Source organism: Enterobacter sp. kpr-6, assembly GCF_900116015.1.
In the GTDB taxonomy this organism is placed as follows: Bacteria; Pseudomonadota; Gammaproteobacteria; order Enterobacterales; family Enterobacteriaceae; genus Enterobacter_D.
This window is the reverse complement of record NZ_FOYH01000001.1, coordinates 460,098-575,440: the sequence shown is the minus strand read 5'-3', so window position 1 is coordinate 575,440 and position 115,343 is coordinate 460,098. Positions and strand designations below refer to the sequence as shown.

Below are 115,343 nucleotides of genomic sequence, written 5' to 3'. Positions count from 1 at the left end.
CGGCTGGTACAAAATGACGCCGCAATTTAAAGAGGCGATGGGGACAATCCCTGAACTGGCACCAAAATACCCTGCTCTGGAAACCTTACTCGCAGCCAGTCCGGATTTCTTTTTCGCTGGCTGGAATTATGGCATGAAAGTCGGCGGCGACGTGACGCCCGCGTCGTTGAGCAAATTTGGTATTAAGACCTTTGTGCTCAGCGAAAGCTGCGTCTTTACCGACAAGGTTAAACGTAAAGCGAGCATGGATTTACTCTATAACGACGAGCTGACGCTGGGAAAAATCTTTGGCAAACCACAGGAAGCGCAGGCTCTTGTCGATAGCTGGAAAGAAGCGATAAGTCAGTTGCCTGAACCACCAAAGGGAACGCGCCCCTTAAAGGTGTTTGTCTATGATTCTGGCGAAGATAAGCCTTTCACCAGCGGCAAATATGCCATGCCAACGGCCATCATCGAAGCGGCTGGCGGTAAAAACGCCATGGAAGCCCTGGAAATGAGCTGGGGGACAACCTCGTGGGAAAGCGTGGCTGCCACTGAACCCGATTTTATTATTCTGCTGGATTACCAGACCGGCAGCGGAGCAGAGGCGCTGCGTCATTTCCTTGAAAATCACCCGCTGATGAAACTCACGCCCGCCGTGAAAAATCAGCGCTACCTTAAACTTCAGTATGCAGAGCTTACCCCCGGCCCCGCCAATATTAAGGCAGTGGAAAAACTCTCCAGTGCACTGTATCCGATGGTCACGCAATGACCTCTTTTTCGTATCGTTACGCCCTGGCGATGGGAAGTGCCTTCCTGGTTCTTATTGTGCTGATGCTCATTAGCGTGGCTAAAGGCTCGGTGTCATTACCGCTGATGCAGTTGCTGGGTGCCCTGCAACTGGCCGACGAGCCTGTGTCAGAGATGGTCAAAAGAATTGTGGTTGATATCCGTGTGCCGAGAACCCTGCTTGCTGTTCTGACCGGGGCCGGACTGGCGATGGTCGGCGCACTGTTACAAACGACCACACGTAACGATCTGGCCGATCCGTTTTTGTTTGGCCTCTCTTCTGGCGCGTCCACCGGGGCGGTGCTGGTGATCACCCGCTTTGGTGACACGCTTGGCGCACTGACGCTGCCCGTCGCGGCCTTTGCGGGCGGTATCTGCTCGGCGGTGGCGGTCATGCTGCTGTTTCATTTTAAGAAGCAGCGCGGCGCAGAGCATCTGGTGATCTGCGGGCTGGCTATCTCTTTTCTGTTCGGTGCGTTAACCAGCTACCTTATTTTTTCCGGCGATCAGCGCGCGGCCAGTTCCGTGATGTTCTGGTCGCTTGGCGGACTGGGATTAGCGAGCTGGGATAATCTCCCTTTTGCTCTTTTGAGCGTGCTGCTGTTGAGTGTTTTTGTCGCCCTGCGCGCTCGTGCGCTGGACGGACTGCTGGCGGGAGAACAAACGGCTCTGTCGCTGGGCATTCATGTGAACCGTCTGCGGGGAGAAATTTTTCTGTGTTGCGCGGTGTCGACTTCGCTTCTGGTGGCCCTGACCGGGGTGATTGGTTTTGTCGGCTTGATGGTGCCGCATTTTTGCCGGCATTTTTCCGGTGTTAAACATCTGCTTCTGCTGCCGGGGTGCGCTATTACCGGTGCGATTTTGCTCTGCGGCGGCGATATTGTCAGCCGGACGCTGCTCGCCCCGCAAGAACTGCCCATTGGCATCATCACGGCCGGTATCGGGGGGATTTTTGTGATAAGTCTGCTAACCCGCCGATAAGAATGACCGCTAAGTAAACAAATACGTTCAATAAAATCTGGCCTTGCAAATAATTTTCATTATCATTGTGCGTCTTAAATTGACCAGCAGGTCATTATCACAGCCCGTTACGGATAGTGCTTTATGAAAAAAGTCATCAGTGCATTAGGTTTAGTTTTCGCTTCGGTCAGCTCCGCATTTGCCACCACCTATCCTGTCACCATCGAGAACTGTGGATATCAGGAAACGTTTAACAAGGCACCTGAACGGGTTGTGGCACTGGGGCAAAATACCGTTGAGATCCTGCTGCTGCTGGGTCTTGAGGATAAGGTCGTTGCCAGCGCGTTCTGGCCCACCAAAGTGCTGCCCTCACTGGCGGCGAAGAACGAGAAAATTAAAACCCTGACGGTTGAGATCCCAACGCTTGAGTCTATTCTCGCGCAAAATCCTGACTTCGTTCCCGCACAACTGCCTTTACTGCTTGGCCCGGAAAGTAAGGTCGCCAAACGGGAAGATCTCGCCACCGTCGGCGTTAACAGCTACATGTCACCCGGCATGTGCGCCACAAAAAAAGCGGTGGGCGATATGTACGGCAGCCGCCAGAAGCTGTGGGATATGACCTACCTCTATAAAGAAATCACTGATTTTGCGACTATTTTTAATGTTCAGGATCGTGGTGAAGCGCTGATCAATGACTTCAAAAAACGCGAAAACGATTTGCGCACAGAGTTCAGCAAGAACAAAAAAGATCTGTCGTTTGTGTTCTGGTTCTCCAGCTCTTCGCCTTCTGCGGATGCCTATGTTGGCGGCAAAAACAGCGCGTCGGGTTTTATTGCTAACGTGCTGGGCGGCCATAACGCCATTACCTCCGAAACCGAATGGCCTACCGTTGGCTGGGAAAGCATCATCGCCGCCAACCCGGACGTGATTGTGGTTTCAAGCCTCGACCGCAATCGTTGGGCGCTGGATAACGCGGAAGAAAAAATCAAATTACTGAAAAGCGACCCGGCGATCAGTCAGCTCGACGCCGTTAAAAAAGGCCATATTGTGGTGATGGACGGTCAGGCCATGAACCCCACCATCCGCACGATTTACGGCGCAGAACAGGTTGCTGAACAGCTCAGAAAAATGGGGCTGAACTAATGATGCAGGCAGTTAAACAGGCCCCACAGGGCCTGCTACTGACTCTGTCGGCGCTTTTTGCCCTCATCCTGTTGCTGCTGGTCATCGCCACTGGCGTTAGCGTAGGCGAACTCTCCATTCCGTTACGCAGCGTGGTAGATGCGCTCACCAATAAAGCCGGGCTCACTGAGGTGCCGCTCAGCCGCATTTATGAAAGCGTTATCTGGGACTTTCGCCTGAGCCGGGCGCTGGTTGCTGCCTGCTGTGGCGCGGGACTGGCAATCTGCGGAGCCGTACTGCAAAGTTTGCTGAAGAACGCCCTGGCAGAACCTTACGTGCTGGGCGTCTCGGCGGGAGCCTCTACGGGTGCCGTCTCGGTCGTGGTGCTGGGGATTGGCACCGGCGCAGTCTCCCTTTCCGCAGGGGCGTTTGCCGGTGCCTTCGCCGCCTTCGCCTTTGTAGCCTTTTTGACCAACGGCGCACGGGGTGGCAATGAGCGCACCATACTGGCGGGCGTTGCCGCATCGCAACTCTTCAACGCGATCACCGCGTATACCATCAGCACGTCAGCCAGTGCGCAGCAGGCCCGCGATGTCATGTTCTGGTTACTGGGTAGCTTTAGCGGCGTACGCTGGCCTGAGTTTCAGCTGGCGCTGGTCGTCATCCTGATCGGCCTGGCTGTTTGTCTCTATTACTCACGTGCGCTGGATGCCTTTACCTTTGGCGATGACGCAGCGGCCTCGTTAGGCATTAATGTGCCGTGGGTTCGCCTGATCCTGTTTACCGCCACCGCGCTGATGACGGCCACGATTGTCAGCATGGCGGGCTCCATTGGTTTTGTGGGCCTGGTAGTGCCGCATATGATGCGCTTCTTCTTCGGCCCGCTTCACCGTACCCTGCTTATTGCCAGCGCGCTCGCCGGGGCCATTCTGATGGTGCTGGCAGATATTGCGTCGAGAATGCTTATCGCCCCGCAAAGCCTGCCGGTTGGTGTGGTGACAGCGCTGGTTGGCGTGCCCTTCTTTGCCGTCATTATCTATCGTTCAAGGAATAAGTGATGAGTATCACCGCTGAAAATATTACCTGGAAGGTAGGTAAAAAGATCATCGTCAATAACGTCTCCCTCACCGTTTCGCCGGGGCAAACGGTCGGGCTGCTCGGCCCCAACGGTTCCGGTAAATCGTCGCTGTTGCGTATTCTCGCCGGGTTACGTCGCCCGCACGCCGGGACGGTAACCCTTGATGGCAATAACATTGCGCGGATGCCGAAGAAGCAGCTTGCCCGCCGCATTGCCTTTGTGGAACAGCATGGCGCAACGGAGGCCAACATGCGGGTTCGTGATGTGGTCAAACTGGGGCGTATTCCGCACCATACCGCCTTTTCCGGCTGGAGCACCCACGATGATGAAACCGTCAACGCGGCGCTTGCGCGGGTCGATATGCTGGAAAAAAGCGCTCAGGGCTGGCTGAGTTTATCCGGTGGCGAGCGCCAGCGCGTGCACATTGCCAGAGCGCTGGCCCAGACGCCGACCGAGATCCTGCTGGATGAGCCGACCAACCATCTGGATATTCATCACCAGATGCAGTTGATGCAGCTCATCAGTGAACTGCCGGTCACCAGCATTGTTGCCATTCATGATCTTAATCATGCCGCCATGTTTTGCGATGCGCTGATGGTGATGCAGCAAGGTCAGGTGATTGCGATGGGTACGCCGGAGGAGATTTTAACGGAGGCGCTGCTCTGGGATGTGTTCCGGGTGAAAACCAGAATTGAGATTTCGGCGTATCACGGTAAAAAACATATCCACTACCTTCTGCAATAAGCCATCAGCATGCCTTTTTTCCGTCCCGCGACGCACCTTTGGCCGCCCGTGTTACTGGGCAGCCAGTTTGTTTTCAACATCGGTTTTTACGCTGTTGTTCCCTTTCTCGCGATCTTCCTTCGCGATGATCTGCTGCTTTCAGGTGGCGCTATCGGCCTGATCCTGGGGCTTCGCACTTTTTCGCAGCAGGGAATGTTTATTGTCGGCGGCGCGCTCTCCGACCGATATGGCGCGCGTAGCGTCATTCTGTGCGGCTGCGTGATCCGGGTGGCGGGCTATCTGTTACTGGCCCTGGGCGACAGTTTAAGCCCGATCGTCCTCGGAGCCTGTCTGACCGGCATCGGGGGCGCGCTGTTTTCGCCGTCCATTGAAGCGCTGCTGGCCAAAGCCGGTACCGACAGCGAGGCGCGGGGAAAGCGCAGCCGCGCCGAATGGTTTGCGCTGTTTGCGGTATGCGGGGAGCTTGGGGCAGTGCTCGGCCCGGTGGCGGGCGCATTGCTGGCAGGATTTGGATTTCGACAGATCGCGCTGGCAGGGGCGGCGGTATTCTTAATCGCGCTCGGCGTGCTGCATCTGTGCCTGCCGCGCCATACATCGCACAAGCAGGCGCTGAAGATTATCCCGTGGTGGACAACCTTCCGTCAGCCACGCTTTGTGGCTTTTATTATTGCTTACAGTTCATGGCTGCTGAGCTACAACCAGCTTTATCTGGCATTACCGGTGGAAATCGCCCGGTCCGGCGGCAGTGAGAAAGATCTCGGCCCGCTGTTTATGCTGGCGTCAGTGCTCATCATTCTGTTCCAGCTTCCTCTGGCCCGGTTCGCACGGCGGATCGGTGCTGCGCGGATCCTGCCGACAGGATTCCTGTTTCTTTCCGCCGCTTTTCTCTGCGTCGCGCTGTTTGCCGGGTCAGAACCGCCGGATTCCTGGCAGCGTTTACTGCCTGCGGCATGTTTTGTGGCGCTGTTGACGACGGGACAGATGTTACTGGTGCCTGCCGCGAAAGATCTCATCCCACAGTTTGCCGATCACAATACGCTTGGTGCGCACTATGGCGCGCTGTCTACCGCCGGTGGCTGCGCAGTACTGGCAGGAAATTTCATGCTGGGCAGCCAGCTCGACCAGGCGTTAATCCCCTCACCTGCCGCAGTCATCCCGTGGTTACAATTAGCTTTCTTTCCGTTTTGTAGCGCTGTTGCGTTGTATTTTATCTGCCGGCCCATGCGCTAATCCGCAGCAGGCATGTAGAAACGTAAGTGAGAGGATGAAAACAGAGAGCAAATGAAGAAAGGCACAAAACAAAAAACCCCAGATAATCGCTTATCTGGGGTTTTGTATTTGGCGGAAGCGCAGAGATTCGAACTCTGGAACCCTTTCGGGTCGCCGGTTTTCAAGACCGGTGCCTTCAACCGCTCGGCCACACTTCCAATGAGGCGCACTATAAACATCCCGTGACGGCGTGTAAACCCCTCATGTGTTTGTTTGCCTGAAAAACAGGCAAAATGTGATTAATCGACTGAAATAACTGCATACTGACCATTTATTCAGCATTAATCTCAGTGTTTCAGGATATAGAGATCTTTCGTAAAGTAGTAACCGAGGCTGTCCGGCGCGAATCCTCCGACCCAGGGTTTCACCAGATGTGTTCTCACATAGTGATAAACCGGCAGCGCGGGCACGTCCTGGGCCAGTAAATCTTCAGCCTGCTGATAGTATTTGCCGCGTTCTTCCACGCTTCCGGCTTTCGCGGCCTGATGCAACGCTTCATCATAGGCCGGATTGCTGTACTTCGTGGTGTTCTCGCTATCACCCGTGCGGAAATTATTCAAAAACGTCGCCGCATCGTCGTAATCCGCGATCCACGCATAGCGCACGGCGTCAAAATTGCCGGTATGCATGGTATCGAGCATGGTTTTCCACTCCTGGTTTTGCAGCTTCGCCTCCACGCCGAGATTTTTCTTCCACATGGAACTGGCGGCAATGGCAATCCGCTGATGGGTTTCCATGGTGTTATAGAGCAAATTAAAACTGAGCGGATGGGTTTCACTGAAGCCCGCATCCTTGAGCAGTTTGCGCGCCTCTTCAAGACGTTTCTCGCGCGGCCAACTGGCGTAATCAGGGTTGTGAATCGTGACGCCGCCAATTTCAGGCTGACTGGTCACCCATGCCGGGCGCTGGCCCTGCCCCATCACTTTCTGGGCGATGATATCTTTATCCAGCCCCATATTGAGCGCACGTCGCACCCGGGGATCGTTAAACGGCGGCTTTGTGGTATTGAACTGGTAGTAATAGGTGGCAAGCTGCGGCGAAATATCGACTTCCTTGCCGAGGGTCTTCTGTAACTGCGCAAACTGATTGACCGGCACGGTGTAGGTGATATCAATTTCACCGGCTTTATAGCGGTTCACGTCGGCGGTTTCAGCGCTAATCGGTAAATACGTGACGGTATTGATGACACTGTTTTTATTGTCCCAGTAACGCGCGTTGCGCACGGCGACAATTTTTTCGTTCACTATCCATTGGGAAATCTTATAGGCCCCGCTGCCAACAAAGTGTTCCGGCTTCGTCCACTTATCGCCAAAACGCCCGATCAGGACTTTATCGACCGCCACCAGCGAAGGATGGGCCAGCATGGGTAAAAATGCGGCCGTTGGCTGGGTGAGCGTGACTTCAAGCGTCGTATCGTTCAGCGCTTTTACGCCCAGATTTGTCGCTGGCTGTTTGCCTGCGGCGATATCCGCCGCATTAACGATATGCATATTTCCCGGATAGCTGGCGTAGGGCGACGCGGTTTTAGGATCCACTAAGCGCTGCCAGCTCCATACGATGTCCTGTGCCGTAATTGCCGTACCGTCAGACCAGGTGATGCCGGGGCGCAAATGAAAGGTCCAGACGGTGTTGTCTTTATTTTCCCACTTCTCCGCCAGTCGCGGCTCAATGGTGCCATCTGCCTTCACGGCCACCAGCCCGTCGAATAAATCGCTGATAATATTGAATTCAACGTCGCTTTCTACTTTATGCGGATCCAGCGATGCAGGCTCGCTGCCATTGTTGCGCACCAGTTCCTGCGTGGCTGCCAGTTCCGTGCCGGGTGGCACCTGGGCGGCGATAGTCGTTGTGCTCAAACCTACCATCCCCGTGGCCAATAATATAAGCCTCAATCCTGATTGTTTTTGCAGTTTCATTTCCTTCGCCTTATTGCTAAACATGATGACGATGCACTTATCACTATTAGCGGTCGGGCCCTGACAATGCAATGTTTTTCAACCAATTATAAGAGACTGGTCTGGTTTTTCTCCGATTCACATTGGTGGCAATAATCTCCTTTTTTGTTGCGTGGAATATAAACAGAGCCAATAGTTTTATAATTATATCTTTCTAAAAACAATATATTGCCTTTGCCCTAATTATGAATAAACCATAAATAAATATAATATATATATTTACATATAGTAATAGACATTCCGTATGAATATTATATCCATTGAACAGGTGTAACCAAGTTGATAAAATGCCTCCCGCTATTTTAGGTGCGTAATGGCAGTGCAGTCTGACGCTAAGCAACACGATGGTATTTTATTAATATCATTATCTCTTTCTATTAAAGCTAAAGCGTTTTTATGAAAATGTTATGAATAATGTATTAATCATTGCGCCATGAACAGGTAATTCTTTTTTCTGAGGGAACAGTGGAATGAATAAAACATACAGTATTGTATGGAGTGAAGCGCGACAGAAGTATATTGTTGCATCTGAACTGGCGTCAAAAGCCATTTGCGTAAAAAAAGGTGCTGCCGCAATTATTGTCGCGCTATCGCTTATGACTGGCGAGGTCTGGGCGGCGGCAGACAGTTGTAGCAATGAAGAAGACGGGTCAACGGTTGTCAATGTGAATAATAATATGGGGGATGGTAACGTTGTCTGTCGATATACGTCCCCGGCGTTAGACGGCAAATATACCATGTCACTGAATGGTTTTGAGCAAGCGAACGACTCTCAAGATTTTGGGTATGCCATGATACTCGACGGTTTTAAAGGTGATGCAGCGATTAACGTTATCGGGGGTACTTTCCTTAACATTAACTTATCAGATCCTGCCTCCAACACTGCCATGATTGCATGGTCTGCAACCGAAGGAAATGCGACAATTACGGTTCAGGAAGGTGCCAATATTTCGATTACGAATACGGTAGAGTCCGCGAGCAAAGAACGCGATGGTATTGAAGCAACAGCCCAAAAGGGAAATGCGACGATTAATTTTAGTGGTTATGGGAAGATTGAAACGACTAACGGGAATGGGCTTTATGCCCAGGTAACGGAAGGCGGCACCGCCCAAATTCGTTTTGACTCAATAGGTCAAGATAATAATAACCCGCCGATTACTACGATTACTACGATTACTACTAAGGGTGATTCCGGCACCTCACCGGATACTCAATTTTCAGCCGCTGTCGATGGCATACATGCCCATAATAAAGGGTCAGCCACCACTGATAACGCGCAAATTGATATCGCTAAAGGTGTGCTTAATATTAATGCTACCGGTAATGCGAACGGTATATTTGCCGGCACCATGGGTGGCAATGCCATTGTCAAAGTAGCACCGGAAGCAACCCTGACCATTGACATCGAAGGAAGCGGCACATCTCCGGAACAATCTATTGCGGGCATTAACGCGATTGCACATGAAAATGGCAATGCTTCAATTGAATTCAACAGTAAAGACAGCAGTATTAAAATGAGCGGGGAGAAAGATCTCGCCGGACTCTACGCTTCAGCGACAAACGCCAGCAAAAATTCTACTGGAGACGCGACGGTCAACTTTCTGGCAGGAAATATTCAATTAAAAAACACCTCTTCTGTTCTGCAAGAAAACAATTATCGGGATGGTATACGTGCCGAAGCAAACCAGGGGAACGCGACTATCACCTCTGCCGGTACTATTTCAACCGACGGTAAGCAACATTCCCGGGGTATTATCGCCCGTAGCGGAAGCGGCAACGCTATCGTTAACGCATCCGGCAAAGTGACAACGGGTACCGCCGCAGACGGTCTGGATAACTTTGGAATTTATGCTGACGTGGGCATCTATGATGCACTTACGTTGAGCAACGCCGATACCACCGGAAAAACAGCATCCATCATGTTCGGTAAACACGATGCTGATCTGATTGAAACCAACGGGCAAACATCCCACGGGATTTATACAAAAGCGAACCTGGGTGCCGATACAAAAATCGATGTCAAACAGGGGACGGTCACCACGCATGGCGAGTCAGCTTATGCGCTGTACGGTGAGAATCTGGGGTCGGGCGATGTAACTATTGATAACGCAGGGACGTTGATCACTACGGGTATGGGCGCGAACGCTATTCAGGCAAGCGCAGCGAGCGGTGATATTACGGTAAACAACCTCAGTGGCACTGTTGATGTGGCCGGCAGTAAAGCCAGTGGCATTTCCGTGACAAACGGAACAGGTACCGCAACGGTGACGAACGATGCCGCCCTTGAGATTGGACGCGAAACAAGCGACCTGAATCACGGAATTACTGTCATGCGTTCCGGAGCAGGGGAAGCCTTCATTACCAACCGGGGCGATATCAAAACACGCGGGAAAACGCAGTCATCGGCTATTTTTACCCAGACAGAAACCGGTAAAACGACTATCAATGCCAGCGGCGATATTCAGACGTTGGGTAAAGAGACAGGAAATAATGGCATAGAGGCGCAATCTCAGGGCGGCGATGTCGAGATAACGCTTAGCAACAGCAACGTGTCGGTCGCGGGCAGCGCTAACGGCATAGTGGTGAATAATGCCTCATCGAAGCAGGCCAAAAACGTGGATGTCACCATTGATGCTAAATCCACGGTTTCAGGCGGTACCGATGACACATCAGCGCCCACGGCGGGCGTTTTCCTCAGAGCGGATAACATTACCTTAACTAACGCGGGTACCATTGACGCAATTAATGACCGCGCAATTTATCTTGATGCCTCCTCCCCGTCCCAAATCAATAATACGGGTTCCATTACCGGATTTGTGCAGACCAAGACAGATACCTCACTGACCTTTACTAACGCTAAGAACCTGAACCTGCGCAATTTTACCGACAGTGACAATGATGGCACGCGTGATGCTAAAGCAGTTTCTGTTTCTACTTTTGGCGGCGCAGACAGCAAATTTGTTAATACTGGCACGGTTGCGCTGGTGGCAGTCGCCAACGATACGAAACAAGATCTGACGGACCAGTACACGCTGGACAGCAGCGTGCACAGTATTGCTAACGATGGCGTTGTCCAGGCGCAAATGCTGGAACTTGGCTCGTTCGACAACGCAGGTATGATCGACCTGACTGCAGGCGGCAAAGCGGGTGATATTTTAGTTATTAGCGGCAGTAATGTGGCCGGTACGTCTGGTGATGGAGTGTACATTTCTAATGGCGGCACACTGACACTGGATACCGTACTGAATGAAGGAGGCGCAAATTCCCAAAGCGATATGTTGGTTGTTGATACAGTCGCACTCGGTTCTAAAGCTACGTTGATCAAGGTGAATAATGCGGGTGGTAGTGGTGCTGTAACAGTAGACAACGGCATTGAACTGGTGCACGTATTGGGAGGGAAAGGCAAATCCGCAGAAGACGCGTTTGTCCTTGATGGCCGCGTGGGTATCGGTGCCTACGAGTATGACCTACATCAGGGCAGCGTAACTGATGAACAGGACGGAAACTGGTATTTACGTGGCGTAAAAGCACCTGTGAACCCGGATGATAATAAACCGATTCCCAATCCTGATGACAATAATCCTCCTCCCGCTCCCGACGACGGCTCATCCGGTGTTCCTGACACGAGCGGCAATTCATCCGGTATCCCTGATCCGAACGATAACTCATCCGGTATTCCTGATTCGAACGGTGGCGGCAACGCCGACAAGTCTGACTGGTCATATTCTCCGGAAACAGGGGCCTATTTAAGCAACCGCTATGCTGCAACCAACATGTTTCTCCATACTCTGCATGACAGGCTTGGCGAGGTGCAATATACAGACGCTAACCGCACTGCGGGCGACGCCCATACCGGCTCAGCATGGGGACGCATTGTGAGTCGCCATGCGAAAAGTAATGAAGCAAACGGCACCATGGACAGAGAGGTAGATACCACTATTGTTCAGTTGGGTGGAGATATCGCCAGTTGGTCAGATACTGACAACCAGGGACGCTACCATTTGGGGATTATGGGGGGCTGGGGTAAAAGCGACACTGACATTGCCAGCAATGACGTGAAATACACCAATAACGGCACCCGTCGAAAAGCAGAAGGATCAGTTGAAGGCTACAGCGTGGGCATTTACGGAACCTGGTTTCAGAATGAAGCAGAAAAAAATGCTTACCCGAGTGGCCCCTATGTTGATACCTGGCTGATGTATGGCTGGTATGACAACAGCGTTCAGGGTAATGGCATGGCAAATGAAAGCTATGACAGCCACAACCTGACGGCGTCAGTCGAAGCGGGATGGGCCTTTATCGTCAATGAGAATAACAACCGCCAATGGCTGCTTGAACCCCAGGCACAGTTTGCCTGGAACTGGTACAGCCAGGATGATGTGCACGAAAGCGACGGCACGCGCGTAACTCAGGGCGATGCCGACGGGTTTATTTCCCGTCTTGGCTTGCGGGCTTATACCCGTGACACCCAAACAGTAAACGGCATACAACCGTTTGTCGAAGTGAACTGGTGGCATGACGATCTGGATACCCAAATGTCCTTTGACAGCGACTCAGTCCATAGCGATCTTCCTGGCGATCGCGTTGAAGTGAAAGTAGGTCTTCAGGGCGAATTTGCTAAAGGCTGGCAAGCCTGGGGCCATGCAGGTGTGCAGTATGGCGAAAACGATCTTGAAAGTTACGAAGGCATGGTGGGTATCAAATACCAGTTCTGAGTTTTTTATATCCTAAATAATATAAGTTGCAGGAAGGCGGCATGCTCATGGCATGCCTGCCCTGCAGGACGGGTCTTTCTGCTACCTTCCCTATTGCACTAACAACGTTTACTGCAGCGTACTTTCACACCTCATTTTCCTGGCGAGTCTATTTCCGATCGCCAGATTTTTAATATGTACATCGTCAGTCGATGCCCAGCTGGGTAAAGATGGGTAAAACCGGTAGGCGCAGCGGGGATGTTTTCCTATTCTTTGGCCTAATTAACATCTGTCATAAGAGAGTGACGCATGGAACGTATAGTCAGTTCATCACGTGAACGTACATCGCTACTCAGTACCCACAAAGTACTGCGTAACACTTATTTCCTGTTAAGTCTGACGCTGGCATTTTCTGCCATCACCGCGACCGCGAGCACCGTGCTGGGCCTGCCCTCACCGGGTCTGATCCTGACGCTGGTGGGTATGTACGGCTTAATGTTTTTAACCTATAAACTGGCGAATAAGCCGTCCGGTATCCTGGCGGCGTTTGCCTTCACCGGTTTCCTGGGTTACATCCTGGGCCCAATGCTTAACAGCTTCCTGTCTGCGGGCATGGGCGATCTTATCGGGCTGGCGCTCGGCGGTACAGCACTGACTTTCTTCTGCTGCTCCGCTTATGTGCTGACGACCCGTAAAGATATGTCGTTCCTCGGCGGGATGCTGATGGCCGGTATCGTGGTGGTGTTGATTGGTATGGTGGCTAATATCTTCCTGCAACTGCCTGCCCTGCACCTGGCCATTAGCGCGGTGTTTATCCTGATTTCAACCGGCGCGATCCTGTTTGAAACCAGTAACATTATTCACGGCGGCGAAACCAACTACGTTCGCGCCACCGTCAGCCTGTATGTCTCGCTGTACAATATTTTTGTCAGCCTGCTGAGCATTCTGGGTTTTGCAAGCCGCGACTAACGCGCACGCTTACTCTGAGGCCCTGCTTATGCGGGGCCTTTTTATTTGGTAAACTGGCCGGGTTTTTGACTGACAAAGCGATACGTTATGTTGATGTTTGAAGGCCGTGAAATCGAAACCGATAGCGAAGGCTATCTGAAAGACACTACCCTGTGGAATGAAGCGCTGGCGACGATCATCGCTGAAAAAGAAGGGATCACCCTTTCCGCTGAACACTGGGAAGTGGTGCGCTTTGTGCGCGAGTTTTATCTGGAATTTAATACCTCCCCGGCTATTCGCATGCTGGTAAAAGCGATGGCGAATAAGTTTGGCGAGGAGAAAGGCAATAGCCGCTATCTGTATCGTCTGTTCCCGAAAGGCCCGGCTAAGCAGGCAACCAAAGTCGCTGGCCTGCCTAAACCGGTAAAGTGCATTTAATAACGAATCGAAAAATTGCTCATCTCTTTGCTGGGCTGATGCGGTTCGGTTAACACTTTATCCACCTGCGCGCTGCGTGGCCCGCCAGCTTTAAGCCATGCCACCAGCGCATCCACGCTGTCTGCCTCGCCGCAGGCCAGAACTTCCACACTGCCGTCATCCAGATTGCGGGCATACCCTTTCACATTCAGTCGCTGTGCTTCATGCTGGGTGCTGTAGCGAAAGCCGACGCCCTGAACTCTGCCATGAACCCAGGCCATTACGCATACTTGTGACATCTTTCTTCTCCTTTACGTGCCGGTACATTGCATTTCCCCACTGAACTCGGGAAAATGCCCCCCAATTTCATCAATATGACAATATAGCCAATTATGAGTGTACGTTTAGTGTTAACCAAAGGGCGCGAAAAATCTTTACTGCGCCGTCATCCCTGGGTCTTCTCCGGAGCGGTTGCTCGCATGGAAGGCAAAGCCAGTCTCGGTGAAACGATTGATATTGTTGACCATCAGGGAAAATGGTTGGCCCGTGGTGCGTATTCTCCCGCTTCGCAAATTCGCGCTCGCGTCTGGACGTTCGATAAAAACGAAAGCATCGATATCGCCTTCTTTACCCGTCGTCTGACGCAGGCGCAACAGTGGCGCGACTGGCTGGCAAAGCGTGATGGCCTCGACAGCTACCGCCTGATCGCCGGTGAATCCGACGGAATGCCGGGCGTGACCATTGACCGCTTCGGCAATTTCCTGGTGTTGCAATTACTCAGCGCAGGTGCCGAGTATCAGCGTCTGGCGCTGGTCGCCGCTTTGCAGACGTGCTATCCGGAATGCGCCATTTACGATCGCAGCGACGTTGCGGTACGTAAAAAAGAGGGGATGGAACTGACGCAAGGTCCCGTTCACGGTGAACTGCCTCCAGCCCTGCTGCCGATTGAAGAAAACGGCATGAAGTTGCTGGTAGATATTCAGGCCGGCCACAAAACCGGGTATTACCTGGATCAGCGCGACAGCCGCCTGGCGACGCGTCGTTATGTAGAAAATCAACGCGTGCTGAACTGCTTCTCCTACACAGGTGGTTTTGCCGTTTCGGCACTGATGGGCGGCTGCCGTCAGGTCGTAAGCGTCGATACCTCGCAGGAAGCGCTCGATGTGGCAAAACAGAACGTCGAACTGAACAAACTGGATCTCAGTAAAGCGGAATTCGTGCGTGACGACGTGTTTAAACTGCTGCGTAAATACCGCGATCAGGGCGAGAAGTTCGATGTCATCGTGATGGACCCGCCGAAGTTTGTCGAAAACAAAAGCCAGCTCATGGGTGCCTGTCGTGGCTATAAGGACATCAATATGCTGGCAATCCAGCTCTTGAACCCAGGCGGCGTGCTGCTGACATTTTCTTGCTCCGGTCTGATGACCACCGATTTATTTCAGAAAATCATCGCTGATGCCGCTATAGATGCGGGTCGTGATGTACAATTTATAGAGCAGTTCCGTCAGGCCGCCGATCACCCGGTGATCGCGACTTACCCGGAAGGGCTTTATCTGAAAGGGTTTGCCTGTCGCGTCATGTAACTTGATATAGGGAACCTTGCCCACATATCTCATGTCAGTAACGGTTCTCCGGAGGTGACTATGATTGCCAGCAAATTCGGTATCGGCCAGCAGGTACGCCACTCGCTGTTAGGCTACCTAGGCGTGGTGGTGGATATCGACCCTGAATATTCCCTTGATGAACCGTCAGCGGACGAGCTGGCGGTTAACGACACGCTACGCGCTGCCCCCTGGTATCATGTTGTGATGGAAGATGACGAGGGGCAGCCAATGCATACTTATCTGGCGGAAGCCCAGCTCAGTAGCGAAGTCCGGCAAGAACACCCTGAACAACCCTCCATGGATGAACTGGCGCGTACGATCCGCAAACAATTACAGGCTCCGCGACTGCGGAATTAAAACTCCCCTCACCCTAGCCCTCTCCCCAAGGGAGAGGGGACAGATCGAGCACTGGCTTGCCCTTCCCCCTCTCCCTGAGGGAGAGGGTCGGGGTGAGGGGGCAATCCAATACTACTTAGCCAGCCCCAGACGCGGGATCTCAATCGCCGGGCATCTGTCCATCACCACATTCAGCCCCGCGTCGTCTGCAAGTACGGCGGCCTGCTCGTTAATAACCCCAAGCTGTAGCCACAGCGTTTTAGCCCCCACAGCGATAGCTTCCTGCGCAACGCCCCACGCTGCTTCTGAGTTACGGAAGACATCCACCATATCGATTTTTTCCGGAACGTCGGCAAGCGTCGCGTAACCAGGCTGGCCAAGCAGGGTTTTCCCGGCGACCTTTGGTGAAACAGGGATCACGTGATAGCCCTGATCGAGCAGGTATTTCATGACCCGGTAACTCGGACGATCGGGTTTATCACTTGCGCCAACCAGTGCGATGGTACGGGTGGATTTCAAAATGCCAGTAATATCGGTTTCTTTCATGGTTTCCTCCAGGCGATTTATTCAAGTGTACACCACAGCGTACCGACCAGCCCCTTATCCCATACATCCGTATGAGAGCAAAAGGCGATATATATCTATATGTTAGTAACCACAGCCTTTGTAAAATTTTGATACAACTCGCAACGTGCCAGTCTGGCAGGAGACGTTTATGAAAACCGGCATATTTACGACATTGCTCCTCTGCCTGATGCCGGTCACCGTTTTCTCCACTACTCTGCGCCTCTCCAGCGAGGTTGATTTACTGGTACTGGATGGCAAAAAAGTGTCCAGTTCGTTGCTGCGGGGAGCCGACAGTATTGAGCTGGATAATGGCCCGCATCAGTTGGTTTTCCGGGTGGAAAAGACCATCCGGCTAAACAATCATGAACAACGGCTCTATATTTCTCCGCCGCTGATTGCCAGTTTCAACACACAGTTGGTCAGTCTGGTGAATTTTTCACTTCCGCGCCTTGAGACACAACGTGAAACGGAACTCTTTGATACCACGCCAGCGGTAACGCTGGTGGACGGGGAATCCACGCCGATTCCGGTCAAACTCGACATTCTGACTCTCACCCAGACGCCCAGCGGCATGAATTATGAGCGGGATACCGAGCGCTATAACAAAGAGGGAAAAGAGGCTTCGCTGCCGCAGTTTGCCACCATGATGGCTGATGACAGCACCCTGCTCTCCGGCGTCTCTGAACTGGACGTTCTGCCCCCGCAATCCCAGACCCTCACCGAACAGCGGCTGAAATTCTGGTATCAACAGGCCGATCCGCAGACCCGCAACCGTTTTATGCAGTGGGCAAAACAGCAACCGCCCTCGTAAGCGTGCGTCGCTTCACAAACGCTTTTTCACTTCTGCTTTTTTTGTGCCTTTCTATTGCAGCATCAAACGCTTCCAGTAATCTGTAGCAAACCTTTTTGATGGACGGGGATTATGGAACTGACCACGCGCGCCTTACCAGCGCGAAAACATATTGCACTTGTTGCACACGATCACTGCAAGAAAATGCTGATGAACTGGGTTGAGCGTCACCAGCCGCTGCTGGCACAGCACGAACTGTATGCGACGGGCACTACGGGTAATTTGATCCAGCGGGCGACGGGCCTGGAAGTCAATGCCATGCTGAGTGGCCCGATGGGGGGCGACCAGCAGGTCGGAGCGATGATTTCCGAAGGCAAAATTGACGTGTTAATTTTCTTCTGGGACCCGCTCAACGCCGTCCCGCACGATCCAGACGTCAAAGCCCTGCTGCGCCTGGCGACGGTCTGGAACATTCCGGTCGCCACTAACGTTTCTACCGCGAATTTTATTATCGAATCCCCGCAGTTTAACGACAGCGTGGAGATTACGATCCCCGATTACCCACGCTATCTGGCCGAACGGCTGAAGTAAAAGGCAGGCGGTTGCCGGGTATCGCCATGCTTACCCGGACACCTTAAGGCTTGCGGGCTACCGGCACATCCAGCGCTTTAAGCACCTCGACAAACCGTGACGGCTGCGCTTTATCAAACAGCAGCCAGACGCGGTTTTTTGCCCGGGTGATCGCCACGTAGAGCAAACGACGCTCCTCCGCATCAGCAAAATCCTCCGGTTCCGGTAACAGCGCCTGCTCCATGATCGACTCCCGGGCGGGCGCGGGAAAGCCCTCCTGCCCTTCCTGCAATCCCAGCACAATCACATAATCCGCCTGCTGACCCTTACTGGCATGGATAGTCATAAAATCGAGCTGAAGTTTCGGCCACCGGGTCGCAGCCTTTTCCAGCGCCGCGGGCTTCAGGTGATGGTAGCGCGCAAGGATAAGGATCCGTTCCTGCGGGGTGGCGTAACCGCTGAGCTTATCGAGCAGCGCATCCAGCTGATCCTGCGCCAGCAGAGTCACCGCCTGCTTATTTCCCGGCGTCAGACTGTTTAGCGGTTTGCTCAGTTGCCAGGGATTTTGCTGAATAAACCGGTTCGCTACTTCACCGATGCGCGTATTAAAGCGGTAGGTGGTGTCGAGTGCGCAGCTATCGCCCTCGCCAAAATTATGATGAAACGCGGTGGTCAGGGAGAGTTGCGCGCCGCTGAAACGGTAGATTGCCTGCCAGTCATCACCCACAGCAAACAGCGACGTCTGCGAGTTCTGTCGACGCAGTGCAGCGAGCAGCGCGGCGCGTTGCGGTGAAATGTCCTGAAATTCATCCACCAGAATATGCTTCCACGGGCTGATAAAGCGCCCTTTTTCCAGCACATTAATGGCCTGATGGATAAGCCCCGAAAAATCGACGGCGTTTTCCGCTTTCAGCGCCGATTTCCAGGCTTTCAGTAAGGGAGCCATTAACTTCACCCGTTTCGAAAACAGGCTGCGGATTTCTTCCGGCGCGCTCTCGATCATCTCAGCCTGCGTACCGCCGTGCATCCGCATCAGGCTGACCCAGCGATCCAGCCGGCCCGCCAGCCGACGCTGTAATTTCTCGTCGTTCCAGAAATTGCCTTCCGGCACCGTCCAGCCCAGTTCCTCTTCCAGCCACTGACGCCAGCCTTTGGCCTGGGCCTTTTTCTCACTGCACTGCTGCTGCCAGGCGTCAATAAACAGCGCGGTTCGCGCCTGCGTGTCGTTTTCCAGCGCGCTGATAACCGGCGCTTTTTTACTCCCCTGCATGATGATGTGCAGCGCAAGCGCATGAAACGTCCGCGCGGTGATCTCATCGGTATGCAGCCGCTGGCGAATGCGTTCATCCATCTCCTGCGCGGCTTGTCGGCCAAACGCCAGCAGCAGAATTTGATCGGCGGCCGCTTCGCCTCGCGTCAGCAACCAGCCTGCGCGCGCCACCAGCACAGATGTTTTACCGCTGCCCGCTCCGGCGAGCACCAGTAACGACTGCTCGCCGTTGACCACCGCCCGCGCCTGCGACGGGTTAAGCGGCGAGGACTCGATCTGTTCGAAAAACGGCGCGTACTCTTTGAGCATAGCCGTCGTCCAGGCCTGATTATGTTCCGTCCGGCAGCCTTCAACATCATTAAGCCAGGCCTGCGCGCGCTGCCATAATTCACGGCAGTTATCGAAAGACGCCAGCCGTGCAGTGGGCAGAGGCAAAGCCTCAAACGCCCGTGAGATCTGCTGTTGCAGGCCAAGCGTCTGCTGGCGCGTCAGCCATTTTCCCTGATCGATATGCCGGGAAAGCTCATCCAGTTGCGTTTGTAATACCTGGGCGGCCACCTCGCTCATTTCGGCGCTCCACGTCTCCCAGAGCGTACTGAGGTGTTGCCAGAACACCTGGGTTTGTCCCCATTCAGTCCCGTGCAGGCGTACCACCTGGTTATCGGCAAGCATGAACTCCAGTTCGCCCCAGACCAGACCGCGCTTGCAGTGAATCGCCAGCAACTGGTTAAACGGGATGAGATATTCATGGCGATCGCCAGACACTTTGACGCCCGCGTGCAGAATCGCAACCCGGTCATAAGGGTGTTGCGCCAGACGTTTTCCTAATGATGTCGCTTTCAGTTCCATGACGTGTCATTTCCAGCCGGTATCGTTGCCTGCCAGTTTAACCGTCAGAGAATGCGTGCTCCAGCCTAAAAAATCGCTACAATTGCTGGGACTTTTCGTTAACGGGTCTGGATCGAGGATTTATGCGTACTGTACTGAATATTTTGAATTTTGTGCTCGGTGGTTTTTTCACCACTCTGGCGTGGTTACTGGCGACAGTGATGAGCGTGGTGTTAATCATTACGCTGCCGCTTACCCGCTCGTGCTGGGAAATTACCAAACTTTCGCTGGTACCTTACGGTAATGAAGCGGTACATGTAGATGAACTGACCCCCGGTGAAAAAAACGTGCTGCTGAATACGGGCGGCACGCTGCTCAATCTGGTGTGGCTGGTGCTTTTCGGCTGGTGGCTGTGCGTGATGCACATCGTTTCCGGCATTGCGCAGTGCCTGACCATCATTGGTATTCCGGTGGGCATCGCCAATTTTAAAATTGCTGCCATTGCACTGTGGCCGGTGGGTCGCCGGGTTGTCTCGGTGGAAACCGCCCAGGCCGCGCGGGAAGCTAACGCCCGCCGTCGTTTCCAGTAATAAGGATGTCTGCTGTCATGCTTAGTCCCCTGTTCCGCCGCTATACCTTAAACAGTACCTGGCTTTCTAATGTCAAAATTGCTGTTGCCCTGTGCGGAACCACAGCGCTGCCCTGGTGGCTGCATGATGTCAAACTCACTATCCCGTTGACCCTCGGCGTGGTCGCGGCGGCGCTGGCCGATCTGGACGATCGGCTGACCGGGCGGCTACGCAATATTTTCATTACGCTGGTTTCGTTTTTTATCGCCTCGGCAAGCGTGGAGCTACTCTTCCCCTCGCCCTGGCTGTTTGCGCTGGGGTTAATTATCTCTACCAGCGGGTTTATTCTGCTGGGCGGCCTTGGTCCGCGCTACGCGACCATCGCCTTCGGCGCGCTATTAATTGCCATCTATACCACGCTGGGGATATCGCTTTACGCCAGCTGGTATCAGCAACCGCTGCTGCTGCTGGCCGGTGCCGTGTGGTTTAACCTGCTGACGTTGATCGGTCATCTGGTGTTTCCTGTGCGCCCCTTACAGGATAATCTGGCCCGCTGCTATGAGCAGCTCGCGCATTATCTTGAGCTCAAATCACGCCTTTTTGATCCAGATATCGAAGATGAAAGTCAGGCTCCCCTCTACGATCTGGCGCTGGCAAACGGGCAACTGGTCACCACCCTTAATCAGACAAAAGCGTCCTTACTCACCCGACTGCGCGGGGATCGCGGGCAGCGTGGCACCCGTCGTACGCTGCACTACTATTTTGTCGCCCAGGATATTCATGAACGCGCCAGTTCTTCACACATTCAGTACGAAAAGTTGCGCGCGCATTTTCGCTACAGCGATGTAATGTTTCGCTTTCAGCGCCTGCTCGCCATGCAGTCGCAGGCCTGCATAAACCTCTCACACTGTATATTGCTGCGCGAACCTTATCAGCACGACAAACGGTTTGAACGTGCCTTTACCCATCTTGATGCGGCTCTTGAGCGTCTGCGCGCCAGCGGTACGCCTGCCGATCTGATGAATACGCTGGGGTTCCTGCTCGATAATTTGCGCGCGATTGATGCCCAACTGGCAACCATCGAATCGGAACAAGCGCAGGCTCAGCCGGGAAATGACACAGAACATCAACTGGCTGACGACAGTCTGAACGGGATCGGTGACATCTGGTTACGCTTAAGCCGTAACCTGACGCCGGAGTCGGCGCTCTTTCGCCACGCGGTACGCATGTCGGTTGTGCTCTGCGTTGGCTATGCCTTTATCCAGTTCACCGGGCTGGAACATGGCTACTGGATCCTGCTCACCAGCCTTTTCGTCTGCCAGCCTAACTATAACGCTACGCGCCATCGTCTGACGTTGCGCGTGATTGGTACGCTCGTGGGGGTCGCTATTGGCCTGCCGGTGCTCTACTTTGTGCCCTCTGTGGAAGGCCAGTTACTGCTGATTGTCATTACCGGCGTGCTGTTCTTTGTTTTTCGCACTGTGCAATATGCCCATGCCACGCTCTTTATCACCCTGCTGGTTTTGCTGTGCTTTAACCTCCTCGGCGAAGGATTTGAAGTCGCGATTCCGCGCATCATTGATACGTTAATAGGTTGTCTTATCGCCTGGGCGGCAGTGAGTTTTATCTGGCCAGACTGGCGGTTTCGTCATTTACCCCGCGTGCTGGCGCGCGCTATTGACGCTAACTGCCGCTATCTGGATGCGATTCTTGAACAGTATCACCAGGGTCGTGATAACCGTCTTGCCTACCGTATCGCCCGGCGCGACGCTTACAATCGTGATGCTGAGTTCGCGTCCGTGGTTTCAAATATGTCAACCGAGCCGGGAGCCTCTGCTGAACTGCGCGAGGCGGCGTTCAGGCTGCTGTGTCTGAATCATACCTTTACCAGCTACGTTTCCGCGCTTGGGGCGCATCGTGAACGGTTAACCCATCCGGAGATCCTGTCTTTACTGGATGATACGGTCTGTTACGTCGACGACGCGCTACATCGCCCCCCTGCCGATGAAGAGCGGGTACAACAGCGTCTGGATCAATTGTCGGAACGTCTGCGCCATGTTGAGCCACGTTCCGACAATAAAGAGCCGCTGGTATTACAGCAAATTGGTCTTATGCTGGCGCTGTTACCGGAAATTTGCCGCTTACAGCGTCAGATCCCCCAGTGAGGCGCATCGTGCTCTTTTTGAAAATCATTGAACCAGTCCGTTAACGCCTGGCGTGTCAGCGCCGGGAGTGCGGCTTCATGCAATCCGACTATCGCACCTTCGAGAGCAAACAGCACTTTAATACCAAGGTGAGAATTAAGATGTCGTATGCGGACCCAGCATGTTTTCGACCCGAGCTGACGGAGCGTGGCGTAATCGGGAACACCCGCTTCCCGCAGCAGCGTCTCAAGCTGAAAAGTCAGGTTGGGCAAATCTTTTAACCGGGGTGCCCCCGTGCGCTGCATTTTTTCCGTTTTTGCAGCGGCCAGTGACCATGACGACAGCGTATTGAGCTTTTGCGGATCGTGCCAGAGGCTTTCATCGACCCGATAGTAATTCAGTAATACCGGCCTGCCGCGTTTCATAAAGGTTAGAAGGGGCGCGGCATGCTGTGAGCGATATTCAGCACTTTGTTCGCAGGCGCGAAGATAAAGATCGCCGTTTGATACCATGGCAAACACCGTTCCATCTACTGACAAACTGTAGCCGCCAAACAGAGCACGGTAGCGAATCTGGCCTAGCGCTGAGAGATATTCTCGGGATTTATAGATCCTTTGATACGACAAATCTTTCATGATTATTCCTTTAAAATCATGTGGTAAAGCTATTTTTATTCGTTAACGGATCCGTTAGTGAGGAACATAGGCAACTTGCGCGCCGTCGGCAAGATGATTTTTGCAATCGCAGCGGATATCGACAAAATTTGCGATGCGCTTTCAGAAAATGAGGTTGATCTTTATACGCTCAGGGGGTACTGTATAGATATACAGTAACTATCAGGGCTGGAATGATTATGTACACTTCAGGCTATGCTAATCGCTCATCAAAACTCGCTGCCATTAAAGGTAACAGCGCCCAGGCTAACACCGCTGGCGACTCAACCGGACTTATCAGCGAAGTGGTCTATCGCGAAGACCAGCCCATGATGACTCAACTGCTTTTATTACCGCTGCTTCAGCAACTTGGTCAACAATCGCGCTGGCAGTTGTGGCTGACGCCGCAGCAAAAGCTGAGCCGCCAGTGGGTTCAGGCTTCTGGCCTGCCCTTAACTAAGCTGATGCAAATTAGCCAGCTTTCTCCTGACGATACGCTTGAGTCGATGATCAGGGCTTTACGCACCGGAAACTATAGTGTGGTCATTGGCTGGCATGCGGACGATTTGACTGATGATGAGCATCGTCGTCTGGTTCAGGCAGCAGAAAAAGGTAATGCGATGGGGTTTGTGATGCGTCCTGTACGATCGGACTCTCACGCCACAAGACAGCTTTCAGGACTAAAAATTCACTCTAATTTTTATCATTAATGGAATTTAAGATAATTCCTGGCATTTATTTTATCAATATTCTCTTCGGTGAGGAACTAAGTCAAATTCCCCGCCGAAGCTTGTCTGGTGCGGTTCGCGCATTTTGAGGTGATTATTTTTTCGCCTCAAATGTTAAATATTGTGTTCACAAAGCTTTTTTTTTCATAAGCCTGACAGCGTTCACACTTGTAAGTTTCCAACTACGTTGTAGACTTTACATCGCCAGGGGTGCTCAGCCTAAGCCGAAGATATCGGTAGAGTTAATAATGAGCAATACCCCGGGTGAAGGATTTAACCGTGTTTTCTCTGGCGAGAAATTCATGGCGATTTTTGGATGATAACGAGGCGCAAAAAATGAAAAAGACAGCTATCGCGATTGCAGTGGCACTGGCTGGTTTCGCTACCGTAGCGCAGGCCGCTCCGAAAGATAATACCTGGTACGCAGGTGGCAAACTGGGCTGGTCCCAATTCCACGACACCGGTTTCATTCCTAATGACGGCCCGACTCACGAAAACCAACTGGGTGCTGGCGCGTTCGGTGGCTATCAGGTTAACCCGTACGTTGGCTTTGAAATGGGCTACGACTGGCTGGGCCGTGAAGAGTATAAAGGCGATACCGTAAATGGCGCTTTTAAAGCTCAGGGCGTACAGCTGACCGCTAAGCTGAGCTACCCGGTAGCAGACGATCTGGACGTTTATACCCGTCTGGGTGGTATGGTTTGGCGTGCAGACGCTAAAGCGAACGTTCCGGGCGCTGACTTCCACGCTAAAGACCACGATACCGGCGTTTCTCCGGTCTTCGCAGGTGGTGTTGAGTGGGCTGTTACCCGTGACATCGCTACCCGTCTGGAATACCAGTGGGTTAACAACATCGGTGACGCTGAAACTGTGGGCACCCGTCAGGACAACGGTCTGCTGAGCTTAGGTGTTTCCTACCGCTTCGGTCAGCAGGAAGAAATGGCTCCTGTAGTTGCACCGGCTCCGGCTCCGGCTCCAGAAGTACAGACCAAGCACTTCACTCTGAAGTCTGACGTTCTGTTCAACTTCAACAAAGCGACTCTGAAACCAGAAGGTCAGCAGGCTCTGGATCAGATGTACAGCCAGCTGAGCAACCTGGATCCGAAAGACGGTTCCGTTGTGGTTCTGGGCTTCACCGACCGTATCGGTTCTGACGCTTACAACCAGGGTCTGTCCGAGAAACGTGCTCAGTCTGTTGTTGATTACCTGATCTCTAAAGGTATCCCTTCCAACAAGATCTCCGCACGTGGTATGGGCGAATCTAACCCGGTTACCGGCAGCACCTGTGACAACGTGAAAGCACGTCCGGCGCTGATCGATTGCCTGGCACCTGATCGTCGCGTAGAGATCGAAGTGAAAGGTATCAAAGACGTTGTAACTCAGCCGCAGGCTTAAGTTTACGTCTTAAAAAAAACCCCGCCATTGCGGGGTTTTTTATTGCCTGTTAGTTACCAAAAGAACTTATTCTTTGCCTAATAAGGCCTGAAGATCCTGCTTTAAGGTGGACATCTGGCTGGCATATTTTTCTTTATGCTCGGCATCTTCAATCAACTGCACGATTGTTTCCGACAGTGTTTTGCCCCGCCGCTGCGCCAGCCCTGCCAGACGTTGCCAGACCATAAATTCAAGGTCGATAGATTTCTTACGCGTATGCTGGTGTTCAGCATTGAAATGTCGTTTACGGCGAGCACGGATGGTTTGCTTCATACGATTCATTAACGCTGCATTCATATGCGCGTCAATCCACTCATTCACGCGGACCGGCTCATGTTCAAGCGTTAACAGAAGATCGACAGCCTCTTTTGCCGCACTGGTTTCTAAGTAGCGCGTGATTAATTCACCTTCACGGTGCTTCTTCACCAGGTACTTCCATTTCCAGCCGCTTTCAAGATTTTCCAGTTGTTGGTATTTCATCGCGATCTCTGTGTTACCGTGTAACTTAGTTCAGAATATCAGTTTTTTAGCAATCTGCTGAAAAGAAATCACATCCTGTGAGCTCAGAGCCGACTTTGGCCGGTGTAAAATGTGTATTCCTCGTGTGCTGAATTGCGGCTTACGGTATAATTCCGCACTTTACTTCTGACGATAAAAACCTCGACTTTGACGATTACTAAACTTACCTGCCAGGATCTTATCCCTGATACCGAAAGTTATCAGGACGTGTTTGCTCAGTCTGAAGCAGCGCTGACCAGCGACGTTACCTTAAGCGATACGCAACCCCGTTTGCAGTATGCGCTGGAGCAATTGCTTCATCCGCTGGCATCAAATTCCTTTTTACTGGCCAAAGCGCCAGAAGAGACAGAGTATTTAAGCCTTATTGCGAAAGCGGCCGGGCAGTTATTGCCAGAAGATCCCCCGTTTGTCGGTGGTCAATATCATATTGACGGAAACACGGTGAGTTTCACACCGGCTACCGATGCACTGGCAAATTTCGCCACGCGCAGCCATGTCGTGGTTGCCGAATGGGTCGAAGCGGAACAGCTATTTGGCTGCCTGCGCCAGTTTAATAATCAACTCTCTCTGCAACCGGGTCTGGTCCATCAGGCGAACGGCGGCGTGCTGGTGATTTCCCTGCGCACCCTGCTGGCGCAACCGTTATTGTGGATGCGTTTAAAGACTATGGTGACCCGCCAGCGCTTTGACTGGGTCTCCTTTGACGAATCGCGTCCCCTGCCGGTAAGCGTCCCGTCGATGCCTTTGCAGCTTAAGGTCATTCTGATTGGCGAGCGCGATTCACTGGCGGAATTCCAGGAAATGGAACCAGAGCTGGCCGCGCGCGCAATTTACAGCGAATACGAAGAAAATCTGCAAATTGCGGATGCTGAAGTGATGGCGCAATGGTGTCAGTGGGTTCTGCAAGTCGCTCATGAAGCGTCCCTGCCCGCACCAGCGGCCGATGCGTGGCCTGTGCTTATCCATGAAGCGGTGCGCTATACCGGCGATCAGGAAACCCTGCCGCTTTGCCCGCTTTGGCTGGGGCGTCAGTTGCAGGAAGTTGCCGCCCTTGGCGCTGAGCAACGCTTTGATGCAGAGCAATTGCAGACCATGCTTGCCCAACGTGAATGGCGTGAAGGTTATCTGCCGGAGCGTATGCAGGATGAAATCCTGCTTGAGCAGATCCTCATTGAAACCGAAGGCGAACGCATCGGACAAATCAACGCCCTCTCAGTCGTTGAGTTCCCAGGCCACCCCCGTGCCATTGGTGAGCCTTCGCGCATCAGTTGCGTGGTGCATATCGGTGACGGTGAATTTAACGACATCGAACGTAAATCTGAACTGGGCGGGAATATCCATGCCAAGGGCATGATGATCATGCAGTCGTTCCTGATGGCGGAACTGCAGCTTGAGCAGCAACTGCCCTTCTCAGCGTCGTTAACCTTTGAGCAGTCCTACAGCGAAGTGGACGGCGACAGCGCTTCAATGGCTGAACTGTGTGCGCTGATCAGCGCTCTGGCTGAAGTTCCGGTGAACCAGAACCTTGCTATTACCGGCTCTGTCGATCAGTTTGGCCGTGCGCAACCCGTCGGTGGTGTAAATGAAAAGATTGAAGGCTTTTTCTCAATCTGTCAGCAGCGTGGCTTAACGGGCAAACAAGGGGTCATCATTCCTTCCGCTAATGCCCGTCATCTCTGTTTACAGCAGGAGTTACTGGAAGCGGTTGAGGCCGGGCAATTCTCTGTCTGGGCCATTGATGATGTCACGGATGCGCTACCCTTATTGACGAACCTGCAGTGGGATGGCGAAGGTCAAACCACCCTGAGTCAGACTATTCAGGAACGTATTGCCCAGGCGACGCAGCAGGAAGCCCGGCACCGCTTTCCGTGGCCGTTACGCTGGTTAACGTGGTTTACGCCGAACTGATCGGACTTGTTCAGCGTACACGTGTTAGCTATCCTGCGTCCGAAACTTACTATAAGGCTTACTGAGAACATGGTAGATAAACGCGAATCCTATACGAAAGAAGATCTTCTTGCCTCTGGTCGCGGTGAACTGTTTGGCGCGAAAGGCCCGCAGTTACCGGCTCCACAAATGCTGATGATGGACCGTGTGGTCAAAATGACCGAAACCGGCGGTAACTTCGACAAAGGCTATGTTGAAGCGGAACTGGATATCAACCCGGACATGTGGTTCTTCGGTTGCCACTTTATCGGCGATCCGGTAATGCCTGGCTGCCTTGGCCTTGATGCGATGTGGCAACTGGTCGGTTTCTACCTGGGCTGGCTCGGTGGTGAAGGCAAAGGCCGTGCGCTGGGCGTGGGTGAAGTGAAATTTACCGGTCAGGTTCTGCCAACCGCGAAGAAAGTCACCTACCGTATTCACTTCAAACGTGTGGTTAACCGCCGTCTGATTATGGGTCTGGCCGATGGTGAAGTGCTGGTTGACGGCCGCGTTATCTATACTGCAAACGATCTGAAAGTTGGGCTGTTCCAGGACACATCTGCGTTCTGACCCCCAACAGGCGAAACCTCCGGCAGGCGGAGGTTTCTTACTAAAGAGACAGAATCAGGCGATAGCCGTCCTGTCCTCCATGGCTTCTCGCCAGCCTCCCAGCCAGTACGACCTCTGATTCAGCGTCTGATAGGGACACATTTCTTTCGAACGACCGGTCATACCGGCCTGATAACCACGTTGATGTGCCCGTTCCAGGCGATCTCGTTTTTGTCTCTTCATGCCTCGTTTCCCTCATTTTTTGAGTCTGGTGGAAAAGAAAACAGTGATTACAAAATGCGCAATCACGTTTAACCAATACCGCGAATAATGGCGATCGTCAATGCACAAAATTCATACCAGTGTCATAAATGTGAGATACATAGAAAATCATTTGTACAAAAAGTGTGAGCGGGAACAAGTATTAAGCGCCATTTTGCGGCCATAAAAAAACCGCGCGGATCACATGACCGGCGCGGTTTTTTTCAGATTAATTGCACTCAGGGCATCTGTTTTAACTCGCGAGCGATTTCACTGGCTTCACGACTCCACGCCTCACCGAGCACTTTCACCATCGCGTCATAACCATCCTGCTGCTGCGTCATTTCGATATGGAACGGACGTTTGCTGAGCTGTCCCTGATGATTGAGCAGCCATTCGCCGCTGACGATCACCCGGCCATCATAGCGCCCGTGAAACCCTGTTACGGTCACATTAAGCGTATCCTGATCGTGTCCGAGCGGTTGCGACGCCACCACCCAGCCAGGCAACTGCTGGCTGAGGTTCGACACCAGCGTGGTGCGTAGCTGTTGATCGAGCGGGCTGGCCCACAGGTTTTGCGTGCCAATCGAATACTTCACGTCGCTGGTCTGGTACACCACGCCATTACCGGCCAGATAATCCGGCACTGACACCTGTTCAACCCACAGCAGTCGGGCATTCTGACCGCCGTGGCTTTGTGTCGCAGGCGTTACCGGCCCCGGTAACTGGTAATAGTTCGTCTCTTCGACGTTGCTGCTACAGGCTGCCAGAAGCATCGCTGCGCCAACCACCCATCCTTTTTTCATTATTTCGCCCTCTTAGGCTCAGGATCTTTTTTATCCTTCGCTTCAAATACCAGCGCGTTACTCTTGGTATTCAGTGTCTTCAGCACCGGCTGCAATTCGCGCAGCACCTGGTCAAGCCGCTGCATATCCGCGACCATCTTGTTATAAGCCGCCGATCCCGGCTGGAAGCCCTGCATACTCCGGTTCAGTTCACGCAGGGTTTGCTGCATGTCGGTCGGCAACTGCTGCACCGACTGGCTGGCCGTCAGGTTATTCAGATTATCCAGCGTGGTTTGCAGACGGCGCATGGTGCGCTGGCTTTCCGTCAGCGTATTCGTCGCCTGTTCAATCATTGGATTCAACGGCAGGTTGTTGATCTTATCCAGCGTATCCATCAGGCGCTGTTGGATCTGCGCCAGCCCACCGCTGGTGGTAGGAATAATTCGATAGCCGCCAAACTCCCGCATCCCCGTCACCGGCGGTGCTTTGTTATCAAAATTGAGGTCGATATACAGCGCACCCGTCACCAGGTTGCCCGTTTTCAGCGACGCACGCAGGCCCCGCTCAATCAGGTTTTTCAGGTGTGCGCCCACGTCGGGTATTTCGCCCAACTGCAGCGCCAGGCGTTCCGGCTCAATGCGCACCAGCACCGGAATGCGGTAATCGTTATTGAATGCCTGCCGCAGACCCGGAATGGCCGCCGGAACTTTGCTGACCGTACCCAGACGAATCCCCCGGAATTCAACAGGTGCGCCCACCTGAAGACCACGGATAGAGTCATCAAAGAACATCAGGTAATCAATATGTTCGGTGTAGAGAGACTCCTGGATGCTGCGCTGATCGTCATACAGCGTATAGGCCGTTTTTTCTGCGACCGGCGCACCCAGCTCCATGCCTTCCGGCACATCAAAACTCACCCCGCCGCCAAACAGCGTGGTCAATGATCCCATTTCGACACGCATCCCCGCAGAGGTCAGATCCACCGCAATCCCGCTGTCTTTCCAGAAACGTACGTTACTGGTCACCAGGCGATCGTTTGGCGCGTTGATAAAGAGCTGATAGCTGATGGTGCGTTTTTTCGAATCGAAATTGCTGGTTTCCACCGACCCGACCCGATAACCCCGGAACAGTACCGGATCGCCCGGAGAAAGCTGCCCGGCTTTTTTACTGTCGAGGATCACGCGGATACCTTTCGCATCAGGCGGCGCGAGCGGCGGGGAATCCAGCAGTTTATAACTCTCCGGCTGCGTGCCCTTCGATCCCGGCTGGAGTTCAATGTAGGCCCCGGATAGCAGCGTCCCCAGCCCGCTGATCCCCTCACGTCCTACCTGCGGCTTCACCACCCAGAACACGGAATCATTGTGCAGCAACTTACTCATATCCGCGTTCAGGCGCGCTTTGATTTCCACCCGCGTTAAATCGTCCGACAGCGTCGCGGACTCTACGACCCCGACATTGATGCTGCGGCTTTTAATCGGCGTTTTTCCGGCTTCGATGCCTTCCGCATTGGTGGTAATCAGCGTCACCACCGGCCCCTGATGGCTGTAGTGGTAAAAAAGGATCCACGCGCCAATCAGCGCGGTCACAATCGGGAAGATCCAGACCGGTGACCAGTTTTTTACCTTCTGCACATTCGCTTCCCCACGTTTCGTCTCCATGGTGTTAACTCTCCTCCAGGCTTGATTCTGGCTCCCGATCCCACGACAAACGCGGATCGAAAGTCATTGCCGCAAACATCGTCATGATGACCACCAGCGCAAACATCAGCGCGCCCATTGCGGGGTAAATATTCATCAGCCCGCCAATGCGCACCAGCGCAGAGAGGACTGCAATGACAAACACGTCGATCATTGACCAGCGGCCCACAAATTCGACCACTTCATAAATCAAATGCATACGCTCGCTGTCGCGCGGACCGTGCCCTTTCGCGTCCCAGCACAACCAGCCCAGGGCAATCATTTTCAGCGTTGGCACCATAATGCTGGCGATAAAAATCACCAGCGCCACCGGGTACGACCCCTCCCCCCAGAGCAGCACTACGCCCGCCAGAATGGTGGACGGCATTTTATCGCCCAGCAGATCGGTGATCATAATCGGCAGAATATTGGCGGGCAGATAAAGCAGAATGGAGGTAATCAGCAGAGCCATCGTTAACTGAAGGCTGTTTTTGCGCCGGGCATGACCTTTTGTATGGCAGCGCGGGCAGGTTAACTGGTCAACCGGCAAAATCGCCGTGCAGCAGGGGCAGGAGCGTAGCCCCTGGCGGATGCCCGGCACGCCGACCTGTAAGGTGCGGTTAATCTGCGGCGCAGGGGTGATATCGTCCCACAGCCATTGACGGTCAACGCACTGAAACGCGCGCAGTTGCAGTAAGCAGAATAAACACCACGGCAGGAAACTACTGCCCACGCCGATATCGCCATAGGCCATCAGCTTAACGAAGCTGACCAGCACGCCCGCGAGAAAGATTTCCGCCATTCCCCACGCGCGAAGCTGGAAGAACACGCGCGCCAGCAGAATCGTTACCCGCGCGGGCAGTTTTGCACGGTTAACCAGCAGGATCAGGGTAATCAGGCAAAAGGCGGGGACCAGTTGCACGAAGAGGAGAAAGAAGGTGCCGAGGCTGGCGTAATCTTCCGAAAACATGACGTGCGGGATTTCCATCAGCGTCACTTCGCTGCTGATACCCGCCACTTTCATATTGATAAAGGGAAAAAGATTCGCCAGCAGCAGCATAAAGAGCGCGACAAGCGCATACGCGGTGGGACGCTGCCGCGGCTCGTCCCACTTGGTACTCAGCGTGTGCCCACAGCGTGGGCAATCCGCTTTATGTCCCTTTTGTAAATCGGGAAGCGCCACCAGCAAGTCACACTGGGAACACAAAATGTGCCGACTGGCATGGTGGTGCTCACACATAGTGTTTACCTGAAATGTGTTTACCTGAAATTATGCGCCGTTTTTAAGGGCTTCAAGGTATTCCCAACGTTCAAAAGCCTCTTCCAGCGCCTGTTCAGCCAGTGCCATATCGGCCAGCACTTTTTGTGTGTGATCGTGAGGCTGACTAAAGAAAGCGCCGTCTGCCACCTGCGCTTGTAAGGCTTCAAGTTCGGCTTCCAGGGTTTCGAGACGAGCAGGCAACTGCTCAAGCTCGCGCTGCAAGTTATAGCTTAGTTTGTTCGCCGTCCGTTTGACAGTTTCTGCTTTAGGAAGAGCCACTTCCGCGCTCTTTTTCGCACCACTCTGCTTGTGCGCCAGCGAGGACGCCTGTTGCCCGCGTGCATCGTGGTAGCCGCCCACGTAACGTCCAATGTGACCGTTGCCCTCGAAGATCCAGCATTCGGTTACGGTGTTATCGACAAACTGACGATCGTGGCTGACCAGCATGACGGTTCCCTGATAGCTGTCGATAAGCTCTTCCAGCAGTTCCAGGGTTTCCACGTCCAGATCGTTAGTCGGTTCATCGAGGATCAGTAAGTTACTGGGCTTGAGGAACAGACGGGCCAGCAACAGGCGGTTACGCTCCCCGCCGGACAGCGCACGCACTGGCGTCATCGCACGTTTCGGGTGGAACAGGAAGTCCTGCAAATAGCCCAGCACATGGCGCGGCTTGCCGTTGACCATCACTTCCTGTTTGCCTTCGGCAAGGTTGTCCATCACCGTTCTGTCCGGATCAAGCTCTGCGCGGTGCTGATCGAAATAAGCGACTTCTAATTTGGTGCCGCAGTGAATGCGACCGCTATCGGCCTGCAACTGACCGAGCATCAATTTTAACAGCGTGGTTTTACCGCAACCGTTCGGGCCAATCAGGGCGATCTTATCGCCGCGCTGCACCTGCGCGGAGAAGTCATTGACCAGCACTTTGCCATCGACGCCGTAATGGACGTTTTCCATTTCGAAGACGATTTTGCCGGAGCGGGCGGCTTCTTCCACCTGCATTTTGGCGCTGCCCATGACTTCACGGCGCTCGCCGCGCTCACGGCGCATCGCTTTTAAGGCACGCACGCGGCCCTCGTTACGGGTACGGCGGGCTTTGATCCCCTGGCGGATCCACACCTCTTCCTGCGCCAGCTTGCGGTCGAATTCGGCGTTTTGCAGCTCTTCCACGCGCAGCGCTTCTTCTTTTTCCAGCAGGTACTGATCGTAATTGCCCGGATAGGTCACCAGCTTGCCGCGATCGAGATCGACAATGCGCGTCGCCATATTGCGAATGAACGAACGGTCGTGGGAAATAAAGATAATGGTGCCGTTAAAGTTCTTCAGGAACCCTTCCAGCCAGTCGATGGTTTCGATGTCCAGGTGGTTGGTCGGTTCATCAAGCAGCAGCACGCGCGGGTTGCTCACCAGCGCGCGCCCCAGCGCCGCTTTACGCAGCCAGCCGCCGGACAGCGACGCCAGCGCCATATCAGGCTCCAGACCAATCTGCTCCAGCACTTCGTTAATGCGGTTTTCGATCTGCCACAGGCCGTGATGATCGAGCAGTTCCTGCAAACGGGCCATCTCGTTGAGGTTTTTATCGCTCGGATCGGTCATCACCCGATGGGAAATCTCATGATAGCCCTTCAGGTATTCCGCCTGCTCCGAAATGCCTTCGGCGACAAAATCATACACGCTGCCTGCCACGTTACGCGGGGGGTCCTGTTGCAGACGCGCAACCACCAGACCCTGTTCGTAAACAATACGGCCATCGTCCAGCCCCTGTTCACGGTTGATGATCTTCATCAGCGTCGATTTGCCCGCGCCGTTACGCCCAACCAGACAGACGCGCTCGTTATCTTCAATGTGCAGTTCAGCGTTATCTAACAGCGGCGCATCGCTAAAGGAGAGCCAGGCACCGTGCATACTAATCAATGACATAATAATTCCTTCAGGCTGCGGTAATCAGCCAGCAGTTGTGGATTTGACGGTTGCGGGCGAAATCTTGCGACTGCGTTTTTTGCGTGATTTCTTGTGCTTTCAGCCCCAGTTCAGCCAGGCCGTCGTGGTCCATACGGAAACCGCGTTTGTTGTTCGAGAACATAATGGTGCCGCCTTTACGCAGCAGACGTTTCAAATCGGTCATCAGCGCCAGGTGATCGCGCTGGACGTCAAACGCCTCTTCCATACGTTTGGAGTTGGAGAAGGTTGGTGGATCGATAAAGATCAGGTCGAACTGCTCATCGGTTTCGCGCAGCCAGCCCAGGCAGTCCGCCTGGATCAGACGGTGCGCGCGACCGCTTAAGCCGTTTAAGCGCAGGTTGCGCTCGGCCCATTCCAGATAGGTGCGCGACATATCCACCGTGGTGGTGGACTTCGCCCCGCCAAGCCCGGCGTGCACGCTGGCGCTGCCGGTATAAGCAAAGAGGTTAAGGAAATCTTTGTCCTTGCTCATCTGCCCCAGCATACGGCGTGCGATGCGGTGATCGAGGAACAGGCCGGTGTCGAGATAATCGGTCAGGTTGACCCACAGGCGGGCGTTGTATTCGCTTACCTCCATGAAATCGCCCTTCTCGTTCATCTTCTGATACTGGTTTTTGCCCTTCTGACGCTCGCGGGTTTTTAGCACCAGCTTGTTCGGCGCAATGCCCAGCACCGCGATGGTGGCAGCGATAATGTCAAACAGGCGCTGACGGGCTTTCTGCGGATCAACGGTTTTCGGCGGCGCGTACTCCTGCACTACCACCCAGTCGGCGTAGCGGTCTACCGCCACGTTGTATTCCGGCAGATCGGCGTCATACAGGCGATAGCATTCGATGCCTTCCTGACGCGCCCATTTCTCCAGCTTTTTGAGGTTCTTACGCAAACGGTTTGCGTAATCTTCCGCCATCACCGGTGCTGCGGTTTCACCGCTGGTTTGTGCAATGGCGTAGTTTTTCTGGACGCAATCCAGCGGGCCATTTTTAGCTTTGAACTGGCGCTCAGCGCGCAATTGCAGGCAGTTGAGTAGATCCGGTGAGGCGCTGAACAGCGACAGGTTCCAGCCACCGAACTGGCTTTTCACGATCCGTCCCAGCAGGCTGTGCAGCGCGATCAGCGCCGGTTCGCTCTCCAGACGCTCGCCGTAAGGCGGGTTACTGAGCACGGTACCCGGTTGCGCATCCGGCACCGGATTGATCAGCTTCGCGACATCTTTCACTTCAAAAGTAATCAGCTCGCCAATCCCGGCGCGGCGGGCGTTGCTGCGGGCGCGTTCAATAACGCGGGCATCGCTGTCAGAGCCATAGAAACGTGATGTGTAATCGGCCAGCCCTTTACGTGCGCGCACCTGGGCTTCGGCTTTCACCTCTTTCCAGATCGCCTCGTCATGCTGCGCCCAGCCGCCAAAGCCCCAGTGACCGCGATGCAGACCCGGTGCGCGATCGGTTGCCAGCATCGCCGCTTCGATCAACAGCGTACCGGAACCGCACATCGGATCGAGCAGCGGCGTACCCGGCTGCCAGCCGGAGCGCATGACGATGGCCGACGCCAGCGTTTCTTTAATGGGAGCAAGGCCGGTGCTGTCGCGGTAGCCACGCATATGCAGGCCTTCACCGCTGAGATCGAGTGCAATGTGCGCGATATCTTTATTCAGCCAGACGTTAATGCGCAGATCGGGGTTTTCACGATCGACGTTCGGGCGCTCAAGATTTTTGCGGGTAAAGCTGTCCACAATGGCGTCTTTCACTTTCAGCGCGCCGTACTGGCTGTTGCGGATGGTTTCGTTCAGGCCGCTGAAATGCACGGCAAAGGTGGCGTTCGGGCTGAAGATCTCCGTCCAGTCAATCGCCTGAACACCAAGATAGAGGTCAAGGTCGCTGTACACCTTGCACTCGCTCATCGGCATCATGATGCGCGAGGCCAGACGACTCCACATCAGGCTCTGGTAGAGCAGCCGGGTGTCACCCTCAAAATGGACACCACCCTGAACGACCTGCGCGTGCTGTGCGCCCAGGCTTTCCAGTTCAGTTTTTAACAGCTCTTCAAGCCCGCGGGCCGTACTGGCAAACAGAGAAATCATATCGTCACTTTTACACTTAGAAAATTGTTGCGCATTATAGCTAATCTCAACGCTATGTCATAAAGTTGAGGGCTTATTTTCATTTGCAGGGAGGACGGCGTGGCGACGTTATCACGACTTTTCATTCACCCGGTTAAATCGATGCGCGGGATTGGCCTTACGCATGCGCTGGCCGACATCAGCGGCCTGGCATTCGATCGTATTTTTATGATCACCGAACCTGATGGCACCTTTATTACCGCCCGTCAGTATCCCGACATGGTTCGCTTCACCCCCTCCCCCGTGCACGATGGTTTACATCTGACTGCGCCCGACGGCAGCAGTGCGCTGGTCCGTTTTGCCGATTTCGCTCAGCCGGATGAACCCACCGAAGTCTGGGGTAATCACTTCACCGCGCGAATTGCGCCCGGGGCGATTAACCGCTGGCTGAGCGGCTTTTTCAACCGCGACGTGCAATTGCGCTGGGTCGGCCCTGCGCCCACCCGCCGGGTCAAACGCCACGACAGCGTGCCGCTCTCTTTTGCTGATGGCTTCCCGTATCTGCTCACCACCGAAGCGTCGCTACGCGATGTGCAAAACCGCTGTCCGGCGAGCGTCCAGATGGAGCAGTTCCGGCCTAATCTGGTGATTGCGGGTACCGAGGCCTGGGATGAGGACACCTGGAAAGTGGTGCGTATTGGCGAGGTGATTTTTGACGTCGTGAAACCGTGCAGCCGCTGTATTTTCACCACCATCAGTCCGGCGCGCGGGCAGAAGCATCCCTCGGGCGAACCGTTAGCCACCCTGCAACGTTTCCGTACCGCCACGGATAACGGCGATGTCGATTTTGGTCAGAATCTAATTGCCCGCAACAGCGGCGTGATCCGCGTGGGTGATGAACTCACCGTGTTAAGCCGTGCGCCGGGGAAAAAATACGGTGCGGGTGAGGTAGCTGAAACGCTGGAAGCAGAGCCGCAAGCCGAATCCACCGTTGAAATCGCCTGGCAGGGACAGACCTTTACCGGCAACAACCAACAGGTACTGCTTGAGCAACTGGAAAATCAGGGATTTCGCGTACCCTACTCCTGCCGCGCCGGGATCTGCGGCTGCTGCCGGATACGTCTGGTCGAAGGGGAAGTGAGCGCGCTGAAAAAATCGGCCATTGGGAACGATGGCACCATTCTTTGCTGTAGCTGTATTCCTAAAACTGCGCTGACGCTTGAGAGTTAAACCGCCTGTTCGAAGCAGTAGCTGACAGAATGCGACAGGGGTTTTAAGCGGTCATTCATGATTTTAATCGCATCACCCAGTTGCATTGTCCGCCCGGCAATCGTCACGCCGGGCTGGGCAAGCAGGCACAGCGACGCGTTATCACCCGGTTCCACCACCAGCAAATTAATCTGCTGTTCGGTATCGCTTAACCAGACACATGCCGATTCGCCCGTCACCGGTGACCAGTGATCGGTATGCGCGACAAAGTGCCAGCTTTTTGGCATCTGCGGTTTAAGGAAACGAATGGCGACCAGGGCATTTAGCACCAGCTCGGCCTGTTGAGCGCGGGTTAATTCAAATTCGCGGCATTTTTCTTCAAAAGAGAAATAGAGAGCGGCATCGTCGACACAAAAACCGGACGGCGCAAAGGCATCAGGGGTCAGCATCTTTCGGGCAAAACGAGAACGAAACAGCATACCATCGGCTAAATCGAGCATCATGCGATCGTGCTCTTCATCGAAATACCAGCGCCAGTTATCGTCAGGTTTAATACGCATTTGCCTCTCCCGTTACTCAGGCGTCCAGTGCCTGCCCGTTCCGTTTTTACCGCTTCGCTTTTCGCTCAAAATAATACAAGCGCATTATGTCTAAATAAGCAACAACGTCGGAATATAAATCAACCAGGGCAGGAAATAAAGCCCTGGTTGCCTTTTCGCGGGATAAAGTCAAAGATGCGTAACGATTTCTTTAATCAGCGGTGGGCCTTTGAAAATAAAGCCGGAATAAATTTGTACAAGCGTTGCACCCGCCGCTATTTTCTCACGCGCAGCAATCACCGAATCGATTCCGCCCACGCCAATAACGGGCAGGCGTCCGTTTAACTCCAGCGATAAACGACGAATAATTTCAGTGCTTTTTAATTGCAGAGGACGACCGCTCAGCCCGCCCGTTTCATCGCAGTGCCTCATTCCCTGGACAAGCGAACGATCCAGTGTGGTATTGGTGGCAATAACACCATCAATATTATGGCGAATTAAGCTGTCGGCGACCTGAATCAATTCTTCTTCACTGAGATCCGGCGCAATTTTTACTGCCACAGGCACATATTTATGATGCTGAATGTGCAGCTCACTTTGCTTCTGTTTAATAGCGCTAAGCAGATCGTCCAGCGCCTCGCCATATTGTAAAGAGCGCAACCCCGGCGTATTTGGTGAGGAGATATTAATCGCAATATAACCCGCATACGCATAGACTTTTTCCATACAAATCAGGTAGTCATCTTTGCCATTCTCAACCGGGGTATCTTTATTTTTACCGATATTAATCCCGAGAATGCCGTCAAAATGCGCTTTTTTGACGTTCTCAACCAGGACATCCACGCCGAGATTGTTAAACCCCATGCGGTTGATGAGCCCTTCGGCATCGACCAGCCGGAAGATCCGCGGCTTATCGTTACCCGGCTGCGGGCGCGGCGTCACCGTACCGATTTCAATGGAACCAAATCCCATCGCGCCAAAGGCATCGATACATTCACCGTTTTTATCAAGACCCGCCGCCAGGCCAAGCGGATTCTTAAAGGTCAGCCCCATGCAGGACACCGGTTTTGCGGGCAGCGTCTGACGCACCAGCGCTTCAAACGGTGTGCCTGAAAGCCGGCGTAATTGCTGAAAAGTAAATTCATGAGCGCGCTCTGGATCGAGCTGGAAAAGGGCTTTACGAACGAAGGGGTAGTACATGAACTCTCCTGGATTCCCGGTGTGCAAACCGGGGGCGTATTATCTGCGATTGCGCCAGGAAAGGGAATTGACCTGAGGCAAAAAAGCCCGGAAAAACGCAAACGTTTTCCTTGCGCTCACGGTTTATACAATTTTTGGCATTGATTGCTCAGATAAATCATTTAGCGGACGTTACGGCCTCTGTCACACTCACTCCAATTGTTATTAATGTTAGATAAAAGCAAACAATTGGTTATAAGGAGAAGACATGCGTGTAGTGACTTTAGCCGGAAGCCCGCGCTTCCCTTCGCGATCCAGCGCGCTACTGGAATATGCCCGCGAACGTTTAAACGCGCAGGGAATTGAAGTATGCCACTGGCATCTGCATAACTTTGCGCCGGAAGATTTACTCTACGCACGCTTTGACAGCCCGGCGCTGCTGGCGCTTAACGAACAGCTTAAAGACGCCGACGGGCTGATTGTCGCCACGCCGATCTATAAAGCGTCCTTTTCCGGCGCACTGAAAACCTTGCTGGATATTCTGCCGGAGCGCGCGCTGGACGGAAAAGTCGTCCTGCCGCTGGCAACGGGCGGGACGGTCGCGCACATGCTGGCGGTGGATTACGCCCTCAAACCGGTGCTGAACGCCCTGAAAGCGCAGGAAATTTTACATGGCGTGTTTGCCGATGACAGCCAGGTGAGCGATTACCAGCACAAACCCGCCTTCAGTCCTCATCTCCAGGGCCGTCTCGACAGCGCGCTGGAAACCTTCTGGCAGGCGCTGCATCGCCGTGAAAGCTATGTCCCGTCGCTCGTTCATCCACAAGGAGTCGCCCATGTTTAATCTTTTTCTTCATCGAGCTCAGTGGCTGGCGCTTTCCGGGCTGTTGACCCTTTCGGCCTGGTCGCAGGCGGCAGAAACTGTTCCGGACGCGCTGCGCATTGGCTATCAGAAAGGCAGCGTCAGCATGGTGCTGGCGAAAAGCCATGAGCTTCTGGAAAAACGTTACCCGGACACCAAAATCTCCTGGGTGGAATTTCCGGCAGGCCCGCAAATGCTGGAAGCGCTGAACGTGGGCAGTATTGATTTGGGCAGCACCGGCGATATTCCGCCTATCTTCGCGCAGGCGGCCGGTGCCGATCTGGTCTATGTCGGCGTTGAACCACCAAAGCCGAAAGCGGAAGTGATTCTGGTACCGGAAAATAGCCCGATTAAAACGGTGGCTGACTTGAAGGGACATAAAGTCGCCTTCCAGAAAGGTTCCAGTTCGCACAATTTACTGCTGCGCGCCCTGCAACAGGCCGGGCTGAAATTCAGCGATATTCAGGCGACCTATCTCACCCCGGCTGACGCGCGCGCCGCCTTTACACAGGGCAATGTGGACGCCTGGGCGATTTGGGACCCTTATTACTCTGCGGCATTGTTGCAGGGTGGCGTGCGGGTGCTGAAAGATGGCACCGATCTGAAACAAACCGGATCGTTTTACCTCGCCGCCCGTCCGTATGCAGAACAAAACGGCACATTTATTCAGGGCGTACTCGACACCTTCAGCGAGGCCGATGCGCTGACCCACAGCCAGCGTGAGGCCAGCATTGCGCTCCTGGCAAAAACCATGGGCTTACCCGCCCCGGTGATCGCCAGCTATCTCGATCACCGTCCGCCGACCCGCATTACCCCGGTCAACGACGCCACTGCCGCGCTGCAACAGCAAACGGCGGACCTGTTCTATGACAATCGCCTTGTGCCTAAGAAAGTGGAGATCCGCGACCGCATCTGGCAACCGACTCATAAAGAAGGAGCAAAATCATGAGCCTGAATCTGTTCTGGTTTTTACCGACTCACGGTGATGGTCATTATCTGGGCACGGAAAAAGCGTCGCGCCCGGTCGATCACGGGTATTTGCAGCAGATTGCCCAGGCTGCCGACCGCATCGGTTTTAGCGGTATACTCATCCCTACCGGGCGCTCCTGCGAAGACGCCTGGCTGGTCGCCGCTTCGCTCATCCCGGTTACCCAGCGGCTGAAATTCCTGGTGGCGTTGCGCCCAAGCGTGACCTCGCCGACCGTGGCGGCACGTCAGGCGGCGACACTGGACAGGCTCTCCAACGGACGGGCGCTGTTTAATCTGGTCACCGGCAGCGATCCGCAGGAGCTGGCCGCGGACGGCGTCTTCCTCGATCACACCGAACGCTATGAAGCCTCGGCGGAGTTCACCCACGTCTGGCGGCGTCTGCTGGAAGGCGACACCGTGGATTATGCCGGGAAGCATATTCATGTTCGTGGGGCGAAGCTGTTCTTCCCGCCGGTGCAGCAGCCGCGCCCGCCGCTTTATTTCGGCGGATCGTCGGATGTGGCGCAGGATCTGGCCGCCGAACAGGTCGATCTCTACCTGACCTGGGGCGAACCACCGGAGCTGGTGAAAGAAAAAATTGCCCAGGTGCGCGCCAAAGCCGCCGCACATGGCCGCACCGTGCGGTTTGGCATTCGTCTGCATGTGATTGTGCGTGAAACCACCGACGAAGCCTGGCAGGCGGCGGATCGGCTGATTTCCCATCTGGATGACGAAACCATTGCCAAAGCGCAGGAGGCGTTTGCCCGTCAGGATTCGGTCGGACAACAGCGGATGGCGGCGCTGCACAATGGCAGACGCGAGAATCTGGAGATCAGCCCGAATCTGTGGGCCGGGGTCGGTCTGGTGCGCGGCGGTGCGGGAACCGCGCTGGTGGGCGATGGCCCGACGGTGGCGGCGCGTATTAATGAGTACGCAGCACTTGGCATCGACAGCTTTATCCTCTCCGGTTACCCGCATCTGGAAGAGGCGTATAAAGTCGGCGAATTGCTGTTCCCGCATCTTGATGTCGCTATCCCCTCTGTTCCCCAGCCGCAGCCGTTGCAGCCGCAGGGCGAGGCGGTCGCCAATGACTTTATCCCACGCAAAGTGGCGCAGAGTTAAGGAGCACGCTATGTCTTCATCCCGCACCTGGCTGTTACGCGCCGCGCCCTGGTTTTTGCCGGTGGGCATTGTGGTGGTCTGGCAAATCGCCTCCTCGACCGGCTGGCTTTCGAGCCGGATCCTGCCCTCACCGGAGGGCGTGGTGGAAGCGTTCTGGTCGCTCTCCGTCAGCGGCGAGCTGTGGCAGCATTTAGCGATCAGCTCCTGGCGCGCAGTCATTGGCTTTTCCATCGGCGGCTCGATAGGTCTGACGCTGGGGCTGATCAGCGGCCTGTCGCGCTGGGGCGAGCGTCTGCTGGATACCTCGGTGCAGATGCTGCGCAACGTGCCGCATCTGGCGCTGATCCCGCTGGTGATCCTCTGGTTTGGTATCGACGAGAGCGCCAAAATTTTTCTCGTCGCCCTCGGCACGCTGTTCCCAATTTACATCAACACCTGGCACGGGATTCGTAATATCGATCGCGGGCTGGTGGAGATGGCGCGCAGTTACGGGCTGTCCGGTTTCGCCCTGTTTGCACACGTCATCCTGCCGGGCGCGCTGCCGTCTATTCTGGTCGGCATCCGCTTCGCGCTCGGGCTGATGTGGCTGACGCTGATCGTGGCGGAAACCATTTCCGCGAATGCGGGTATCGGTTACCTGGCGATGAACGCGCGGGAATTTTTACAGACCGACGTGGTGGTGGTCGCCATTATTCTTTATGCCGTGCTCGGTAAACTGGCCGACGTGAGCGCTCAGTGGCTGGAGCGCATCTGGCTACGCTGGAATCCGGCTTATGCCGCGAAGGAGGTTAATGCATGAATACCGCTCGCCTGAACCGTGGCATTCCGCTGTTGCTTAACGGCGTTGCCAAACGCTACGGACAAAACACGATCCTGCGCGATCTCGATCTGCATATTCCCGCCGGGCAGTTTGTGGCGATTGTTGGTCGCAGCGGCGGCGGAAAAAGTACGCTGCTCCGGCTGCTGGCGGGGCTGGAAACGCCCAACGGCGGCGAAATCCTCGCGGGGACCACGCCCCTTGCGCAGATTCAGGGCGATACGCGGATGATGTTTCAGGATGCACGCCTGCTGCCGTGGAAGTCGGTTATCGACAACGTGGGGCTGGGGCTGAAAGGCGACTGGCGCGAGGCGGCGCATCAGGCGCTGGCCGCCGTCGGGCTGGAGGATCGAGCAGGCGAATGGCCGGCGGCGCTTTCCGGCGGACAAAAACAGCGCGTGGCACTGGCCAGGGCGCTGATCCATCGCCCAGGTTTGCTGCTGCTGGATGAGCCACTGGGTGCACTGGACGCCCTCACCCGCCTTGAGATGCAGGCGCTGATTGAATCCCTGTGGCAAACGCACGGCTTTACGGTACTGCTGGTGACGCACGATGTCAGCGAAGCAGTGGCGATGGCTGACCGGGTGCTGCTGATTGAGGAGGGGAAAATCGGCCTGGATTTGAACGTGGATATTGCCCGCCCGCGCCGGGTGGGATCAGCCAGACTGGCGGAGCTGGAAGCGGAGGTGCTGGATCGGGTGATGCAGCGGGGGGAAGTGCCGGTGAAGGCGGTGAAGATGGGGTGATTGTGTGACCCTCACCCCGGCCCTCTCCCTCAGGGAGAGGGAGAAAACCAGTCCGCACTCGATCTGCCCCTCAGGGAGAGGGAGAACCCCAGTCCGCGCTCGATCTGTCCCCTCTCCCATTGGGAGAGGGTTAGGGTGAGGGGAAAGCCGCTTACGCCAGCGCCTTACTCACTTTCTCATACAAATCGCCCGACAAATTCTCCAGCCCTTTCAGTTTCTCCAGCGCAATCCGCATTAGCGCCTGACGGCCTTCGTCATAGCGTTTGAGGCGGATCAGCGGCTCAATCAGACGGGACGCCACCTGCGGGTTACGGCTGTTCAGCTCGGTCAGCATTTCCACCAGGAAGCGATAACCGCTGCCGTCTTCGGCGTGGAAGGCTGCCGGGTTGTTTCCGGCGAACGCGCCAATCAGCGAGCGGACACGGTTCGGGTTGGAAAGCGTAAACGAACGGTGATTTAACAGCTCGCGCACTTTTTCCAGCGCATCGCTCGCCGGACTGGTGGCCTGCAAAATAAACCACTTGTCCATTACCAGACCGTCATGATGCCACTTGTCGTCATACTCCTGCATCAGGGTGTCGCGGCAGGGCAGTTCAGCGGCAACGGCTGCTGCCAGTGCAGCCAGCGCGTCCGTCATATTGTCGGCATCGTGATATTGCGCGGTAACCAGCTTGTCAGCCAGATCGCGATCGCCATAGGCCAGGTAGCGCAGACAGATATTACGCAGGGTGCGCTTGCCGATATCAGCATGCTCAACGCGGTATTCGTTCAGCTTGTTGGCGTTGTACACCGCGAGGAATTCGTCGGCCAGCTCTGTTGCCAGAGTGCGGGTCAGCGCTTCGCGTACGGTGACAATCGCAATCGGATCGATGATGTCGAACAGCTCGGCAATTTCATTGGCTGATGGCAGCGTCAGGATCTCCGCCGCCAGCGCCGGGTCGATTTGCTCATCCAGCAGGATCGCGCGGAAGGCATCGGCCACATGCAGCGGCAGTGACAGCGGCTGGCCCTGCTGGTGGCGCGACACATTTAGTTTGATCCAGGTAGCGAGCAGGCTTTGCGCCGCATCCCAGCGGGAAAAATCATTGCGGGCATGGCGCATCAGGAAGGTCAGTTGCTGATCGCTCCATTTATATTCCAGCTTCACGGGCGCGGAGAATTCACGCAGCAATGACGGCACCGGCTGGAAATAAACGTTATCAAAAACAAAGGTCTGTTCAGCCTGGGTCACGTTCAGCACGTGGTGAACCGCATGACCGCCCTTCTGCAACGGAATGACCTTGCCATCGTTATCATAGAGTTCGATATCAAACGGAATGTGCAGCGGCAGTTTTTCCGGCTGATCGTCCGTCGGCGGCGTGCGCTGACTGATGGTCAGGGTGTACTGCTCAGTTTCCGGGTTGTAGTCGTCGCGTACGCTGACAATCGGCGTACCGGACTGGCTGTACCAGCGACGGAAATGCGACAGATCGACGTTAGACGCATCTTCCATCGCCTGTACGAAATCGTCGCAGGTGGCGGCGCTGCCGTCGTGACGCTCGAAATAGAGCTGCATCCCTTTCTGGAAGTTCTCTTCGCCCAGTAGTGTGTGGATCATGCGAATGATTTCAGAACCTTTTTCATACACGGTCAGCGTGTAGAAGTTGTTCATTTCGATGACTTTATCCGGGCGGATCGGGTGCGCCATTGGGCTGGCGTCTTCCGCAAATTGCAGGCCGCGCATGGTACGCACGTTGTTGATGCGGTTCACGGCGCGGGAGCCTAAATCAGAGCTGAACTCCTGATCGCGGAATACGGTCAACCCCTCTTTCAGGCTTAACTGGAACCAGTCGCGGCAGGTCACGCGGTTGCCCGTCCAGTTATGGAAATACTCATGACCAATCACGCGTTCGATGTCGAGGTAGTCTTTGTCGGTCGCGGTATCGTTGCGTGCCAGCACATATTTGGAGTTAAAGACGTTCAGGCCTTTGTTCTCCATCGCGCCCATGTTGAAGAAATCCACAGCCACGATCATATAGATGTCGAGATCGTATTCGAGGCCAAAGCGCTCTTCGTCCCACTTCATCGAGTTTTGCAGCGAGGTCATCGCCCACGGCGCGCGGTCAAGGTTACCGCGGTCAACGTACAGCTCCAGCGCCACTTCGCGCCCTGAACGGGTGGTGAAGGTGTCGCTTAATACGTCGAAATCACCCGCCACCAGCGCAAACAGGTAGCAGGGTTTCGGGAACGGATCCTGCCACTGCACCCAGTGACGATTATTGTCCAGATCGCCCTGCCCCATGCGGTTACCGTTGGAGAGCAGGAACGGGTAGAGGGTTTTGTCGGCGATGATTTTGGTGGTGAAGCGTGCCAGTACGTCCGGGCGGTCAAGATACCAGGTGATATGACGGAACCCTTCCGCTTCGCACTGGGTACAGAGCGCCACGCCCGACAGGTACAGGCCTTCCAGCGCGGTGTTAGACGCCGGGCTGATTTCATTCACAATCCGCAGGGTAAAACGCTCAGGCAGCCCGGAGATCACCAGGCTGTTATCTTCAATTTTGTAATCAGACCAGGCGGCATCATTAATATGTAATGACACCAGGGTCAAATCTTCACCATCAAGACGCAGGGGCGCATCAGCCGCGCCCTGGCGGGACACCTGGCTTACCGCAGTCACCACGGTTTTGGCCGCATCCAGGTCAAAAGTCAGGTCAATATCGCTAATCAGATAATCAGGTGCACGGTAGTCGTGGCGGTATTTGGCTTGTGGCTGTTGTGTCATAAAAAACCTTTAGCATCTTTTGTATGGTATCGCTCCAGTCTATTCCTGTTGTGGAAATCACGCCACGCAGAATCTTCATCTTTTCAGGTAGAAAAGCCCGGTTTGCTACATTTTTGTAACAGCGGCACGAATTGCTCTCGACCCTAAAAGCAGCTTGTGTTGTGATCGGGGTTCAATAAATCGCTAAACAAGGTATACTCCTGCGATTCTCCCCTGATGTTTAATGTACTAAACGCTCCTGTGAGAGGATGCTACTGCACGCCATGACTCGACTCAGTTCCCCGATCCTGCAAACGCTGCTTGATACGGACGCTTACAAGCTGCATATGCAACAGGCCGTGTACCATCACTACGATGATGTGCAGGTGGCTGCCGAATTCCGTTGCCGTGGTGACGACCTGCTGGGCATCTATGCTGATGCCATCCGCGAGCAGGTGGATGCCATGCAACATTTACGCTTGCAGGATGATGAATTCCAGTGGCTTTCCAGCCTCCCCTTCTTTAAAGCTGACTATCTGAACTGGCTGCGCGATTTCCGCTACGATCCCGCTCAGGTCGTGGTGACCAATGATAATGGCAAGCTGAATATCCGCCTCACCGGGCCGTGGCGCGAAGTGATCATGTGGGAAGTGCCGCTGCTGGCGGTGATCAGCGAGCTGGTGCACCGCTATCGTTCGCCTGACATTGGGGTTGAACAGGCACTGGTGACCCTTGAAGAGAAACTTCAGGATTTTGCCCGCCTGACCGACGGCATGGATATGTCCTCTTTCCGTCTGATGGATTTTGGTACCCGCCGCCGTTTCTCCCGCGATGTTCAGCAGGCCATCGTTGAGCGTTTGCAAAAAGAGCCATGGTTTGTTGGCACCAGCAATTACGATCTGGCGCGTCGCCTGTCGCTGACCCCGATGGGCACTCAGGCGCACGAGTGGTTCCAGGCGCACCAGCAAATTAGTCCGGATCTGGCCACCAGTCAGCGTGCGGCGCTTGCGGCCTGGCTGCTCGAATACCCCGACAAGCTGGGTATCGCACTCACTGACTGCATCACCATGGACGCCTTTTTACGCGATTTCGGCGCGGAATTTGCCACCCGTTATCAGGGGCTGCGCCATGACTCCGGCGATCCGGTGGAATGGGGTGAGAAAGCCATCGCTCACTATCAGGCGCTGGGCATCGATCCGAAAAGCAAAGTGCTGGTGTTCTCCGATAACCTCAATTTGCACAAAGCGCTTGATTTGTATCGACACTTCTCGTCGCGCGTGAATTTAAGTTTCGGCATTGGCACACGCCTGACCTGTGATATCCCGCAGGTGAAGCCACTGAATATCGTGATCAAACTGGTGGAATGTAACGGTAAGCCGGTGGCGAAACTTTCGGATAGTCCCGGTAAAACCATCTGCCACGATAAAGCCTTTGTCCGTGCGCTACGTGAAGCCTTTGATTTACCCAAGGTGAAAAAAGCAAGTTAATGTCGTAAGGGAGCCTCACTGGCTCCCTTCTTTCTTATTAATTTCTCAATTCTTACCCGTTGCTGCGAATTCTGCTTGTCTGATTGCTCGCGCCAGGTAACATAGGTATCCCCCCATTTGGGCGGACAAGTGATTATTTTTCCCGACTATTAACAGAGAGAATATTATGAGCGTTGTGCCTGTAGCCGACGTACTCCAGGGCCGCGTAGCCGTTGACAGTGAAGTCACCGTGCGCGGATGGGTGCGTACCCGCCGAGATTCAAAAGCTGGCATCTCCTTCCTGGCCGTCTATGACGGTTCCTGCTTTGATCCTGTACAGGCCGTCATCAATAATTCTCTGCCCAATTACAATGAAGAAGTGCTGCGTTTAACCACCGGTTGCTCCGTTATCGTAACCGGCCAGGTTGTTGCGTCACCGGGCCAGGGCCAGAGTTTTGAAATTCAGGCGACCCACGTTGAAGTGACCGGCTGGGTTGACGATCCGGATACCTATCCGATGGCGGCGAAACGCCACAGCATTGAATACCTGCGCGAAGTGGCTCACCTGCGTCCGCGTACCAACATGATTGGTGCCGTTGCGCGCGTTCGTCATACCCTGGCGCAGGCACTGCACCGTTTCTTTGATGAGCAGGGCTTCTTCTGGGTATCTACCCCGCTGATTACTGCATCCGATACCGAAGGCGCAGGTGAAATGTTCCGTGTTTCAACACTGGATCTGGAAAACCTTCCGCGCAACGATCAGGGCAAAGTGGATTACGACAAAGATTTCTTTGGCAAAGAGTCCTTCCTGACCGTTTCCGGCCAGCTTAACGGCGAAACCTACGCCTGTGCGCTGTCTAAAATCTACACCTTCGGGCCGACTTTCCGTGCGGAAAACTCCAACACCAGCCGTCACCTGGCGGAATTCTGGATGTTAGAGCCGGAAGTGGCGTTTGCCGATCTGGAAGATAACGCCCGTCTGGCTGAAGCGATGCTGAAATACGCATTCCAGGCTGTACTGAACGAGCGTATGGACGATCTGAAATTCTTCGCTGAACGCGTGGACAAAGACGCTATTGCCCGCCTTGAGCGTTTCGTTGCGGCAGATTTCGCCCAGGTGGATTACACCGATGCGATCACCATTCTGGAAAACTGCGGTGAGAAATTCGAAAACCCGGTTTACTGGGGCGTGGATTTGTCCTCTGAACACGAGCGCTATCTCGCCGAGAAACACTTCAAAGCCCCGGTGGTGATGAAGAACTACCCGAAAGAGATCAAAGCGTTTTACATGCGCCTTAACGACGACGGTAAAACAGTTGCCGCGATGGACGTGTTAGCGCCGGGTATCGGTGAAATCATCGGCGGTTCCCAGCGTGAAGAGCGTCTGGATGTGCTCGATGCGCGCATGGCGGAAATGGGTCTGAATAAAGAAGACTACTGGTGGTATCGCGATCTGCGTCGTTATGGCACCGTTCCACATGCAGGCTTCGGCCTGGGCTTTGAGCGCCTGATTGCCTATGTCACCGGTGTTCAGAACGTTCGTGACGTGATCCCGTTCCCACGTACGCCACGTAACGCCAGCTTCTAAAAAACAGAAAGGGTCAGTGCAAACTGGCCCTTTTTATTATCCGTAATGTCAACTTTTGTTAACAAAACCTCAGCATAATTAGACTGCACTCCCTTTCCTTCGCTTCTTTATAATTGTCATTTCCCTGAAACAAATGTGTACAAAATTTATCCCATACGTTTATTGCGGATAAGTTTTGTCTTAAGCATTAGCACATTTGGATAATTATACCCGGCATTCTGGATGGCTAAACCCAACTATAAGAAAAAGTGAGATAAGAATGATTCCTAAATAAGAAATGCCGTTATCAACATTAAATATAAGCAATTCATATATATAGGAATGGAAGCGCTGTTTTTCCAGGCAGGCAGTCCGGAAATTTGAGGTGGTTCACAAAGTTCCTCAAATTACACATTTAGTTACACATAATTTCTTTTTGTTACTGCTTTAAGACATTTGTAGCACTTTGGGGCTAGCGAAACGATTACATGAATGGAAAGATGCCTCTCAGACACAGAGAGACACCAAACTCTCATCAATAGTTCCGTAAATAATTATTGACGGAATTTATTGCGAGCAGTGGCAGGTGTTCATAAAAACCTAATGAGGGTAATAAATAATGATGAAGCGCAATATTCTGGCAGTGGTTATCCCTGCACTGCTGGTAGCAGGTGCTGCTAACGCCGCGGAAGTTTACAACAAAGACGGCAACAAGCTGGACCTGTACGGTAAAGTTGTTGGCGAGCACGGCTTTGTGACCTCTGGTGACAACACCTCCAACAAAGATTCCTCTTACGGCCAGATCGGCTTCAAAGGCGAAACTCAGGTTAACGATCAAGTTACCGGTTACGGCCAGTGGGAATACCGTACTAAAGCGGGCAACGCTGAAGGCAACCAGGACAACGTAACTCGTCTGGCTTTCGCAGGTATCAAAGTTGCTGACGCTGGCTCTCTGGACTACGGTCGTAACTACGGCATCGTATACGACGTAGAATCCTACACCGATATGGCTCCGTCCTTCTCTGGCGAAACCTGGGGCGGCGGTTACACCGACAACTTCATGACCAGCCGTTCTACTGGTCTCCTGACCTACCGCACCAGCGATTTCTTCGGTGCAGTTGACGGTCTGAGCCTGGGCCTGCAGTACCAGGGTAAAAACGACCGTGGTGACCTGCGTCAGTCAAATGGTGACGGCTTCGGTACTTCCCTGGGTTATGAATTCGGCGAAGGCTTCGCTGTAATCGGTTCTTACAGCACGGCTAACCGTACTGTTGAGCAGAAAGAAGATGGTAAAGGCGATCGCGCTGACGCGTGGGCTGTTGGTGCGAAATATGACGCAAACAACATCTACCTGGCCGCTGTGTATGCTGAAACCCGCAACATGAGCATCGTTGGCACCAGCACCGGTTCTAACACCATCACTACCAACGATGACGGCGACCTGGTTGCTTACAACGTTGCTAACAAAACTCAGAACTTCGAAGTGATTGCTCAGTACCAGTTCGATTTCGGTCTGCGTCCGTCCGTGTCTTACGTTCAGTCTAAAGGCAAAGACCTGCAAGACGCTGGCAGCACCGCTCAGTACGATCGCGACCTGGCTAAATACGTGACTGTTGGTACTTACTACTACTTCAACAAAAACTTCAACGTATACGGCGACTACCGTATCAACCTGCTGGATGACGAAGACGCAGCGACCAGCTGGGTTGGCACAGCAGACCAGGTTACTCTGGGTGTGACTTACCAGTTCTAATCTCGGTAAAACCTCGTTATATGCTTATTAAACAGGGCTTCGGCCCTGTTTTTTTATGCCTGTCATTCATGCTGCTAATTTCAGAACTCTTCTTATTTCTTTTTCTCGCAAACGGTTGGCATTTGCCTGTTCTGCCGTTAACCTGATAGCGGATTTCCCTTTTGTCACCACAATGGAACCTCGTCATGTTTGAGAAAATTACCGCTGCCCCTGCCGACCCTATTCTGGGCCTGGCCGATCTGTTTCGTGCCGATGAACGCCCGACTAAAATCAATCTGGGCATCGGCGTTTATAAAGATGAAACCGGCAAGACCCCTGTGCTGACCAGCGTAAAAAAAGCTGAGCAGTATCTGCTGGAAAATGAAACGACTAAAAATTACCTCGGCATTGACGGTATTCCAGAATTTGGCCGTTGCACCCAGGAACTGCTGTTTGGTAAAGGCAGCGCCATTATCAACGACAAACGCGCCCGCACGGCGCAAACGCCTGGCGGCACCGGCGCACTGCGCGTGGCGGCGGATTTCCTCGCGAAAAACACCGACGTGAAACGCGTCTGGGTGAGCAATCCGAGCTGGCCGAACCACAAGAGCGTGTTTAACTCCGCAGGTCTTGAAGTGTGTGAGTACGCGTATTATGACGCGGCTAATCACACGCTGGATTTTGATGGTCTGCTGGCAAGCCTGAACGACGCTCAGGCCGGTGACGTGGTGCTGTTCCATGGCTGCTGCCATAACCCAACCGGGATCGACCCGACTCTTGAGCAGTGGCAGACGCTCGCCGGACTGTCAGTACAGAAAGGCTGGCTGCCACTGTTCGACTTCGCCTATCAGGGCTTTGCCCGTGGTCTGGAAGAAGATGCTGAAGGCCTGCGCGCCTTTGCCGCTCTGCATCAGGAACTGATTGTTGCCAGCTCCTACTCGAAAAACTTCGGTCTTTATAACGAGCGCGTCGGTGCCTGTACGCTGGTCTCAGCCGATGCTGAAACCGTTGACCGCGCCTTTAGCCAGATGAAATCGACCATCCGCGCAAACTACTCTAACCCACCGGCACACGGTGCTTCTGTGGTGGCAACCATTCTCAGCAACGAAGCACTGCGCACGCTCTGGGAACAGGAGTTAACCGATATGCGTCAGCGTATCCAGCGCATGCGCTTACTGTTTGTGAACACGCTGGCAGAGAAAGGCGCGAAAGGTGATTTCAGCTTTATCATCAAGCAAAACGGCATGTTCTCATTCAGCGGACTGACCAAAGAGCAGGTGTTGCGCCTACGCGAAGAGTTCGGTGTGTATGCGGTAGCATCCGGTCGCGTTAACGTCGCCGGGATGACGCCGGATAACATGTCGCCGTTATGTGAAGCGATTGTCGCGGTGCTATAAGTCACAACAACACTGTTGCAGGCTCGTGCACAAATAAAAAAGGTCGCTTAAGCGACCTTTTTTCATTACCACACCTTTCATTACCACACCGGCATTTCGTCCTGCAGGAAGGGATTGTGCAGACGCTCATTACCGAGCGTAGACATCGGCCCGTGACCGGGAATAAATGTCACGTCATCACCTAACGGCAGCAGTTTGCGCTTAATCGAATCGATCAGTTGACCGTGATCGCCGCGCGGAAAATCACTGCGTCCGACGCCGCCTTTAAAAATCACATCCCCTGAGACCAGCTGACGTGAGGCGTTGTCAAAAAAGACGATATGGCCCGGCGTATGACCAGGACAGTGCAGTACATCCAGACGAACATTCCCCACGTTAACGCTCTCCCCTTCGCTCAGCCAGCGATCGGGCGTTAACGGCTGGCACTCGTCCAGACCAAACATACGGCTCTGGGCGGGTAAACCCTGAAGCCAGAACTCATCTTCTTTTTCCGGGCCAATCACCGGCACACCATAATGCTGCGCCAGTTCTGCGGCGGCACCCACATGATCAAGATGACCATGGGTGAGTAAAATCTGCGTCAGTGTTACGCCGAGGCTGTCCACTTCCTGTTTGATTTTCTCTGCATCACCGCCAGGATCGACAACCGCTGCCTGCCGTGTTTCTTCGCACCAGATTAAAGAACAGTTCTGAGAGAAGGCGGTAACCGGAATAATACGATAGTTCATACAGCTCCTGTGTAGTTAGGCTTACCAGTGCCGAACCGGCCCGGTATCAATATGCACAAAGTTGCTACTTGGGTAATATCCTACACCACCCGAGCGCAGAGATAACGCGGCTTTGCGAATATTGCTTAAGGAAATCCCTTCAATGTGGAAATCCATTGCCTGACCTTTGGTGTGGTAGCTTTTCTTCGCCACACCGCGGCTGTGAGCGCGAAGCTCATTGTTGGTATCGAGGGAACGATAGCCAGAGATTAGCTGTACCGGTTTGCGCGTGCCGAGAAGCCCCTGCAAACGAAACAGCTGATCGAACAGTTTAGGATCGATGGATTTAACCTTATTCGCGCGGTAATCGCGGAAGAAATGGTTAAGCTTTGCTAATTCATCCTGAATATAGCCCCGTCCATCAAAAAACTGTGCTTTGATCGTCTCACCGGTATGCAGGTTATTGAGCGTCAAAATACGTGGGCGTGGGGTGGAGAGTGTCGCAAGTGCAGGCGTAGGTAAGATGACAGCCGCCCCAAGGGCAACGCCACCTAACGCCAGCAGTTTGCGGCGATTAGCGTCAAATTTATCCATGATAATCAGGTCTACAGGTAAAAAGTTGCGTAATTTATGCACTTCTGGCGCACGAAAGGCACCTTACCGGGCAATGCTGCCTGCGTCAAGGTGGCCTCCCCCCGACAGAAACAGGCGCTTATGCTTCTAAGACCTGTTTCTGCCCGGTACTACGACATCGGACAATTCCGAACTGCTTCATTTACCTGATTAATTGTTCAGCTTTTGTGAGGATTTGTGCGCCCGATCGCGCGGTGAGATCGTAATTGTAAATATCTGTACGATACTGCATACGCCCGTCTGCACCGACGAAGGCGGTGAGGTAATAGAGATTCACCGGAATGTTATGGCGAATATTCACGTAACGGGTATCGCCCTGGCGTAACGCGTCGGAAATCCGCGTATCGTTCCACCCGGCATCTGACAGCAGCATATTGGCCAGTTCAGAGGCTTTGTTAACCCTGACACAGCCGGAACTCAACGCGCGCGCATCTTTCTGGAACAGATTATGGTTCGGCGTATCGTGCAGATAGATAGCATCGGAACTCGGCATATTGAATTTATAGCGCCCCAGCGAGTTGGTCGCCCCCGGTGCCTGCTGGAAGCGGAACGGCAGATTGGATGGCGTAATGGTGCCCCAGTCGACATTCCACGGATCGATCGCTTCTTTACTGTTCCAGCCACGCAGCACGGTATAACCGTGGCGTTCCAGATAGCCCGGATCGTTCCATACCTTTGGCAGAATATCTTTGCGTGCCAGCGTCGGCGGCACGTTCCACGGCGGGTTCACCACCACGTTATTGAGCGCGCTGCTCATCATCGGCGTTTTACGATCCGGTCGCCCGACAATGACGCGGGAAGCCAGCACCTGATTACCCTGCTGGTAATAGACCAGCGAATAGGCCGGAATATTCACCATAATGCCGGTTGAAACTTTCCCCGGCAGCAGGCGCAAACGCTGAATGTTGAGTGCCAGTACGCCCGCGCGCTGTGCGGAGGAGACGTTCAGCGCCTCGCGCGTGGATTGCCCAATTACTCCATCTGCACCCAGCCCCTGCCAGGCCTGAAAGCGCTTCACCCCTTCGACCAGTTCTTTGTTGTAGGCGCTGCGCACGGCGGTCACCGGCTTTGCTTTCTTCGCGCGCTGAACGGGCGTGGGTTCGTTAGCCGCAGTATCGGTCACGCTCACCGCCGACGGGCTCACCACCACGCCATCCGATGCGTCATCGCCCGGTAGCGCAATGTCAGGGCCGTCGTCCAGCATCCCGGTACGCTGAAGGATTTCCCGCAGCGCCGCCACGTCATTACTCCACTGGCCAGGGCGCAGCGTCGCCGTACCGGTTAACTGCGGCCAGGGTTGGGTATCTGCCACCAGCTTTAACAGCGAACTGTGCATCAGGGCATACTGGTCATGCTGCGGCGTCAGGCGGGCAATGAATGCCGGCAACGTATTGTTATCCAGCGCCAGCTGCCACTGGTTAGTGACTGAAAGCGGGGGCGTCGCCATGGCGTAAGGTTTGCTGCTGTAGAGCCAGGTATTGCCTTTGACCGGGATACCGGCAACAAATTGCAGATACCCCATCATTGCGTCCGACAGCACCACGTCACGCGCCATACCGGTCACTGCCGGATCGGTCAGTAATTCAACCCAGGCGGTAAACTGCGGCTGGAAGCCAGCAATCGCCACTTCAGCCAGTTGCTGCTGGAAGGCTTTCACCGCTTCACGATCGTCCCACATCGGCTTTTGCTCACGGGCGGCATACAGGGCAACGAGCTGATTCATATAGACAGGTGTATAACCGGCAGGCAATTCTGCCGTCAGCGTGCTGCGGCTGCTGGCAAGCGCACCGTCAGGCAGCGTTTCCAGCCCGGCCATTACCGCCGTCGCATGCGACTGTGCAAGCGGCTGCGACAGCGTCGTCGGCTGCGCGCCCGTCGTTGCCGAACTGTCAGAAGGCACCACTTCAGGCTCATCGGCCAGGGCGTTAAACAGCGGAGCAAACGCGAATGCCAGGCACAAACTGAGTGCGGACATTCTGCGACCATTTCTTTTCTTTAGCATCATCCCTTGCCCCCTGCTTTTTATCTTTAACGCATCAATTAACGCGTTACGTTTAATCAGTATATAAAGACTAAAAAACATTTGCCCATCCAAATGTAAAGAACTTTAAAGAAGCGGAATGGCTTATGGCGATTTTTATGAAAAAGAAAAGGGTGGCAAAAATGCCACCCTTTTTATTCAGCGTTTGTCAGGACGCGGTGGCCTGTGTTTCACCGGGCAACGGTTCCGGCAACTGAGGCGCAAATCCGCGCAGCCCCACCACATGCACATGTTCCTGATTGTTAAACACCTTACGCACCAGTTTATAGGTGGTGCCTTTTTCCGGGCTGATGTTTTCCGGTGCCGCGATGATCAGCTGCATTTCAAGGCGCTCGCACAACTCAAACAGCGTGGCGATAGAGCGGGCATCCAGACGCGCCGCTTCATCGAGGAACAGCAGACGGCACGGCGAAATGTCTTTACCGCGCAGGCGTCGGGCTTCATCTTCCCAGCTCTGCACCACCATCACCAGAATCGACATCCCGGTACCGATCGCTTCCCCGGTCGACAGCGCGCCAGATTCCGCGCGCAGCCAGCCGTCGGAACCACGATTAACTTCCACTTCCATCTCCAGATAGTTGCGGTAGTCCAGCAGTTCCTCACCGATGGTTTGCGGCGTGCGCTGCCCCATATCGATGTGCGGATTCAGACGCTGATAAAGTTTCGCCAGCGCCTCCGAGAAGGTCAGGCGGTTGCTGTTAAACAGATCCTGATGCTGCTCGTGCTGTTCAGAGAGCACGTTCAGCAGCGTGGCGTGGGTTTCCCGCACGTTCACATTCAGCCGCACGCTGTTCACCTGGCCGAAGGAAACGCTCTGCAGGCCCTGGTTGAGCTGACGGATACGGTTCTGTTCGCGCTGGATCGTTTTGCGGATGATGTTCGCCGCGCTGCGGGAGCTGATCGCCAGCGTCTTCTCGCGGGAAGTCAGTTCTTCAGTCAGGCGACTCAGTTCAATTTCCATCTGCTCGATGGCTTCGACCGGGTCGTCAGTGCGGATAATGTCCTGGCGAATACGTTCGCGCAGATGCTGGTAAACCGCCACGAAGAACTGAATTTTACGCTCAGGCCGCTTCGGATCTTCCGACATGCGCAGCACATCGCGCAGGTGTTCGTTATCCGCCACCGCCAGACGCAGCGCGCCGAGCGCCTTATCCGACATCGAACGCAATTCATCGGCGGAGAGATACGCCAGCTCGCGACGGTGCAGACGGCGCTCCACGCCATTGTCTTTCACCATGCGCATCACCGCGCACCAGCCTGCTTTCGACGTCACCACCTGCTCACGCATGGCGAAGTAATCGCGTTCCAGATGTTTGAGTCGGCGCGTCAGGTTCGTCATCTCCGATTCACACAGCGTAAGGGCTTTTTCAAGCTGATTACGGCGCGAGCGGTTACCGGAAAGCTGGGCATGGAGTTCGTCACGACGAATCCGCGCCCGCTCTTCCGCGCCGCTGTCGGCACGCACACCGATGTCCTGCAACTCTTTGTGCAGATCGTTAAGCAGCTCTTTTTTGGTGTCATACGAGCTTTTCAGCGACGCCTGCACCTGGCTGTACTGGCTCAGTTGTGCCGCGTGGCTGCGCATCGCTTCACGGGCGCGGGTACGTTCACCTTCCGCCTGCTCCAGGCGCTGGCGCAGCTTCTCGTTGAGATCGCTGTTGCCGGTGAGCATATCCGCCGAATCGCTGTAGCTGAAGTGCGCGCGGCGCTGGACCACTTCGATCAGCGCAAACGCCTGCTGACGTGCATCGCGCTGCACCTGCTGCGAATACGCGTAATCTTCTTTTAACTGCTCGTACTGTTCCGGGTCGCTTTGCAGCACGCTGACCACCGGTTCCAGTTTCGCCAGTTGATTGCCAAACTGCTGAATAAACCGTGCCGCTTCCTGGGCTTCGTCCAGACGCTCACGAATTTCATCAGCCCGGTCAGCTAATGTTTCATCGGCCAGCAGGCTGACGCGCGGCAACAGACGGTTGAGGATGCTGACACCCTCTTTCGCCTGCTCGAACTGCGCGCGGCTTTGCTGATTGTCGTTTTCATGGGTGTTCAGACTGCGCTCAAGCTCACCGCGACGACTGTTGAGTTTGCGGATCTCCGCTTCCGGATCGTCTTCAAACGCCACACCAATATGGCTGCCGATAAAGCGGCTGAACGCCTGGTGCAGACGCTGGGTTTTCTGCACGTCAAACGAGAGCGTGGCAAAGCGTTCGGACAGCGTTTCGCGCTCGGCATGCAGGCTTTCGATACGGCTTTCACGCGCGGCACGGCCAAACAGCGGCAACGCCGGGAAGCGCGAGTAACGCCACTGGCGGTCGGCGACTTTGACGATCACCGCTTTTTCCAGTTCGTCGACGCCAAACACGCTGTCATCAAACGACTGCGGATCGCCCTCAATGAGATAGAGATCTTCCGGGCAGTCGTCCAGCCCTTCCAGTTGTTCGGTGATCAGCGACAGATCCGGCACCACAATCGCGTGGCGCGACGGGCCGTACAGCGCAGAATAATAAGGCGCGTCTTCGAGGCTTACATCGTCATAAATTTCTGACAGCAGCACGCCACCAAAACGTTCCGCCAGCGTATTCAGACGCGGATCTTCCGAGCCACCCGGCTGGCTTAAACGTTCAATTTCATCATCGACCGCCCGCTTGCGCGCACCAACTTCATCGCGTTCAACAATGGCTTCGCGCTCGCGCTCCAGCAACTGTTGCAGGTACTCGGTCACGTCCTGGCTGGTTTCGAATGCTTCGCCCGTCTGATCGCACAGTTGCGAAAGACTGTTCTGCGCCGCCAGCCACACCGGAGCGCGCTTCATTAATAGCTGAATGCGCGACTGCAACTGCTCCAGTTCCTGACGCAGCGCCATGCGCTGTTCCCCGGCACTGGAAACGGTGTCCGACAGCGCGGCGATTTGCGCTTCAAGCTGGTGATGCAGCGCTTCCAGCTCGTCGGCCTCAACGTTTTTGCCGTGGCGTTTGCAGAAATCGGCCAGCAGGCGTTCGGCATCCTGCTGCTCGCGCAGACGCTGTTCCAGCTCGTTCAGACGCATACGCAGCGGCTGGACCTGTTCCGCCAGATGGCGCTGGTTAACGCCGTCGCGCAGCAATTCACGCGCCACGCTCCAGGCCTCGTCACGTGCCAGCGGGCCGTTGATGGCCGCCACCAGTTGATACGCCTGTTCAAACTGGCTGTGCGCGGTCTGCGCGACGCTCATTTTCTGATCGAGCATCAGCAGTTTTTCAGTCGCTTCCTGCTCTTTGGCCTGGAAGGTTTCCAGCCATTCGTCGGCGCTTTCCGCCGTCAGATCCGGCAGATGGCACAGCTCGCGGGCGCGCTGTAACGCCTGCAACGCCTGGCTGTACTGAATGGCGCGGGTCTGCTGCACGTCCAGCGCCTGCTGATAGTTGGCAAGCTGGCTTTTCAGCTCATCCACTTCCAGTTCGGCGGCTTCGGCGCGGGCTTCGTTCTCTTCCTGCATGTCGGCGGCTTCTGCCACCACTTCGTTCTGTTCTTCGAGACGGATTTGCAGCTCGTCGAGATCCGCTTCATAGCGCTCGATTTTTTCCTGCTGACGCAGCGCGGTTTGCACCAGGTTCAGGTGATCGCTGGCCGCCTGGTAATCCGCTTCCAGATCCCCTTCCGCTCCGGCGTGCTCCGACAGTTCGCGCGCCATATCGACGTGCTTATACTGCTCCGCCGACAGTTGCTGGCGGGAGGTAAACAGCTCGCGGCGCAGTGTCAGCGCCTGATCGAGATGAATGCGGCGCTCGTTGGCATGACGCATATAGTCAGACGCCACGTAGTTGGTGGCCTCTGAAATCAGGTGCTTAAAGAGATCCCTGTCCGACTGGGTGACGCGAATGGCCTCCAGCGTCAGACGGTTTTCGCGCAGCGCCGCTTCCATATCCTGGAAGGCTTTACGCACGCCGCTGTTTTCCGGCAGCAAATAGTCGCGCAGTGAGCGGGTGATGGCGCTGGAGATCCCGCCGTACAGCGAGGCCTCAATCAGGCGGTAGAACTTGCTGCGGTCCGATGCCGAGCGAAGACGGCGGGCGACAATGCCTAAATCGAACATCAGCGAGTGGTAATCGGTGATGGAGTTAAACTGCTTGAACTGCACCCCTTCCATCTCGTCGAGCTTCTCTTTTAGCTCGTTCAGCGATACCACGCGCGCCTGGCGGTCGTTCAGGGTTTCAGTTAACAACTGCGTCGGCTGGATGGACGTCGGCAGGCCCTGAATAGCAAAAGGTTTGATATCGACTTTCCGATCGCGCCCGGCAACCTGTTGCAGGCGCACGCCGACCACTACGCGCTGGTGACGTGAGTTCATCACATCCAGCACTGAATAGCAGACGCCCGCTTTCAGTTTGCCGTGCAGCCCTTTGTCGCGCGAACCGCTGGTCGCGCCCGCTTCGGTGGTGTTACGGAAATGCAGCAGCGTCAGATCCGGGATCAGCGCCGTGACGAACGCCGCCATGGTGGTGGATTTACCGGCACCGTTACCGCCGGAGAGCGTGGTCACCAGCTCGTCGAGGTCAAAGGTGCGGGCAAAAAAGCCGTTCCAGTTAATCAGCGTGAGTGAGCGAAATTTACCGCGATCAATCATTATTCTTCCTCCCCTCCATCCGGTTGAGTCTCTTCCTGCTCATCATTAAGCTGGAGATTGTTATCAATCTGCATCGCTTCACCATCACGGATCAGGCGGCGCTGCGCTTCACGCGGATCGTCGCCGCTGCGCACATCCGCACCAAAGCGGAACACCGATTCGTTGATGCGAAACTTGCTGCTGTCGTTACCCATAAACCAGATCATGCCGAGGCGACGCAGGCGATTTAAGGAAGAACGCACTTTTTCCTGCAATTTCTGCCGATCCACATCGGAACCGGTGGAACGGTTGTTCACCAGTTTCAGCAGTTTCATTTCATCGGCCAGTGACAGCAGTTCGTCGTACAGCTCCTGCTGACTGAAGATGCCTTCGTTAGCCAGACGCTCCGGGCTGAGATAGAGGTAGCAGAGAATTTTGCCGACCATCATGTCGAGTTCGGACAGCACCGAGCGCGGGATGAGCGTGGTTGAACGCGGGCGCAGATAGAAGAAACCTTCCGGGGCGCGGATAAGCTCGACGTTATAGCGCGCGTAAAACTCTTCCAGATACTCCTGAAAATCCATTAAAAAGACATGATTATCCAGTTCATCCAGACCAATGTGGCGACCAGCACGCAGTGCGCTGTCCAGCGCGGGAAATAACGGATTCGCCAACGCCTGTGCCAGTTTAACTGGCATCACTTTTTCAATACTTGTCAATGACATGCGCCTGTACCCTGGCTCCGTAATCGTTAATCGCCTGCCACTCTGGCGGCAGACCGGTGAAATCTTTTTGCGCCACGCCGAGGCGTACCGCCTGATCGACCACTATGCGCGCGACGTCAAAGTGACGCGTGCGCGGATATTGCGTCAGATACTCGCGTACCACGAGGCCGAGATCGAGTGGCACTTGTCTGGTTTTATAGACTTCCAGTTGCGCTTCGATCATCGCGGCGAGCTGCTCGCGGATTTCATTAAATTCTTCAAATTCCAGATCCGGCGGCAGTTCACCGGTCACTTCTTCATCGCGCAGCGTCATCTCTTCATCGCGCATATCGTACAGCCTGTCAGCGCTGGCGTAGGTCAGCGCCCACGGCGCGTCGAAGTAGGATTGTACCGACTGGCGCAAACGCTGGGCAAAGACGCGGTTTTTATCCATATCGATGGCGGTACGAATAAATTTATGCACGTGACGGTCATAGCCAATCCACAGATCGATAGCCTGCTGGCCCCAGCTGATAATGCGATCGAGCTTGCTTTGCAGCTCAAAGACCAGCCGATCGACAAACTCCAGATCGTTGCGCGTCAGGGTTGCTTCCTGGATTTGCAGCAAATGGGCCTGCAGTTTATCGCCTGCGGCTTCCAGGGTGTCCTGCAACTCGCGCAGTGTACCGGAGGTTTCTGACAGTAAAAGTTCACAGCTGGAGATCGCCGCGCGCCAGTCTTTGTTAAGCAGCTGGGCGATGTCGTCTTTTACCAGTTGCTGTTGCTCATCCATGATGCGCTGCGTCAGATCGATGCTGTCGAAGATTTCCGCTACCGAATATTTCAGTGGCGCATAGACGTTGCGGTGCCAGTGGAATTCATCACCGCCTTCACCGGCGGCATCGGCCGCGCGTTTTAATTCGGCGGCGACGATGGAAAGCTGCATGGAGAGACGCAGCGTGGAAAACTCGCGCTGGCGAATGTAGTAATCGGTGATCCCCATGCCCAACGGCGTAAGTCGGTAAATGGCGTTGCCTTCGGCCTGTTCGCTGGTAAAGCGGTTCAGCAGACGCTGACGCACCATATCGTTGATTGCGTTGTTGGCGCGCACGTTAATGGTTTCGCTGCTTTGCTCAAACGCATCACTGACGTGGCGGAATGCGTCCACCAGTTCTCCTTCGCTCATTTCGCCATCCAGACGCTCACCGTTGAGCGTGGCGACGGCGAGCAGGAATGACAGCCTGTCGACCGGCAGGGCAATAGAAAAATCGTTCTTTCTGGCCCAGGCTACCAGTTCGGGTACTGTCTGAGAAAATTCACTCATCGTTTATCCTTGCACCTGCGGCTTTAGCGCGGTCACGTGTATATAGCGGCCAAGACTGATGTAAGGCTCCTGACGGCAATAGCGCGTCTCTAATTCAACCAGCATGTCAAAACAGTCGCGTTGATGCTGTTTGTCACGCAGATAATCGTGGAACACCCGCACGCCCGTTTTACCGGTGATCTGCCAGCCGATCGCTTCAAGCCAGCGGTACACTTCGGCGGGATCGCGCGGGTAATTGGGTGAAAGCGTACGCCTTTTCTTCTTCGGCATACCGAGTTGCACATAATCGAAGTTGCCGACCACCATGTTACGCATCAACAGTCCGTGGGCGTTATAGAACATCAGCGATAATGTGCCGCCCTCACGCAGCGTTGACCACAACGCTTGCAGGGCGATTAACGGTTCCGCTACCCATTCCAGCACCGCGTGAAACAATATCAGATCAACGGGGGTTTCCAAATGGCGGGATATATCCTGAGCGGCGCACTGGATAAAATGCATGTTGTCGCTCACACCTTCCGCCTCGGCTGCGGCCTTAGCGCGGGCAATCATTTCAGCCGAAACATCGCACAGGGTAACATGATGACCACGCTGCGCCATTTTGATTGCCGTCTGCCCTTCCCCGCCGCCTGCATCCAGGATCCGCAGCGGCTGCGAACCGCTCTTTTCGAGCAGGGCATCAAGATCCTGCCATAAAATCGCCTGCCGCAACCGGCCCTTGGTCGTGCCGTAAATGTTGCGGGAGAATTTATCCGCGATGTCATCGAAATTGCGATCCTGCATGCCTACCCCGCGATCCTGGCAAAACCGCTATTTTGTCACAGCCGCGCCCAGAAGGAACCCATCTGGTGTAATATCGCCGGAATTCCCTGGCTGTATGGTTAAAAAGGAGACGGATGCGGTGTTTTTTACCCTGAAAAAATATATTGGTGGTTTCATTCTCCCTCTGCCGTTATTGCTTTTATTAATGGGTCTCGGCCTTCTTCTCATCTGGTTTTCCCGTTACCAGAAAACCGGCAAAACAATGGTGAGCGCAAGCTGGCTGGTTTTGCTGCTGTTAAGCCTGCAACCTGTCGCTGACGGGCTGCTAAAACCTATTGAAGATACGTACCCTACCTGGCGGGGCGAACAGCGGGTCAACGCAATTGTGGTTCTGGGTGGCGGTTACACCTGGAATGACGCGTGGGCACCCAGTTCGAATCTGATCAACAACAGTTTGCCGCGTCTGAATGAAGCGGTGCGGTTGTGGCGACTGAATCCCGGCGCGAAGATGATTTTTACCGGCGCGGCGGCCAGCACCAATCCGGTTAGCACCGCTGAAGCGGGCGCGCGGGTGGCTGAAACGCTCGGCGTTCCGCGCAGCGAGATCCTGACGCTGGATACGGCGAGAGACACCGAAGAGGAAGCGGCGGCGGTAAAACAGGCGATTGGCGATGTCCCTTTCCTGCTGGTGACGTCGGCTTCACACCTGCCACGCGCGATGATTTTCTTCCAGCAGGCGGGCCTGCATCCCCTCCCTGCCCCCGCCAATCAACTGGCGATTGCCTCACCGTTAAATCCGTGGGAGCGCATCATCCCCTCCCCGGTCTGGCTGATGCACAGCGACCGGGTGGGGTATGAAACGCTCGGGCGAATCTGGCAGTGGTTAAAAGGTACTGCCGGAGAGCCAGGGAAGGAGTGATTTCGAGGCCAGATCGAAGCGGGCGCGGTTGAACTGACCGGTGTTGACCAGATGCGCCACTTCATCCCACAGCGTGTACACCCAGCGCCGCCAGATAAAGGATTCCGCTACCGGCGCGCGCTGGAGGTAATGCCAGAGCAGGCTTTCGGCATAATCGCTTTCACACAGCCGGAAAAGCTCATATTCGCGCGGTGCCCACAGCATCACGCCGGGGCCGACCATGGCGAGAAGCTGATCGCTGCGGGCGTCTTTCAACATGCTGCGCAGTTTAAAATTGCCGTGCACCAGCACACAGTTGTCATTAAAGCCATCAAACAACGCGGGCAGGCATTCACGGGTGCGGAACAGAATGCGTTTGTTTTGCATTGTCAGGCCGGTGTTTTTGAACTGGTTAAGCGTGTTCCACAGCACTTCGACGCGCTGGCGGTACCAGGACGGCCAGATATTTTCCTGCGTGCTGTCCACGACGCCAACGCAACCGTGGCTGTCCTGACGGTGCCAGCCTAACAGGGCTTCGACAATCTGATCTTTAAGTTGCTCCCAGCGCTCCGGTGCTCTGGCCGGGGCTTCTACTGAAACGCCGCGTAACCGCTCCATTAACAGCACATCCGGTCCGGGGTGTTCTTCATGCGTCATCACGCCATAAACCACCGGCATACGCACCGTGCCGCTGCGCGCCAGCATCGATATTTTCCAGGCCATCTGCTGCGCCAGCCCCGGCGTGGTATAGCTTCTGGCCAGCAGCGGCATCGCGTTGCCACGGCTGTCATACAGCGACCAGAGTGCGGTATCCGCTTTCTCATTCACGCACTCGACACGGCTCAGCTTTTCGCCCAGCAGATGGCTTAGTTCAGCACGCAGTTGTTCCATTCAGATTACCCTCAGAAAGACTACTGCTTTCATAATGGGCGTCTGTCACGTCGTTGTCACCTGGATGAGATCAAAACAAAATGAGATAACGAAATTTTGCTCCCCTCCGGGATGGAGGGGATGGAAGGTCAGATCAATTCAGCACGAACGCGGGCCAAATCTTCCGGGGTATCCACGCCGGTACCCGGCACTACGTGCGCCACGTCAACGTGAATTTTCTCGCCGTACCACAGCACGCGAAGCTGTTCGAGCATTTCAATCTGCTCAAGCTGGCTCGGCTGCCAGGTCACGTAGCGACGGATAAATCCGGCGCGATAACCGTAAATACCAATGTGACGAAGGAAGGTGTCGCCAATCGCTTCACGGCTTTGAGCAAAGCGGTCGCGATCCCAGGGAATGGTCGCGCGCGAGAAGTACAGCGCATAGCCCTGCGCGTCCATCACGACTTTGACGGCATTCGGATTAAACGCTTCTTCCGCGCTATGGATGGGAACAGCCAGCGTCGCCATCCCAACCTGCCGCTGCGCCAGATTTTCCGCAACCTGACGAATAATGGCAGGTGGGATCATCGGCTCGTCACCCTGAACGTTAACGATCACGGTGTCGTCATCAAAGCCGCATTTTTCAATCACTTCCGCCAGACGCTCGGTGCCGGACTGATGATCAACGCGGGTCATGCAGACTTCGCCGCCTGCGGCTTCCACCGCCCGCGCCACGTCTTCATGATCGGTTGCCACAATAATGCGTTCGGCCCCGGATTCACGGGCGCGCTCCAGCACATGCACCACCATCGGTTTGCCGTTGATATCCACCAGCGGTTTACCCGGCAAACGGGTGGAAGCATAACGGGCGGGAATAATGACGACAAAACTCATGGATGGCTCTCTTCCGCAGTCAGCGAACGGGCTTCGTTTTCCAGTAGCACCGGAATGCCTTCACGCACCGGGAAAGCGAGGCTGTCGATTTTACAGATAAGCTCTTGCTTATCCTGACTGTAGTAGAGCTTACCGGTGCAAACCGGGCAGGCAATGATTTCAAGCTGACGGTGATCCATAGTTCCTCCCAATGGAACGGATGAGATATGACTGAAGTTTACCATAATCGTTTCTCAGGCCGAGTCAATTTCCCAGCCTGACCGCTCGGCGGCGAAGAGCCCGTCCGGGAGGTGTTTTAGCACTACACGCGTCGCATGTTGCCAGCGGGCAAATTCGCTGATGGCGGATTTCAGGCCGCCTTCAAGCGCGGTTGTCGGCCTGACGCCCGCTTCAAGATACAGCGCGATGATCTCCAGCACGCCCTCTTTACGGTGCATTTTGGCATCCATTCGCCCGACCAGTTGACCGGCATGCAGCAGCGGCAGAACGAAATAGCCATACTGACGCTTAGGCGCAGGGGTGTAGCACTCCAGCCGATAGCTGAAGTTAAACAGTTGTTCGGCGCGTTTGCGATCCCAGACCACCGGGTCGAATGGCGACAGCACTGCGCTGTGGGTGGCGGTAAGTTTACCCTCGACTGCCTGGGTGAGTTCCGCAGCCAGGGAAGCATGTACCCAGGCCGGACCTAACTCATCGACGCTCACCGGGATAATTTTTTGTTCTTCCTGTAAGCGTGCCAGTAGCCCCGGCATCGCGGGCTGGCGCAGGCGGTAGTAGTCGGCCAGCCATTGTGGGCGAAACAGTCCCAGGCTGCGGGCGCTGTTTTCCAGCATCCGGGTTTCGGCTTCCACCTGGGTGAGCATATCGCGCTCATCATCCCAGTGCGGCATCACGCGATGGGTGAGATCGTAAACGCGCTGGAAATTGCGCCGCTCAACGACCATCACTTTTCCGGCGGTGAATAACCCTTCCAGATGGCGTTTATGCGGTTTCCAGTCCCACCAGCCGCTGGCTCCTTTACGCGGATGCGCAAAATCTGCCGAGCGTACCGGTCCGTTTTGTTCAATATGCGCGATGAGCTTTGCAATCTCCTCATCATGCTCAGCCATCCATGCGCTGCGATATTTCCAGCCCATATTTTCCGGGGCCAGCATACGATGGCGCACTAAAGCAAAATCACTGCGCGGTAAAAAGCAGGCCTCATGCGCCCAGTATTCCATCAGATCGCCGTTGCGTAATGCCTCGTCAAGCCAGTGCTGCGGGTAATCCCCAAGGCGGCTGAACAGCACTAAATAGGGGCTTCGCGCCACGATATTAATGGTGTCAATTTGCAGCAGCGACATCTGGCTGATGGTACTGAGAATATCGGCAGGACGGGCGCGACGGCGGGGCTTTTTAAGCAGCCCCTGAGCAGCAAGGTGTAAGCGGCGAGCAGCAGCAAGTGAGAGGTGCGGTACGGACATAGAGGTTCCTGTTGTCAATAACGCGCCGGGAAATGCTACCGTCCGCGCGCCAGCGTAAGCAGTTCCTGAAGAAGCTGTTCGGGCTTGTCGCCCGCGAGTTGGGCATCAACCGGCAGATACCACCAGTGTTCGTCGGCAAAAGCCCGGCATTTGACCGCATCTTTCTCGGTCATTACCAGCGTCTGACCAGGGCCTGTAAAGCCGCTAACCTGTGCTTTACTGAGTGCCTGGTGATCGGCGAGCGCGATGCATTTCTCGACCTGTACGCCGCATTCCGCCAGCGTGTTAAAAAAACGGGGAGGATGACCGATGCCCGCCATCGCGACCACATGCGGCAGCGTGACGACTTCACGGCGCTCGCCGCTTTTCAGGTTAATCGCCAGACCCGGTTGCAGACGCATCGGGATCTCTCCCGGTTTGGCTATTCCGCCGTTGGTGATAACCGCATCAACGGTACGCAGGCGGGACGCGCGTTCGCGCATCGGCCCGGCAGGTAACCACCAGCCGTTACCAAAACGACGAACGCCGTCGATGACCACAATCTCTTTGTCACGGGCCAGACGGTAATGCTGTAACCCGTCGTCGGTAATGATGAGCTGAACGTCATGCTGCGCCAGAATTGCCTGTACCGCCTCGCACCTGTCGGGAGAAACGGCCACCGGCGCACGGGTGCGCTGATAAATTAAGACCGGCTCATCCCCGGCCTGGTCAGTCGTGGTTTCCGGCGCTAGCAACAACGGATACCGTTCGGCTTTGCCACCGTAACCGCGCGAGACAACGCCAACTCGCACGCCCCTCTGCTGAAGCTGTTCCACCAGCCAGATCACCACCGGCGTTTTACCGTTGCCGCCCGCGGTGAGATTCCCCACCACCACGACCGGTACCGGTGCACGCCAGGCTTTTTTTAGTCCAAGCCGGTAACTCAGGCGGATTGCGCCGCTCACCAGGCCATAGAGCCAGGAGAGCGGAAGCAAGAGTCGCCAGAGCGGCGACTCACCTGACCAGATGCGGGCGATCATTCGCCAAACTGCATCTTGTGTAGCTGCGCGTAAACGCCGCGATGCGCCAGCAGTTCGGTGTGGCTGCCACGCTCCACGATGCGCCCGTCTTCGACCACTACGATCTCATCGGCCTGTTCAATGGTGGAGAGGCGGTGAGCAATCACCATTGAGGTGCGGTTTTTCTGCAACTCATCAAGTGCTGACTGGATCGCGCGTTCGGACTCGGTATCCAGTGCCGACGTTGCTTCATCCAGAATCAGGATCGGGCTGTCGCGCAGTAGCGCACGGGCGATAGCAATACGCTGACGCTGACCGCCAGAGAGCAGGACGCCGTTTTCACCAATGATGGTATCCAGACCGTTATCCATCTTATTGATAAAGTCCATGGCATAGGCCATGCGCGCCGCTTTTTCGATCTGCTCACGGCTGTACTCTTCCGTACGGGCATAGGCAATGTTATTTGCCACCGTGTCGTTGAACAGATGGACATTCTGTGACACCAGCGCCACCTGATTGCGCAGCGAGGCCAGCGTGTATTCGCGCAGATCGTGACCATCAAGCAGGATTTCGCCCTGGTCGATGTCATAAAAACGCGTGATCAGACTCGCCATGGTGGACTTACCGGAGCCGGAACGGCCAACCAGCGCCACGGTTTTACCCGCCGGAATGGTTAAATCGATATTACGCAGCGCCGGGGCGTCACGGCCCGGATAGGTGAAGGTCACGTTACGGAACTCAATATCACCTTTAGCACGATCAATCTGGCGCGTGCCTTCGTCTTTTTCCTGCTCGCTATCCAGAATGGCGAACAGCGTCTGACAGGCGGCCATCCCGCGCTGGAACTGGGCGTTAACGTTGGTCAGCGACTTCAACGGGCGCATCAGGGCGATCATGGAGGAGAACACCACGGTGATGGTACCGGCCGTTAAGGTTTCCATGACGGCCGGGAAGCTGGCGGCATAGAGCACAAACGCCAGTGCCAGTGAAGCGATAAGCTGAATGACAGGATCGGAAATAGACGATGCAGAGACCATTTTCATGCCCTGCAGACGCATCTTATTACTCACCTTATCAAAGCGATTAGCTTCCACGCCCTGCCCGCCAAAAATGAGCACTTCTTTATGCCCTTTCAGCATCTGCTCGGCGCTGGTAGTAACCTGCCCCATCGTGTTCTGCATGCTTTTGCTGATATTACGAAAACGCTTCGACACAACGCGGATCGCGATAGAGACAATCGGTGCTAACACGATCAGGATGATCGACAGTTGCCAGCTGTAATAAAACATCAGCACAAATAAGCCGATGATCGACGCACCTTCACGCACAACGGTTATCAGTGCGCCGGAAGACGACGAAGCAACCTGCTCGGAATCGTAGGTGATTCGGGAGAGCAAGGTGCCAGTGGACTGCTTATCAAAAAACGAAACGGGCATCCCCATCATATGGCTGAACAGGCGGCGACGCATGGTCATCACCACTTTGCCGGAAACCCAGGAGATGCAGTAGCTGGAAATGTAACTGGTAATACCCCGTAAAATCATCAGCCCGATAACCACCAGCGGCATCCAAAGCAGCACTGAGCGGTCAGTTTTACCAAAGCCTTCATCCAGTAAGGGCTTGAGAAGCGATAGCATGAAGGTATCGCTGGCTGCGTTAAGGATTAACGCGACGCCCGCCACGAGCAGACCTGCTTTAAAAGGTGCAATCATTGGCCAGAGACGGCGGAATGTTTGCCACGTGGAGAGATCTTTGTCGTTATGCATTCAAAAAACCAGCACTTGTTGAAATAGCCGCATATTCTACCCGTTATATTTATGTACGCCAAACCACTGATGATACCAACGCGGGAAAACTTGATCTCGTAAGCTCAGGATTTCCCAGCCTTGTGGTGAAAAGTTTACCGTTATCTGCCCCTGATGTGGGGTATCTAACCATTCATAGCCCTGATGTTTGTAGCGCTGCGTCACCTTTGCGGAAGGCAGTCGCCACGCGTTATAGCGCGATGCTGATGCCAGCGCAGCACGCCCATTAACCCGCTGCAGGAGCGGCAAAGAGGATGACGACCGGCTGCCATGATGCGGCACCTGGATAAGTGTAGCCTGAAGATGCTGCCAGTAATGACTCAGCATGGCGAGTTCGGCATGGATTTCAATATCTCCCGTCAGCAGGATGCTGTTGTTGCCCTCCTCGACTTTAACCACGCAGGAACGATTGTTCCCGCTCGCTACTGTCCCAGCGAGAGGCCAGTGCACGGTGAAGGTCAGCCCCTGCCAGTTCCAGCGCTGACCGCGAAAACAGGGCTGATGCCCGGCCCAACCCAAAGGGCTACGCACCCAAAGATCCGGCCAGTCTTTCATTAGCGTATTCAATCCACCCCGGTGATCGAGATGCTCATGACTGAGAATGATCCCTTCTGGTTGCAGGTTGTGCCAGCGCAGCCAGGGTGTAATCAGCTGCTGCGCGCTGTCGCCACCCGGCCAGGCGAGTCCGGTGTCATAAAGGATCGCTTTGTTATTGCGGGAAATGACCATCGCCAGTCCCTGCCCCACGTCCAGCATATGCACCGACCAGCGATCGGCAGGTGTGGTCTTCCAGAGTGGCTGCATTAACAGCATAAGCGTTGCCGTGCAGAGATACGGCATACGCTGCCAGGCACTCAGTCGCCAGAAGACAATCAGCAGCCAGGGTGCACAGGTGAGCCATTGCCAGCGCTGGTCAACGCTGTACCAGCCGTCGGGTAACTGGCGTAAAAACCAGAAAAGTATCGCCAGGGTGCGATCCGCCAGATACATGGCGCTGGTTTCAAACATAACGGGGCCGCTGAGATGGAGCAGCATACTCAGCAGAATGAGCGGCACCGTCACGAATGTCACCAGCGGAACGGCCACCAGATTTGCGACCAGCGACGTAAGACTGATGCCGTGAAACAGCATGACCTGTAACGGCAGGAGCAGCACCATCATTCCCGCCTGCAGGTGAATGAGACTGACCAGGCTGCGCACTATTTTCCCGCCGCGAAATACCGGAACCGGAAACCACTGGTACCAGAATATCAGCCCTGCCACGGCAAAAGCTGAAAGCCATAAGCTCTCTGACAGCATGGCAAGCGGATCGATAAAGACAATCCCCGCCACGCAGCACAACCATACCTGCCACGCGCTCCACTGGCGTCCTGACAGACGTAATGCCCCCCATACGGCAAGTGATGCAGCCGTACGCAGTGCGGGTGGCTGCAACCCTGTGAGCCAGGCATAACCGGCAGCGAGCACCACGCCCGCCACAAGCGGCAGACGCCAGTTAATCCAGCGTACCGGCAGAAAAAACTGCACGCCGCGTACAAATAACCAGCCCAGCATCGCGGCCAGCGCGATATGTAAACCAGAAATCGCCATCAAATGAGCGGTGCCGGTTTGTCGCATGATCGCTTTGACCTCTGCATCCAGCACGCTGCGCTCGCCCATTCCCAGCGCCAGCATAACCGCATGCCAGGGCAAGGCGCTGAGGCTTGATGTGTAGGAGGCCAGAAAATTTGCCCTCAGGCTGCAACCTGCGTCCAGTACAGTCGCCTCAATTAATCGCCCGGTAAGCGGCTGATGCGTGGTCAGCGCATAACGTTGAGTGTCAAAGCCGCCTTCATTGAGCTGACCGTGTACCGCACGAACATTCAGCGTCATTGCCCAGCGCTGGCCTGCACACGCCGCCTGCGGCAGATACTCGCCATACAGAATGATGCCGGGCCGGGGGAATAATCGCTGCCCGTTTAGTCGTTCAATGATGGCCCGGTGCGTGGTGGCATTATCCGTGGCGACAAGCTGCACCTCTGCCTGTACCTGTGTGCCGGACAACGTTTGTGCAGGCCAGACGGCTTCCAGCGCGGCGAGAAGTGCCCAGGCGACAAAAAGCAGCCCAAGACCAATGTAACGTACCGAAAGAGACGAAAAACTTCCCAGCACGCAACCACAAAACCACAAAACACCATGGCAATTACCCACCCCAGATCGGGTAGCGCAGGTAGCCATAGCAGCGGTAATGCGGCAATGAGTGAACATAATGCAATTCCCGGCACGTTCATTCCATCCTCCTTGTTTCAGGCAGTGTGCGCAAAACAGCGTCGAATGTCGGGCGGGATTTATCGGTTCTTCGGCCATGGCCGGGAAGTTTTTAAGCAAGAGCCTGAGCACTATCAGAAAAATGCGAGGCGTCTTCAAAAAGGACAGCATTACACGGTGGCAGGCGGAGATAACAGCCGATACGGAATAGCAGGCATAAAAAAAGCACCACAGTGGGTGCTCTTTTTAATAATCAAGTTTTGCCTGAAAGCCGCAAAACTCAATCTTCATAAATGTTGGCGCGGTCGCGTAATTCTTTACCTGGCTTAAAGTGCGGGACATATTTGCCTTCCAGATCCACTTTGTCGCCTGTCTTTGGGTTACGCCCGGTGCGAGGTGCACGATAATGCAGAGAGAAACTGCCGAAACCGCGGATCTCAATACGCTCACCCTCTGCAAGGGTCGAGGCCATATGCTCCAGCATCTCTTTTACCGCATCTTCTACGGCTTTGGCCGGGATGTGCGATTGCTGAGTGGCAAGTCTTTCAATCAATTCTGACTTGGTCATGATTCCTCCGGTTTCCTCAGTAAGGAAAATTAGCTAACAGCATAGTAAACAAGGGCGGCCAGGGCCGCCCTTTGTTATTGATTACAGGATGAATCTTGTAATCTGTCAAGCTGCTCATCATCCTTCATGCTGTAACGGACGTTTCAACATGAAGGAATCAAGTGCCTGATTACTCGCCTTTAGCTGCTTTGAATGCTTCAGCCATTGCGTTAGAGAAATTGCCTTCTTCCTGTTTGTTGTTAACAGTAGCGATTGCATCTTTCTCGTCAGCTTCGTCTTTCGCACGAACAGACAGGCTAACTACGCGGTTCTTACGATCAACACCGGTGAATTTAGCTTCAACATCGTCGCCAACATTCAGAACCAGAGTTGCGTCTTCAACGCGGTCACGGGAAGCTTCAGAAGCGCGCAGGTAACCTTCAACGCCGTCAGCCAGTTCTACGGTTGCGCCTTTCGCGTCAACAGCAGTCACTTTACCGTTAACAATTGCACCTTTCTTGTTCAGTGCAACGTAGTTGTTGAACGGATCTTCTGCGAGTTGTTTAACACCCAGGGAGATACGCTCACGCTCTGCGTCAACTTGCAGAACAACGGCAGCGATTTCGTCGCCTTTTTTGTATTCACGTACTGCTTCTTCGCCTGCAACGTTCCAGGAGATGTCAGACAGGTGAACCAGACCGTCGATGCCGCCGTCCAGGCCGATGAAGATACCGAAGTCAGTGATAGACTTGATTTTACCTTCAACACGGTCACCCTTGTTGTGGGTTTCCGCGAACTGCTGCCATGGGTTGTTTTTGCACTGCTTCAGACCCAGGGAGATACGACGACGTTCTTCGTCGATATCCAGAACCATAACTTCCACTACATCGCCAACGTTAACAACTTTGGACGGGTGGATGTTTTTGTTGGTCCAATCCATTTCGGAAACGTGCACCAGGCCTTCAACGCCTTCTTCGATTTCAACGAAGCAGCCGTAGTCGGTCAGGTTGGTCACGCGCCCAGTCAGTTTGGTACCTTCCGGATAACGCTTAGCGATAGCGACCCACGGATCTTCGCCCAGCTGTTTCAGGCCCAGAGAAACACGAGTACGCTCGCGGTCGAACTTCAGCACTTTAACAGTGATTTCGTCGCCAACGTTTACGATTTCGCTCGGATGCTTAACGCGTTTCCACGCCATGTCGGTGATGTGCAGCAGGCCATCAACGCCACCCAGATCAACGAATGCACCGTAGTCAGTGAGGTTCTTAACGATACCTTTAACTTCCATGCCTTCTTGCAGGTTTTCAAGCAGCTGATCGCGCTCTGCGCTGTTCTCAGACTCGATAACCGCACGACGGGAAACAACCACGTTGTTACGCTTCTGGTCAAGCTTGATTACTTTGAACTCAAGCTCTTTGCCTTCGAGGTGCAGAGTATCGCGAACCGGACGCACGTCTACCAGAGAACCTGGCAGGAACGCACGAATACCGTTCAGCTCAACAGTGAAGCCACCTTTAACTTTGCCGTTGATAACACCAACAACAGTTTCAGCGTCTTCGTATGCTTTTTCCAGCGTGATCCAAGCTTCGTGACGTTTAGCTTTCTCACGGGACAGCAGAGTTTCACCGAAGCCGTCTTCTACTGCGTCAAGCGCAACGTCAACTTCGTCACCAACCTGAATTTCCAGCTCGCCCTGGGCGTTTTTGAACTGCTCAGCCGGGATGGCGGATTCAGATTTCAGACCGGCATCAACCAGTACGATATCTTTATCGATAGCAACAACAACACCACGAACGATGGAACCCGGACGGGTTTCGATTGTTTGTAAGGATTCTTCAAATAGTTGAGCAAAAGATTCAGTCATATTGATAATCTTCAGGATTCTTCAATTTAACGTCCACCTGGCTTCATGCCGGATGGGGTTGTTTCACATGCCTGCTCACAATTCCTTTGCAGCAGGTACTTCAGAATTTGGTTGCATTAAGCGAGCGCCAGCTTTTGGCGGGCGTATTGTAGCGCTTTTTCAATCACTTGCTCAATACTTAAACGGGTTGAATCCAGTACTAAAGCATCGGCAGCGGGTACTAAAGGCGCTACTGGTCGATTACGATCGCGATCGTCGCGCTCTTTTATCTCGGCCAAAAGGCGTTCAAAGTTAACACTAAAGCCCTTTTCCTGCAACTGTAGCATGCGGCGATGCGCACGTTCTTCCGATGAGGCGTCGAGAAAAATTTTCACGGGCGCATCGGGGAAGACCACGGTACCCATATCGCGACCATCGGCGATAAGACCAGGAGCCTCGCGAAATGCACGCTGGCGACGCAAAAGCGCCTCGCGCACGCGCGGGAAAGCAGCAACCTGAGAGGCCGCATTCGCCACCTCCTGGGTGCGGATTTCTGCGCTCACGTCTTCACCTTCGAGGATCACTTCAAGATGACCATTGGTCGACACAAAGCGGACATCCAGATGCGCCGCCAGCGGTACCAGCACATCTTCAGAGCTGACATCCACATGGTGATGCAACGCTGCCAGCGCCAGCACACGATAGATTGCGCCCGAATCCAGCAAATGCCATTGCAGTGCTTCTGCCATTGCTTTGCACAGGGTGCCCTTTCCCGCACCGCTTGGCCCATCAATCGTGATTACCGGGGCAACTGCCGTCATCTTTTTCTCCTTAATAAAGGCATACCGTTAACATGAACGGCGCGCATTATACGCTGCAATGCGAGTGACCGTTACTGTCGTGCGTAAATAACCGCTGTCAGGCGAACTGTCTGGGGAAGGATTGCGCAATTATAGAGGGCTGACAGGAGGTCAGCCCGAAATGTGACAATTTCTTACTTTTTATCGTCTGCGATGCGATCGCGAATATGCTGCGCGCGTTCGGCTGAAGGCGGGTGAGAATCAAATAAAGACTTACTGTGGCCGGCATCGAGGCTTGCCAGCTTATCAAAACTGCCGACCAGCCCCTGCGTGCTGATGCCGCGTTTTCTCAGCAGATCGTAGGAGAAATCATCGGCGTCCGATTCCTGACTGCGGGAGAATGCGGAGTTGATCGCTCCTTCTGCGATGTCACCTAACTGCGTACTGGACAACTGAGCCGCAACGCCACTGGTTGCGGCTATCGCATCACGTGCGGCAACGGTGGCATAGGCAGTCTGCATTGCCTTGCGGGAATGGCCCAAAGCCACGTGTCCGAGTTCATGACCGAGCACCCCTTCCACTTCATTATCGGTCATCAGATCCATCAGCCCGCTGTACACGCGCACGCAGCCGTTTGCCATCGCCCATGCGTTAACATCGCTGGTCAAATACACCTTATAGTTAACCGGCACGCCATTAATGTTGTTACCCAGGGCTTTAGAAATTTTTGCCAGGCGTTTGCCATATTTGCTGGAGGCGCTCGCTATTTTATTTTCACTATCCATCTCTTTACAGCCCTGATCGGAGATAGATTTAACATCAGCGTCACTGAGGGTCGCGGCTTTAAAAGCAGACAGGCCGGAACTGGCGAGTTTATTGCCATCAAGACCGTTCATGCTATTACAACCCACCAGTAGAGTGGTTGAAATGGCCAGCGCCAGGCAGAGCTTTGTATTCTTCATATAAATCATCCATTGATTATTAATTATTTTTTCATATAGAAAAGAGTTAAAACAGCGCAATTATATTCCGCTTTATCACTCTTATACAATACGGATATTTTGCAGAATCATTCACCTTACTTATTAATTTTACGAAGAAAATTTAAGTTTTAATGAAATAATGGTATCGATGAGATCTTTTTTATGTTGCTGTAACAACGCTTCGTCCGTAAACATGAGTCCCGTTTCATATTGCTGAAATTCAAATTCGCTTTTAAGAGCCACTAATCCTTGTCGTAATACTTCTGATTGCAATTGTACAGGCAGCATAATCAGGCAATCACTGGCGCGGGTCAGACTGATGGCGCTGGCTACGGAAAAGACTTCAAAACGAATGCGGTCGGTATGACAGGGATAACGGTACGGATCCGGATTATTCTCGCGGTCTTCATGCCTGAGCATGATCCAGTCGCTGGCTTCAAGTTGCGCATGCGTAACAAAGCGCTCGCGGGCAAAGGGATGGGATGCGGAGCAAAAAAGAACAAACTGCGTATTAAATATAGCGACGTAGTTGAGCTCCTTTTTTCGCTGCTCCACGGGAGGGATAGCCCCTAATACGATATCGCACAGCCCCGCCATTAATGCCGTTTGCCCGCCGTCCGAGGTAACATTTTTTAGTACTACTTTGAGTTCGGCGTGTTTTTTTAAATAATCATCCAGCAAATTAAAAAGTTTCCCGTGCGTCCAGGCATATCCGCAAAAGAGTGTCACCGTATAACGCTTTACTTTTCTCAGATAGTCCAGTTCCTGGATCGCCTGATTATAGTTGCGTTCCAGAAGACAGGCATGTTTATACAGATTTTCACCAATATGCGTAAGCAGAAGTTCTTTCTTATGACGGACTAAAAGTTTAACGCACAGGTGCTCTTCCAGGCGCTGAATATTGAGGGTCAGCGTAGGCTGAGAAATGCACAATTTATCGCTCGCGCGCGTAAACGACTGTTCATCAACCAGCACTTTAAATTGATGGAATAATTTATGTAAATACATAAAGCTAACGACTCCGGCCCGCTTATTTATTTGCACGACAGATTAATCGCAACGGGCTTAAAAGAACGTTAGCCTAATCACACAGAAAAATGCCTGGGTCTGAAAATTCAGCCCAGGCATTATTTGCGGCTAATCTGTTGGCAGATTACCAGTGACGTTCAAAAAGCGGCGATAAATCCACCGGGTAATGATGCTTTGCGTAAACGCGTAAAATATCTTCCCTGCATAGCACGTCCGATCTGATATCGCTGGCGATATCCTGCAATAGCTTTTGCCCACCAGCGGCAACGATATCCAGCAATAATGTGAGCGTTTCAGGATGCATCCGCACCTGGCAAAGCTCGCCGATTAATGCAGTAAGCGTTGCCTGCCGCTGCTTATGTTCCAGCCGAACGTTTTCTTTGTTGATCCCTGCCCCATCAGGCGGAAGACCTAAACGCCGCCATTCATCTTCAGGTGCCTCGGCGTTTTTCAGACAGGTGTGCAACAGCGTCATCATCCGGGCTTCGAGGGCATAGTCGGTGAGCGGCTGTAACTGTTCAGGATCGCTTTGCAGATCGAATAATAAATTGCCGTGCGCCCAGGCTGAATAAAAGCCTGCCTGCCCCGGAACTTTCAGCACCGGCATACCGTTGGTAAAGGGCAAGTGATGCTCAATTTCCATATTGACCAGCTCATCTTTATTAAACATCCGCCGCATGCGCATCGGCATCAGGGTATATTCATAAAGTGGCTTGTTGTCATAACAGGCGTTAGCCCGCATATAAAGGTAGCGGCCATCGGTTACCGTTACATGCGCGCCAAAATAGCCGAAGATAATCTCATCCGCATTGCTGGTGTCATCCGCAATGATGCGGGACAGCGAATGCCCGGTCATAGTTTCAGTTGGCGCGACGTTGAAATAGTCCAGCAGCGTCGCGGTGACGTCATGCATCTGTGCCAGCGCGTTACGGGTTTGTCCGGCGCAGGGATAATGCGGATGCCAGATAAAAAAAGGCACATGGGCGATCTCGTTATAGACCGGCATCACGCTTTTTCCTGACCAGTTTTTCTCGCCAAACATAAAGCCGTGGTCGGTATTCACGATAAGCAACGTGTCCTGCCACAAATTATGGGCATCAAAGAAATCCAGTACTTTACCCAGATATTCATCGCACATCAGCAACAGCGCCTGATAATTCTTTTGCTCATCGCTTAATTTTTTATCGCTGCTTCCGGGTTCAATCGCACAATAATCGGGCCAGTCATACTGGCTGGTAATTAACGACGGATCCACCATGGCTTTAAAGCGATCCGGCACGGTAAACGGCTCGTGCGGATCGAAGCATTCAATTTGCAGCAGCCAGTTATCCTGCTGATAATTTTCGCTTAAAAACTCCAGACCAAGCTGATAACACTGTGCCTGCGGGTAATCTTTTTCATCGCGATGATACTGGCGATTAACCCGATCGTGGGCAATCATATTTTTGCGCAGCGGCTCTACGCGCTGGTAATTTTCAAGCCCCTCGGCGCTTTTATCACCCAGCCTGGCTTTCCAGAGATCGCCCTCCTGCCCCCGGACAAATTCATAGCTGCTGTAACGGTTGTGGTAAGTCGCCCCGCCGTCTTCCCAGTAATGCTGGTGATCGGTGATCAGATGCGAATAGATACCGTGCTTTTTCAGCATCGCAAAAACGGAGTCATCAAAAGGCTCAAGCGGCCCCCAACTGCGATGCAAAAAATTCAGTCTGCCGGTATGTAAATCACGTCGTGCAGGCATACAGGGCATTGAGCCCACATAAAAATTATTAAACGTTGTCGTATGCCGTCCGAGGCGTTCAAAATTAGGCATATTACAGACAGCCGGGTTGTAATTAGGCAGTTTATTTCTGCACAGCGTATCAAACATCAGAATGACGGCTTTCATTAAACCTCCTTGTATGAATTTCATTAAGAATCTGCTGATGGCGGCTTTTGCTTAATGGATAAAACAGCATGCTTAATAAGCCAATTACCTTGCCTGTGACGGGTACGATAATCATTAAAAATATCAGGCCGCTAATCGTTTCCGCACTTTGCACCGATGCGCCGGGGACGTAATGAATAAGATTTAAAGAATAACCTAAAACGAAGGCACCAATAGCTGAACCAAACTTATTGGAAAAGGTCAGCGTCGATGAAGCAATACCCGCGGAGTTTTGATTCGTTCTCCAGTACAACTCATCGGCACAGTCCGTCACCATCATCCATGTCACCAGTGTTGCGCCCTGAGTAAAGCACATGACCAGGCCGAGCATAATCATCACATACCAGACCGCCTCTTTATTAAAGGTAAACCAGAGAATAACCGCCGGAATAATCGTGAGATAACACATGATGACAAAGCTATGTTTATTACCGTAACGCGTTACACAGAGCTTGACGATCACGTAAACGACAGCACCAAAAACCACATTAATCAGGGCTGCGGTTTTCACCATTGCCGGATCGTTAAGCACAGCGGTAAAAAACTGTACCGTGATCCCGGAAGACATCGCCAGTACCAGCGTACTGGCCGCAGACATAATCGCGAGGCTCAGCAATGAACGGCTCTGAAAGGCGTTAACAACCTGGCGGAAAACAGCGATAACCGATAATTTATCTTCTTCTGAATTCTCCAGCAGCAGACGTTCTGCCGTGTCGTTATTTCTTGCACCCCAGGCACAAAGCCAGAAGCCAAACATAATTAACAGCCCAAAAGTCACGCCGAGCGTGTGGTATCCGGCGCTGTCAATGATCGCACGCCCGTTAGCATCATAACGCTCGCTACAGGTTTGCAGGATCCAGACGCCGCCCGCGCTGACAATAAATTGCGCGATAAGACCGGTAAATTGTTTAATTAATACGATATTGGAACGTTCTTTTACATCGTCGGTGAGATATGCCGTCAGTGAATGATAAGGAATATTGGCTGCCGTCGAGACAAGAGAATAAATAATATAAGCGGCATACATATAAACGACTTTCGCCACCGCGCTAATATCCGGGCAGGCAAATACGGCCCATGTCGTCAGCCCTGCAAAAGGCGCGCTGAAAATTACCCAGAAGCGATATTTACCAAACCGTGTGCGGGTTTTATCGCCAATGGCTCCCATAATAGGATCGATAAAGGCATCCAGTAACCGCGATACTAATGTAATAAAACCGACGGTCATCGGATCAACGCCGTGAATATCGGTTGCGTAAGTAATAAAGAAAATCAGGGTTACATAAAAGCCTAAATTTGATGCCAGACCGCCACCTACCGCATAAGATAAGCGATCTGTCGTTGTCAGCTTATTCATCTTCACTCCGGTTTTTGGGTTTATTTCACAGGGAGTATGTGGCGGAGAAAAAGCGTTGCGTAATTGAATATCAGAAAATAAGTATTGAATAATTAAATAATCAAAGCAGCAGGCATCTAAAAAACCTTAAAAACAATGAGTTAGGAGTAATGGTTATTAATCACGCCAGACAATTGAAATAATGAATAGTTAAAAGTGTGAGATGGGCCAAATAAAGGAAACGCTGCGACAAACACTGTCGCAGCACAGAGACTTACGCGGGGGTACTAATACGCGCCAGTTGTTCGAAATAGTCCGGGAAGGTTTTCGCCGTACATTTCGGGTCAAGGATCGTCACTGGCGTATCAGAGAGCGCCACCAGCGAGAAACACATCGCCATGCGGTGATCGTTGTAGGTGCCGATTTCCGTCACCTTTAACGTGGCAGGCGGAGTAATACGGACGTAATCCTCGCCCTCTTCCACCTCAGCACCGACTTTGCGCAACTCGGTCGCCATTGCGAACAGACGATCGGTCTCTTTCACGCGCCAGTTATAGATATTACGCAGCGTTGTGGTTCCACGTGCAAACAGCGCCGCGGTAGCGATAGTCATGGCAGCATCGGGAATATGGTTCATGTCCATATCCACGGCGTTCAGTTCACCACGGGTACAGGCGATGTAGTCATCACCCCACTCCACGCTTGCGCCCATTTTTTCCAGCACATCGGCAAAACGAATATCGCCCTGCACGCTGTTGCGGCCAATGCCGGTCACTTTGACCGTGCCGCCTTTAATTGCGCCTGCGGCGAGGAAATAGGAAGCTGAAGACGCATCGCCTTCCACCAGATACTGGCCTGGCGATTGATACTGCTGTGTACCGCGTACCACAAAGCGTTGATAGTTCTGGTTATCAACCTCCACGCCGAAGGTCTTCATCAGATGCAGGGTGATGTCGATGTACGGCTTCGATACCAGATCGCCTTTGATGGAGATCACCGTGTCCTGTGGGGCCAGCGGTGCGGTCATTAGCAGTGCGGTTAAAAACTGACTGGAGACGCTGCCATCGACCTCAACGTTGCCACCGGTGAAACCACCGCGCAGTCGCAATGGCGGGTAATTTTCCTGCTCCAGATAATCAATCTGCGCGCCACCCTGACGCAGGGCATCAACCAGATGACCAATCGGGCGCTCTTTCATGCGCGGCTCACCGGTCAGTACCAGATCGTTACTGCCCAGGCACAGCGCCGCCGCCAGCGGGCGCATGGCTGTTCCCGCGTTTCCAAGGAACAGCTCCAGTTTTTCAGTCGAGTGCAGCGGGCCGCCCACGCCGGTGATTTCACAGCGGGTACGATCGGCTGACAGGGTGTACTGAACGCCTAACGCACTCAGGGCATTGAGCATATGGCGGACATCGTCACTGTCCAGCAGGTTGGTCAGGACGGTGGTGCCGTGTGCCAGCGCAGCTAACAGCAGGGCGCGGTTAGAGACACTTTTCGAGCCCGGCAGATTGATTGTGCCATCTACCCGGGCGATGGGTTGTAACGTCAGGGATTCCATGAAACTTAACTCTCAACTGAACAGAATAAAAAAACCCCGCAGAGAGGCTGCGGGGGTAATAAAGGCAGGCGATTAGCCGTGACGACGTTCGAAATCAGTCATGAAATCGGTAAGGACTTTAACGCCCTCCAGCGGCATCGCGTTATAAATTGAAGCACGCATCCCGCCGACGACGCGGTGGCCTTTCAGTGCATGTAAGCCCGCGGCGAAAGACTCTTCCAGGAACACTTTATCAAGCTGGCTGTCAGCAAGCTGGAACGGCACGTTCATGCGAGAGCGGTTCGCCACGGCAACGTCGTTACGGTAGAAATCGCTGTTATCAATGACACCGTACAGCAGGTCGGCTTTTTGCTGGTTGATCTGATCCATTACCGCCACGCCACCCTGCGCTTTCAGCCATTTAAATACCAGACCTGACAAATACCAGGCAAACGTCGGCGGCGTGTTGAACATAGAGTCGTTATCGTTGAGCACGGTGTAATCCAGGATCGACGGGCAGGCGGTGTGCGCTTTACCCAGCAGATCGTCACGCACGATCACAATCGTCAGCCCGGCCGGACCGATGTTTTTCTGCGCGCCCGCGTAGATCACACCATAACGGCTGATATCGAGCGGACGGGAAAGAATGGTGGAGGAGAAATCCGCTGCCACGATGACATCGTTGCCAAAGTTCGGGGTTTCATCAATGGCGATACCGTCGATAGTTTCGTTCGGGCAGTAGTGCAGATAGGCTGCGTTATCGCTCAGTTGCCAGTCGCGCATCGGCTTAACGCCGCGCAGACCGTCAATAGTGGTTTTGGCGTCGATGACATTCGGCGTGCAGTATTTTTTCGCTTCTTTTACTGCGCTGGCAGCCCAGTAACCGGCATCAACATAATCGGCGGTGGTTTTGTCACCCAGAATGTTCAGCGGCACACCGGCGAACTGACCGCGACCGCCACCGTGACAGAACAAAACTTTATAGTTAGAGGGAATATTTAGCAGGTCACGAAAATCTTTTTCTGCCTCTTCGGCGACCGCAATAAACTCTTTACCACGATGACTGATTTCCATCACCGAGGTACCCAGACCCTGCCAGTCACACAGATCCTGTTGAGCCAGTTTGAGCACATCCGCCGGTAACACTGCCGGGCCAGAACTGAAATTGTAAACCTGAGCCATTTACCCTCACCACGCTAAAAGCAATAAGTTATTCCTGTGACCTTGGTTTTACCATTCAGTGACATGTGTCGCAACGGGTATTCCGGCGCAGCAGGGATTTGCGCCGGATGCAGACCAGTAGAATGTATGGCAGACGCCCGCGCAGGGACGATAAAAACGCTGTCAGGTAATGCGTAATGCCCGGCTTGCCTTCGACCATTCTGGATTTGCACAGCGAGGACATAATTGATGATCGCCCGCCTTCATGGTGATCACCTCGCTGCACTGTACGCAGGCGTAATCGCCATCATCGGGAACCGTGGTGTAACGGGTATTGCATTCAAGGGGCAAAATACATAATCCGGGGCGCACTTCGTCATCAGAATAGTAATAGACGCTCAGTTGGCCGTTGGTTTCCATGATCGCCAGTCTCACCTGCCCCAGTTGCTCTACGCCGTTGACGCGCAGCTCCATGAAAAACTCAAATTCGGTCATGTTTTCTTTATTGAGCTTCTCCCACGCCAGTTCACCCTCCTCCACGATCACTACCGGTTTGCCTTCCAGCAGATCCTCCAGCTTTTCACTGTGCGCCATCGCCCACATCACGGAGCGGTAAAGCACGGCCAGCGAGACGAACACGATAAATACCGGCAGCAGCGGGACATCATCATAAAAGGCCACGTCACCCGCCGCTGAACCCAGCGTCAGGATGATCAGCACTTCAAACAGCGACATTTGCCGCACGCCACGGCGTCCGGCGATTTTGAGAAACAGGAATACCAGTACGAAGGTAAAGAGACTGCGCAGTGCCACTTCTCCAAGAAACTCCAGAGGGACTTTATCGAGCATCATCCGTTGCAGATCAAACGCTTTCATTTTTTTAGCCTTAACAGTGAGTTACTGCTACTAAGCATAGCCAGTAGTTTTATTTTTGCCGCCTGCCGCCAGAAGATAGCGCCTGCCACGCAAAACCCGTATCATTGCGCGCTTTCCGTACGAATAAAGTGAAGACAATGACGCAAACATTTATCCCCGGCAAAGATGCCGCTCTGGAAGATTCCATCGCCCGCTTCCAGCAAAAACTGCTCGATCTGGGTTTTGATATTGAAGAAGCCTCCTGGCTTAACCCGGTTCCTAACGTCTGGTCGGTGCATATCCGTGATAAAGCCTGCGCACTGTGCTTTACCAACGGTAAGGGCGCGACCAAAAAAGCGGCGCTGGCCTCCGCGCTGGGCGAATATTTTGAGCGTTTGTCCACCAACTATTTCTTTGCCGACTTCTGGCTTGGCGACGCTATCGCCAATGGCGAATTCGTGCATTATCCGAATGAAAAATGGTTCCCGCTGCCAGAAAATGACGAATTGCCGGAAGGCATTCTGGACGAGCGCCTGCGCGCTTTTTACGATGCAGAGAACGAACTGGCTGCCAGCATGCTGGTCGATTTGCAGTCCGGCAATGACGAGCGCGGGATTTGTGGCCTGCCGTTTACCCGTCAGTCTGACCAGCAGACCGTCTATATTCCGATGAATATCGTCGGCAACCTGTATGTCTCCAACGGTATGTCTGCCGGTAACACCCGTAACGAAGCCCGCGTACAGGGGCTGTCGGAAGTGTTCGAGCGCCATATCAAAAATCGCATTATTGCCGAAAGCATCAGCCTGCCTGAGATCCCGGCAGAGGTGCTGGCCCGCTATCCTGGCGTGGTGGCTTCCATCGAAAAACTGGAAGCAGAAGGTTTCCCGATTTTTGCCTATGACGGCTCGCTGGGCGGCAAATATCCGGTGATCTGCGTGGTGCTCTTTAACCCGGCCAACGGCACCTGTTTCGCCTCCTTCGGCGCGCATCCGGACTTTGGTGTAGCCCTTGAGCGTACCGTGACCGAACTGCTTCAGGGCCGTGGTCTGAAAGATCTCGATGTCTTTACTCCGCCGACCTTCGATGACGAAGAAGTGGCTGAGCACGCCAATCTGGAAACCCACTTTATCGATTCCAGCGGTCTGATCTCCTGGGATATGTTCAAGCAGGACGCCGATTATCCGTTCGTTGACTGGAGCTTCGCCGGTACTACCGAAGAAGAGTTCGCCACGCTGATGGCGATCTTCGATGCAGAAGATCAGGAAGTTTACATTGCCGACTATGAGCATCTGAGCGTGTACGCCTGCCGCATCATTGTGCCGGGGATGTCTGATATTTATCCGGCAGAAGATCTGTGGCTGGCCAACAACACCATGGGCAGCCATCTGCGCGAGACCCTGCTGGCGCTGCCGGGCAGCGAGTGGGATAAAGAAGATTACCTCAACCTCATCGCTCAGCTTGATGAAGAAGGTCATGACGATTTTACCCGCGTGCGTGAACTGCTCGGTATCGCGACCGGTAAAGACAACGGCTGGTATACCCTGCGCATTGGCGAACTGAAAGCGATGCTGGCTCTGGCGGGCGGTGATACTGAACAGGCGCTGATCTGGACCGAATGGACGATGGAGTTTAATGCCTCCGTCTTTACCCCGGCGCGTGCCAACTATTACCGCTGCCTGCAAACGCTGCTGTTGCTGGCGCAGGAAGAAGAGCGTGACCCGCTGCAATATCATCATGCATTTATCCGTATGTATGGCACTGAAGCGGTTGAAGCCGCGAGCGCAGCGCTCAGCGGTGAAGCGCCGTTCTACGGCTTGCAGCCTGCTGACGGTACGCTTGACGCCTTCCCGGCGCACCAGTCACTGTTACAGGCTTATGAGAATCTGCAACGCGCGAAGAAGGCTTACTGGGCGAAATAAGTAAAATAACATTACAAGCAGTAGGCTTAAGCCTGGGTTAAGGCTATATTACGGGGCAATTTCATTGCCCCGTTTTTTATAATTTCGGCAATGAATGCCAAATGTAATAATTAAGTTAATTATGGGTGAATATTATTTATGTACCCAGGCATAATTGTTACTTTTAGAGGCAATTACTCCATTTTAATTAACTGTTAGATGGGAGCGCGTATAAAAATATTCAACTCTTTGCATAAACTTTAAAATTTATTTTTATTTGCATAATCAACACTTTACTCCGCATTTGCCGTAAAACCATACAGTGTGCGGGCCTATAAGCCAGGCGAGATATGATCCATATCAAATTCTCTTCTATAATGCTTTGTTAGTATCTCGTCGCCGACTTAATAAAGAGAGAGTTAGTGTGAAAGCTGACAACCCTTTTGATATATTGCTTCCTCCTGCGATGGCCAAAGTGGCCGAAGAAGCAGGCGTCTATAAAGCAACAAAACATCCGCTGAAAACCTTTTATCTGGCGATCACCGCGGGCGTTTTTATCTCCATCGCCTTCGTGTTCTATATCACTGCCACCACCGGCACGGCGACCATGCCCTACGGCATCGCCAAACTGATTGGCGGCCTGTGCTTCTCACTGGGCTTGATCCTTTGCGTCATCTGTGGCGCTGACCTGTTTACTTCAACAGTGCTTATCGTCGTGGCTAAAGCCAGCGGACGCATCACCTGGGGCCAACTGGGACGTAACTGGTTAAACGTCTATGTCGGGAACCTGGTGGGTGCGCTATTATTCGTACTGTTGATGTGGTTATCTGGCGAATATATGGTCGCCAATGGCGGATGGGGACTTAACGTTCTGCAAACCGCCGACCATAAGCTGCATCACACATTTATTGAAGCCGTGGCACTGGGTATCCTGGCGAACCTGATGGTCTGTCTGGCGGTGTGGATGAGCTACTCTGGCCGTAGCCTGATGGACAAGTCGTTCATCATGCTTTTACCCGTTGGTATGTTTGTCGCAAGCGGTTTTGAGCACAGCATCGCCAACATGTTTATGATCCCAATGGGTATCGTAATCCGCCACTTTGCGACACCGGAATTCTGGACCGCAGTTGGTTCGTCTCCGGAGAATTTTTCTCACCTGACAGTAATGAACTTCATCACAGACAATCTGATTCCGGTAACAATCGGGAACATCATCGGTGGGGGTTTACTCGTTGGGTTGACATACTGGGTCATTTACCTGCGTGGCGACGATCATCATTAATGGTTGTTTCAGGCAGTAAATAAAAAATCCACTTAAGAAGGTAGGTGTTACATGTCCGAACTTAATGAAAAGTTAGCCACAGCCTGGGAAGGTTTTGCGAAAGGTGACTGGCAGAACGAAGTCAACGTACGCGACTTTATCCAGAAAAACTACGCTCCTTACGAGGGCGACGAATCCTTCCTGGCCGGCGCGACTGATGCCACCACCACGTTGTGGGACAAAGTCATGGAAGGCGTTAAACTGGAAAACCGCACTCACGCGCCAGTTGATTTCGATACTTCCGTTGCTTCCACTATCACTTCTCACGACGCGGGCTACATCAATAAAGCGCTTGAGAAAATCGTTGGTCTGCAAACTGAAGCGCCTCTGAAACGTGCGATCATCCCGTTCGGCGGCATCAAAATGGTTGAAGGTTCCTGCAAAGCGTACAACCGCGAACTGGACCCGATGCTGAAAAAAATCTTCACCGAATACCGCAAGACTCACAACCAGGGCGTGTTTGACGTTTACACCAAAGACATCCTGAACTGCCGTAAATCTGGCGTGCTGACCGGTCTGCCGGATGCTTATGGCCGTGGCCGTATCATCGGTGACTACCGTCGTGTTGCGCTGTACGGCATCGACTTCCTGATGAAAGACAAATACGCTCAGTTCCTGTCTCTGCAAGACAAACTGGAAAATGGCGTTGATCTGGAAGCGACTATCCGTCTGCGTGAAGAAATCTCCGAGCAGTATCGCGCTCTGGGTCAGATCAAAGAAATGGCAGCGAAATATGGCTGCGATATCTCCGGCCCGGCAACCACCGCTCAGGAAGCTGTACAGTGGACTTACTTCGGCTACCTGGCTGCAGTTAAATCCCAGAACGGCGCAGCAATGTCCTTCGGTCGTGTGTCCACCTTCCTCGACGTGTACATTGAACGCGACCTGAAAGCAGGCAAAATCACCGAACAAGACGCTCAGGAAATGATTGACCACCTGGTCATGAAACTGCGTATGGTTCGCTTCCTGCGTACCCCTGAGTATGATGAACTGTTCTCAGGCGACCCGATCTGGGCAACTGAATCCATCGCCGGTATGGGCGTTGATGGCCGTACTCTGGTCACCAAAAACAGCTTCCGTTTCCTGAACACCCTGTACACCATGGGTCCGTCACCGGAGCCAAACATCACCGTACTGTGGTCAGAAAAACTGCCGATGGGCTTCAAAAAATATGCAGCGAAAGTGTCTATCGACACCTCCTCTCTGCAGTATGAAAACGATGACCTGATGCGTCCTGACTTCAACAACGACGATTACGCGATCGCTTGCTGCGTAAGCCCGATGGTTGTTGGTAAGCAAATGCAGTTCTTCGGTGCGCGCGCTAACCTCGCGAAAACCATGCTGTACGCAATCAACGGCGGCGTTGATGAAAAACTGAAAATCCAGGTTGGCCCGAAATCTGAGCCGATCAAAGGCGATGTGCTGAACTTCGACGAAGTGATGGATCGCATGGATCACTTCATGGACTGGCTGGCTAAACAGTACGTTACCGCACTGAACATCATCCATTACATGCACGACAAGTACAGCTATGAAGCGTCACTGATGGCACTGCATGACCGTGACGTTATCCGTACCATGGCGTGTGGTATCGCAGGTCTGTCCGTTGCCGCTGACTCCCTGTCTGCAATCAAATATGCGAAAGTGACCCCGATTCGTGATGAAGATGGTCTGGCGACTGACTTCAAAATCGAAGGCGAATACCCGCAGTTTGGTAACAACGACTCTCGCGTAGATGACCTGGCGGTTGACCTGGTTGAACGTTTCATGAAGAAAATTCAGAAACTGACCACTTACCGTGATGCTATCCCGACTCAGTCTGTTCTGACCATCACCTCTAACGTGGTTTATGGTAAGAAAACGGGTAACACCCCGGATGGTCGTCGCGCTGGCGCGCCGTTTGGCCCAGGTGCTAACCCGATGCACGGTCGTGACCAGAAAGGTGCTGTTGCCTCTCTGACTTCCGTTGCTAAACTGCCGTTCGCTTACGCTAAAGATGGTATCTCTTACACCTTCTCTATCGTGCCGAACGCACTGGGTAAAGACGACGAAGTGCGTAAAACCAACCTGGCAGGCCTGATGGATGGTTACTTCCATCACGAGTCTTCCATTGAAGGTGGTCAGCACCTCAACGTGAACGTGATGAACCGTGAAATGCTGCTCGACGCCATGGAAAACCCGGAAAAATATCCGCAGTTGACCATCCGTGTTTCCGGTTACGCGGTACGTTTTAACTCCCTGACTAAAGAACAGCAGCAGGATGTTATTACCCGTACCTTCACCCAGACCATGTAATTTCAAGTCTGGCTGAAAAAGCGTACAATAAAGGCTCCACATTCGTGGGGCCTTTTTAACAAGCCCCTCTTCTCCAACGAGCCTGCTTTGCCAACTGTCTATTCAGGCACTTGCCAAAACAGACTTAACACAGCCGGATTGAGCTGTGCAAAAACAGGTTCCGGATGAACCACACCTGGAGATACATCGCAATGTCAGTTATCGGTCGCATTCACTCATTTGAATCCTGTGGCACAGTTGATGGCCCGGGCATTCGCTTTATCACCTTTCTTCAGGGCTGCCTGATGCGCTGCCTGTACTGCCATAACCGGGATACCTGGGATACGCATGGCGGGAAAGAAATTACCGTGGAAGAGCTAATGAAAGAAGTGGTGACCTATCGCCACTTTATGAACGCTTCCGGCGGCGGCGTAACGGCATCCGGTGGCGAGGCTATTCTCCAGGCAGAGTTCGTCCGCGACTGGTTCCGCGCCTGCCACGAAGAAGGCATTCACACCTGTCTGGATACCAACGGCTTTGTCCGTCGCTACGATCCGGTGATTGATGAACTGCTGGAGGTTACTGACCTGGTGATGCTCGATCTCAAGCAGATGAACGATGAGATCCACCAGAATCTGGTTGGCGTGTCTAACCACCGCACGCTCGAATTCGCCAAATACCTGTCGAACAAAAATATTAAAGTCTGGATCCGCTACGTTGTGGTGCCGGGCTGGTCAGATGATGATGATTCGGCGCATCGCCTCGGGGAATTCACCCGTGACATGGGCAATGTCGAGAAAATCGAGCTGCTGCCCTATCACGAGCTGGGTAAACATAAATGGGTGGCGATGGGCGAAGAATACAAACTGGATGGCATCCATCCGCCGAAAAAAGAGACCATGGATCGCGTTAAAGGCATCCTGGAACAGTACGGTCACAAAGTCATGTACTGAGTTTGTCTGCCAGGCGGCGCTACGCATACCTGGCAAACATGAGCACTGAACACTCATAAGCCTGTCATCGACAGGCTTTTTTATATCAGGCGTGCGCCACAGGGGTTGGATGCTGACCCGCTTTTCGCAGCAGCATCAGGAGATAGATAAACGACACGCTGGCGATCATGATAAACAGCAGGCTATCGGAATAGCTTTGCATCAGCATGGAGGTCAGAGTTGGCCCCAGGAGGCTGCCGACGGTATAGCTGAGCAGCAACGCCTGATTCATGGCCACCAGTTGATGATGTTCCACTTTCTCACAGGCCCAGGCCATCGCCACTGGATAAAGCGTAAAGCCCGCTGCACCCAGCACAAACAGTGCCGGAGCCATGGCCGCATTGCTTAACATCGCAAAGCAGCCGATGATCACCACGAAAACCTGCACGCGCAATACCAGTAGGCGACCAAAGCGATCTGCCAGACGTCCTATCGGCCACTGACCGACAATCCCGGCGCTGACCATGACCGCCATCCAGAAACCAATGCCGGCATCGCTCACGCCACGGTGATTAAGATAGAGCGGCATCAATCCATAGAGTGAGCCAAGCACTATTCCCGAAATAATGCAGCCGTTGACGCCAAGGCGCGCCTGGCGCAGTCGCAGCATTGGCCAGATGGTAGTGGCTTCCTGATGCTCACTGTGCGCGTTCACAATGCGGGTAAACAGCAGCGGCAGGATCGCCGCCAGCACCAGTCCGGTCACCCACGGCAGAACGTGCATCAGTTCTGTGGAGAGTTTGCTGACCATCAGCTGACCGAGAACGGTGCCCACGTAGTACACCATCATATAAGCGGCGAGCAGACGTCCGCGATTGCGTGACGTCCCGCTACACATCAGCGCACTTTCCACGACCACCCAAATCATCGCGCAGCCGATACCGGCGATAAAACGCCATATCATCCAGCTCCAGAAGCCCACCGTAATGCCCAGCCCCACGCACCCTGCGGCAAAGACCAGCGAGGCGATGTAATAGCTGCGGTTAAATCCTATGCGTTTAATTAAGCGCCCGGTCATGAGAGTACCGATAAGATTACCGGTGAAAAAGGCAGACCCGACCATCCCGACCTGCCAGGTTGGCAGATGTTCATGGGCGAGCCAGAGCGGGACGAGCGTGTTGAGCGTCGCAATCGCCAGGGTCAAAAGCAGCAGGCCACAGAGCAGCAATTGCACTGGCCGGGTATACGTAGACATGGATGATAAAACCGTGAGGAAGTTCAGAATTCGAGCGCATCATGCCACTCGCTAAAACTTTGTCAATCCACACAAAATGTCAATTCTGCTGCTTTTATCGGCGTCGATTGAAATTACTGATGCAACGCAGCGGGGATCGTCAAATGCGCTTAATCATCACGCTGATTTATAAGATTAATATTATGAATCACTCGCAGCGGTCAGTTGAAATATTTCATCAAAATAACATCACCGGGACCGCAGCCCCGGTGAATGCAGAAGGCTTATCCGGCGACCGCCACGCCCACGGTCATATGCAGACCATAAAAGACGCCACGGCCAATCAACTCACCCGCGAGCAGCAGAACAAAAGCCAGCGACAGCACGGGCAGTCCCGGCAGGCTGTTTCTGCGCTGAGGCAGAACCCAGATGCCAAGAGCCACCAGTAACAGTCCCGCACGCCAGACCATTAACTCGCCATAGTCGGGCACCAGGCTGCCTGCCTGGGCGACGGAACTGGAGATAGTCCCCAGCCCGATGCCCTGCATCACAGCCACTGCCAGGCTTGCCACCAGCGCCAGCAGCGTGACCACCGGTAATCCGCGCATGGCGCAGGCCTGATACCCTGCCAGACGCAGCAGCAGGTAGCCGAGCAGCGGGCCGCCGGTGAACATCGTCAGGAAAAAGCCCAGCGGCGTCCACAGCGTAAACCAGGTGGGCACCGTGTCGATGGAGTCATACACCCGTCCCATCATCCAGACAAATACCACGCCCAGCACCGCCGTAATTAGCAGCCAGACACGGTACAGCGGAGGCGGCAGTTTTTTGAATACCGCTAACAGCCAGCCGAGCCCGCCGACGGCAAAAAACAGCGAGCCGGCGGCAATCTCATTGCTGAGTGCCGAACTGCCGATTCGGTTGAGCGAGTTCAGTGCGCGCAGCGGCGAACCCAGGTGCAACATAGACGCGGCAAAACCGATGCCCATCAGCACCCACAGCCCGAACATGGTGCGGATAATGCGGTGCCGCTGGGTATCCGTTTGTCGCCCACGCAGCAGCGCAAAGGTGAGGACAATAAATCCGCCCGCCACGCACTGTCCGAGCACAGTAAAGATCATCAGCGGCCATTCATGCCATCCGTTTCCCATCTCACACCTCCTGCGGGTTAGCCAGATAGCCGGTTTTGTCCCCGGTCGGGCGGCTGTTGGCGTTGGGTTTAATCACCAGGTTGGGCTTAGTGAAGCGCCCGGCGGGCAGCGGCGCGACCGCATCCAGCGTGCCGTATTTTTGACGCAGTTCGTCAATCGGGGCGAAATCCAGCGCGCGCAGCGGGCAGGACTCGACGCAGATCGGTTTCTTGCCGTCCATCACCCGCGAGTGGCAGCCGTCGCATTTGGTCATATGGCCTTTGGCGGCGTTGTACTGCGGCGCGCCATACGGACAGGCCATATGGCAGTAGCGGCAGCCGATACACACGTCTTCATTGACCACCACAAACCCGTCCTCGCGCTTGTGCATCGCCCCGCTCGGGCAGACTTTGGTGCAGGCCGGATCTTCGCAGTGGTTGCAGGCAATCGACAGATAGGAGGCAAAGACATTCTGGTGCCAGACGCCGTTATCTTCCTGCCAGTCGCCGCCCGCGTATTCATAAATGCGGCGGAAACTGACGTCGGGGGTCAAATCTTTGTAATCCTTGCAGGCCAGCTCGCAGGTTTTGCACCCGGTGCAGCGGCTGGAATCGACGTAAAAACCATACTGAACAGTCATCGGTTACTCCTTAAACCTTAGCGACCTGGACGAGATTGCTGTGCGACGGATTGCCCTTCGCCAGCGGCGACGGACGCTGCGTGGTGAGCACATTAATACTGCCTGCTTTATCAATGCCCTTCTCATCCGGGTCGTACCAGGCCCCCTCGCCCAGCGCCACCACGCCAGGGATAATGCGCGGCGTGACCTTCGCTTCAATGTGCACTTCACCACGCCCGTTAGAAATGCGCACTTTGTCGCCATTAGCGATCCCGCGTGACTGCGCATCGAGCGGATTAATCCACATTTCCTGGCGGCAGGCCGCTTTCAGCACGTCCACGTTGCCATAGGTGGAGTGGGTACGTGCTTTGTAGTGAAACCCGGTTAACTGGAGCGGGTAATCTTTGGTCAGCGGATCGCGGTAGCTTTCAAAGCCGGGGCTGTAGACCGGAAGCGGATCGATAACATCGTCCTTATCCAGTTGCCAGGTGGCAGCGATCTCAGCCAGTTGTGCGGAGTAGATTTCAATTTTGCCGGATGGGGTGGTCAGCGGATTGGCCTGCGGATCGGCGCGGAACTCGCGGTATGCCACATGGTGGCCTTCCGGGTCGCGCTGTTTGAAGATCCCCTGTTTGCGGAACTCATCAAACGAGGGCAGCGCCGGGAGGGCTGCGCGGGATTGCTCATAAAGATGGCGCATCCAGCCTTCCTGCGTGCGCCCCTCGGTGAAGCGGGCTTCCACGCCCATGCGCTTCGCCAGCTCGGTGGTCATCTCATAAATGGTTTTACATTCAAAGCGCGGTTTGATGACCTGATCGGCAAAAATCACATAATCCATATTGCCGCAGGAGGCATCGAGGGCGAAATCCATCTGCTCAGACGCCGTGCAGTCCGGGAGGATGATATCGGCGTACTTCGCCGACGAGGTCATATGGCAGTCCACCACCACAATCAGTTCGCACTTTTTCTCATCCTGAAGAATGTCATGGGTGCGGTTAATTTCTGAATGCTGGTTGATAAGACAGTTACTGGCGTAGTTCCAGACCATTTTAATCGGCACGTCGAGCTTGTCTTTGCCGCGCACGCCGTCGCGGGTGGCGGTCATTTCAGGGCCGCGCTCAATGGCATCCGTCCACATAAACATGGAAATGCTGGTGGCGACCGGGTTTTCCAGCGTTGGCATCCGTTCAAACGGCAGCGAATAAGAGCCTTCCCGCGCGCCGCTGTTGCCACCGTTAATACCTACGTTGCCGGTCAGAATCGGTAGCATGGCGATAGCGCGGGAGACTAACTCACCGTTGGAATGACGCTGCGGCCCCCAGCCCTGGGAGATAAATGCCGGTTTTGCCTGGCCGATTTCACGTGCCAGTTTGACGATCCGTGAGGTCGGAATGCCGGTGATTTGCGCAGCCCATTCCGGTGTTTTGGCGATGCCGTCTGCACCCTGCCCTAAAATATACGCTTTGTAATGGCCGTTAGCGGGCGCATCTGCTGGCAGGGTTTTCTCGTCGTAGCCGACGCAGTATTTATCGAGGAACGGTTGATCGACCAGGTTTTCGTTAATCAACACCCAGGCCAGACCCGCCACCAGCGCGGCATCAGTGCCGGGACGAATGGGGATCCATTCATCTTCGCGCCCGGCCCCGGTATCGGTATAGCGCGGATCAATGATGATCATGCGGGCATTCGATTTTTGTCGTGCCTGCTCAATGTAGTAGGTTACCCCACCGCCGCTCATGCGCGTTTCGCCAGGGTTATTCCCGAACAGCACCACTAACTGGCTGTTTTCGATGTCGGACGGGCTGTTGCCATCGGCCCATCCGCCGTAAGTGTAATTCAGGCCCGCCGCAATTTGCGCCGTAGAGTAATCACCGTAGTGATTGAGATAGCCGCCACAGCAGTTCATCAGCCGCGCGATCAGCGTTTTTCCTGGCGGCCATGAACGGGTTAAGGTGCCGCCGAGCGTGCCGGTGCCGTAGTTCAGGTAGATCGATTCGTTGCCGTAGTCTTTGATGAGCCGCTGCATGTTGCTGGCGATGGTGTCGAAGGCTTCTTCCCAGCTAATACGCTCGAATTTACCTTCGCCACGCTTACCGACGCGTTTCATCGGGTACTTGAGTCGATCCGGGTTATAGACGCGACGACGCATTGAACGCCCGCGCAGGCAGGCGCGCACCTGGTGCAGGCCATCGTAATTATCATCACCGGTATTGTCGGTTTCAACGTAGCTGATTTCGCCATTTACGACGTGCATACGCAGCGGGCAACGGCTGCCGCAGTTTACGGTACAGGCGCTCCAGACGACTTTTTCAACGTTTTCAGTCGGCGTCAGCGCACGGGCAAAGCGGGAAAAGGGTAACGTCAGGGTACTGCTGGCAACAGCCAGACCGCCGAGCGCCGTGGTTTTTACTAAACCCCGGCGAGTAACTTCAGCGGCCAGCAACGAGGGAATTGTTGGCTTCATAGGGACTCACTTTGATTGCTCACAAAAAAACAAACGCTATATAGTGTTAAATACAACGACTGAACGATTTTTAAGTTTTTTATGCTGCGTTAATACAAAGTGAGTATTACAACTTTACTTCATGTGGGTATTGTTTGATGTCAATGCGCCAATAAAAAAGCGCCCGCAGGCGCTTTTAAATGGAGAGTGCTGGCGATTAGCCGATAAACTCAAGCCCTTTCATGTACGGGCGCAGCACTTCTGGCACTTCGATGCGGCCATCAGCCTGCTGATAGTTTTCCAGCACCGCGACCAGCGTACGTCCTACCGCCAGACCAGAACCGTTCAGCGTGTGAACCAGACGGGTTTTCTTGTCGGTTTTGCTGCGGCAGCGAGCCTGCATACGACGCGCCTGGAAGTCCCCGATGTTGGAGCACGAAGAGATCTCACGGTAGGTATTCTGTGCCGGGATCCAGACTTCCAGATCGTAGGTTTTGCAGGCACCGAAGCCCATATCACCGGTGCAAAGAATGATTTTACGGTACGGCAGGCCCAGTAATTGCAGCACTTTTTCCGCGTGACCGGTCATCTCTTCCAGCGCTTCCATGGAGTCTTCAGGGCGAACGATCTGCACCATCTCCACTTTATCGAACTGGTGCATACGAATCAGACCACGGGTATCACGACCGTAAGAGCCCGCTTCAGAACGGAAGCACGGCGTGTGCGCGGTCATTTTGATTGGCAGGTCGTCTTCGTCGATGATTTCATCGCGCACGAGGTTGGTCAGCGGTACTTCTGCGGTTGGGATCAGCGCATAGTTGCTGCTGTCAGCCTCTTCGTCCAGCGGACGGGTATGGAACAGGTCGCCAGCAAACTTCGGCAACTGCCCGGTACCGTATAGCGTATCGTGGTTAACCAGATACGGAACGTAGTTTTCGCTGTAGCCATGCTGTTCAGTATGCAGATCGAGCATGAACTGCGACAGCGCACGGTGCATACGCGCGATCTGGCCTTTCATCACCACAAAGCGTGAACCGGTCAGTTTAACGGCGGCCGCAAAATCCAGCCCGCTGTGCATTTCACCCAGCGTTACGTGATCGCGAACGTCAAAATCGAAGGTGCGCGGCGTACCCCAGCGGCTTACTTCAACGTTATCGTTTTCATCACGGCCAACCGGCGCATCATCGTGCGGCATATTCGGGATGGTCAGCGCGATATCGCGAATTTCTGCCAGCAGGGTTTCCAGCTCGGCTTTCGCCGCATCCAGTTCTTCGCCCAGCTTATTCACTTCCAGGCGTAATGGCTCGATATCTTCCCCGCGCGCTTTCGCCTGGCCAATGGATTTCGATCGCGAGTTACGTTCCGCCTGCAAGTTTTCTGTATTGACCTGCAAAACTTTACGACGCTCTTCAAGAGCGCGCAGTTTATCTACATCCAGCTTAAAGCCCCGGCGTGCCAGTTTTTCTGCGACTGCGTCTGGCTCGGTACGCAGCAGATTGGGATCGAGCATGCTTATCCTGTGCTTATCGAATTGAAATTGAGAGAAAGTGGCCACAGCCTGCGACCACAAGAATCACCGATAACCTTACCGCAACGTCTCACTTAGCGATAGCGTTTTGTGGGGCTTTTATGATCCTGTTCAGCCAGCCAGGCGAGCTTTTCGCCAATCTTGCCTTCAAGACCTCTGTTAGTGGGATGATAGTAGCGTGTTTGCGCTATTTCCTGCGGGAAATAGACTTCGCCTGCCGCGTAAGCGTTGGCTTCGTCGTGAGCATAACGGTATTCCTGACCGTATCCCATTTCTTTCATCAGTTTGGTCGGCGCATTACGCAAATGTTCCGGCACGTCATAATCCGGACGCTCGCGGGCGTCGGCCATCGCTGCTTTGAATGCGGTATAAACGGCGTTGCTTTTTGGCGCGCAGGCGAGATAGACAATGGCCTGAGCAATGGCGCGTTCCCCTTCTGCCGGGCCGACGCGGGTAAAGCAATCCCACGCGGAAAGTGCTACCTGCATCGCGCGCGGATCGGCGTTGCCAACATCTTCTGAGGCGATAGCCAGGCAACGGCGCGCCACGTACAGCGGATCGCCGCCTGCGGTGATGATGCGCGCATACCAGTAGAGTGCCGCATCCGGGGCGCTACCGCGCACTGACTTGTGCAGGGCGGAAATCAGATCGTAAAAGCGATCGCCTTTATTATCAAAACGCGCGCTGCGTTCCCCGGCGATTTCGGTCAGCAAACTTTGTTTGAGCACGCGTTTGCCGGAGGCGTCCAACTCCGCCATATCCGCCATCATTTCCAGCGTGTTGAGTGCGCGCCTTGCATCGCCGTTAACCAGTTCAGCAATGGCTTTGCGGGTGTCATCCGGGAGTACAATATCCTGGCCGCCGTAACCGCGGGCGCTGTCGGTCATCGCCTGTTCGAGCACCTGCTCGATATCTTCTACCGTTAATGATTTCAACAGATAGACACGGGCGCGGGAAAGCAATGCGGAGTTAAGTTCAAAGGATGGGTTTTCAGTCGTCGCGCCGATGAAAGTAATCGTGCCATCTTCAATATGCGGCAGAAATGCATCCTGCTGGCTTTTATTAAAGCGATGGACTTCATCGACAAACAGAATGGTGCGACGCCCGGCGTTGCGGTTTTGCCGTGCGCGCTCGATCGCTTCGCGGATCTCTTTTACCCCGGAGGTCACGGCAGAAATACGCTCAACATCAGCACTGGCGTAGCGGCCAATAACTTCTGCCAGCGTGGTTTTACCGGTGCCAGGCGGCCCCCAGAGGATCATTGAGTGAAGATGCCCGGCCTCAATAGCGCGTGGCAAAGGTTTGCCCGCGGCCAGCAGGTGTTGCTGGCCAATGTACTGGGCTAAATTTTCTGGCCGCATACGCGCGGCCAGAGGTTGAAATGCATTATCTGAAAAATCGAGCGACAGGTTGCTCACTCATGCCTCTATTTACGTTGATCGTCCACCGTTACGCCCTGCGGCGGGGTAAAGGTGAATTTTGAGGAATCGACAGCCCCGTTTTGTTGCGAGCGCAGCTGGTATGTGCTGCGCTGATCATCCTGTTCAACGGCGCTGAACTGGTTGATGGTGCCGTTCTGGCTGACGTTAATGGTGAACTGCTTCAGGTTACCGGTGTTGCCTTTCGGTACCAGGATAAAGTCATCACCATTTTGCTTAATATTATACTGCTGCCAGTCGCTGGCCTGATTCCGGGCAATCAGCATAAACGGTGTGTTACCGGTTGCGGAGCTCAGGTTCGTTGCGGTGGCCTGCTCAACAAACGGGTTGTAAAACCACAACGTTTTACCATCCGATACCAGGATGCTCTCATCCGGCTGCGTCATATGCCAGTTGAACAGATTAGGACGTTTCACCCACAGATCGCCCTGACCTTCCTGTACCGCAGCGCCGCTGCCATCGGTCACTTTTTGGGTGAAGCTGGCGTGGAAACTGCCGACCTTGTCGAGACGGCTTTTCAGATCGCCGGCGGCATCCGCCCAGACGTTGCTGGCTGCAAGGCTTGTTAATAATGCACAGGTGATGGCAATTTTTTTCATCATTAATCCTTAAATACGTCATTCCCAAACCGGGAGAAGCTTCTGGCATTCACTGTAGGGCTAACTGGTCAGTGGTGACAGAGGAAAAGACTGATTTTTCGTTCGTTTACCCATCTTTGCAAACGCAGCCGTTATTCAAACGGCGGCGGTGCCAGCACTTCACGGTTACCGTTATGCCCCTGCTCGCTGACGATACCCTGCGCTTCCATCTGCTCAATGATACGCGCCGCACGGTTATAGCCGATGCGGAACTGACGCTGTACGCCGGAGATGGAGGCTTTGCGTTTTTCGGTGACAAAATTGACCGCCTGATCGAACAGCGGATCCAGCTCCTCGCCCCCGTCGACGCTACCACCACCGCCGCCTTCGCTTTCGCTGTCGGAAGTAATGCCTTCAATATATTTCGGACGTCCGCGCGCTTTCCAGTCCTGCACCACGGCATGAACTTCTTCATCACGGACAAAGGCACCATGAACACGCACCGGCGCTGATGAGGAGTTCGGCCCGGAATAGAGCATATCCCCCATGCCTAACAGCGATTCGGCACCCGACTGATCGAGAATGGTACGGGAGTCAATTTTACTCGACACCGTAAACGCAATACGCGTTGGGATGTTGGCTTTGATAAGTCCGGTGATCACATCCACGGATGGACGCTGCGTCGCCAGGACCAGGTGAATACCCGCCGCACGCGCTTTTTGCGCCAGACGGGCAATCAGCTCTTCGACTTTCTTGCCGACGGTCATCATCAGGTCAGCAAATTCATCCACCAGGACAACAATGTAAGGCAGTTTTTCCAGCACCGGATGAGTCACATCCATGCTGTCGCCAGGCTTCCAGTAAGGATCCGGGATAGGACGCCCCATCCGCGCGGCTTCTGCAATTTTCTCGTTATAACCCGCCAGGTTACGCACGCCGAGCGCTGACATCAGCTTGTAGCGTTTCTCCATCTCATTGACGCTCCAGCGCAGCGCGTTGGCCGCGTCTTTCATGTCGGTGACAACTTCGGTCAACAGATGAGGAATGCCTTCATAGACTGACAGTTCGAGCATTTTCGGGTCGATCATGATGAACTTCACGTCTTCCGGCTGCGCTTTATAGAGCATGCTGAGGATCATGGCGTTCACACCGACCGATTTACCGGAACCCGTCGTACCGGCTACCAGCAGATGCGGCATCTTGGCGAGATCGGCGACCACCGGTTCGCCCGAGATATCTTTACCCAGCACCACGGTAAGCGGAGATGGGTTATCGCGGAATTTATCGCAATCCAGCACTTCACGCAGATAGACGGTCTGACGCTTTTTGTTCGGTAACTCCAGGCCCACATAAGGCTTGCCCGGAATGACTTCCACGACACGCACCGCGACGGTGGAAAGAGAACGCGCCAGATCGCGGGACAGATTGGAGATACGTGCCGCTTTCACACCGGGGGCCAGGTTTAACTCAAAGCGGGTGATCACAGGGCCTGGCGAGTAGTTCACCACGTCGGCTTTAATGCGGAAGTCGTTCAGTCTGGCTTCCACAAGGCGAGCCATTTGCTCAAGGGCAAAGGTGTCCACCGGTTCAGTTTCAGAGGGCGGCTGCGTCAGCAGATCCAGCGACGGCAGAAGCGTCGTCGGTTTTTGCACCGGGCGGCTGTCACCATTACGCATTAACAGCGGATGGATCAGACTCTCCTTCGGCGCTGGCGGTGCCTGATACTGCGGCTGCGCAGGCGGCTGATATTGCGGCGGCTGTGCTACAGGTTGAACAGGCTGTTGATACTGTGGCGGCTGCGCTACAGGTTGAGCTGGTTGTTGATACTGCGGTTGCTGTACCGGCGCTTCTGGCATCGCACCCGGTGTAAACAGCGGTTCAACCGGGCCGTCATTCACCAGCGCTTTCGTAGGTGAGAAGTCGAAATCAGCAGGCGTGAACGGGCTTTGAGCCGCAGGCTGATTGCCGGCGTAACGCTGTTGCTGTGTGGCAGCAAACTGGCGGGCCAGTTCTGCTTCAGCCGCATCATCTTCATTTTCTTGCTGGTAAGCAGGCGCATCATGCTGATATTCCTCGCCATACCGATTTTGCTGCGTGGCGGCGAACTGACGGGCTAATTCGTCCTGCTGCATCGCATCCGCATCATCTTCATTAAAGTCATCTGATGGCAGCTCGTTTTCACGGGCGCGCTCTTCCGCCATTCGCTGAGAAGGCAGTTTAATACCGTATGACGCCAGTTCCCGGCGCGTCGGTACACGTACGCGGTTCGGGCGAGGTAGTTGCGGACCAATCCCCTCTTTGACCTGCGGACGTGGCGCACCACCGCCAGCCAGGCTGAATACCGGACTTGCGGCAGCAGCACCTGTCGCAGTGGCTGCGGCGGCTTCTTTTACGCCAGCTGCAACTGGCGCAACGACAGGAGCAGGCTCGACCACAGGCGGCTGCGGGATCACAGGTGCAGGCTGCTCAACAGGCTCAGGGATAGGCTGATACCAGGCTGCAAGCTGCTCGCGTTCACGGGCGCGTTTTTCTTCCACTTCTTCAAAATAGTAAAGCGGTGGACGCGTCTGTTTAACGTCATTCGGTTCCGGTTCCGGTTCCGGCTCGGCTATAGGCTGTACTTCAGGCTCTGGCTGATATGCCTGCGGCTGCGCACCATAAGGCTCCGCATCCGGAATATAAGGCTGCGGCGCTGGCTGCTGCCAGGCTTCAGGTTGTGCATGTTGCGCAGCATAATAATCAGGCTGCGGATGCACAGGCTCAGCGCTCTGTTGATACGCAGGCGGCTGCTGGAGAGGAAGCTCCTCAGCGGGGGCTGCGTGTGACGCATAAGATTGTGGCGGTGGAGCAATCTCTGGCTGCGGTGGCGACCAGGGAATATCCTGGGTAACGACCGGCTGTGCGGCAAATGGCATCGCCGGCTCAACGGGCGCAGCGTGGGCCTGTGCAGCCGTTGTTGCTACGGCTGCCGCTGCCAGCGGTTCGCTGACGCTATGACCGTTTAACAGCGGATCGTACTCATCCCACGATGCATCAGCGTTCGCTTTATGACCGGAAAACAGCACGTCGTCCGCGTCGGCTGCGACACCGCGCGCGCTGTACTGAATGTCTTCGTCGTCATCCATCCGGCGACCGGAGAACAACGCTTCATCGGTTTTACGCCCTAACGGGTTGGCAAACTTTTCCGCGACACGCTTACGGCGGGCAAGCGCACCCCGCATGATACGGGCGCGACGCGTCTCTTTCGCGACAGGTGCCTCTTCTTCTTCGTACTCGTCATCGTCGTATTCTTCATCGACCCAGGTATCATCACGACGCGTACGATTGCTGGCAAAAGTCAGCACATTCAACACCACGCTGCCGATTTTTTCAGCAATACTGACCCATGACCAGCCGGTAAAGAGCGTTAAGCCTGCGGCCCATACGCACAGCAGGGCAATGGTGCCGCCGCTGCTATGCAGTAACGGCATCATGGTGGTACTGAGCAAACTGCCAATGACCCCACCGGAGGCAAAGTACCAGATATCATCGGCGTTAATAGCCGCCAGTCCGCAGGAGGTGAGGATCAGCGCCAGCACGCCGATTAAACGCAGCGAGACCGCGAAATAATCAATGTAATCTTCGGTAGTGCGGTGACGCCAGGTAAACCAGCAACCGCCGACAATAATGACGGGAATGGTGTAGGCCATCACGCCAAAAATGAAAAATAGCGTATCGGCAAGCCAGGCACCCGGAACCCCACCCAGATTATGGATAGGTTCGTGCCATGCAGTTTGTGACCAGCTGGGATCGGATGGATTAAAGCTGAGCAGCGCTGCCATCAACCAAACGGCAAAAAGCGCAACAAGAATGAGTAACGCCTCCAGGAGTCGGCGTCCGCTGCTTAACGTTGTGAGTGTGACTTCTTTGTCTTCAGTATATTCCTGGCTCAAGAAAGGCTCTCCAGGTCCTTGATGCTAAAACGGAGAACAGCGCCGGGTATTCCCCGGCACTGCTGCTGTATGGATTAACAGGAGTGTAATCAAACTGCGTCGATTTTGCACCTGTTCCGTGTTAGCGCGTTTTAATTACCAGACGATTGCTTTGTTTGACTTCTTCCATCACCACATAGGTACGGGTGTCATTCACGCCCGGCAGACGCAGCAGGGTTTCGCCCAGCAGTTTGCGGTAGGCCGACATATCCGGTACGCGTGTTTTCAACAGGTAGTCGAAATCACCGGATACGAGATGACACTCTTGAATTTCTTCAAGTTTTTGCACTGCGGAGTTGAATTGCTCAAACACATCCGGCGCGCCACGATTCAGAGTAATCTCAACAAAAACCAGAAGTGATGCATCCAGATAATGCGGGTTTAGCAGTGCAGTATAGCCCTGAATAAAACCCTGTCTTTCCAGCCTGCGCACGCGCTCAAGGCACGGCGTTGGTGAAAGTCCCACTCGTTTAGAAAGCTCGACGTTGGAAATACGCCCATCCTTTTGCAACTCATTCAGAATGTTGCGATCGATGCGGTCGAGATCTTTACCAGGGCGCTTTTTACTATCTACCATTATTATTGTCTCTCTGTATTCCTTCCCTACTCCTGCCTTGACCCTGTGCACTTCACTGTAGAGAGTCTTCGCCCGTGGCCCTGCGCACCGCTCGTTATTATTTGTCGCGATACGCAATACCTGGGTCTGTATTGAGAAGACCGTTGCCTGCGGCAGCTATTGGCATCATGAATGGTGTCTGTCCACTCCATTCGCGATGGCAGTAACCCGGTAAAATGGTGTTTACATACATAGTGAATAGCCATGCACGAAACACTGCTTTTTTTCTTCCTCGAATGTTTTCGCAAATGCGCAGGGGATTGTCAAAGCAAAACATCTTTTTTTAGTACAACATGCCAGATATTCATCACGGGCACTGATGAAACCTCATTTTATCACCTTATAACTGACCGATTTTCAGTAGATTTTGTTATATTATTGCCATACCGCGAAGCCTGGACCCATCGCTGCGCCTATTGCACAAATCGTTAACAAAATTTCTGCACTCTTTTTTTACGTCTGTAAATTCCCTACAATCCTGCCTAATGTCTGCCAACAACAATGGGGATCTCATGGGCACGGCCAAACACAGTAAGCTACTTATCCTTGGTTCTGGACCTGCGGGCTACACCGCGGCTGTCTATGCCGCACGCGCCAACCTGCATCCGGTACTGATTACCGGCATGGAAAAAGGCGGTCAGCTCACGACCACCACGGAAGTAGAAAACTGGCCAGGCGATCCGAACGATTTAACCGGGCCGCTGCTGATGGAGCGCATGCACGAGCATGCTGCAAAGTTTGAAACTGAAATTTTGTTCGATCATATCAACAAAGTGGATCTGCAAAACCGTCCGTTCCGTCTGACCGGCGACAATGGTGAATACACCTGTGACGCGCTGATCATTGCAACCGGTGCTTCTGCGCGCTACCTCGGCCTGCCGTCGGAAGAGGCGTATAAAGGTCGCGGTGTGTCAGCCTGCGCGACCTGTGACGGCTTTTTCTATCGCAACCAGAAAGTCGCCGTCATCGGCGGGGGTAACACGGCGGTTGAAGAAGCGCTTTATCTGGCCAACATCGCCTCTGAAGTGCATCTGATCCACCGTCGCGACAGCTTTCGCGCAGAGAAAATCCTGATTAAACGTCTGATGGATAAAGTGGAAAGTGGCAATATCGTGTTGCACACCCACCGTACGCTGGAAGAAGTGACCGGCGATCAGATGGGCGTAAGCGGTCTGCGTCTGCGCGATACGCGCAACACCGATAACGTAGAGTCTCTTGACGTTGCCGGGCTATTTGTCGCTATCGGTCACAGCCCGAATACCGCCATTTTTGACGGTCAACTGGCGCTGGAAAATGGCTACATCAAGGTGCAGTCCGGTATTCATGGTAATGCCACACAAACCAGCATTCCGGGCGTATTTGCCGCTGGTGACGTAATGGATCATATCTACCGTCAGGCGATCACCTCCGCCGGTACGGGCTGTATGGCCGCGCTGGATGCTGAGCGTTATCTCGACGGACTGGCTGAAAACAATCAATAATTTCAGCAGTTACTCGTTTTAAAGACCAGGTAAAGAAGGCGACAATCAGTCGCCTTTATTTTTGCCGCGTTGTAACATTGCGCAGAATCTCAATAGCTAACCACCTGCAAAGCGCGCAATGAATAAAACCCGTCAACAAGAATTAACCCGCTGGCTTAAACAGCAAAGTGTGATTTCCCGTCGCTGGCTGATGATGTCCCGGATTCTGGGGCTGGTCAGCGGGCTGTTAATCGTGGCGCAGGCGTGGATGCTCGCCCGGATCCTCAACCATATGATTATGGAGAACATTCCCCGCGAGGCGATTCTCCTGCCCTTTATCCTGCTGGTGTTGATTTTCGTTCTCCGTGCATGGGTTGTCTGGCTGCGTGAGCGCGTGGGCTTCCATGCGGGTCTGCATATCCGCTTTGAAATTCGTCGGCTGGTACTCGACCGACTGCAACAGGCGGGGCCGGCCTGGATCTCAGGAAAACCCGCAGGCAGTTGGGCGACGCTGGTGCTTGAGCAAATCGACGATATGCACGATTACTACGCGCGTTATCTGCCGCAAATGGCGCTGGCCGCCATTGTCCCTCTGCTGATTGTGATCACTATTTTCCCGTCCAACTGGGCCGCCGCGCTGATCCTGCTCCTTACCGCACCGCTGATCCCAATGTTTATGGCGATGGTGGGAATGGGTGCCGCCGACGCTAACCGTCGCAACTTTAAAGCGCTGGCGCGGCTGAGCGGGCATTTTCTCGATCGCCTGCGCGGGATGGAAACGCTGCGTATTTTTGGTCGCGGCGAGGCAGAAACCGAGAATATCCGCCAGGCATCCCAGGATTTCCGTCGCCGCACCATGGAAGTGCTGCGCATGGCCTTTTTATCCTCTGGCGTGCTGGAGTTCTTCACTTCGCTATCCATCGCGCTGGTCGCGGTTTACTTTGGGTTCTCTTACCTGGGTGAGTTGAATTTCGGTCATTACGGGACCGGCGTAACGCTGTTTGCCGGATTCCTGGCTTTAATTCTGGCCCCTGAATTTTTCCAGCCCCTGCGCGATTTGGGCACTTTTTACCATGCCAAAGCACAGGCGGTAGGTGCCGCCGACAGCCTGAAAACCTTCCTTGAAACGCCGCTGGCGCACCCTGAACAGGGCGAGCAGGTGCTGAGTGCCGAGGAACCGGTCAGCGTGGTTGCACAGGATGCGGTGATTAAATCTCCGGAGGGGGCAATTCTCGCCGGGCCGCTTAACTTTACGCTGAGTGCGGGTAGCCGCGTGGTGCTGGTTGGACAAAGCGGCTCCGGGAAAACCTCGCTGCTCAATGCTCTCTCCGGTTTTCTCTCTTATGAAGGATCGCTGCTGATTAACGGCGTGGAACTGCGCGATCTCGATCCGCTGGCGTGGCGTAAGCAACTGAGCTGGGTCGGTCAAAACCCTCAGCTTCCGGCCACGACGCTGCGGGAAAACATTCTGCTGGCGCGCCCGGATGCCACCGGCGCGGAACTTAATACCGTGCTGGACAGCGCTTGGGTGAGCGAGTTTCTGCCCCTGCTGCCCCAGGGGATTGATACCCCGGTCGGCGATCAGGCTGCACGTTTGTCGGTGGGTCAGGCACAGCGAGTGGCGGTGGCCAGAGCACTGCTGAATTCCTGCCAGTTAATGTTACTGGATGAGCCCGCCGCCAGCCTTGATGCCCACAGCGAGCAGCGTGTAATGCAGGCGCTGGGCGAAGCGTCGCTACGTCAGACTACGCTGATGGTCACCCATCAGCCTGAAGGTTTAACGGACTGGGACAGCATCTGGGTCATGCAGAACGGGAAGATTATTGAACAGGGTGATTTCGCCACCCTCGCGGCAGCCGACGGTGCTTTTGCCGCCCTGCTCGCCCATCGCCAGGAGGAAATTTAAATGCGCGCACTTCTCCCTTATCTGGCGCTGTATAAACGTCATAAATGGTTGCTCACGCTGGGCGTGGTGCTGGCTATCGTCACTTTACAGGCCAGTATTGGCCTGTTAACGCTGTCGGGCTGGTTTTTATCCGCTTCCGCCGTTGTCGGCGTCGCCGGACTTTACAGCTTCAACTATATGCTGCCAGCGGCAGGCGTGCGCGGCGCGGCGATCACCCGCACCGCCGGGCGTTATTTTGAACGACTGGTGAGCCACGATGCCACGTTCCGCGTGCTTGAACACCTGCGCGTCTCCACCTTCAGCAAACTATTACCGCTTTCTCCGGCGGGCCTCGCGCGCTTTCGTCAGGGCGAACTGCTCAACCGTGTGGTGGCCGATGTCGACACGCTGGATCACCTGTACCTGCGCGTAATTTCACCGCTGGTGGGCGCGCTGGTGGTGATCGCCATTGTGACACTGGGGCTGAGCGTACTGGATGTGACGCTGGCATTAACGCTCGGCGGCATTATGCTGCTGACGCTGTTTATTTTGCCGCCGCTGTTTTACCGCGCCGGGAAGCCGACAGGTGAAAAGCTCACCCGCCTTCGCGGGCAGTATCGCCAGCAATTGACCAGCTGGCTCCAGGGCCAGGCTGAGTTGACCATTTTTGGTGCCAGCCAGCGCTATCGTTCGCAAATGGAAAATACGGAATTAAGCTGGCACGACGCGCAACGTCGCCAGTCTGAACTAACGGCTCTTTCCCAGGCGCTCATGCTTTTGATTGGTGGTTTTGCCGTGATCGCCATGCTCTGGCTGGCAGCCGGTGGCGTCGGGGCGAATACCCAGCCGGGTGCGCTGATCGCGCTGTTTGTTTTCTGCGCCCTGGCAGCGTTTGAAGCGCTGGCTCCGGTCACCGGTGCATTTCAGCACCTTGGCCAGGTCATCGCTTCGGCACGCCGGATCACCGAAATCACCGAATGCCCGCCAGAAGTCACTTTCCCGGATGCGCCCTCGACCGTCCCCACACAGGTGGAATTGCAGCTTAATGCTGTCTCTTTTACCTACCCTGGACAGGTGCAGAAAGCGCTGGATAACGTCACTTTAAATGTTACCGCCGGACAGCGGGTGGCGATCCTTGGACGCACCGGCTGTGGTAAATCGACGCTGCTGCAACTGCTGACCCGCGCCTGGGACCCTCAGGCAGGCGAAATACAGCTTAACGGTCAACAGCTGGCGGCGCTGAGCGAGGCCGCACTGCGCGCCAGCATCAGCATGGTGCCGCAGCGCGTCCATCTGTTTAGTGCCACCCTGCGCGACAATCTCCTGCTCGCCGCGCCTGCGGCAAGCGATGACAAATTAGCAGAGGTGCTGCATCAGGTCGGGCTTGAGAAGTTACTTGAGGATGCAGGGCTGAATAGCTGGCTGGGTGAAGGCGGTCGTCAACTTTCCGGCGGCGAACTGCGCCGTCTGGCGATTGCGCGCGCCCTGCTGCACGATGCACCGCTGCTGTTACTCGATGAACCGACCGAAGGACTGGACGCCACTACCGAAAGCCAGATCCTCGATTTACTTCATCGCGTTACACAGGGAAAAACCGTGCTGATGGTGACGCATCGCCTGCGCGGTTTGTCGCGCTGCGATCAAATAATAGTGATGGACAACGCTCAAATAATTGAGCAAGGTAATCACGCAGCGTTATTGGCGAAACAGGGTCGGTATTACCAGTTTAAGCAGCGTCTGTAAATTTATCCCTTGTCGCGTCGTGGAGCGTTGTTGTCATGCGCCTGGTTCAGCTTTCTCGCCATTCGATTGCTTTTCCTTCGCCTGAAGCGGCGTTGCGGGAGCCAAACGGATTACTCGCGTTGGGCGGCGATCTCAGCCCGGCGCGGTTGTTAATGGCCTATCAGCGTGGCATTTTCCCCTGGTTTTCCTCAGGCGATCCGATCCTCTGGTGGTCGCCCGATCCCCGCGCCGTGCTGGACCCGGCGCACTTTCATCTCAGCCGTAGCATGAAGCGCTTCCATAAAAGCTCGCCCTATCGTGTGACGATAAATCATGATTTTGGCGGGGTGATTCAAGGCTGTGCCGAAGATCGTGAGGAAGGTACCTGGATCACCCCGGATGTGCTGCTGGCCTATCACCGGTTACACGAACTGGGCCACGCGCATTCTATCGAGGTGTGGGAAGGTGATGATCTGGTTGGCGGCATGTATGGTGTTTCGCAGGGCGCGTTATTTTGCGGCGAGTCGATGTTCAGCCGCAGTATTAATGCGTCTAAAACTGCCCTGCTTATTTTTTGCGCCGATTTTCTGCGTCAGGGCGGTCGGTTAATTGATTGCCAGGTGCTGAATGAACATACCGCGTCGCTGGGCGCTGCGGAAATTTCCCGCCGGGAATATCTTCAGCAGCTCGATTTGTTACGCCAGCAAAAGCTAAGTCCACTCTTTTGGGTTCCCCGGACGTTATTTACCCCCGGTGGATGAATGTTTTCGGCACATTTTTTATCAGGGTGTTATAATGGACGCGCAGAGTAGCTTCTGCCTGTTGCCCCGCCACCGTTTGGGAATAGTTCGAATCAGGTAACGCCCTTCGTTTATCTTATCGCTCCCCTTTACGTTTGCGCTATTACGCGCCCGTTCGCGGCGTGAGGGTAATGCGCCAAGGCTGCTTTGCTGCGTTTTATCAGCGCAAATCTTTACTTAACAGACGAATTTCGGCATTATCTTGCCGGTTCAAAAATTTTGGTAGTGATACCCCCGAGGACTAGATGGCCAAAGAAGACAATATTGAAATGCAGGGTACCGTTCTTGAAACGTTACCTAATACTATGTTCCGCGTAGAACTGGAAAACGGTCACGTGGTAACTGCGCATATCTCCGGTAAAATGCGTAAAAACTATATCCGCATTCTGACGGGCGACAAAGTGACTGTTGAGTTGACCCCGTACGACCTGAGCAAAGGCCGCATTGTCTTCCGTAGTCGCTAATTACGCCATCGCTGGCGCATAAATATGAAAGGCCGGGCATTCCCGGTCTTTTTTATTTCCCTGACAGGGAATACCGCGCATAAAAAAACCGGGCTTTTGCCCGGTTTTTTATTATCGCGAGATTAATGTGCCGTTTCAGCTTTGTGCTTTTGCGCACTCTGGAAGCCGTAAGTCAGCTCATTTTTCTCTTTATCCAGCGCCACGGTTACCTGACCCCCATCAACCAGTGAACCGAACAGCAGTTCATTGGCGAGCGGTTTTTTCAGGTTATCCTGGATGACACGCGCCATAGGACGTGCGCCCATCGCCCGGTCATAGCCTTTCTCTGCCAGCCAGTCACGTGCTTCCTGACTGACTTCCAGCGAGACGCCTTTCTGATCTAACTGGACCTGAAGCTCGACGATAAACTTATCGACCACCTGATGAATCACCTCAGTGGAGAGATGATCGAACCAGATAATGTTGTCGAGACGGTTACGGAATTCCGGCGTAAAGATCTTCTTGATCTCACCCATCGCATCGGTGCTGTTATCCTGATGGATAAGGCCGATGGATTTGCGCTCGGTTTCACGCACGCCGGCGTTGGTGGTCATCACCATCACCACATTACGGAAATCCGCTTTACGGCCGTTGTTATCGGTCAGCGTACCGTTGTCCATCACCTGCAACAGAAGGTTAAAGACATCCGGGTGCGCTTTTTCGATTTCATCGAGCAGCAGTACCGCATGGGGATGTTTGATCACCGCGTCCGTTAACAGGCCACCCTGATCGAAACCAACGTATCCCGGAGGCGCACCGATCAGACGGCTCACCGTATGGCGTTCCATATATTCGGACATATCAAAACGCAGCAGTTCAATGCCCAGCGCTTTCGACAACTGCACTGTCACTTCGGTTTTCCCTACCCCGGTCGGCCCGGCAAACAGGAATGACCCTACTGGTTTGTGATCCTGCCCAAGTCCCGCGCGGCTCATCTTAATGGCTTCGGTTAAGGCCTCAATGGCTTTATCCTGACCAAAGACCAGCATTTTCAGGCGATCGCCGAGGCTTCTGAGCGTATCGCGGTCGCTTTGCGAAACGCTCTTCTCAGGCACACGCGCAATGCGGGCTACGACCGATTCAATATCCGCCACGTTAATGGTTTTCTTACGCTTGCTGATCGGCATCAGACGCGCACGTGCGCCCGCTTCGTCGATCACATCAATCGCTTTATCCGGTAAATGGCGATCGTTAATGTATTTCACCGCCAGCTCAACCGCCGCACGCACCGCTTTCGCGGTATAGCGCACATCGTGATGCGCTTCGTACTTCGGTTTCAGGCCGTTAATGATCTGCACCGTTTCTTCAACAGACGGTTCCGTCACGTCGATTTTCTGGAAGCGACGCGCCAGCGCACGATCTTTTTCAAAGATATTGCTGAACTCCTGGTATGTCGTGGAACCCATTACGCGGATCTTGCCGCTGGAGAGCAGCGGTTTAATCAGGTTTGCTGCATCCACCTGACCGCCGGACGCCGCGCCCGCACCGATAATGGTGTGGATTTCGTCGATGAACAGGATGCTGTTGGTATCCTGCTCAAGCTGTTTAAGCAGCGCCTTAAAGCGTTTTTCGAAATCGCCGCGGTATTTCGTTCCCGCCAGCAGCGAGCCAATATCCAGCGAATAGACGGTGCAGTCAGCCATGATTTCCGGCACGTCGCCCTGCACGATACGCCAGGCGAGGCCTTCGGCAATGGCCGTTTTACCAACACCGGATTCCCCCACCAGCAGCGGGTTATTTTTACGGCGACGGCACAGTACCTGGATCGCGCGCTCAAGCTCTTTATCGCGACCGATCAGCGGGTCAATCCCACCGACGCGAGCAAGCTGATTAAGGTTGGTGGTGAAGTTTTCCATACGTTCCTCCCCGCCTGCTTGCTCTTCTGTATTAGGTTGGTTACCCGGTTCGGACGCCTGGCCTGGCTCATCTTTGCGCGTACCGTGAGAAATAAAATTCACCACATCAAGACGACTGACTTCATGTTTGCGCAGCAGATAGGCCGCCTGCGACTCCTGCTCGCTAAAGATAGCGACCAGCACGTTCGCCCCGGTCACTTCACTGCGGCCCGACGACTGAACGTGGAAAACCGCACGCTGAAGGACTCGCTGGAAGCTGAGCGTCGGTTGCGTATCACGCTCTTCTTCGCTTAACGGCAGTACGGGTGTGGTTTGTTCGATGAAGGCTTCGAGTTCCTGACGCAGCGCGACCAGATCCACGGAGCACGCTTCAAGCGCTTCGCGAGCTGATGGGTTACTGAGCAAAGCCAGTAACAAGTGCTCTACGGTCATAAACTCATGTCGGTGCTCGCGCGCTCTGGCGAAAGCCATATTTAAACTGAGTTCCAGTTCCTGGTTGAGCATTGGGCACCCCCTCAATAGTTTGCCTTAATCAGGCGAGTTCCTGCGTACACAGCAACGGATGTTCATTTTCCTGGGCATACTTATTCACCATCGCCACCTTCGTTTCTGCAACTTCTGCAGTAAACACACCGCAGATGGCTTTCCCATGATAGTGAACTGTGAGCATCAATTGCGTTGCGCGCTCTACATCATAAGAAAAGAACTTTTGTAGCACGTCAATAACAAATTCCATCGGCGTGTAATCATCGTTCATTAACATAACTTTATACATAGATGGCGGTTTTAGCGCGTCGCGCAGTTTATCGGCCGCCAGTTGGTCAAAATCTAACCACGTATTACTCTTGCCCATCGCTCGTCTTCATCGTCGGTTGAAGTTTCCAACGGCGTGCACACCGTTGTTAACTTGAATTGAGATGCACTTTGAATCTACATCATAAGTGAGATAACTATCATCTATCGTTGCCATCCGCGATGGCCGTCACAAACCACTTCAATTGCGTTAACTGCTTCAAAATTTTGACTGAATCATGCGCCCCGGATGTGCCAAACGCTTGACGCAAAGTCTGATTTATCTAAATTGTACAGTCGGGAGTTGGCGAGGTTTTATACAACCCCCCAGACTCTGCCACCGGTTCATTCCATCTTACTTGAATAAGATTTACGAAGGATGTCGAAGCATGGAAACGGGTACTGTTAAGTGGTTCAACAACGCTAAAGGGTTTGGCTTTATCTGCCCTGAAGGCGGCGGCGAAGATATCTTCGCACATTATTCCACCATCCAGATGGATGGTTACAGAACGCTCAAAGCCGGGCAGGTCGTCCGGTTTGATGTACACCAGGGGCCAAAAGGCAATCACGCCAGCGTCATCGTCCCGCTTGAAGCTGAAGCCACTGTCGAAGCTGTCGCTTAGCGCTTAAGTTATTGTGTACATCCTGTCACTAAAATGCCAGCCAGCGGCTGGCATTTTTCTTTGCTTTACGCAGAAATCATTCACGGGCCAGCGCGTCAACCGGATCAAGGCGGGCAGCATTACGGGCTGGCAGCCAGCCGAACAGCACGCCGGTAAAGGTAGAACAGAGAAACGCCGTCAACAGCGCGACCGGTGAAAAACCGATTTCCCAGCCGGGAAGCACCAGTTGCAGCGCCAGCGCAATCAGCATAGAGAGTGTCACGCCCAGCGCCCCGCCCACCAGACAGACCAGCACCGCCTCGATTAAAAATTGCGACAGCACATCGCGGGCCCTGGCCCCGACCGCCATGCGGATACCAATTTCACGCGTCCGCTCGGTCACCGACACCAGCATGATATTCATCACGCCAATGCCCCCCACCAGCAACGAAATCACCGCCACCAGCGTCAGGAACAGCTGAAGAGTACGTGTGGTCTTTTCGGCGGTTTTCAAGACGCCGTCCATATTCCAGGTGAAAAAATCTTTCTTGCCGTGCCGTAGCGAAAGGAGTCGTGTGAGTTGCAGTTCCGCGCTGTCGCTGCTGTAGCCTTCGTTCACCCGCACCGTTATTGAGTTCAGCCACGACTGTCCCATAATGCGCCCGGACATGGTGGAGTACGGCAGCCAGACGCGCAGGATTTTGCTGCTGCCGAACATGCTTTGTTTTTCCTGCGCCACGCCAATCACGGTGGCAGGCATATTGCCCACCAGAATCACCTCACCCACTACCCGCGCTTTGTTGGGGAACAGTTGCCTGCGGGTATTCGCGTCGAGCACAACCACCTGAGCGCGCCCTTTTAGCTGCTCGTCGTTAAAGGTGGCCCCTTCGCTGAACGTCATGCCGTAGACATTAAAATACTGGCCGCTGACCCCGTTGGCGCTCGCCGCCACGTCTGTTCCACCGTAGCGTAAGCGCAGATTTTGCGAGACCGCAGGCGTCGCCGAACTG

The 115,343-nt window shown here is 54.2% G+C and carries 90 protein-coding genes, 1 tRNA gene and 1 pseudogene (2 of these 92 cut by a window edge); 40 read left to right on the top strand and 52 right to left on the bottom strand.

The features are described from left to right. The 6 genes from BM373_RS02610 to BM373_RS02585 all read left to right on the top strand — a co-directional run. A protein-coding gene (locus tag BM373_RS02610) for an ABC transporter substrate-binding protein (RefSeq protein WP_090459113.1) crosses the window boundary here: on the top strand, positions 1 to 751 show its 3' portion. It extends 206 nt beyond the left edge of the window; 751 of the gene's 957 nt are visible here — the last part of the coding sequence; the start codon falls outside the window, past its left edge; its stop codon occupies positions 749 to 751. Then, positions 748 to 1,749, top strand: a complete 1,002-nt coding sequence (locus BM373_RS02605; protein WP_090459110.1) for a FecCD family ABC transporter permease — start codon at positions 748 to 750, stop codon at positions 1,747 to 1,749. The genes BM373_RS02610 and BM373_RS02605 overlap by 4 nt, the downstream gene beginning before the upstream one ends. Before the next feature lie 123 nt (positions 1,750 to 1,872). Continuing rightward, positions 1,873 to 2,871, top strand: coding sequence for a siderophore ABC transporter substrate-binding protein EitA (locus tag BM373_RS02600; RefSeq protein ID WP_090459108.1), 999 nt, complete (start codon positions 1,873 to 1,875; stop codon positions 2,869 to 2,871). Beyond that, positions 2,871 to 3,908 carry a FecCD family ABC transporter permease gene (locus BM373_RS02595; RefSeq protein WP_090459106.1) on the top strand — a complete coding sequence of 346 codons (1,038 nt, stop codon included), beginning with the start codon at positions 2,871 to 2,873 and terminating at the stop codon, positions 3,906 to 3,908. Before BM373_RS02600 ends, BM373_RS02595 begins: the two co-directional genes overlap by 1 nt. Beyond that, entirely contained in the window at positions 3,908 to 4,672 is a 765-nt protein-coding gene (locus BM373_RS02590) for a siderophore ABC transporter ATP-binding protein EitC (protein ID WP_090459104.1), read from the top strand. Before BM373_RS02595 ends, BM373_RS02590 begins: the two co-directional genes overlap by 1 nt. A gap of 9 nt (positions 4,673 to 4,681) precedes the next feature. Next, positions 4,682 to 5,902, top strand: a complete 1,221-nt coding sequence (locus BM373_RS02585) for an MDR family MFS transporter (protein WP_090459101.1) — start codon at positions 4,682 to 4,684, stop codon at positions 5,900 to 5,902. A gap of 109 nt (positions 5,903 to 6,011) precedes the next feature. Here BM373_RS02585 and BM373_RS02580 read toward each other — a convergent pair. After that, positions 6,012 to 6,099: transfer RNA gene (locus tag BM373_RS02580), tRNA-Ser, on the bottom strand. Between the two features lie 129 nt (positions 6,100 to 6,228). Beyond that, positions 6,229 to 7,857 (bottom strand): ABC transporter substrate-binding protein, encoded by a 1,629-nt coding sequence (locus BM373_RS02575; RefSeq protein WP_090459099.1) that lies wholly within the window; start codon positions 7,855 to 7,857, stop codon positions 6,229 to 6,231. A 509-nt stretch (positions 7,858 to 8,366) separates the two neighbouring features. On the opposite strand from BM373_RS02575, the gene BM373_RS02570 reads away from it, so the two are divergent. The 3 genes from BM373_RS02570 (at position 8,367) to tusE (ending at position 13,976) form a co-directional block, all read left to right on the top strand. After that, positions 8,367 to 12,611: an autotransporter outer membrane beta-barrel domain-containing protein gene (locus BM373_RS02570; protein WP_090459096.1), complete on the top strand. Its 4,245-nt coding sequence runs from the start codon at positions 8,367 to 8,369 to the stop codon at positions 12,609 to 12,611. Between the two features lie 288 nt (positions 12,612 to 12,899). Continuing rightward, on the top strand, positions 12,900 to 13,559 hold the full coding sequence (yccA, locus tag BM373_RS02565) for an FtsH protease modulator YccA (RefSeq protein WP_090459094.1): 660 nt from the start codon (positions 12,900 to 12,902) through the stop codon (positions 13,557 to 13,559). A gap of 87 nt (positions 13,560 to 13,646) precedes the next feature. Beyond that, positions 13,647 to 13,976, top strand: a complete 330-nt coding sequence (tusE, locus tag BM373_RS02560; RefSeq protein ID WP_090459092.1) for a sulfurtransferase TusE — start codon at positions 13,647 to 13,649, stop codon at positions 13,974 to 13,976. Here the strand turns inward: tusE and yccX are convergent. Then, positions 13,973 to 14,254 (bottom strand): acylphosphatase, encoded by a 282-nt coding sequence (gene yccX / locus BM373_RS02555; protein ID WP_090459090.1) that lies wholly within the window; start codon positions 14,252 to 14,254, stop codon positions 13,973 to 13,975. The two genes, tusE and yccX, sit on opposite strands and share 4 nt — an antisense overlap. Positions 14,255 to 14,347: 93 nt before the next feature. On the opposite strand from yccX, the gene rlmI reads away from it, so the two are divergent. Together rlmI and hspQ are read left to right on the top strand one after the other, a co-directional pair. After that, a complete protein-coding gene (gene rlmI, locus BM373_RS02550) occupies positions 14,348 to 15,538 on the top strand; it encodes a 23S rRNA (cytosine(1962)-C(5))-methyltransferase RlmI (protein ID WP_090459088.1) in 1,191 nt (396 codons plus the stop codon). 60 nt (positions 15,539 to 15,598) lie between these two features. Then, the gene (gene hspQ / locus BM373_RS02545) at positions 15,599 to 15,916 is read left to right on the top strand and encodes a heat shock protein HspQ (RefSeq protein WP_090459085.1); all 318 of its coding nucleotides are present in this window, start codon (positions 15,599 to 15,601) and stop codon (positions 15,914 to 15,916) included. A 111-nt stretch (positions 15,917 to 16,027) separates the two neighbouring features. Here the strand turns inward: hspQ and BM373_RS02540 are convergent, their stop codons facing one another. Then, a complete protein-coding gene (locus BM373_RS02540) occupies positions 16,028 to 16,441 on the bottom strand; it encodes a CoA-binding protein (RefSeq protein WP_090459083.1) in 414 nt (137 codons plus the stop codon). Between the two features lie 169 nt (positions 16,442 to 16,610). Between BM373_RS02540 and BM373_RS02535 the strand changes: the two genes are divergently transcribed. Both BM373_RS02535 and mgsA read left to right on the top strand, forming a co-directional pair. Beyond that, positions 16,611 to 17,273 (top strand): curli synthesis inhibitor, encoded by a 663-nt coding sequence (locus tag BM373_RS02535; protein ID WP_090459082.1) that lies wholly within the window; start codon positions 16,611 to 16,613, stop codon positions 17,271 to 17,273. A 111-nt stretch (positions 17,274 to 17,384) separates the two neighbouring features. Beyond that, positions 17,385 to 17,843: a methylglyoxal synthase gene (gene mgsA, locus BM373_RS02530; protein ID WP_090459080.1), complete on the top strand. Its 459-nt coding sequence runs from the start codon at positions 17,385 to 17,387 to the stop codon at positions 17,841 to 17,843. 43 nt (positions 17,844 to 17,886) lie between these two features. On the opposite strand, the gene helD is transcribed toward mgsA, so the two are convergent. Beyond that, the gene (helD, locus tag BM373_RS02525; RefSeq protein ID WP_090459078.1) at positions 17,887 to 19,941 is read right to left on the bottom strand and encodes a DNA helicase IV; all 2,055 of its coding nucleotides are present in this window, start codon (positions 19,939 to 19,941) and stop codon (positions 17,887 to 17,889) included. Between the two features lie 122 nt (positions 19,942 to 20,063). Between helD and BM373_RS02520 the strand changes: the two genes are divergently transcribed. Together BM373_RS02520 and yccS are read left to right on the top strand one after the other, a co-directional pair. After that, entirely contained in the window at positions 20,064 to 20,510 is a 447-nt protein-coding gene (locus tag BM373_RS02520) for a YccF domain-containing protein (RefSeq protein WP_090459076.1), read from the top strand. Positions 20,511 to 20,527: 17 nt separating this feature from the next. After that, entirely contained in the window at positions 20,528 to 22,654 is a 2,127-nt protein-coding gene (yccS, locus tag BM373_RS02515; protein WP_090459074.1) for a YccS family putative transporter, read from the top strand. Here the strand turns inward: yccS and BM373_RS02510 are convergent. Beyond that, positions 22,639 to 23,268, bottom strand: a complete 630-nt coding sequence (locus BM373_RS02510; protein ID WP_090459071.1) for a TfoX/Sxy family DNA transformation protein — start codon at positions 23,266 to 23,268, stop codon at positions 22,639 to 22,641. The two genes, yccS and BM373_RS02510, sit on opposite strands and share 16 nt — an antisense overlap. A 218-nt stretch (positions 23,269 to 23,486) precedes the next feature. Between BM373_RS02510 and sulA the strand changes: the two genes are divergently transcribed. Then, positions 23,487 to 23,996 carry an SOS-induced cell division inhibitor SulA gene (gene sulA / locus BM373_RS02505; protein ID WP_090459068.1) on the top strand — a complete coding sequence of 170 codons (510 nt, stop codon included), beginning with the start codon at positions 23,487 to 23,489 and terminating at the stop codon, positions 23,994 to 23,996. A gap of 354 nt (positions 23,997 to 24,350) precedes the next feature. Further along, positions 24,351 to 25,409, top strand: a complete 1,059-nt coding sequence (gene ompA, locus BM373_RS02500; RefSeq protein ID WP_090459969.1) for a porin OmpA — start codon at positions 24,351 to 24,353, stop codon at positions 25,407 to 25,409. Positions 25,410 to 25,475: 66 nt separating this feature from the next. On the opposite strand, the gene matP is transcribed toward ompA, so the two are convergent. Continuing rightward, on the bottom strand, positions 25,476 to 25,928 hold the full coding sequence (matP, locus tag BM373_RS02495; protein WP_090459066.1) for a macrodomain Ter protein MatP: 453 nt from the start codon (positions 25,926 to 25,928) through the stop codon (positions 25,476 to 25,478). 186 nt (positions 25,929 to 26,114) lie between these two features. On the opposite strand from matP, the gene BM373_RS02490 reads away from it, so the two are divergent. Together BM373_RS02490 and fabA are read left to right on the top strand one after the other, a co-directional pair. Next, the gene (locus tag BM373_RS02490; RefSeq protein WP_090459064.1) at positions 26,115 to 27,875 is read left to right on the top strand and encodes an AAA family ATPase; all 1,761 of its coding nucleotides are present in this window, start codon (positions 26,115 to 26,117) and stop codon (positions 27,873 to 27,875) included. Between the two features lie 69 nt (positions 27,876 to 27,944). Further along, positions 27,945 to 28,463 carry a bifunctional 3-hydroxydecanoyl-ACP dehydratase/trans-2-decenoyl-ACP isomerase gene (gene fabA, locus BM373_RS02485; RefSeq protein ID WP_090459062.1) on the top strand — a complete coding sequence of 173 codons (519 nt, stop codon included), beginning with the start codon at positions 27,945 to 27,947 and terminating at the stop codon, positions 28,461 to 28,463. Between the two features lie 54 nt (positions 28,464 to 28,517). Here fabA and rmf read toward each other — a convergent pair whose 3' ends face one another. The 6 genes from rmf to rlmKL all read right to left on the bottom strand — a co-directional run bounded on the left by rmf (position 28,518) and on the right by rlmKL (position 36,461). Continuing rightward, positions 28,518 to 28,685, bottom strand: coding sequence for a ribosome modulation factor (gene rmf / locus BM373_RS02480; RefSeq protein ID WP_090459060.1), 168 nt, complete (start codon positions 28,683 to 28,685; stop codon positions 28,518 to 28,520). Between the two features lie 257 nt (positions 28,686 to 28,942). After that, positions 28,943 to 29,509: a membrane integrity-associated transporter subunit PqiC gene (pqiC, locus tag BM373_RS02475; RefSeq protein WP_090459058.1), complete on the bottom strand. Its 567-nt coding sequence runs from the start codon at positions 29,507 to 29,509 to the stop codon at positions 28,943 to 28,945. Next, positions 29,509 to 31,146 (bottom strand): intermembrane transport protein PqiB, encoded by a 1,638-nt coding sequence (pqiB, locus tag BM373_RS02470; RefSeq protein WP_090459055.1) that lies wholly within the window; start codon positions 31,144 to 31,146, stop codon positions 29,509 to 29,511. Before pqiB ends, pqiC begins: the two co-directional genes overlap by 1 nt. 4 nt (positions 31,147 to 31,150) lie before the next feature. Further along, positions 31,151 to 32,404, bottom strand: a complete 1,254-nt coding sequence (pqiA, locus tag BM373_RS02465; RefSeq protein ID WP_090459053.1) for a membrane integrity-associated transporter subunit PqiA — start codon at positions 32,402 to 32,404, stop codon at positions 31,151 to 31,153. A 30-nt stretch (positions 32,405 to 32,434) separates the two neighbouring features. Next, positions 32,435 to 34,342: an ABC transporter ATP-binding protein gene (locus BM373_RS02460; RefSeq protein ID WP_090459051.1), complete on the bottom strand. Its 1,908-nt coding sequence runs from the start codon at positions 34,340 to 34,342 to the stop codon at positions 32,435 to 32,437. Between the two features lie 10 nt (positions 34,343 to 34,352). Further along, a complete protein-coding gene (gene rlmKL, locus BM373_RS02455; protein WP_090459048.1) occupies positions 34,353 to 36,461 on the bottom strand; it encodes a bifunctional 23S rRNA (guanine(2069)-N(7))-methyltransferase RlmK/23S rRNA (guanine(2445)-N(2))-methyltransferase RlmL in 2,109 nt (702 codons plus the stop codon). A 99-nt stretch (positions 36,462 to 36,560) separates the two neighbouring features. Between rlmKL and BM373_RS02450 the strand changes: the two genes are divergently transcribed. Then, positions 36,561 to 37,670 carry a YcbX family protein gene (locus BM373_RS02450; RefSeq protein ID WP_090459046.1) on the top strand — a complete coding sequence of 370 codons (1,110 nt, stop codon included), beginning with the start codon at positions 36,561 to 36,563 and terminating at the stop codon, positions 37,668 to 37,670. Here BM373_RS02450 and zapC read toward each other — a convergent pair. Both zapC and pyrD read right to left on the bottom strand, forming a co-directional pair. Next, positions 37,667 to 38,209, bottom strand: coding sequence for a cell division protein ZapC (gene zapC, locus BM373_RS02445; RefSeq protein ID WP_090459044.1), 543 nt, complete (start codon positions 38,207 to 38,209; stop codon positions 37,667 to 37,669). The two genes, BM373_RS02450 and zapC, sit on opposite strands and share 4 nt — an antisense overlap. A 168-nt stretch (positions 38,210 to 38,377) precedes the next feature. Further along, positions 38,378 to 39,388, bottom strand: coding sequence for a quinone-dependent dihydroorotate dehydrogenase (gene pyrD / locus BM373_RS02440; RefSeq protein WP_090459042.1), 1,011 nt, complete (start codon positions 39,386 to 39,388; stop codon positions 38,378 to 38,380). Between the two features lie 247 nt (positions 39,389 to 39,635). Here pyrD and ssuE point away from each other — a divergent pair, with 247 nt between their 5' ends. The 5 genes from ssuE to ssuB are packed head-to-tail and all read left to right on the top strand — an operon-like array spanning position 39,636 to position 43,883. Then, complete coding sequence (ssuE, locus tag BM373_RS02435; protein WP_090459039.1) at positions 39,636 to 40,211, top strand: NADPH-dependent FMN reductase; 576 nt, start codon at positions 39,636 to 39,638, stop codon at positions 40,209 to 40,211. Continuing rightward, positions 40,204 to 41,178: a sulfonate ABC transporter substrate-binding protein gene (locus BM373_RS02430; protein WP_090459037.1), complete on the top strand. Its 975-nt coding sequence runs from the start codon at positions 40,204 to 40,206 to the stop codon at positions 41,176 to 41,178. The genes ssuE and BM373_RS02430 overlap by 8 nt, the downstream gene beginning before the upstream one ends. Next, positions 41,175 to 42,320, top strand: coding sequence for an FMNH2-dependent alkanesulfonate monooxygenase (gene ssuD / locus BM373_RS02425; protein ID WP_090459035.1), 1,146 nt, complete (start codon positions 41,175 to 41,177; stop codon positions 42,318 to 42,320). Before BM373_RS02430 ends, ssuD begins: the two co-directional genes overlap by 4 nt. Before the next feature lie 10 nt (positions 42,321 to 42,330). Beyond that, positions 42,331 to 43,119, top strand: a complete 789-nt coding sequence (gene ssuC, locus BM373_RS02420; protein ID WP_090459033.1) for an aliphatic sulfonate ABC transporter permease SsuC — start codon at positions 42,331 to 42,333, stop codon at positions 43,117 to 43,119. Beyond that, entirely contained in the window at positions 43,116 to 43,883 is a 768-nt protein-coding gene (gene ssuB, locus BM373_RS02415) for an aliphatic sulfonates ABC transporter ATP-binding protein (RefSeq protein WP_090459031.1), read from the top strand. Before ssuC ends, ssuB begins: the two co-directional genes overlap by 4 nt. A 151-nt stretch (positions 43,884 to 44,034) precedes the next feature. Here the strand turns inward: ssuB and pepN are convergent, their stop codons facing one another. Then, a complete protein-coding gene (pepN, locus tag BM373_RS02410; protein ID WP_090459029.1) occupies positions 44,035 to 46,647 on the bottom strand; it encodes an aminopeptidase N in 2,613 nt (870 codons plus the stop codon). Positions 46,648 to 46,910: 263 nt separating this feature from the next. Here pepN and pncB point away from each other — a divergent pair, with 263 nt between their 5' ends. The 4 genes from pncB to BM373_RS02390 all read left to right on the top strand — a co-directional run bounded on the left by pncB (position 46,911) and on the right by BM373_RS02390 (position 52,788). Next, positions 46,911 to 48,113 carry a nicotinate phosphoribosyltransferase gene (pncB, locus tag BM373_RS02405; RefSeq protein ID WP_090459027.1) on the top strand — a complete coding sequence of 401 codons (1,203 nt, stop codon included), beginning with the start codon at positions 46,911 to 46,913 and terminating at the stop codon, positions 48,111 to 48,113. Positions 48,114 to 48,279: 166 nt separating this feature from the next. Continuing rightward, the gene (gene asnS / locus BM373_RS02400) at positions 48,280 to 49,680 is read left to right on the top strand and encodes an asparagine--tRNA ligase (RefSeq protein ID WP_090459025.1); all 1,401 of its coding nucleotides are present in this window, start codon (positions 48,280 to 48,282) and stop codon (positions 49,678 to 49,680) included. A gap of 598 nt (positions 49,681 to 50,278) precedes the next feature. Further along, positions 50,279 to 51,412, top strand: coding sequence for a porin (locus BM373_RS02395; RefSeq protein WP_090459022.1), 1,134 nt, complete (start codon positions 50,279 to 50,281; stop codon positions 51,410 to 51,412). A gap of 185 nt (positions 51,413 to 51,597) precedes the next feature. Continuing rightward, positions 51,598 to 52,788 (top strand): amino acid aminotransferase, encoded by a 1,191-nt coding sequence (locus tag BM373_RS02390; protein WP_090459020.1) that lies wholly within the window; start codon positions 51,598 to 51,600, stop codon positions 52,786 to 52,788. Positions 52,789 to 52,868: 80 nt separating this feature from the next. Here the strand turns inward: BM373_RS02390 and BM373_RS02385 are convergent, their stop codons facing one another. The 7 genes from BM373_RS02385 to cmoM all read right to left on the bottom strand — a co-directional run bounded on the left by BM373_RS02385 (position 52,869) and on the right by cmoM (position 63,562). Continuing rightward, positions 52,869 to 53,516, bottom strand: a complete 648-nt coding sequence (locus tag BM373_RS02385) for an MBL fold metallo-hydrolase (protein WP_090459016.1) — start codon at positions 53,514 to 53,516, stop codon at positions 52,869 to 52,871. Positions 53,517 to 53,537: 21 nt separating this feature from the next. Beyond that, on the bottom strand, positions 53,538 to 54,089 hold the full coding sequence (locus BM373_RS02380) for a peptidoglycan L,D-endopeptidase MepK (protein ID WP_090459967.1): 552 nt from the start codon (positions 54,087 to 54,089) through the stop codon (positions 53,538 to 53,540). A gap of 181 nt (positions 54,090 to 54,270) precedes the next feature. Further along, complete coding sequence (gene ldtD / locus BM373_RS02370; protein ID WP_090459014.1) at positions 54,271 to 56,133, bottom strand: L,D-transpeptidase; 1,863 nt, start codon at positions 56,131 to 56,133, stop codon at positions 54,271 to 54,273. A gap of 184 nt (positions 56,134 to 56,317) precedes the next feature. Next, positions 56,318 to 60,772, bottom strand: a complete 4,455-nt coding sequence (gene mukB / locus BM373_RS02365; RefSeq protein ID WP_090459012.1) for a chromosome partition protein MukB — start codon at positions 60,770 to 60,772, stop codon at positions 56,318 to 56,320. Further along, positions 60,772 to 61,476 carry a chromosome partition protein MukE gene (gene mukE, locus BM373_RS02360; RefSeq protein ID WP_090459009.1) on the bottom strand — a complete coding sequence of 235 codons (705 nt, stop codon included), beginning with the start codon at positions 61,474 to 61,476 and terminating at the stop codon, positions 60,772 to 60,774. The genes mukB and mukE overlap by 1 nt, the downstream gene beginning before the upstream one ends. After that, positions 61,457 to 62,779 (bottom strand): chromosome partition protein MukF, encoded by a 1,323-nt coding sequence (gene mukF, locus BM373_RS02355; protein WP_090459006.1) that lies wholly within the window; start codon positions 62,777 to 62,779, stop codon positions 61,457 to 61,459. Before mukF ends, mukE begins: the two co-directional genes overlap by 20 nt. 3 nt (positions 62,780 to 62,782) lie before the next feature. Then, on the bottom strand, positions 62,783 to 63,562 hold the full coding sequence (gene cmoM, locus BM373_RS02350) for a tRNA uridine 5-oxyacetic acid(34) methyltransferase CmoM (protein WP_090459004.1): 780 nt from the start codon (positions 63,560 to 63,562) through the stop codon (positions 62,783 to 62,785). A 118-nt stretch (positions 63,563 to 63,680) separates the two neighbouring features. On the opposite strand from cmoM, the gene elyC reads away from it, so the two are divergent. Next, complete coding sequence (gene elyC / locus BM373_RS02345) at positions 63,681 to 64,460, top strand: envelope biogenesis factor ElyC (protein ID WP_090459965.1); 780 nt, start codon at positions 63,681 to 63,683, stop codon at positions 64,458 to 64,460. Here the strand turns inward: elyC and BM373_RS02340 are convergent. The 17 genes and pseudogenes from BM373_RS02340 to BM373_RS02255 form a co-directional block, all read right to left on the bottom strand. Continuing rightward, positions 64,425 to 65,330, bottom strand: coding sequence for a YcbJ family phosphotransferase (locus BM373_RS02340; protein WP_090459002.1), 906 nt, complete (start codon positions 65,328 to 65,330; stop codon positions 64,425 to 64,427). The genes elyC and BM373_RS02340 overlap by 36 nt on opposite strands. 128 nt (positions 65,331 to 65,458) lie before the next feature. Further along, positions 65,459 to 66,205 carry a 3-deoxy-manno-octulosonate cytidylyltransferase gene (kdsB, locus tag BM373_RS02335; protein ID WP_090458999.1) on the bottom strand — a complete coding sequence of 249 codons (747 nt, stop codon included), beginning with the start codon at positions 66,203 to 66,205 and terminating at the stop codon, positions 65,459 to 65,461. Further along, complete coding sequence (locus BM373_RS02330; RefSeq protein WP_090458996.1) at positions 66,202 to 66,384, bottom strand: Trm112 family protein; 183 nt, start codon at positions 66,382 to 66,384, stop codon at positions 66,202 to 66,204. Before BM373_RS02330 ends, kdsB begins: the two co-directional genes overlap by 4 nt. 54 nt (positions 66,385 to 66,438) lie before the next feature. Then, the gene (locus tag BM373_RS02325) at positions 66,439 to 67,668 is read right to left on the bottom strand and encodes a winged helix-turn-helix domain-containing protein (protein ID WP_090458994.1); all 1,230 of its coding nucleotides are present in this window, start codon (positions 67,666 to 67,668) and stop codon (positions 66,439 to 66,441) included. 35 nt (positions 67,669 to 67,703) lie between these two features. Then, complete coding sequence (lpxK, locus tag BM373_RS02320; protein WP_090458992.1) at positions 67,704 to 68,687, bottom strand: tetraacyldisaccharide 4'-kinase; 984 nt, start codon at positions 68,685 to 68,687, stop codon at positions 67,704 to 67,706. Further along, positions 68,684 to 70,432: a lipid A ABC transporter ATP-binding protein/permease MsbA gene (gene msbA / locus BM373_RS02315; RefSeq protein WP_090458989.1), complete on the bottom strand. Its 1,749-nt coding sequence runs from the start codon at positions 70,430 to 70,432 to the stop codon at positions 68,684 to 68,686. Before msbA ends, lpxK begins: the two co-directional genes overlap by 4 nt. 36 nt (positions 70,433 to 70,468) lie before the next feature. Further along, a pseudogene (locus BM373_RS02310) lies at positions 70,469 to 72,741 on the bottom strand (ComEC family protein). A 257-nt stretch (positions 72,742 to 72,998) separates the two neighbouring features. Further along, positions 72,999 to 73,286, bottom strand: coding sequence for an integration host factor subunit beta (ihfB, locus tag BM373_RS02300; protein ID WP_090458982.1), 288 nt, complete (start codon positions 73,284 to 73,286; stop codon positions 72,999 to 73,001). A 169-nt stretch (positions 73,287 to 73,455) separates the two neighbouring features. Beyond that, entirely contained in the window at positions 73,456 to 75,129 is a 1,674-nt protein-coding gene (gene rpsA, locus BM373_RS02295; protein WP_090458980.1) for a 30S ribosomal protein S1, read from the bottom strand. Positions 75,130 to 75,245: 116 nt separating this feature from the next. Next, complete coding sequence (cmk, locus tag BM373_RS02290) at positions 75,246 to 75,929, bottom strand: (d)CMP kinase (protein ID WP_090458978.1); 684 nt, start codon at positions 75,927 to 75,929, stop codon at positions 75,246 to 75,248. 173 nt (positions 75,930 to 76,102) lie between these two features. Then, positions 76,103 to 76,870, bottom strand: a complete 768-nt coding sequence (locus tag BM373_RS02285) for a metalloprotease LoiP (protein ID WP_090458976.1) — start codon at positions 76,868 to 76,870, stop codon at positions 76,103 to 76,105. 129 nt (positions 76,871 to 76,999) lie between these two features. Then, the gene (locus tag BM373_RS02280) at positions 77,000 to 77,899 is read right to left on the bottom strand and encodes a LysR family transcriptional regulator (protein ID WP_090458974.1); all 900 of its coding nucleotides are present in this window, start codon (positions 77,897 to 77,899) and stop codon (positions 77,000 to 77,002) included. 145 nt (positions 77,900 to 78,044) lie between these two features. Then, a complete protein-coding gene (locus BM373_RS02275; protein WP_090458972.1) occupies positions 78,045 to 79,805 on the bottom strand; it encodes a sulfatase in 1,761 nt (586 codons plus the stop codon). Then, the gene (locus tag BM373_RS02270) at positions 79,780 to 81,201 is read right to left on the bottom strand and encodes an MFS transporter (RefSeq protein WP_090458969.1); all 1,422 of its coding nucleotides are present in this window, start codon (positions 81,199 to 81,201) and stop codon (positions 79,780 to 79,782) included. The genes BM373_RS02275 and BM373_RS02270 overlap by 26 nt, the downstream gene beginning before the upstream one ends. A gap of 253 nt (positions 81,202 to 81,454) precedes the next feature. Beyond that, positions 81,455 to 82,738, bottom strand: coding sequence for a 3-phosphoshikimate 1-carboxyvinyltransferase (gene aroA, locus BM373_RS02265; protein ID WP_090458967.1), 1,284 nt, complete (start codon positions 82,736 to 82,738; stop codon positions 81,455 to 81,457). A 72-nt stretch (positions 82,739 to 82,810) separates the two neighbouring features. After that, on the bottom strand, positions 82,811 to 83,899 hold the full coding sequence (gene serC, locus BM373_RS02260) for a 3-phosphoserine/phosphohydroxythreonine transaminase (RefSeq protein ID WP_090458965.1): 1,089 nt from the start codon (positions 83,897 to 83,899) through the stop codon (positions 82,811 to 82,813). Between the two features lie 162 nt (positions 83,900 to 84,061). Beyond that, positions 84,062 to 84,754, bottom strand: coding sequence for a DUF421 domain-containing protein (locus BM373_RS02255; protein WP_090458963.1), 693 nt, complete (start codon positions 84,752 to 84,754; stop codon positions 84,062 to 84,064). 137 nt (positions 84,755 to 84,891) lie between these two features. Here BM373_RS02255 and ycaO point away from each other — a divergent pair, with 137 nt between their 5' ends. The 4 genes from ycaO (at position 84,892) to pflA (ending at position 91,179) form a co-directional block, all read left to right on the top strand. Beyond that, positions 84,892 to 86,652, top strand: coding sequence for a 30S ribosomal protein S12 methylthiotransferase accessory factor YcaO (gene ycaO, locus BM373_RS02250; RefSeq protein ID WP_090458960.1), 1,761 nt, complete (start codon positions 84,892 to 84,894; stop codon positions 86,650 to 86,652). A 403-nt stretch (positions 86,653 to 87,055) separates the two neighbouring features. After that, the gene (gene focA, locus BM373_RS02245; protein ID WP_143102610.1) at positions 87,056 to 87,913 is read left to right on the top strand and encodes a formate transporter FocA; all 858 of its coding nucleotides are present in this window, start codon (positions 87,056 to 87,058) and stop codon (positions 87,911 to 87,913) included. A 51-nt stretch (positions 87,914 to 87,964) separates the two neighbouring features. Further along, the gene (gene pflB, locus BM373_RS02240) at positions 87,965 to 90,247 is read left to right on the top strand and encodes a formate C-acetyltransferase (RefSeq protein ID WP_090458956.1); all 2,283 of its coding nucleotides are present in this window, start codon (positions 87,965 to 87,967) and stop codon (positions 90,245 to 90,247) included. A gap of 191 nt (positions 90,248 to 90,438) precedes the next feature. Further along, the gene (gene pflA / locus BM373_RS02235) at positions 90,439 to 91,179 is read left to right on the top strand and encodes a pyruvate formate lyase 1-activating protein (RefSeq protein WP_090458954.1); all 741 of its coding nucleotides are present in this window, start codon (positions 90,439 to 90,441) and stop codon (positions 91,177 to 91,179) included. Positions 91,180 to 91,264: 85 nt separating this feature from the next. On the opposite strand, the gene BM373_RS02230 is transcribed toward pflA, so the two are convergent. From BM373_RS02230 to lrp, 9 genes are all read right to left on the bottom strand, one after another. Further along, the gene (locus BM373_RS02230) at positions 91,265 to 92,413 is read right to left on the bottom strand and encodes an MFS transporter (RefSeq protein WP_090458950.1); all 1,149 of its coding nucleotides are present in this window, start codon (positions 92,411 to 92,413) and stop codon (positions 91,265 to 91,267) included. Positions 92,414 to 92,676: 263 nt separating this feature from the next. Continuing rightward, positions 92,677 to 93,540, bottom strand: coding sequence for a DmsC/YnfH family molybdoenzyme membrane anchor subunit (locus BM373_RS02225; protein ID WP_090458948.1), 864 nt, complete (start codon positions 93,538 to 93,540; stop codon positions 92,677 to 92,679). A gap of 1 nt (position 93,541) precedes the next feature. Further along, a complete protein-coding gene (locus BM373_RS02220; RefSeq protein ID WP_090458946.1) occupies positions 93,542 to 94,159 on the bottom strand; it encodes a DMSO/selenate family reductase complex B subunit in 618 nt (205 codons plus the stop codon). Positions 94,160 to 94,169: 10 nt separating this feature from the next. After that, a complete protein-coding gene (gene dmsA / locus BM373_RS02215) occupies positions 94,170 to 96,602 on the bottom strand; it encodes a dimethylsulfoxide reductase subunit A (protein ID WP_090458942.1) in 2,433 nt (810 codons plus the stop codon). A gap of 196 nt (positions 96,603 to 96,798) precedes the next feature. After that, the gene (serS, locus tag BM373_RS02210; protein WP_090458940.1) at positions 96,799 to 98,091 is read right to left on the bottom strand and encodes a serine--tRNA ligase; all 1,293 of its coding nucleotides are present in this window, start codon (positions 98,089 to 98,091) and stop codon (positions 96,799 to 96,801) included. Positions 98,092 to 98,183: 92 nt separating this feature from the next. After that, complete coding sequence (rarA, locus tag BM373_RS02205) at positions 98,184 to 99,527, bottom strand: replication-associated recombination protein RarA (protein WP_090458938.1); 1,344 nt, start codon at positions 99,525 to 99,527, stop codon at positions 98,184 to 98,186. Positions 99,528 to 99,535: 8 nt separating this feature from the next. After that, positions 99,536 to 100,147 (bottom strand): outer membrane lipoprotein periplasmic chaperone LolA, encoded by a 612-nt coding sequence (gene lolA / locus BM373_RS02200; RefSeq protein WP_090458935.1) that lies wholly within the window; start codon positions 100,145 to 100,147, stop codon positions 99,536 to 99,538. A 131-nt stretch (positions 100,148 to 100,278) separates the two neighbouring features. After that, the gene (locus BM373_RS02195; RefSeq protein ID WP_090458933.1) at positions 100,279 to 104,058 is read right to left on the bottom strand and encodes a DNA translocase FtsK 4TM domain-containing protein; all 3,780 of its coding nucleotides are present in this window, start codon (positions 104,056 to 104,058) and stop codon (positions 100,279 to 100,281) included. A gap of 121 nt (positions 104,059 to 104,179) precedes the next feature. Next, positions 104,180 to 104,674 carry a leucine-responsive transcriptional regulator Lrp gene (lrp, locus tag BM373_RS02190; RefSeq protein ID WP_002439523.1) on the bottom strand — a complete coding sequence of 165 codons (495 nt, stop codon included), beginning with the start codon at positions 104,672 to 104,674 and terminating at the stop codon, positions 104,180 to 104,182. 551 nt (positions 104,675 to 105,225) lie between these two features. Between lrp and trxB the strand changes: the two genes are divergently transcribed. The 5 genes from trxB to infA all read left to right on the top strand — a co-directional run bounded on the left by trxB (position 105,226) and on the right by infA (position 111,044). After that, a complete protein-coding gene (gene trxB / locus BM373_RS02180; protein ID WP_177220102.1) occupies positions 105,226 to 106,194 on the top strand; it encodes a thioredoxin-disulfide reductase in 969 nt (322 codons plus the stop codon). A gap of 118 nt (positions 106,195 to 106,312) precedes the next feature. Then, a complete protein-coding gene (cydD, locus tag BM373_RS02175) occupies positions 106,313 to 108,079 on the top strand; it encodes a heme ABC transporter permease/ATP-binding protein CydD (RefSeq protein WP_090458928.1) in 1,767 nt (588 codons plus the stop codon). Continuing rightward, positions 108,080 to 109,801, top strand: a complete 1,722-nt coding sequence (gene cydC, locus BM373_RS02170; RefSeq protein WP_090458926.1) for a heme ABC transporter ATP-binding protein/permease CydC — start codon at positions 108,080 to 108,082, stop codon at positions 109,799 to 109,801. A gap of 35 nt (positions 109,802 to 109,836) precedes the next feature. Beyond that, on the top strand, positions 109,837 to 110,541 hold the full coding sequence (gene aat, locus BM373_RS02165) for a leucyl/phenylalanyl-tRNA--protein transferase (protein WP_090458923.1): 705 nt from the start codon (positions 109,837 to 109,839) through the stop codon (positions 110,539 to 110,541). 284 nt (positions 110,542 to 110,825) lie between these two features. After that, positions 110,826 to 111,044 (top strand): translation initiation factor IF-1, encoded by a 219-nt coding sequence (gene infA / locus BM373_RS02155; RefSeq protein ID WP_001040187.1) that lies wholly within the window; start codon positions 110,826 to 110,828, stop codon positions 111,042 to 111,044. A gap of 122 nt (positions 111,045 to 111,166) precedes the next feature. Here the strand turns inward: infA and clpA are convergent, their stop codons facing one another. Next, positions 111,167 to 113,443, bottom strand: coding sequence for an ATP-dependent Clp protease ATP-binding subunit ClpA (gene clpA, locus BM373_RS02150; protein WP_090458921.1), 2,277 nt, complete (start codon positions 113,441 to 113,443; stop codon positions 111,167 to 111,169). A 28-nt stretch (positions 113,444 to 113,471) separates the two neighbouring features. Continuing rightward, entirely contained in the window at positions 113,472 to 113,792 is a 321-nt protein-coding gene (gene clpS, locus BM373_RS02145) for an ATP-dependent Clp protease adapter ClpS (RefSeq protein WP_090458918.1), read from the bottom strand. Positions 113,793 to 114,120: 328 nt separating this feature from the next. On the opposite strand from clpS, the gene cspD reads away from it, so the two are divergent. Then, positions 114,121 to 114,354, top strand: coding sequence for a cold shock-like protein CspD (gene cspD, locus BM373_RS02140; protein WP_090458916.1), 234 nt, complete (start codon positions 114,121 to 114,123; stop codon positions 114,352 to 114,354). A gap of 76 nt (positions 114,355 to 114,430) precedes the next feature. Here cspD and macB read toward each other — a convergent pair whose 3' ends face one another. Next, positions 114,431 to 115,343, bottom strand: partial view of a macrolide ABC transporter ATP-binding protein/permease MacB gene (gene macB, locus BM373_RS02135; RefSeq protein ID WP_090458913.1) — the final stretch only. Its footprint extends 1,034 nt past the window's final position; only the last 913 of its 1,947 coding nucleotides appear in the window; the start codon falls outside the window, past its right edge; its stop codon occupies positions 114,431 to 114,433.

Coding starts and splice junctions, on each gene's coding strand:
- BM373_RS02540 (WP_090459083.1), bottom strand. CDS start 16,441: ATGAAAGAAACCGATATTACTGGCATTTTGAAATCCACCCGTACCATC.
- ihfB (WP_090458982.1), bottom strand. CDS start 73,286: ATGACCAAGTCAGAATTGATTGAAAGACTTGCCACTCAGCAATCGCAC.
- asnS (WP_090459025.1), top strand. CDS start 48,280: ATGAGCGTTGTGCCTGTAGCCGACGTACTCCAGGGCCGCGTAGCCGTT.
- mukE (WP_090459009.1), bottom strand. CDS start 61,476: ATGTCATTGACAAGTATTGAAAAAGTGATGCCAGTTAAACTGGCACAG.
- ssuC (WP_090459033.1), top strand. CDS start 42,331: ATGTCTTCATCCCGCACCTGGCTGTTACGCGCCGCGCCCTGGTTTTTG.
- aat (WP_090458923.1), top strand. CDS start 109,837: ATGCGCCTGGTTCAGCTTTCTCGCCATTCGATTGCTTTTCCTTCGCCT.
- ssuD (WP_090459035.1), top strand. CDS start 41,175: ATGAGCCTGAATCTGTTCTGGTTTTTACCGACTCACGGTGATGGTCAT.
- pqiC (WP_090459058.1), bottom strand. CDS start 29,509: ATGAAAAAAGGATGGGTGGTTGGCGCAGCGATGCTTCTGGCAGCCTGT.
- cmoM (WP_090459004.1), bottom strand. CDS start 63,562: ATGCAGGATCGCAATTTCGATGACATCGCGGATAAATTCTCCCGCAAC.
- BM373_RS02380 (WP_090459967.1), bottom strand. CDS start 54,089: ATGGATAAATTTGACGCTAATCGCCGCAAACTGCTGGCGTTAGGTGGC.
- ssuB (WP_090459031.1), top strand. CDS start 43,116: ATGAATACCGCTCGCCTGAACCGTGGCATTCCGCTGTTGCTTAACGGC.
- zapC (WP_090459044.1), bottom strand. CDS start 38,209: ATGCGTATTAAACCTGACGATAACTGGCGCTGGTATTTCGATGAAGAG.
- trxB (WP_177220102.1), top strand. CDS start 105,226: ATGGGCACGGCCAAACACAGTAAGCTACTTATCCTTGGTTCTGGACCT.
- BM373_RS02510 (WP_090459071.1), bottom strand. CDS start 23,268: ATGAAAGATTTGTCGTATCAAAGGATCTATAAATCCCGAGAATATCTC.
- BM373_RS02220 (WP_090458946.1), bottom strand. CDS start 94,159: ATGACTGTTCAGTATGGTTTTTACGTCGATTCCAGCCGCTGCACCGGG.
- helD (WP_090459078.1), bottom strand. CDS start 19,941: ATGGAACTGAAAGCGACATCATTAGGAAAACGTCTGGCGCAACACCCT.
- BM373_RS02385 (WP_090459016.1), bottom strand. CDS start 53,516: ATGAACTATCGTATTATTCCGGTTACCGCCTTCTCTCAGAACTGTTCT.
- clpS (WP_090458918.1), bottom strand. CDS start 113,792: ATGGGCAAGAGTAATACGTGGTTAGATTTTGACCAACTGGCGGCCGAT.
- ldtD (WP_090459014.1), bottom strand. CDS start 56,133: ATGATGCTAAAGAAAAGAAATGGTCGCAGAATGTCCGCACTCAGTTTG.
- BM373_RS02280 (WP_090458974.1), bottom strand. CDS start 77,899: ATGTATTTACATAAATTATTCCATCAATTTAAAGTGCTGGTTGATGAA.
- BM373_RS02595 (WP_090459106.1), top strand. CDS start 2,871: ATGATGCAGGCAGTTAAACAGGCCCCACAGGGCCTGCTACTGACTCTG.
- pncB (WP_090459027.1), top strand. CDS start 46,911: ATGACTCGACTCAGTTCCCCGATCCTGCAAACGCTGCTTGATACGGAC.
- lpxK (WP_090458992.1), bottom strand. CDS start 68,687: ATGATCGCCCGCATCTGGTCAGGTGAGTCGCCGCTCTGGCGACTCTTG.
- BM373_RS02460 (WP_090459051.1), bottom strand. CDS start 34,342: ATGTCATTGATTAGTATGCACGGTGCCTGGCTCTCCTTTAGCGATGCG.
- BM373_RS02275 (WP_090458972.1), bottom strand. CDS start 79,805: ATGAAAGCCGTCATTCTGATGTTTGATACGCTGTGCAGAAATAAACTG.
- pyrD (WP_090459042.1), bottom strand. CDS start 39,388: ATGTACTACCCCTTCGTTCGTAAAGCCCTTTTCCAGCTCGATCCAGAG.
- BM373_RS02535 (WP_090459082.1), top strand. CDS start 16,611: ATGAAAACCGGCATATTTACGACATTGCTCCTCTGCCTGATGCCGGTC.
- BM373_RS02255 (WP_090458963.1), bottom strand. CDS start 84,754: ATGAAAGCGTTTGATCTGCAACGGATGATGCTCGATAAAGTCCCTCTG.
- lolA (WP_090458935.1), bottom strand. CDS start 100,147: ATGAAAAAAATTGCCATCACCTGTGCATTATTAACAAGCCTTGCAGCC.
- BM373_RS02520 (WP_090459076.1), top strand. CDS start 20,064: ATGCGTACTGTACTGAATATTTTGAATTTTGTGCTCGGTGGTTTTTTC.
- pflA (WP_090458954.1), top strand. CDS start 90,439: ATGTCAGTTATCGGTCGCATTCACTCATTTGAATCCTGTGGCACAGTT.
- pflB (WP_090458956.1), top strand. CDS start 87,965: ATGTCCGAACTTAATGAAAAGTTAGCCACAGCCTGGGAAGGTTTTGCG.
- pqiB (WP_090459055.1), bottom strand. CDS start 31,146: ATGGAGACGAAACGTGGGGAAGCGAATGTGCAGAAGGTAAAAAACTGG.
- BM373_RS02605 (WP_090459110.1), top strand. CDS start 748: ATGACCTCTTTTTCGTATCGTTACGCCCTGGCGATGGGAAGTGCCTTC.
- rlmKL (WP_090459048.1), bottom strand. CDS start 36,461: ATGATTTCTCTGTTTGCCAGTACGGCCCGCGGGCTTGAAGAGCTGTTA.
- BM373_RS02585 (WP_090459101.1), top strand. CDS start 4,682: ATGCCTTTTTTCCGTCCCGCGACGCACCTTTGGCCGCCCGTGTTACTG.
- msbA (WP_090458989.1), bottom strand. CDS start 70,432: ATGCATAACGACAAAGATCTCTCCACGTGGCAAACATTCCGCCGTCTC.
- BM373_RS02575 (WP_090459099.1), bottom strand. CDS start 7,857: ATGAAACTGCAAAAACAATCAGGATTGAGGCTTATATTATTGGCCACG.
- pepN (WP_090459029.1), bottom strand. CDS start 46,647: ATGACACAACAGCCACAAGCCAAATACCGCCACGACTACCGTGCACCT.
- BM373_RS02330 (WP_090458996.1), bottom strand. CDS start 66,384: ATGGATCACCGTCAGCTTGAAATCATTGCCTGCCCGGTTTGCACCGGT.
- BM373_RS02340 (WP_090459002.1), bottom strand. CDS start 65,330: ATGGAACAACTGCGTGCTGAACTAAGCCATCTGCTGGGCGAAAAGCTG.
- mukF (WP_090459006.1), bottom strand. CDS start 62,779: ATGAGTGAATTTTCTCAGACAGTACCCGAACTGGTAGCCTGGGCCAGA.
- BM373_RS02430 (WP_090459037.1), top strand. CDS start 40,204: ATGTTTAATCTTTTTCTTCATCGAGCTCAGTGGCTGGCGCTTTCCGGG.
- BM373_RS02285 (WP_090458976.1), bottom strand. CDS start 76,870: ATGAAGAATACAAAGCTCTGCCTGGCGCTGGCCATTTCAACCACTCTA.
- serS (WP_090458940.1), bottom strand. CDS start 98,091: ATGCTCGATCCCAATCTGCTGCGTACCGAGCCAGACGCAGTCGCAGAA.
- BM373_RS02325 (WP_090458994.1), bottom strand. CDS start 67,668: ATGTCCGTACCGCACCTCTCACTTGCTGCTGCTCGCCGCTTACACCTT.
- BM373_RS02570 (WP_090459096.1), top strand. CDS start 8,367: ATGAATAAAACATACAGTATTGTATGGAGTGAAGCGCGACAGAAGTAT.
- BM373_RS02230 (WP_090458950.1), bottom strand. CDS start 92,413: ATGTCTACGTATACCCGGCCAGTGCAATTGCTGCTCTGTGGCCTGCTG.
- yccA (WP_090459094.1), top strand. CDS start 12,900: ATGGAACGTATAGTCAGTTCATCACGTGAACGTACATCGCTACTCAGT.
- rlmI (WP_090459088.1), top strand. CDS start 14,348: ATGAGTGTACGTTTAGTGTTAACCAAAGGGCGCGAAAAATCTTTACTG.
- sulA (WP_090459068.1), top strand. CDS start 23,487: ATGTACACTTCAGGCTATGCTAATCGCTCATCAAAACTCGCTGCCATT.
- cydD (WP_090458928.1), top strand. CDS start 106,313: ATGAATAAAACCCGTCAACAAGAATTAACCCGCTGGCTTAAACAGCAA.
- serC (WP_090458965.1), bottom strand. CDS start 83,899: ATGGCTCAGGTTTACAATTTCAGTTCTGGCCCGGCAGTGTTACCGGCG.
- BM373_RS02225 (WP_090458948.1), bottom strand. CDS start 93,540: ATGGGAAACGGATGGCATGAATGGCCGCTGATGATCTTTACTGTGCTC.
- aroA (WP_090458967.1), bottom strand. CDS start 82,738: ATGGAATCCCTGACGTTACAACCCATCGCCCGGGTAGATGGCACAATC.
- kdsB (WP_090458999.1), bottom strand. CDS start 66,205: ATGAGTTTTGTCGTCATTATTCCCGCCCGTTATGCTTCCACCCGTTTG.
- BM373_RS02395 (WP_090459022.1), top strand. CDS start 50,279: ATGATGAAGCGCAATATTCTGGCAGTGGTTATCCCTGCACTGCTGGTA.
- cmk (WP_090458978.1), bottom strand. CDS start 75,929: ATGACGGCAGTTGCCCCGGTAATCACGATTGATGGGCCAAGCGGTGCG.
- cydC (WP_090458926.1), top strand. CDS start 108,080: ATGCGCGCACTTCTCCCTTATCTGGCGCTGTATAAACGTCATAAATGG.
- rpsA (WP_090458980.1), bottom strand. CDS start 75,129: ATGACTGAATCTTTTGCTCAACTATTTGAAGAATCCTTACAAACAATC.
- BM373_RS02600 (WP_090459108.1), top strand. CDS start 1,873: ATGAAAAAAGTCATCAGTGCATTAGGTTTAGTTTTCGCTTCGGTCAGC.
- ompA (WP_090459969.1), top strand. CDS start 24,351: ATGAAAAAGACAGCTATCGCGATTGCAGTGGCACTGGCTGGTTTCGCT.
- fabA (WP_090459062.1), top strand. CDS start 27,945: ATGGTAGATAAACGCGAATCCTATACGAAAGAAGATCTTCTTGCCTCT.
- BM373_RS02390 (WP_090459020.1), top strand. CDS start 51,598: ATGTTTGAGAAAATTACCGCTGCCCCTGCCGACCCTATTCTGGGCCTG.
- rmf (WP_090459060.1), bottom strand. CDS start 28,685: ATGAAGAGACAAAAACGAGATCGCCTGGAACGGGCACATCAACGTGGT.
- BM373_RS02590 (WP_090459104.1), top strand. CDS start 3,908: ATGAGTATCACCGCTGAAAATATTACCTGGAAGGTAGGTAAAAAGATC.
- pqiA (WP_090459053.1), bottom strand. CDS start 32,404: ATGTGTGAGCACCACCATGCCAGTCGGCACATTTTGTGTTCCCAGTGT.
- mgsA (WP_090459080.1), top strand. CDS start 17,385: ATGGAACTGACCACGCGCGCCTTACCAGCGCGAAAACATATTGCACTT.
- hspQ (WP_090459085.1), top strand. CDS start 15,599: ATGATTGCCAGCAAATTCGGTATCGGCCAGCAGGTACGCCACTCGCTG.
- BM373_RS02270 (WP_090458969.1), bottom strand. CDS start 81,201: ATGAATAAGCTGACAACGACAGATCGCTTATCTTATGCGGTAGGTGGC.
- matP (WP_090459066.1), bottom strand. CDS start 25,928: ATGAAATACCAACAACTGGAAAATCTTGAAAGCGGCTGGAAATGGAAG.
- ssuE (WP_090459039.1), top strand. CDS start 39,636: ATGCGTGTAGTGACTTTAGCCGGAAGCCCGCGCTTCCCTTCGCGATCC.
- infA (WP_001040187.1), top strand. CDS start 110,826: ATGGCCAAAGAAGACAATATTGAAATGCAGGGTACCGTTCTTGAAACG.
- lrp (WP_002439523.1), bottom strand. CDS start 104,674: ATGGTAGATAGTAAAAAGCGCCCTGGTAAAGATCTCGACCGCATCGAT.
- dmsA (WP_090458942.1), bottom strand. CDS start 96,602: ATGAAGCCAACAATTCCCTCGTTGCTGGCCGCTGAAGTTACTCGCCGG.
- cspD (WP_090458916.1), top strand. CDS start 114,121: ATGGAAACGGGTACTGTTAAGTGGTTCAACAACGCTAAAGGGTTTGGC.
- mukB (WP_090459012.1), bottom strand. CDS start 60,772: ATGATTGATCGCGGTAAATTTCGCTCACTCACGCTGATTAACTGGAAC.
- yccS (WP_090459074.1), top strand. CDS start 20,528: ATGCTTAGTCCCCTGTTCCGCCGCTATACCTTAAACAGTACCTGGCTT.
- yccX (WP_090459090.1), bottom strand. CDS start 14,254: ATGTCACAAGTATGCGTAATGGCCTGGGTTCATGGCAGAGTTCAGGGC.
- clpA (WP_090458921.1), bottom strand. CDS start 113,443: ATGCTCAACCAGGAACTGGAACTCAGTTTAAATATGGCTTTCGCCAGA.
- tusE (WP_090459092.1), top strand. CDS start 13,647: ATGTTGATGTTTGAAGGCCGTGAAATCGAAACCGATAGCGAAGGCTAT.
- ycaO (WP_090458960.1), top strand. CDS start 84,892: ATGACGCAAACATTTATCCCCGGCAAAGATGCCGCTCTGGAAGATTCC.